Genomic DNA, 114,524 nt, shown 5'->3' with positions numbered 1-114,524 from the left:
CAACACCCGAACTCGCGACTACGTCATTCGCCGCGAGTTCGATATGGGTGAAGGCGATGCCTTCAATCAGGAAATGGTTGCGCGCGCCAAGCGTCGCCTTGAGGCTCTCGGTTACTTCTCGACCGTCAATATCTCGACGGCACCTGGCAGTGCGGCAGACCGCGTCGTGGTTATCGTTGACGTACAGGATCAGTCGACCGGTTCGTTCGGTATCGGTGCCGGCTACTCCGCTGGCAGCGGTGGCGGCTTCCTCGTCGAAGCCTCGATCGAGGAAAAGAACTTCCTGGGTCGCGGTCAGTACATTCGCGTCGCGGCAGGTCGCGGCGAAGAGAGTCGGACCTACAACGTTTCGTTCACCGAGCCGTATTTCCTTGGCTATCGTCTGGCTGCCGGCTTCGACGTCTTCAAGAACGAAAACGACTTCGACGACGAAGACTACAGCTATGAAGACCAGGGTTTCAGCCTGCGCATAGCGGCGCCGATCACAGAGAACCTGTCGACCACGCTGCGGTATAACTTCACGACGTTTGACTATAGCGGTAATATTGCAGATCTGTCTTCGCCTTACGTCCGAGCGGTTGAAGGCGGAAACTGGGTCCGTTCGTCGGTATCGCAATCGATCACTTACAACACGCTCGATGATGCGCAACTGCCGCACGATGGCATTCTGGCGACGTTTACGCAGGAGTTCGCCGGCCTCGGTGGCGACTCTGATTTCTACAAGATCACCGGTAAGGCCAAGTGGTATTACACGGTGAACGATGAGGCGGATATTATTGCTTCGCTTGCCGGCGGTGCGGGTCATATCTTCGAGACCGGTAGCGATCTTCAGGTCTTTGACCAGTTCCAACTGGGCAGCAACGATATTCGTGGCTTCGAGCGCAACGGGGTCGGCCCGCGTGATCAGGCAACAGGCGATGCGCTTGGTGGCACCACCTATTTCACGGCGTCGGCCGAAGCAACGTTTCCGCTGCCTGGCATCCCGCGTGACAGCGGCTTCCGCGGCGCAATCTTCGCCGATGCAGGTACGCTCTACAGCAATAAGGTCGCTACGCTGCCCAGTGAAACGGTACTGGGTAACGACTCCTCGCTGCGTGCATCGGTCGGTCTCGGCCTGATCTGGGCGTCGCCGTTCGGTCCGCTGCGTGTCGACTACGCTTGGCCGATCGCGAAGGAAGATTTCGACCGGGTTCAGAATCTGAAGTTCGGTATTTCCTCGTCGTTCTGATAAAGAAGCAGTCCAGAACTGCCAAAAGTAGATCGTTCTGGAGTGTCCATGGAACAGAATTGGTTTTTTCCGCCCCATCAAGGGATTCGTCTGGGTGACCTGGCGAACCAAATTGGGGCGGATCTGACGGATGGCGCGGTGGCAGATCGCGCTATCCACTCGGTAGCACCTGTCAATCGGGCAAAGCCCGGTGACGTCTGTTACATGCTTTCGCGCAAGTACCGTGCTGAGCTGGAAAGCTGCCAGGCTTCCGCGATTATCTGCGACAAGACGATCGCCCCACTCGTACCGTCTCACATTCCCGTTCTCTTGACTGCGCGGCCGCATACGGCCTTCGCGCTGGCAGGTACACTCTTGCACGAGGCTGCCATGCGCCCGGCGCGCAATACCAGCCTTGCCGGTGTGTCGCCGGCCGCCTTCGTTGACCCGACGGCACGCCTTGAAGAGGGCGTGGAGATCGAGCCGATGGCAGTCGTTGGGGCCGGCGCCGAAATTGGTAGCGGAACGAGAATTGCCGCAGGTGTCGTCATAGGGCCGGGCGTTCGCATTGGCCGAGACTGCACGATCGCGGCGGGCGCAAGCGTTCTCTGCGCTCTTGTCGGCAACAGTGTCATCATTCACCCAGGTGCCCGGATCGGCCAGGATGGGTTCGGCTACGCGCCGGGCCCCAAGGGTGGAATGATCAAGATCGTTCAGGTCGGACGTGTGATCATTCAGGATCATGTCGAGATCGGCGCGAACACGACGATCGATCGTGGCACCATGGACGACACCGTCATCGGCGAAGGCACGAAGATCGACAACCTTGTACAGATCGGCCACAACGTCCGCATCGGCCGTTATTGCGGCATCGTCAGTCAGGTCGGCATCGCCGGCAGCACCAGGATTGGTGACGGCGTGATGATCGGCGGCGGTAGCGGCGTCAACGGCCACATCACTGTGGGTGACGGCGTTCAGATCGCTGCCATGAGCGGCGTTGCAAGCGACGTCCCTGCGGGCGAACGCTATGGCGGTATTCCAGCGCGCCCCATGCGCGATTTCCTGCGCGATGTCGCCGAAATGGCCTTGCGCGCAAGTGACAGACAGAAAAAGAAGGATGGCACGAATGAGTGAGGCGGCAACGGTTCTGGGTACGGCTGATATTCAGGAGATCCTGAAGCTTCTTCCGCATCGTTATCCCTTCCTGCTCGTCGACCGGATCATCGAGATCGACGGCGACAATTCGGCGATCGGCATCAAGAACGTCTCGGCAAATGAGCCGCACTTTACCGGCCATTTTCCGGAGAAGCCGATCATGCCGGGCGTCCTGCTGATCGAGGGCATGGCGCAGACGGCGGGCGCGATCTGCGCGCGCAAGACTGCTTCGGGTACCAACCTCGTCTACTTCATGACCATCGACAATGCGCGCTTCCGCAAGCCGGTTGTTCCGGGTGATCGTGTTGAGTTTCATGTCGTGAAGCAGAAACAGCGCGGCAATATCTGGAAGTTTCATTGTGACGCAAAAGTTGACGGGCAACTTGTCGCGGAAGCTGATATCGGCGCGATGATAGTCAGCACGGAAGACGCTTAAACATGATTGCATCAACAGCGAAGATCCACCCGTCCTCGATCATCGAAGATGGCGCGGTCATCGGTGAGAACGTCAAAATCGGCCCGTTTTGCTACATCGGGCCGAAAGTCGTTCTCGGAGACGACATGGAACTGATGAGCCACGTCGTTGTCGCCGGCCGCACGACGGTCGGCAAGGGCACCAAGATTTTCCCGAATGCCGTCATTGGCGGAGATTCGCAAAGCGTGCATCACAGCACTGTCGACACCATTTTGCAGATCGGCGACAACTGCACGATCCGCGAAGGTGTCACGATGAATGCGGGAACCGTCGAATATGGCGGTGCGACGATCGTCGGCAATAACAATCTGTTCCTCGCCTATTCGCATGTGGCGCATGATTGCCGCCTCGGCAGCAACATCATCATGTCGAACAACGTGTTGTTGGCCGGCCATGTGACGATCGAGGACCGCGCTATCCTTGGCGGCGGCTGTGCCGTGCACCAATTCACGCGCATCGGTCGTCAGGCGTTCATCGGCGGCCTCTCCGCCGTAAGCTACGACGTCATTCCCTATGGCATGCTCAACGGCAATCCCGGTGTCCTGAGCGGGCTGAACGTTGTGGGCATGACCCGGGCGGGCATTGAGCGTGCAACGATCCACGTGGTTCGCCGCGCCTACAAGCAGATCTTCGAGGGCCCAGAATCAGTTCGCGCCAATGCCGCCGCCATTCGCGCTGATTATGCCGACTGTGCGCCTGTTGTCGAAATCCTCGATTTCATCGCAGCCGAAAGCGACAGGGCACTGTCTTCACCAAGTCGCGGCAAGGCCTGACCGTGATGTCGGCCACGGCGAGCCGCGCAGCAACTGGCGGCCGGCTCGCGATCATCGCCGGCGGCGGAGCGCTGCCGCATCATGTGGCCGAGGCCGTTCGTGCCCGTGGAGAAGATCCATTTGTGATCGCGCTCTCGCGCGAAGCGGAAGAGAGCGATTGGGTCGGTTTCGATCACTCCGTGCTCGCCATCGGCGATTTCTCCGGCATCAGCCGCACATTCAAAGAACAACGCATCGACCGCGTTGTGCTTTCGGGCTGGGTCCGTCGTAGACCGGAATGGCGCGACATTCGCCCGACGCTGAAAACGCTTGCCAGAATACCGAGCGTTTTGAAGACGCTGGTGTCTGGCGGCGATGACGCTGTCTTGCGCATGGCGATGCAACTCATCGAAGCAAGCGGCGCCCACGTGATCGGCGTGCATGAGGTGGTTCCGAACCTTCTGGCGGATCCAGGGCCGATTGGCGCTATCGCCCCATCGGACGATGACAGACGCGACGTTGAGGCCGGCATCGCTGCCGCCAACGCGCTTGGCGAACTCGACGTGGGGCAGGGCGCCATCGCTGTCGGTGGTCGCGTGGTTGCCCTGGAGGGCGCCGAGGGCACCGATGCGATGCTCGAGCGGGTGGCGACACTCAAGACGGAAGGACGCGTCTCGGCGCGTCGGCGTGGCGTTCTGGTCAAGCTTTGTAAGCCGGGGCAGGACTTGCGTGCGGATCTGCCATCGATCGGACCATCGACCGTCGCTGGCGCTGTCGCGGCCGGGCTTGCCGGAATTGCTGTCGAGGCCGGTCGCGCCCTGGTGCTCGAGCGCGCGGAGGTGATCGAAGCTGCCAACCGCGCGGGGCTGTTTGTCATTGGTGTCGAGCGGAGCGGTCACCGGGGAAAAGCATGAGCGGACAAGGCTACAAGCTGGCGGTCATTGCCGGCGAGGTATCGGGCGATCTTCTTGGCGCAGATCTGGTGCGGGCACTGCGTGCACAATGCGGGCGTGATGTCGAGCTTGTCGGCGTTGGCGGCGACGGTCTTGAGGGCGAAGGCCTGGAATCGCTGTTCGATTATTCCGAACTTTCGATCATGGGCTTCTCGCAAGTGCTCGCGCGTCTGCCAAAGTTGATTCTGCGCATCCGCCAGACGGCGAATGCCATTATTGCTGCGCGCCCCGATGCCTTGCTGATCATCGATAGTCCGGATTTCACCCATCGTGTCGCGCGTCGCGTTCGCGACGCGCTGCCGGATCTGCCTGTCATCAACTATGTCTGCCCGAGCGTATGGGCCTGGAAGCCGGAACGCGCGCCGCGCATGCGCAGCTATGTCGATCATGTTCTGGCGGTGCTGCCGTTCGAGCCCGAGACCATGCGCAAGCTTGAGGGGCCGCCGACGACCTATATCGGCCATCGGCTTGCCTCGGATGCCAATGTGCTTGCCGTCCGCGCCAGCCGACGCGAAAGACTGAACGACGTCAATGGTAGCGCGGTTTCCACCTGCCTGCTTCTGCCGGGATCGCGTTCAAGCGAAATCAAGCGGCTGCTACCGATCTTCAGGCAGATGACCGAGGAACTCGCTCGCCGGCATTCCGGCGTCCGCTTGCTGTTGCCGACGGTTCCGCGCCAGGAAAAACTGGTGCGCGAGATCACGGCCGGTTGGACGGTTCAGCCGGAAATATTGGTGGGAGCCACCGAGAAATGGGCTGCCTTCGACAAGGCGGATGCGGCAATCGCCGCGTCGGGAACGGTCATCCTAGAGCTTGCGCTAGCCGGCGTTCCCGTCGTTTCTACCTATGATGCCGACTGGCTTGTGCGGTTGCTGCACAACCGCATCCGCATCTGGAGCGGGGCGCTTCCCAATCTCATCGCCGATTTCCCGATCGTGCCGGAGTATTTCAACCAGAGCATTCGTCCGGGCGCCTTGACCCGCTGGGTCGAGCGGCTGTCCGGGCCGACGGCCCAGCGCGCGTCGATGCTCGACGGCTACGCGCTGGTACAGCAGCGCATGGCGACAAGCAGACCGCCGGGCGAATTGGGCGCCGAGATCGTCCTCTCCTATCTGCAAAATCGAAAGCCCGGTCATCTCTGACCGGGCTTTTCTCATTTCCTGATTTCCGTTTGGCGTTAACGCTTGGAGACCGGCACGTAGTCACGCTGCGGAGCGCCGACATAGAGCTGGCGCGGGCGGCCGATGCGCTGTTCCGGATCTTCGATCATTTCGTTCCACTGGGCGATCCAGCCGACGGTGCGCGCAAGCGCGAACAGCACGGTGAACATGGTGGTGGGGAAGCCCAGCGCCTTCAGCGTGATGCCGGAGTAGAAGTCGATGTTCGGGTAGAGCTTCTTCTCGACGAAGTACTCGTCGGTGAGCGCGATACGTTCGAGTTCCATCGCCACTTCGAGGAGGGGATCGTCCTTGTGGCCGAGTTCTGCAAGCACTTCATGCGTGGTCTTCTGCATGATCTTGGCGCGCGGATCGTAGTTCTTGTAGACGCGGTGGCCGAAGCCCATCAGGCGGAACGGATCATTCTTGTCCTTGGCCTTGGCGATGTATTCCGGAATGCGGTCAGCCGTGCCGATTTCGGCCAGCATGTTGAGCGCAGCTTCGTTCGCGCCGCCGTGGGCCGGGCCCCAGAGGCAGGCGATGCCAGCGGCGATGCAGGCAAAGGGATTGGCACCTGACGAACCGGCAAGGCGCACGGTCGAGGTCGAAGCATTCTGCTCGTGGTCGGCATGCAGGATGAAGATGCGATCCATGGCGCGCGACAACACCGGGTTCACTACATATTCCTCGCAAGGCACGGCAAAGCACATGCGCAGGAAGTTCGAGGCGTAGTCTAGATCGTTCTTCGGATAAACGAACGGCTGGCCGATATGGTACTTGTAGGCCATCGCGGCGATCGTCGGCATCTTGGCGATCATGCGCAGCGAAGCGACCATGCGCTGGTGCGGATCGGTGATGTCGGTCGAGTCGTGATAGAAGGCCGACAGGGCGCCGACGCAACCGCACATGACGGCCATCGGGTGGGCATCGCGACGGAAGCCGGTGAAGAAGCGCGACATCTGCTCATGCACCATGGTGTGGTGTGTGACGCGGTAGTCGAAGTCAGCCTTCTGCGCCTTCGTCGGCAGTTCGCCGTAAAGCAGGAGATAGCAGACTTCGAGGAAGTCGCCATGTTCTGCGAGCTGTTCGATCGGGTAGCCGCGGTGCAGGAGCACGCCTTCGTCACCGTCGATATAGGTGATCTTGGATTCGCACGACGCCGTCGACGTAAAGCCCGGGTCGTAGGTGAACATCTTGGTCTGCTTGTAGAGCGAGCCGATATCGACCACATCAGGACCGATGGACCCCGATCGCACTGGTAGCTCCGCCGACTTTCCATCGAATGTTACGACCGCGCTTTTTTCTGTCATGGGGACCCTCCGTCTTATGGCAACGTGGCACAGAGACCATGCCACGAAAATGAACGTTGCGAATTTGCTATATGATTTATTTTCGGCTGCCAAGCTGTACGAAAGGCAAATTGTGCGATGCGAAAATGTGCATATGGCGACGCAATAATCGCACGTTAGAGCAATATGTCCAACCGGATCAATAACTGTCAGGATAATGATGCGGTACCATTCCATATAGGTTTGCCGCTTTTTTCGGCAGATGACGTTCAGGTTGCGGTTGGGTGATGTTGGTTGCATGATCGACCTCTACCGTCTTAGGGGAGTGGTACCGTACGATGAGCGAGATCGAAGTCCGGTCTTTGATGCAGGACGCAGATCGTGTCGCTCCGGCACCACCCGCTTCGGTTTCGATCGGGAGCATGTCTGCAACGCCTGCGAATGCACGCGGCAACCTCGTTTTTCGCCTTGTCAAATCTTGCGCCGCGCTCGCGCACGCACGCCTCCGACCAGAGGCGATTGCCGCACACTGGCGCGAAGCGGTCGAAGAAGAATCGGCCTTCGGCCACGGATTGGTGCTTGTCCCCGTCCTGTTAGCCGCCGGCGTGCTGACGTGGCTCTCGCTGCCCTATGACCTCGGACTCATCAAACTTGCACTGCTGCTTTGCGTTTTCGGAATAGCCGCCTTGCTGTGCAACCTCCGTGTGCGCGCCCTGCGTGCGCCGAGGATCGCAGCGGGGCTGTTCACGGCGGGAATGATGCTTGCGGCGATCGAGGCATCGCGCATCGACACGATCGTTCTCGATGGACCGGTAACGACGAACCTGCGCGGCAAGGTATTTTCGCGCGAGAAGAATGATCGGGACCACTGGCGCTACGGAATTGTCATCGAGCAAACCACGAAGCCGACGTTGCGCCGTGCGCCGTTGAAGGCCATGGTGCTGTCGCGCAGCCCGCACGCGCCGTTGGCGATCGGGGCAACGATCGAGGGCAGGGCGCGTCTTTCGCCGCCTTCCGGCCCTGCGTTGCCAGGCCTCAACGACTTCGCATTCGATTCTTATTTCCGGCAGATCGGCGCCGTCGGTTACTTCTATGGTGCGCCACTTAGCCCGATAGCCGACGGTGCTGCGACGGTGGCGGACCGCTCGTTTTGGATGCGGATGGCGGAGTATCTGGCCGCGCTACGCGAAACGGTCGGCGAGCGGATCCGCACGGCAGTCGGTGGCGACACTGGTGCGCTCGCTGCAGCCCTGGTGACGGCGGAAGAAAGGGCGATTGGTCGCGACACCGTCGAGATGCTGCGACAGGCGGGCTTGGCGCACGTTTTGGCGATCTCCGGTCTCAACATGGTGCTTGCGGCAGGTACGTTTCTAATCGGAGCGCGTACCGTCTTGAGTGCGGTTCCCGGGTTGGCGCAGCGCGTGGCGATCAAGAAGGTTGCCGCTGCGGGCGCTCTGGCAATGGTCTTCCTTTACATCTTGATTTCCGGTGGAGCCGTATCCGCCGTCCGCGCCTGGATCATGATTTCGAACATGCTGGTTGCGGTCTTCTTCGACCGCATGTCGATCAGCCTGAGAAATATCGCGCTGGCTGCGATTGTCATCATCGTGATCACGCCATCTGCCGTTGCGGGGCCGGGCTTCCAGATGTCGTTCGCCGCCACGGCTGGCGTTGGTTGCTGGCTATGCGCGCTGGCGCGAGCGTGCGGAAGCAGAAGAGCCGGCAGTCGCCGGGCGTTGGTGGGGCAGGCGGCTCGTCACGGGTTTCGTTATCGGCGTGGTTGCGACCTCATTGATCGGCGGACTTGCAACCGCGGTTTACTCTGCCGCCTATTTCCAGCGACTGCCGGCCTATGGGTTGCTCGCCAATATTCTCGCAGCGCCACTGATCAGCATTGTGATCATGCCGTTCGGCCTCTTCGCCATGGTGTTGACGCCTTTCGGTCTCGAGCAGTACCCGCTCSCCGTCATGGCTTGGGGCCTTGACGGTATGCTGGTGATCGCCCGCTTCGTCACGTCGCTCGACGGCGAGTTTCGGACCGGCCGCGTCGGGCCGCTGGCATTCGTTCTTATCGCTGCCGGCGGCGTTATTCTGTGTGTGTTGCGCACTTGGCTGGCAGGGCTCGGAGCCGTGCTGCTGTTTTCCGGACTCGTGTGCCTCGCGTTCGAAGACAGGCAATTGCCGGCGATCGTGGTATCGGAAGATGGGCGCCTCGTCGGATTGGTCACCGACGCCGCCATTGCGACGAACCGGGATCGTCCCTCCGACTTCCTTTTCTCTCAATGGCAGCGGGCATTGGCGGTCGACGCCCACGTCGCTCCGATGCCCGCGCAAGGGGCGGTCGCTGATGGTCTTTATCCCGAGGCGAAGCTACGGCCCGCGAAGGCGCAAACGAGGACCATCGATGCCTCGACAGCCGCCGCCATCCGTCACGATATCAACTCCGCGCTCGGCCAAGTTTCGCCGAATGCTTTTTCGTGCCGCGAGAAAGAATGGTGCATCGCTCGAAGCGATGCCGGCTGGACCGTTGCTCTCGTCGAAAACCCCTACCTGTTTGAGGTGCTGTGCAATCAGGTCGATCTGCTGATCGTGCCGGGAAGCACCGAGCGGACCTGTTCATCCGGCCGGGCGCGGATCCTGAGTGGACGCCTGCTGCGATTGGTAGGTGCGATCGAGATTTTCGCCGAGCCGGTTGCGGGCGATGAGCTTCCGAAAATGCGCTTCAAGACGTCGTTCACGTCGCTGCAACGCCCTTGGGAGCGGCACCGCGCATATGACTGGAGAAGTGACGGCTTCGTCGATAACTCTCCCGCCCTTTGAGATCTCGATTGAAACGCAGGCATGAAATTATTCTTGATCTTTATACTCCACAAATCCTTGTGTTTCGTTCATAGTTTGTCGTAAAGAGCGGCCAATGCACGTTGAGGTGGCCGAAATTCCGGCTGCCCTGTGATTTTTGTGATGGCGAAACGGACCAGTACGCGAGGAACAAGATGCCCAATCGAACACGATCGAAGCTGAATTTGTTGGCCGCAGCGACATTGGTGCTGGCTTCTGGTCTTCCCTCGACGGTCGTGTTTGCACAGGCGACAACCTCAACCGAAACGACCGCTCCTGCGGTCAGCCAGGCTCAAGACGCGGGACCTGCGGGAACGGCACGGGCCAATGCCAATGCAGCGGCCCGTGGCGAGCAGCCGACTGTCGACGGTCTTCCGGCCACCGGGTCTGAAGCCGGCGCACAAACACCGGCTGTGTCGATTGAGACGCCCGCAGCAGAAGCGGCGGCCAACCCAGTCCTGCCACACGACCTTTCGCCTATCGGCATGTTCCTTGCCGCCGACATGGTGGTGAAGGCAGTGATGATCGGGCTGGCGCTCGCCTCGGTCATCACCTGGGCGATTTTCGTGGCCAAGACGTTTGAACTCTTCGCCGCAAAGGCGCGCCTCAGCCGCGCCGTCCGTCAGCTCTCCGCTGCAAACGGGTTGGCAGAGCTTAAGTCCACATTCAACGGCAAGGCGGGCCCTGCCGCGGAAATGGTTGCCGCTGCGATCGATGAGATGGTGCGTTCGGAGGCTGTGCTCGATCACGCACCGGCAGCTGGTCTCAAGGAACGCGTCGCATCGCTGCTGACGCGTATCGAGGTTCGCGCCGGCAAGCGCATGACGAGCGGAACGGGCATCCTTGCCTCGATCGGCTCCGTCGGCCCGTTCGTCGGTCTGTTCGGAACCGTCTGGGGGATCATGAACTCCTTCATTGGCATCAGCAAAGCGCAGACGACCAACCTGGCGATCGTTGCTCCCGGTATTGCCGAAGCGCTGCTGGCGACCGCAATCGGTCTCGTTGCCGCTATCCCCGCCGTTATCATCTACAACTACTTTGCCCGCGCGGTGGGTGGCTACAAGGTGATCCTCGCCGACGCGGCAGCCGCCGTCGAACGGCTTGTCAGCCGCGATCTCGATCATCGCCTGGTCCGCAAGGCGCAACCGCGTCGCCAGGATGGCTTTGCCCATCCGGCAGACGCGTCGATCGCAAGGATCGGGTGAGACATGGCCGGCAAGGTTACCGACAGCGGCGGCGATCTCGACGAGAACAGCGAGATCAACGTCACCCCATTCATCGATGTCATGCTCGTTTTGCTGATCATCTTCATGGTCGCGGCACCACTTGCGACCGTGGACATGAAGGTCGATCTGCCGCAATCGGCCTCCAAGCCGACGCCGCGCGACGATAAGCCGGTCTTCGTCACGCTCAACGCCGACCTCGGTCTGGCGATTGGCAACGAAGAAACAGCCCGTGAGGAATTTGCGGTGGAGCTTCAGCGCCTGACGGAGGGTAACACCGAGACGCGCGTTCTGCTGCGTGCGGACAAGGCCGTCGACTACGGCGAGCTGATGACGGTCATGAACCTCATCCAGAACGCCGGTTATACGAAGATTGCCCTCGTTGGGCTCGAAGGGGCGCCTGGCCGCTGACGTCAGGCTCTCTCTGTTCTGGCGGCAGCCAGCGCCGCCGCCCGTGCCGGGCCGTGCAAACGTCGCTTCGGTGTTTCTCGTTCCTTTTTCCGCTGCAAGATGTCGCTGTCGCTTGAAACCAGCGGGAGGGCGATTTATGAGCTTATATAAAGGCGCCATATTTGGCAGCCAGAAGACGACTGCGCGGTCATCCGGGATACCGGTGCCGTGCCATCCGGACACGAGGGCAGTATGATGAATTTCGAAGCGGCGCGCACCAAGATGGTGGACAACCAGATCCGGACGACGGATGTGACGTCCCATGCGATCCTGTCCGCTTTCCTCTCCGTACCGCGCGAAGAATTCGTGCCTTCGCGGATGAAGGAACTCGCCTATATCGATGCCGACATCGAACTCGACGGCGCTAAGGGCGCAAGCCCGCGGTACCTGATGGAGCCGTCGCCGCTCGCCAAGCTGCTGCAACTCGCCGAAATCTCGAAGTCAGACGTGGTGCTGGAGATCGGCTGTGGCACCGGTTACGCCTCGGCGCTGCTTTCGTTGATCGCCGGTTCGGTCGTCGCACTCGAAAGCGATGAAGCGCTTGCCGCAACTGCGACGGAAACCTTGGCACGGCTGGGCTATGACAACGTTGCCGTGGTCACCGGCGATCTTGGCAAGGGATATGCCGGCGAGGCACCCTATGATGTCATTTTCGTTCATGGTTCGGTAGAAGTGCTTCCTCCGGCCTTGTTCGAGCAGTTGCGCGACGGCGGCCGGCTTATTGCCGTTGAAGGCTTCGGTAACGCTTCGCGTGCTAAGCTTTATGTCCATGAGCATGGGAAGACGTCCGAAAGGGCGGATTTCAACACTGCGGTCAAGCCGCTTCCCGGCTTCCGCCGCGAGCAGACTTTTGTTTTTTGAGGTGCCGCTTATTGAGGTATCTCAACATTTGATTGTGCTGCTAAAATAGCAATGTTGCCAATTGGCAACGAACCACCTGTTTCTTTTTGAAATGATCGTGCGCAGTATCGGTGTACAGTTGTGATCAGGCCGAATCCGGGTTTCAAAGAGTGCTGAGGTAGTGATTTGCTCACCGGTGGGCGGTGTGAGCGCTTCATCGCCGTATTTAGGGCGGCCCGGTTTCGACGTCGGAATGGTGCCGCAGGAAATAGTGGGCTGGCTTTGCCGCCCCGATCGGAGAGGGAAGTATGGTGTCGATTGTCCGCAAAGCAGCCTTTTGGGCTGCCGTCTCGACGAGTGTACTGCTTGCGCCGCAGGCCGTGCTGGCGGAGACGATCTTCGGCGCAATGGCCAAAGCCTATGAAAATAACCCGGATCTGAACGCCGCGCGCGCTGGTCTTAGGGCGACCGACGAAGGGGTGCCGATCGCGAAGTCCGGGTTTCGTCCACAGGTTTCGGCTTTTGCAAACGGAACGCTTTCAAACGTCGACAACGAGCTTACCGGAAGCCGGGACTTTCATCAGGGGCAGATCGGTATCACCGTAACCCAGATGATTTTTGATGGCTTTCAGACGCTGAACAATGTTCGCGCCGCTGAATCGAATGTCTTCGCCAACCGCGAATCGCTTCGCGCAAACGAGATCCAGATTCTGCTCGCAGCAGCCACGTCCTACGCCAACATCGCGCGCGACCAGCAGATCGTTGTTATTCGCCGGCAGAACCTCGCCTTCCTCAGGGAACAGCTGAACGCATCCCAGGCTCGCCTTGACGTGGGTGAAGGCACCCGCACGGACGTCAGCCTTTCCGAGGCATCGCTTGCCGACGCGCAGTCGCTTCTGATTACCGCCATTGCGCAGTTGAAGCAGAGCGAATCAGTCTACGTGCAGATCGTCGGCGTTGCGCCGACGGGTATCAAGCAGCCGGGGCCGGCCACCAAGGGGCTTCCGCGTTCGCTCGATCAGGCTGTTGCCCTGGGATTGCGTCAGCACCCGACCATTCTCGCCGCCCAGTACAACGTCGATACGGCCGGCTTCCAGGTGAAGTCTGCTGAAGGCACCATGCTGCCCGGCGTGAGCATTCAGGGGCAGGTTGGACGCGTGACCGGCAACTCCGGCGACGGTCTTGACAGCAACGCGTCGAGCGTTACTGCCCGCCTGACGGTGCCGATCTACCAGGGTGGCGCGGAATACGGTCAGATTCGCCAAGCGAAGGAGACCTTGGGCCAGCAGCGCATCCTCGTCGATTCGCAGCGCGCCGCCGTTCAGCAGAACGTCGTGAGCGCACACGCCCAACTTGAGGCGGCAATTGCGCGCATCGGCGCCAACAAGACGCAGATCTCGGCGGCTAACATGGCGCTTGCCGGCGTCATCGAAGAGCGCAATGTTGGTCAGCGCACTACGCTCGACGTGCTCGATTCGCAGCAGACCGTTCTGAATGCGCAGGAACAGCTGGCTATCGCCCAGCGCGACGCCGTCGTCGCAAGCTACGGTCTGCTCGCTGCCACCGCGACACTGAGCGTCAAGAGCCAGGGCCTGCAGGTCGCGGAATATCGCGCCGAAGAGCATTACGAAGCCGTCAAGGACAAATGGTTCGGACTTCGAACCGTCGACGGCCGCTGATCAAAGAAAACGCCTCGGGAAACCGGGGCGTTTCTGCTTCTGCCGATCGAAACAAATCTGTGCAACAATCCAAGTGTCTGATTCGTGGCGTATGTTTCGTCCGCGGACTCACTTAAGGTTTGTTTGTTATCGGCACATGCGTCGTTTCGGGACACATGCTCTGCCGCGTCAAACGGGGATAGAAATGGCACAGCTCAATGTCGCGCGTGAACCTTCGATGGATGAGATTCTCGCATCCATTCGCAAGATCATCGAGAGCAATGAGCCGGGGCAGACCGATTTCTCCTCGCGTGACCAATACGAGGACGACGGCTCGGATGAGATTGAACTGACGATCGACAGCGAAATCGAGGCTGCCGCTTTCGGCAGGCGGGAGGACCATGGCGAGGCGTCCAAGCTCGCTACACCTTCGCCGGAGATCGAGGTGGCCGTCATTCCTTCGGAGCCGCATTCGAGCATCGCGCAGCCGCCGCTTTCGCTGGCGGACGTTGCAGCCCGAGTAAGGGCGGCCTCCGAGCGCCACACCATGAGCTATACCGCCAAAGAGCCGGTCAAGGATGTGCCTTCGCGCAGCGTTCAGGATAGTCCGGTCATCACGTCACGTATGGCAGCAGTGTCCGCGCCGCCGGCGCCGGTTGATCGTCTCTCGGTGAGCGCCGTACAAGAGCCCGTCAATCGGGCGGTAGCTGTTGAAGCGCTGAAGGTAGCAGACCCGGCACCCGTAGCCGTTTCGGCCGGACCGGTGGCTGTTATTGCCGAAGAGCCCGTGACCGAAAAGGCCGCGCCTGCGATCCTTTCACCCGAGGTTGGTCGTCAGGTCGCTCAGTCCTTCGACAATCTTGCCCAGGCGGTCGACCTCAGCACGCGGCGGTCGTTCGACGAAATTGCCGAAGAAATGCTGCGCCCGATGCTGCAGGAATGGCTGGACGACAACCTACCGACCTTGGTTGAACGGCTGGTGCGTGAAGAGATCGAACGCGTCGCGCGCGGCCCCCGGCGCTAGGATCTGAACCTTTCCGATACAGAGGCCGCGGAACAGTCGCGGCCTTTTTGCGTTCGTGTTGACTTGCACCGGTCGTTCCGGTTTACAAGACATAGACATCAATCTCCAAAATTGGCTTCAAAATGCTTGATAAGACCTACGATTCCGCATCCGTCGACCCACGTATCGCCAAGAAGTGGGACGAAGAAAACGCGTTTCGTGCGGGTGCGGGAGCAAAGCCCGGCGCCGACAGCTTCTGTATCGTGATCCCGCCACCGAACGTGACGGGCTCGCTGCACATGGGCCATGCGCTGAACAACACGCTGCAGGACGTGCTGGTACGGTTCGAGCGCATGCGCGGCAAGGACGTGCTGTGGCAGCCGGGCATGGACCATGCCGGTATCGCCACGCAGATGGTCGTCGAGCGCAAGCTGATGGAACAACAGCAGCACCGCCGCCAGATGGGCCGTGAAGCCTTCATCGAGAAGGTCTGGGAGTGGAAGGCCGAATCCGGCGGGTTGATTTTCAACCAGCTGAAGCGGCTTGGCGCTTCCTGCGACTGGTCGCGCGAGCGCTTCACCATGGACGATGGTCTGTCGGAGGCCGTCCTCGAAGTGTTCGTCTCGCTCTACAAGGAAGGCTTGATCTATAAGGACAAGCGTCTGGTCAATTGGGACCCGAAGCTGCTGACGGCGATTTCCGACCTGGAGGTCGAGCAGCACGAAATCAACGGAAACCTCTGGTACCTGCGCTATCCACTCGAGCCGGGTGTCACCTATCAGCATCCGGTCGCCTTCGACGAAGACGGCAAGGCGACGGAATGGGAAACTCGCGACTACCTGGTCGTTGCCACCACGCGGCCGGAAACGATGCTTGGCGACAGCGGTATTGCCGTCAATCCGGAAGACGCGCGCTACAAGCCGCTCATCGGCAAACACGTCATTCTGCCGATTGTCGGCCGCCGTATCCCCGTTGTCGGTGACGACTATGCCGATCCGACCGCCGGAACGGGCGCCGTCAAGATTACGCCCGCGCACGATTTCAACGATTTCGACGTCGGCAAACGTGCAGGCCTCGCAGCCATCAACATCCTGACCATCGAAGGTCGGATCACCATCAAGGACAATGAGGAGTTCCTCGAGGGCCTCAGCGACCCCGCGGCCCTGCATGGCGCCTGGGATGAGCTTGAGGGCAAGGACCGTTTCGAAGCGCGCAAGATCATCGTTCGGATCTTCGAGGAAGGCGGCCTGCTCGACAAGATTGAGCCGCACAAGCACATGGTCCCGCACGGCGACCGTGGCGGGGTGCCGATCGAGCCGCGCCTGACCGAGCAATGGTATGTCGATGCGAAGACGCTGGCGAAGCCCGCGATCGCATCGGTCAAGGAAGGTCGTACCAACTTCGTCCCGAAGAACTGGGAGAAGACCTATTACGAATGGATGGAGAACATCCAGCCCTGGTGCGTCTCGCGCCAACTCTGGTGGGGACACCAGATCCCGGCCTGGTATGGCCCGGACGGCCAGGTCTTCGTAGAGAAGACCGAGGAAGAGGCGCTGCACGCCGCGATCCAGCACTATCTGGCGCACGAAGGTCCAATGAAGGCCTATGTCGAAGACCTGCTTGAAAACTTCAAGCCGGGCGAGATCCTGACCCGTGACGAAGACGTGCTGGACACCTGGTTCTCGTCGGCGCTCTGGCCGTTCTCGACGCTCGGCTGGCCGAACGAAACGCCGGAACTCGAAAAATACTATCAGACCGATGTTTTGGTCACCGGCTTCGACATCATCTTCTTCTGGGTCGCCCGCATGATGATGATGGGTCTGCATTTCATGAAGGATGCGGACGGTACGCCGGTCGAGCCGTTCCACACCGTCTATGTCCACGCGCTCGTTCGCGACAAGAATGGGCAGAAGATGTCGAAGTCCAAGGGCAACGTCATCGACCCCTTGGAACTGATGGACGAATACGGTGCCGACGCGCTGCGCTTTACCCTGGCGATCATGGCCGCCCAGGGGCGCGACGTGAAGCTCGACACCGCTCGCATTGCCGGCTACCGCAATTTCGGAACGAAGCTCTGGAACGCCACGCGTTTTGCCCAGATGAACGGCGTCACCAATAGTGACGGCTTCATCCCCGAGGCATCGTCGCTGACGATCAATCGCTGGATCCTGACCGAGCTCTCACGGACGATCCGCGATGTCACCGAAGCGCTCGAAGGCTTCCGGTTCAACGAGGCCGCTGGCAGTCTCTATCGGTTCGTCTGGAACCAGTTCTGCGACTGGTACCTCGAACTGCTGAAGCCGGTCTTCAGCGGCGAGGATGAAGCGGCAAAACGCGAATCCCAAGCTTGTGTCGCCTATGTTCTCGATGAGATCTACAAGCTGCTGCACCCCTTCATGCCCTTCATGACCGAAGAGCTCTGGGATCAGACGGCGGGCGAGGGGCGTGAGCGCGCGGGCCTGCTCTGCCACGCGGAATGGCCGTCTGCCTCCTACGCCGACGATGCCGCAGCTGACGAGATCAACTGGCTGATCGATCTGGTTTCCGGCATCCGTTCGGTCCGTTCGGAAATGAACGTCCCGCCGGCAGCGACCGCACCACTCATCGTGGTCGCAGCCAACGCACTGACGCGCGAGCGGCTAGAGCGGCATGCTTCGGCCATCGGTCGCCTGGCGCGCGTCGAGCATATCGACCATGTGGCGGTGGCGCCGGGCGGCAGCGCGCAGATCGTCGTTGCGGAGGCAACGTTCTGCCTGCCGCTTGGCAACCTGATCGATCTCTCGGCCGAAAAATCGCGTCTGGAAAAAGCGATCTCCAAGGTCGAAGTCGAGCGGGAACGTATCCTCAGCAAGCTGGCCAACGAGAAGTTCGTCGCCAATGCAAAGCCGGAGCTGGTCGAAGCCGAGCGTGAACGTCTCGTTGAACTGGATCTGCAGAAGGACTCCCTCGGCATCGCCTTGGCGCGGGTTGCAGAAGCCGGGTGAGGGTACTGCAAGCTCTGATCTTGTGTCATCCGCGGCGGAAACGTCGCGGATTTCGCATTTTCTGGCGAGATCGCTAGAGGTGTCGCCAAGCCGATTCGTTCGGCCAAAACAGTGGCTTTCTGACGCACCGACCTGGGAGTTAGAGCCCCGCTTTCAAACCCAAATTCGCGTTTTTTCCTGCAAAAACCAATGCTGTTGTTGTTGAGTAACACTTTCGGGTTATGCTGGTAAAATATCCTAACATTAGTCGATAAATACCCGTATTGCGCAAAAATATTTCAAATTGTTTGGATTGTGTTCAGATGATGAGAATCTTACGTAAATTTTATGGCGCACATGAGCACAATACCCCTGGAAAGCGGCATTTGCGATTTCACACGATCGTGAGAATACTTTTCGCACAGGCGACGTGAGGTGGATTGTCGCAGATTGAAATGCAGGGGGAGGAGCTTAATGGCTCATGAGAATTTGAAGCGGGGCGTCTTTGCGTTGGCGGCCGGAATTCTGGTTGCATCGGCGGCGCACGCTGGCGGTCTTGAACGCGGCGGTTACAATATCGACCTGCTGTTCGACCCGTCGGACTATGCAGCGGAAGCGACGACAACCTATGTCAACCCGCAGCGCGAACTGAAGAACGTCAGGGATACGAATACGACGTCTGCAGCCTTCCCATTCAACGGAACCGGACCCGGTACTGGCGGTGGCAATCTGAACTCCCGTCCCAATTCTGTCGAAGACACGGAGAGCTATTGGGTGCCGCGTGTGGGCATCAAGGCCCGCTTCGGAGAGGACGTCGACTGCATGGCTGACTATTCGCAGCCATGGGGAGCTCATACAAATCCGGGCGTAAATTGGGCCGGCGCCAACAACAACATTGAGACGAAGGTCGAGAGCGACAACTACGCCGCGACTTGCTCATACAAGTTTGACATGGGGCAGGGCCAGTTCCGCGTCATCGGCGGCGTCTTTTACCAAGAGGTCGGCGGCTTCAAGGAGAGATTGGTACAGGATTTCACGGGTGTGCCGCCGGCATTCGGCGGGTTGCAATCCGGCATCGGCAGGCTGGATCTCCAAGGTGACGGTTGGGGTTGGCGCGCCGGCGTCGGCTACGAAATACCGGAGTACGCGGTACGCGCAAGCTTGGTCTATAACAGTGCCGTTGATCTGGATAATCTGGCGGGTACGATCGATCTGCGCAATGTGCGCGGACCGGCGCCGGTCAACTTCTACGATGTGGCCGGGTTCGCCTCCATGCCGGACTCGCTCGAGCTCAAAGTTCAATCCGGTATTGCACCTGGCTGGGTCGCGTTCGGTTCGGTCAAGTGGACGGACTGGAGCCAGCTTCAGGTTCTCAAGTTCTGCCCGCCTTCCGGCGGTACCCTGGAGCAGCCTTGCACCTCGCTCGACCTGCTCTATCGCGACGGCTGGACGATCTCTGGCGGCGTTGGTCACAAGTTCAATGAACAGTGGAGCGGTGCCGTCAGCCTAACGTGGGATCGTGGCACGAGCCATGGCTATGGCACACAGTCCGACACTTGGGCGCTGGGCACCGGTGTTGCCTATTCGCCCACGAAGAATGTTGAGTTCCGCCTTGCAGGTGCTGTCGGTATCCTGACGAGCGGCAGTTCTGGCGCCGTCAACTTCGACGGCCAGGTCATCGGAGACGATGTTTCCTACGACTATGGCAACGACTTCTTCGGTGCGATTTCGACAGCGATCAAAGTAAAATTCTGATCCTCCATTGATCAGGACGCGCAAGGCCCGGTTTCATCACCGGGCCTTTCTTTTTGCCTTGAGCGACATCTGTTGGTGACTGTTCCGCTCGACGCCAATGTGACGATTCAGCAACACATTTAATGCTAGAGTTTGCTAGGGTCGGACTCAAGGTCAGTATGTCCATTTCCCGCCACAAACAGGGAGCAGCGATGTTAAGGACAAACGTGCGACTTGAGGATCGGGCCCGCAATGTTTGTAACGAAATGACGTCATGTGTCGTCTTGAACGAACTGCCGCACTTCCGCGGAAATGGTTCGGTAAGGCTACACACAATGGAGTTTCATTCTGGACTGAGTGAGCCGGTGTTTTCGGCGGTTTCGGTGAACAAGTGAATGGCAAAGAGTCATTCAGGCGTTTGTGTTTGCAGCGGTGATGAGTTCGGCGTGGCCGGCTGGAACGGAAGAATTAGACTGTGATGCTTGCGGGTGAACTGAAGTCTCTGAAGGTTGCGATGCTCGGCGTGTCGCTGGTGGTCGGCGGCGCTACGGCTGGTCCGGCACGTGCCTTTGATCCGGGCACCGGTGTCAGCAAGGAATCCGGTCCGTTTGCCCTGTTCAAATTCGGCTTCTCCGCCTACAAGAACGGCCGCAAGGACGAAGCGGTCGAAGCCTACCGCTATGCCGCCGAAAAGGGGCATACCGGCTCCCGCTGGGCGCTTGCCAATATGTATGCCTACGGCGACGGCGTCGCCGAAAACGACCTCGAAGCCTTCAAGATTTACAGCGAGATTGCCCAGCAGGGTGTCGAACCTGGCTCCGAGGATACGGGCTACTTTGTCAACGCGCTGATCTCGCTTGCCGGCTACTATCGTCGCGGTATTCCGGACAGCCCCATCAAGTCCGACATGTCGCAGGCACGTCAGCTTTACTTTCAGGCTGCATCGACCTTCGGCGTATCGGAGGCGCAGTTCCAGTTGGCGCGCATGTTGCTTTCGGGCGAGGGCGGCAACGTCAACGTCCAGCAGGCCAAGAAGTGGCTGAACCGCGCACGCAAGAACGGTCATGCCGGCGCCATGGGCGTTTTCGGCAATGTCATTTTCCAGGAAGGTCAGACCATCCGCGGTCTCGCCTACATGACCGCGGCACTCGATCAATGTTCGCCGAAGGATCGGCCATGGCTGCAGTCGATGCAGGAACAGGCATTTTCTCTGGCAACCGAAGATGATCGCCGTAAGGCGATCAACCTGTCGCAGAACATGCACACGCAGGGCGACGACGACTAGGCGCTGCCCCTGGCGTCACCTCCGCTTCAAAGCGGACGTTCGAACGCGAAATAGCCCGCGACCGGTACGTGGTCGGATGGTTTTTCCCAGGCCCGCACGTGCTTCTCGATCGACGTCGAGACCAGCCTGTCCGCCGCTTCCGGCGATAGCATCAGGTGATCGATCCGTATCCCGAAATTCTTCGGCCAGCATCCGGCCTGATAGTCCCAGAATGAGTAGAGCGGAACGTCATCCGTGGTCGAGCGCACTGCGTCAGTCAGGCCGAGATTCCGCAACTGGCGAAAAGCCTGGCGTGTCTCAGGCAGGAACAGCGCATCGTTCTGCCAGACCTTGACGTCCCAGCAGTCGTGTTCCTCGGGGATGACATTGTAGTCGCCGGCAAGAATGAGCGGCTCTTCCAGTTCCAGCCGACGTTGCGCGTAGGCGGAAAGGCGCTCCATCCAGCGCAGTTTGTAAGGGTACTTCTCGCTATCGACCGGGTTGCCATTTGGCAGGTAGAGCGAGCAGACGCGGATGACGCCGCCGGAGACGGAGAAGACGCCTTCGATAAATCGAGCCTGCTCGTCCGCGTCGTCGCCCGGCAGACCGCGGTTGACTTCGTCAGGTTTCAGCTTGGAAAGCAGCGCAACGCCGTTGAAGCCTTTCTGGCCGTGCGTTTCGACGTGATAGCCGAGCGCTTCGATCTCAAGGCGCGGGAAGTTTTCATCGACCGACTTGATCTCCTGCAGGCAGACGATGTCCGGGTTCGATTCTTTCAACCACGCCAGCAGGCCGTCGATTCGCGCCTTGACGCCATTGATGTTCCAGGTGGCAATCTTCATGGCTCGAAACGCCCTTCCATGTCAGTGAATCCTTCCGGACGGCTTCTTGTAACGACTCGGGATTCGTTTGACAAATCCGATACCTGCGGTCTTTTCGCGGAGAAAGGCCCCGTACATCAATAACGGGCAGCGCTTTTCACGCACTTGCCGTATGCGGGCATGCCGTTGAATTGATTCCCACCCGCCGAAGGCTATAGTCCCCCACATGATCGACCTCATCCAGAACTATTGGCCGCATTTCCTCGTTTTCCTGTCTTTCGTCTTGGGCGTGCCGGCGGCCATCCATGCCGCCATGACCAAGGACGATGTTCGGGCGGCAGCCGGTTGGGTCGGCGTCGTGCTGCTGTCACCGATTGTTGGGGCGGTCGTCTATGGTGTTGCCGGCATTAACCGCATCCGCCGCTCGTCCATCGGCATGCAACGCTCGTTGCTGCGCGGCCGCGGCCCCGATCAGTTCGGGCGCTTCGATGTATCCGATGCCGAGATTGGCACGCGTTTCGGCCAACGATTCTCGGCAATGAAAATCCTCGGTGACCGGGTGTCGCGGCATGCGATGTCCACAGGCAACCGCATAAGCATGCTCGAGGGCGGGGATGCGGCCTATACCGCCATGCTGCATGAGATCACCCACGCGCGCCGCAGCATCCTGCTTGAAAGTTACATCTTCGATCGAGACGCGCTCGGCTTGCGCTTCGCCGATGCATTGATAGCGGCGCGTGGGCGAGGGGTCGAGGTACGGGTGCTGATCGATGCGGTGGGCGCACGCTACTCCGTACCGAGCATCGTCGGTTATCTCAAGGCTGCGAGCGTGCCCACGGCCGTCTTCAACGGCAACATCATCATGGGGCTCAGATTGCCCTATGCCAATCTGCGCACGCACCGGAAGATCCTGGTCGTCGATGGCAAGGTCGCCTTTGCCGGCGGCATGAACATCCGCGCCGGCTTCACCACCGAAATCGCCGGTCCCGAAGCGGCCTATGACACCCATTTCCGCATCACCGGGCCTGTCGTTGCCGACATCTTCCAGGTTTCTGCCGAGGATTGGCAGTTTTCGACGGGTGAACTTCTGGCAAGTGACACGTGGAAAATCGAGCCGACCTCGCCGGCGGCAAAGGCGCCCGGCATTCTGATGCGCGCTGTACCGTCGGGGCCCGACAAAACGAATGAAACCAATCACAAGATGCTGATGGGTGCGTTCTCGGTGGCGCGAAAGAACATTCGACTGATGTCGCCCTATTTTCTTCCTGACCGGGAGTTGATCAGCGCGCTTGTGACGGCCGCCCGCCGTGGCGTAGAGGTGGATATTGTCGTGCCCGCGGTCAACAATCTGCTGCTGGTCGACCGCGCCATGACAGCGCAGTTCGATCAGGTGTTGAAGGGGCATTGCCGCGTCTGGCGCGCAAAGGGTGCCTTCAATCACTCCAAGCTGCTCGCCGTTGATGAGACTTGGGCCTATGTCGGCTCGACGAACCTCGATCCGCGGTCGCTACGCCTCAACTTCGAATTCGATCTCGAAGTGCTCGATGACGGCTTCGCACGCGATGTCAGCAGCCGCATCGCCGCAATCGCGGAGTCTGCGGAAGAGGTGACGCTAAAGGATTTGAATGCCCAGCCTTTAGCTGCGCGCTTGGCAAACCGCCTGCTCTGGCTGGGATCGCCATATCTGTAGCAATGAGCGGCGCACGGGAATGCGCCCGCTTGGGTCAGATGGAAAAACTCGTTCCGCATCCGCAGCTTGCGACAGCATTCGGATTCTTTATCTGAAAGGACTGGCCGAGCAGGTTGTCGATGAAGTCGATCTCCGAGCCACCCATATAGACGAGCGACAAGCTGTCGATCAGGACCTTGGCATCGTCCTTTTCAAGCACGAGGTCGTCGTCGTTCGCATCGTCGACCAGATCAAATTTGTACGAGAAGCCCGAGCAGCCACCGCCCTCGACGGAAACCCGCATGGCATTCTTATGGCCGTCCGAATGCAGAATGGTGGCGATCCGCTTGGCGGCCGCGTCGGAAAGGGTCACTGTTTCCTGTGTCATATTTGCCTCCTGCCGGGGTCAAGAACCGGAGAGATTCGTTTTCATTGCATATTCGGCACTTGGCCGGTTTCGACATGTCTTTTAATGTCGAGCGCCAAACCGTTGCTTTGACTTCCGGAATCGGTCGATGTTTGGTCGACGCTTTCCCGTAGCTTTCACTATAGGTATGAAGGCTTGAATGTCCCGTCAATGGGGCGACCACGCAGGTGTGAAATGACGTTCGACAAAAATGCGCTCGGCTTCGGTTACGGTGAACATGCGCCATTCGCGTCGAATCCCTGGGCGACGCGCGGCAGGCTCTACCCGGAAGCGACAAGCCCGACGCGGTCCGATTTTCAACGTGACCGCGACCGCATCGTGCATACGACCGCCTTTCGCCGGCTAAAACACAAGACGCAGGTCTTCATCGCCGCCGACGGCGACCACTATCGCACCCGCCTGACCCACACGATCGAGGTGGCGCAGATTGCACGCGCGCTGGCGCGAGCGCTGAAGCTGGACGAGGACCTCGCCGAAGGCGTGGCGCTCGTCCATGATTTCGGCCACACGCCGTTCGGGCATACGGGCGAGGATGCGCTGCATGAGATGCTCAAGCCCTATGGCGGCTTCGATCACAACGCCCAATCGTTGCGTATCGTCACCAAACTCGAGCGGCGCTACGCCGAGTTTGACGGCCTGAACCTCACCTGGGAAAGCCTGGAGGGGCTGGTAAAACACAATGGGCCGCTTCTGAGCCTTGACGGGCAGGGCACCCACGGCCCGGTGCCGCAGCCGATCCTGGACTATTGCGCTATTCACGACCTTGAGCTTGCAAGCTTTGCGAGCCTCGAAGCACAGGTGGCGGCGATCGCCGATGATATCGCCTACAACACCCATGATATCGATGACGGTCTGAGGTCCGGCTACCTGACCTTCGAGATGCTGGAGGACGTGCCGTTTCTCGCCCGCCTGATGCGCGAGGTCAGCGATCGTTATCCCGGCCTTGAAGCGAGCCGCTTCACCCATGAGATTATGCGCCGCCAGATCACGGCGATGGTCGAGGACGTGATTGCGGTCGCGCAGACGCGCCTCCGGGATATCAGGCCCGAAAGTGCCATGGATGTCAGGCAGGCTGGTAGGGTCATAGCGACATTCTCGGACGAGATGGGCGAGACCGACAAACAGATCAAGAGACTGCTGATGACGCGGATCTATCGCCATCCCGAGGTGATGCGGGTGCGCGAAGGAGCTGCGTCGATCGTTTGCGATCTCTATCGCGCCTTCATGGCCGACCCTTTGCTGATGCGCGAACATTATTGGATCGACCAGATCCCTGGTATGGCCGAGCCGGCGCGGGCGCGTCATGTCGGCGACTATCTGGCCGGAATGACGGATACCTTCGCCATCAGTGTCCACCGCCGTTTGTTTGACCATACGCCCGATTTGCGGTAGGGACGCCCCGCCCGGAGGCTTTTGGTTCAACCGAACCGGGCCTCCTTTTGAGTTTTGCACCGACCATATTCTGTCGGGAAAAGCGGACGGATCAGATGAATCTCTTCACGGACTTCGAATCAAGAATTAAGGATATTCTCGAAACGCTTGATGTCGTTCGAGAAAAGCGATCCGAACTTGACTTCGCCCGTATCAATGTCGAGCCGCCGCGCGACCCCAGCCATGGCGATGTCGCGACCAATGCCGCGATGGTGCTTGCCAAACCGCTGGGCATGAATCCGCGCGCGCTTGCCGATCTGATCGTCGAGAAGCTCAAGCAGGACCCTGAGGTCACCGATGTTTCCGTTGCCGGTCCAGGCTTCATCAACGTGCGGCTTTCCGTCTCCTACTGGCAGAAGCTGTTGACCGCGATGGTTCGCACCGGTGCGGACTACGGCCGCAGCACGACCGGTGCCGGCCGCAAGGTCAACGTCGAATACGTGTCGGCCAATCCGACCGGGCCAATGCATGTCGGCCATTGCCGCGGTGCCGTCGTCGGCGACGCGCTTGCGAACCTGCTAGCCTTTGCCGGCTACGAGGTGACCAAGGAATATTACATCAACGACGCCGGCTCGCAGATCGATGTGTTGGCGCGTTCGGCCTTCCTTCGCTACCGGCAGGCGCTTGGCGAGGAGATCGGCGAGATCCCGTCGGGCCTCTATCCCGGCGATTATCTCGTACCCGTCGGCGAGGCGCTGGCCGACGAGTTCGGCACGAGCCTGCGGCTGATGCCCGAGGACAAGTGGATGCCGCTGGTCAAGGAGCGCACTATTGATGCGATGATGGTCATGATCCGCGAGGATCTTGCCGCCCTGAACGTCACCCATGATGTCTTCTTCTCGGAGCGGACCCTGCATGCCAATGGCGCTGCCAAGATCCGCACCGCGATCAACGACCTGACCTTCAAGGGCCACGTCTACAAGGGCACGCTGCCACCGCCGAAGGGCCAGCTGCCGGAGGACTGGGAAGACCGGGAGCAAACGCTGTTCCGCTCGACCGAGGTCGGCGACGATATCGACCGGCCTTTGATCAAGTCGGATGGCAGTTATACCTACTTCGCTGCCGACGTTGCTTACTTCAAGGACAAGTTTGACCGCGGCTTCGACGAAATGATCTATGTGCTCGGCGCCGACCACGGTGGTTACGTCAAGCGGCTTGAGGCGCTGGCACGCGCGGTGTCTGGCGGTGCGTCGAAGCTGACTGTACTGCTTTGCCAGTTGGTCAAGCTCTATCGCGAGGGTGAGCCGGTCAAGATGTCCAAGCGTTCCGGTGACTTCGTGACGTTGCGCGACGTCGTTGATGAAGTCGGACGCGATCCGGTCCGGTTCATGATGATCTACCGGAAGAACTCCGAGCCGTTGGATTTCGATTTTGCGAAGGTGACAGAGCAGTCCAAGGACAACCCGGTCTTCTACGTGCAGTACGCACATGCGCGTTGCCGGTCTGTCTTCCGTCAGGCTGCGGACGCTTTCCCCGAACTCGACCTGTCCACCGTCGATTTTGCCGGCGCAATCAATGGCCTGATCGTCGATCCGGCGGAGCTGCAGCTGGTCGCCAAGCTCGCAGAATATCCGCGCGTCGTGGAGGCTGCGGCACTGGCGCAAGAGCCGCATCGCATCGCGTTTTACCTTTACGATCTTGCCGCTGCCTTCCATGGACACTGGAACAAAGGTAAAGAGAATCCGGAATTACGTTTTGTTAACGATAAAAATAGAGAATTAAGTACTGCCAGACTCGGGCTGGTGCATGCTGTCGCTTCCGTACTGAAGTCGGGCCTGTCCATTACAGGCACCTCTGCACCGGAAGAAATGCGATAAGTATTGTCACCATTTTCCCACAATGCACTGGCAAGTGAATGCAGGCAATTGTGAGTGGAGAGCATGGCAGACAAACAATTCGCACGAAGCGGGCCGGCTGAATTCGATGTATTGGCAGACGATGATCCGTTGGCCGAACTCGCCCGGATCGTCGGCTACGATGCCCGGCCGGCTGTCCAGCAGTTGCAGGAATTGCAACGCCACCAGGAAGCCGTCCGGCAAGATCCGACGTTCGATCTCGAGGAAGAGCTCCTTCGAGAGTTCGATACCTATGATGCGCCGCGCGCGGCAGATGTTCAGCCGGACAACGATCCAGTTGAAACTGTAGCTGCGCCCGCAGAAGAGCTTCAGCAGGTCGAGCCGGTGCTTGAATTTGCGCCAGCCGAGTTTGCTGTGGCCGAATCGGCGCCAATCGAAGATGCGCCGGCGATTAAACCGGAGTATCAGCCGGTCGAACTCGCAGAGACATGGCCAGAGGCCGCTCTTGAAGAAGTCGACCGCGGCCACGCCGAATTCGTTGCGGTTCCCGAGGCGACGTCCACTTCGATCACTGACGTAACGGGATACGACGTGGTTTCGGAAGCGGTCGAGCCGACCTTCGATCTGGAACGCGAACTCGAGCTCTCGCTCGGTGACGTCGATCTTTCTCCGACGGCCGAGATTGCGCCGATCAAACAGCACGTTGGTGCACCTGAAGAATGGCATGCGCCGGTCGAGGACATTTCGTTCGACGTTTCCGATTTCGCCGATCAACTGGCAACAGAGCAGGCCTCGCTGTCCGTCGAGCCAGCCTTCGAAGTGGCTCCGGCCGCCGAGGCCAGCAACGCCTATGCGTCGGACAATGCCTATTCGTACGAACCGACAGTGATCGAGCAGGTCGCTCCGGTTGCCGTAGAGCCGGCTTTCGAACCGGCTCCGGCTGCCGAGGGCAGCAACGCCTATGCGTCGGACAATGCCTACTCGTACGAACCGGCAGTGATCGAGCAGGTCGCTGCGGTTGCGGCAGAGCCGACAACAGATAACGCCGTCGATGAGCTTCTTGCCGATATCGAGCGGTTTCCGGTACCGGCTGCGACCGGCCTGGTCGCCGCTGCAGTTCACACTCATCCTGCGATTCATGCGCGGGCCGAGCCGGCTGTCGTGGCTGCGCCACCTGTCAAGAAGAGCCCCTATCCCTTCACGCCGACGTTCAGTCGCGCCACCCCGGTCGCTTCGCCCTCGGGTGCCGGCCAGCAGCGCGCCTTTGCTGGTCCGATCGTCTCGTCGATCCCTGCTGCCGCAGCACCTGTAGCCGCCGCACCGGTGGCCGCAGCGGTTGCGCCAGAGGCTGTCGTCGAGCCCGCTCTTCCGGCTACCGAGCCGGAGAACGAGCCGAGCTTCGACATCGAGAACTTCGAAATGGAGCTCTCGGATGTGGCGATGGAAATGGAGCTTCCGGAATTCGACGCTTCTGAGGATATCGCCGCCGCAGTGCAGCAGCCGGTTTTCGCCGCTATCGAGCAGGAGCCGGTACAGCATGAAGAGCCCTTCGTAGCACCGTCGGTCGCAGCTGCGCCCTTAGAAATCGAAGAGCCGCCGGTTGAAAGCGTTCTGCCGTTCGATCCGTCGATGATCGCTGAAGCCGATACCGGCGTCGCACCGATCGCCGATATGGATGTACCGCAACTGCCGGTCATCGAGACAGAAAAGCCGGTCGCTTATCCCGCCGACTACGATCTCGATATCGACGCGGAAATGGCCCAGCTCTTCGGGACGCCGGCACCATCCGTCAGGGAGACGCAGGCTCGCCCCGTCGAGGCTCGTGAACCTGCACGCTCCGCGCCGGCAGCCAAGCCGGCCGCATCGCTCGGCGCAGCACCGATGGATGATTTCGACGAGTTCGAGAAGGCAATGGAAGAAGACTTCCGTCGCTCGATGGTCGAACGTCAGAACACGCCGCGCGAATCCGAGCGCGCTCAGCCTATGTCCGGCCAGGCCGACGCCGGTGTTTATAACGAATACGGCTCCGGTCGCCGCTCGCAGCGCACAATGCTGCTCGCTGCAAGCGTCGCCGGCATCATCATTCTCGGTGGTGCAGGCGTCTACGCCTGGATGGGTGGCAGCGATGCCGTTTCGTCCGGCGAGGGTCCGAAGATCATTCTCGCCGACAAGTCCCCGGTAAAGGTCGTGCCCGAGGAAAAGGGCGGGAAGACCGTGCCGAACCAGGACAAGGCCGTCTATGACCGCGTTGCCGGTGCTCAGGGCACGGGTCCTCGGCAGGAGGCACTCGTCTCCTCGACCGAGGAACCGATGGACGTCGTCCAGCGGACGCTGACACCGGAAAACCTGCCGAATGACGGCAGCGATGAAGCGGATGCTCTGGGTGCTTCACCGAATGCGGACGAGGAGTCTGCCCGCCTTCTGCCTGGTGACGGTGCTGCCGTGCCGGCTGATCAGGAAGAGGACAAGGCTCCCGCAGTCGCGCCGCGAAAAGTACGCACGATGATCGTCAAGCCGGACGGCACGCTCGTCGCCCGCGAAGAGCCGGTTGCTGAACCGGCGACGGAAGTTGCTGGCAACACCCAGCCGGTTCCGGCAACGGCTTCGGGTCAGGTTGCGGCGTCGGGCACTGAGGGCCAGGCGACAGCCACGGGCGCCGGTTCCGAACTTCGCGCAGCCGGCGAGGCACTTGCAGGTGCCGACCAGGTCGCACTTGCTGCCGCGAGCGACGCCACGGTAAACGCCGCTGGCGTTGAGGCACCGCTGCCTCAGACCCGCCCGACCGGGCAGGCTGGCAACGTGGCTGGCGCCGTACCTGAAAGCGCAAGCGCACGTCCGGCGGAAACGCAGGCCGCCGCCAACCCTGCAACGGATACCCAGCAGGTTTCGACGGCATCAGTGCCGGCTGGCACCTACTTCATCCAGGTGGCGTCGCTGCCCTCCGAGGCCGAAGCGAAGAAGTCCTACAACAGCCTTTCGAACAAGTTCGGAAGCGTTATCGGTGGTCGCGGCGTGGATATCCGCAAGGCGGAGATCGCGGGTAAGGGCACCTACTATCGTGTCCGCATCCCGGCCGGTTCGCGCGAAGAGGCCAATGCGCTTTGCTCGCGCTACAAGGGCGCTGGTGGCAGCTGCCTCGTGACCAAGTAGTCACAGCAGCAATATTATCCCCAGAGGGGCGCGGCAGAGATGCCGCGCCCTTTCACGTTTCAGTGACAGTAGTCTGTGCATGACGCGCACCGATAGCTATTCTCGCTTCGCTGTGGGCAAGCCGCGCATTATGCTTTTGGCATGAGCGAATCAAAAGCATTTATCTCCGGCTGCAAGGGTCTTTCTCTTTCGAGCGAAGAGCGCAGCTTCTTTGATGGCGAGCGGCCCTGGGGCTTCATCCTCTTTGGCCGCAACATTGGCGAGGAACAGCAGATTTCCGATCTGGTCGCGGCGCTACGTGACAGTATCGGCAATCCCGCGGCACCCGTGCTGATCGACCAGGAAGGCGGACGTGTTCAGCGCATCCGGCCGCCGCTTGTTCAGCAGTATCCGAATGGTGCGGCGATCGGCGAGATCTACCGCCGCGATGCCGAGGGCGGTTTGCGTGCGGCCTGGTTGATGGGGCGGCTGCATGCGTTCGATCTGATGCGGTTCGGCATCACCGTCGATTGCCTGCCGGTGCTCGACGTGCCGGTTCCCGGCAGTCACGATGTGATCGGCAATCGCGCCTATGGACACGATCCGCAGAGTGTCACGGCGATCGGTCGGGCGATGGCGGAAGGCCTTAAGTCCGGTGGCATGCTGCCGGTAATGAAACATATGCCCGGCCATGGCCGCACTTTCGTCGATTCCCACCACAGCCTGCCGGTGGTCGGCGAAACCTTCGACGAGCTTGCCAAGAGCGATTTCCTGCCCTTCATCGCCATGAAGGACGAGGTCATGGCGATGTCGGCGCACATGGTCTTCACGGCGATCGATCCGGACAATCCGGCAACGACCTCGGCCAAGGTTGTGCGTGAGATCATCCGCGGCCATATCGGTTTCGACGGGTTGTTGATGTCCGACGACGTTTCGATGAATGCGCTGGCCGGCGACATGTCCACCCGCGCGCGCAACATCATCGACGCCGGACTTGATCTCGTCTTGCATTGTCATGGCATAATGGACGAGATGAAGGCTGTAGCGGATGTCGTCCCGGTTCTGGCCGGAGAGACATTGCGCAGGGCAAGGGCCGCAGAGGCCGCCTTCCGCAAGCCTGATAATGCGAACGAGCAGGAACTACGTGCCGAATTCAACAGCCTGTTCGCGACGGTTTGAGGACGGGTACGGCCGGCGGGAAAGGATCAGGCTGTCGTGAGCAACGCGGGTGAAAAGCAAGGCAGGTCCGGGGCGAAAGCGCCGATGGATCCCTTGTGGCAGGACGAGACTGCGGAGCGCGGATTGCACGAAGAGGCGCTGGTCATCGACATCGCCGGCTTCGAGGGCCCGCTCGATCTGCTCCTCCATCTTGCTCGCAGCCAGCGGGTCGATCTTGCTCGCATCTCGGTGCTGGCATTGGCCGAACAATACATCGCCTTTGTCGAGCGGGCGCGCAGCATCCGCATCGAACTGGCCGCCGACTATCTCGTCATGGCGGCTTGGCTTGCCTATCTCAAGTCGCGGCTGCTGATCCCGCAGCAGGCGAAGGATGATGGTCCCTCCGGTGAGGAAATGGCATCGGCGCTGGCGTTCCGGCTGAAGCGCCTCGAAGCCATGCGCGAGGCCGCCACCCGGCTGATCAACCGAAACCGCCTCGGCCGCGATGTTTTCGTGCGTGGTGCGCCGGAGCATATCGTCACCGAGCGGAAGTCGGACTATGACGCTTCGCTTTACGATCTGCTGACCGCGTATGCGAGCTTGCGGCAACGGACAGCGATCACGCAAGTGACGATCGAAAAGCGCCACGTCTGGTCGCTCGCCGATGCGCGATTGATCCTGGCACGCATGATCGGCCATCTGGACGATTGGACCGCGCTCGATCACTTCCTGTTGCGTTACATGACGACGCCGAAGGAGCGGGCGACGGCCATCGCCAGTTCCTTTGCCGCCTCGCTGGAAATGGTACGTGAGGGGCGCTTGGAAATCCGCCAGGAAGAAGCGTTCGCGCCGATATATCTGCGGCGTGGGCCGAACCCGATCGATGCGGCGACGCTCGCCGATATGGAGGCAGCCCGTGGCTGAGCCGCAGAAATACCTCCCGGACGTGACAGACGAAGACGGCGAGAACGACGGCCTTGTGTTCGATCCGCGCATGGAGCAGGAAACCGAGCGAATTGCCGAAGCGCTGGTGTTTGCCTCCGCGCAGCCAATCTCCGAGGCTTACATCGCCACCCGCCTGCCGCGCGGTGCCGATGTCCCGCGCATCATGGCGCGATTGAAGGCGCTTTATGCAGGCCGTGGCGTCAATCTGGTGCAGGTGGCCGATCACTGGGCGTTCCGCACGGCCGCCGACCTGTCCTTCGTCGTGCAGACGGATGAGAAGGAGGTTCGCAAGTTGTCGCGCGCCGCGCTAGAGGTTCTGGCGATCATCGCCTACCACCAGCCGGTTACCCGCGCCGAAATTGAAGACATTCGCGGTGTGCAGACATCCAAGGGCACGCTCGATGTGCTGATGGAGGCGGGCTGGGTCCGCTTCCGTGGCCGCCGCCGCACGCCCGGGCGTCCGGTCACCTTCGGAACGACACGCGATTTTCTCGACCACTTCGGCCTGGAGGAACTGCGCGACCTGCCTGGCATCGAGGAGTTGAAGGGAGCGGGGCTTCTCTCCGGCCGCGTTCCGTCCAACCTGCATATTCCCGTGCCCGTCGGCGAAGATGACCTGGCGGAAAACGAGGATCCGATCACCCAGCTCGATCTGGAAGAACTGGGGCTCTTGACTCCGAAGGGCGAAGAGGCCGATTAAAAAACCTGATTGGAGATATCGGCTTTCTCCATCGAGCCTGCACCCGGCATGGTCGCCGCGGTGCCACCGGTGTCAAGGAATACGCAGCATGGTTTCAGATACGCAGGACGGGCCCGTCATGGCAACGCGACGGACGGCGGGCGTATCTTTCGCGGCGAGCCTGACATTCGAGGATATCCACCACAACTACCATTCCAAGGAGACTATCAAGGGCGTCAGCCTGGCGGCCAAGGCCGGCGAGGTCCTTTGCCTGCTCGGCCCCTCCGGTTCCGGCAAGACGACGCTGCTGCGGATCGCCGCCGGCATCGAGATGCAAAGCGCCGGCCGCCTCCTGCTTAACGGCCAGGAGATTTCTGGCCCGTCGGTCTTCTTGCCGCCGGAAAAGCGCGGTGTCGGTCTGATGTTCCAGGACTTTGCGCTGTTTCCGCACATGACGATCCGCGACAATGTTCGCTTTGGGCTGACGGCGCTTCCGAAGAAAGAAGCGCTGATCCAGGCCGACGCAGCCCTGGAACGGGTCGGTCTTTCGCATTACGGAGATCGTTATCCCCATGTGCTTTCGGGTGGCGAGCAGCAGCGTGTGGCGCTCGCCCGTGCGCTCGCGCCGCGGCCTGCTGTGCTGTTGATGGACGAACCGTTCTCCGGGCTCGACTCGCGGCTCAAGGATTCGATCCGCGCCGATACGCTCGCCATCCTCAGAGAGACGCGTGCCACCGCGATCGTCGTCACGCATGATGCCGAGGAAGCGATGCGCATGGCCGACCGGATCGCTCTGCTCAAGGATGGGCGCCTGGTCCAGGTCGGCACCGCCGACGAGCTTTATCGAGAGCCACGGGACCTGTTTGCCGCCGGTTTCTTTTCGGAAATCAACGTGTTCGACGCCCAGGTGCGCAACGGTCGCGTCGATACGCCGCTCGGCGGCGTGGATGCCTGCAAGTACCGCGATGGCCAGCGCCTTTCCGTGGCCGTGCGGCTTTCGGGGCTGCGTGTCGGCAAGGACGAAGGCGACATACAGGCGCGGATCGTCTCGCGCCGTTTCATCGGCGTTGTCGAACTGCTCGAACTGGCTGTGGCGGGCTGCGATGGAACCGTGCGCGCCCGTATCCGCGCGGACCAATTGCCGCAAGGATTGCGCGATGTAATGCTTTCAGTTAACGAGCGGGATATATTGCTGTTTGAAAAAGATGTTCCGACATCTTAGGGTCTGTGGCGAAAAGAGGCTGTGCTGGTGGCGCGCCTGAAAATTGACACGCGAATAGGGCCTAAATCGGGGAAGGCTCAGAGGGAGTAAACGCATGGGTTCCTTTAGTATCTGGCACTGGCTGATCGTTCTGGTCGTGGTGCTGTTGTTGTTCGGTCGCGGCAAGATTCCGGAACTGATGGGCGACGTTGCCAAGGGCATCAAGAGTTTCAAGAAGGGCATGAACGACGACGACGTCGCTTCCGCCGACAAGCCGCTCGACGGCAAGACTGTTGATCACAAGTCTGACGAAGTTCGCTAACGATCGAGCACCGATAGGGCCAGGCTGGGATTACCTCCCGGCCGGCCGCACCACGGGTTTGCAGGACATATCGAATGCTTGATATCGGCTGGACCGAGCTAGTCGTCATTGCCATCGTACTGATCGTTGTTGTCGGACCGAAGGATTTGCCGCCGATGTTGCGCGCCTTTGGCCGCATGACGTCGAAGCTGCGCGGCATGGCGTCGGATTTCCGCCAGCAATTCGATGAGGCGTTGCGTGAGGCGGATCTCGAAGACGTCCGTAAAACGATCAGCGACGCGCAAAGCCTCAATCCGGCAAATGCGCTACGTGACGCGATGAACCCGTTGCGCCAGATCGGCAACGAGATCAAATCCGATCTCCAGAAGGCCGCATCACCAGACAAGGCGCCCGTATCCGCTGCAGAGCCGCCAGTTTCCTCCGTGGAACCGGTTGCCGTTGGCGCGGCCGAGGCAAAGCCAGCCAACAGCATTGCGGCCGCGGCGATTGGTTCTGCCAGCCGGCAAATGCAGCGTGCCGAAGCTTCTGAGCCTGCGGCAAAGCCGAAACGGGTAACGAAGGCCAAGGCAGACGCTACGCCCGCGCCCAAGAAGGCCTCACCGGCGAAGGCGGCAACCGCCAAATCTGCACCCGCCAAGACGGCTGCAAAGAGGCCTTCCAAGGTCGAGGCAGAGCAGCCGAAAGAAAAAACACAAAAGACACGCGCGGCAACGCGCAAGAAAGGTGACGTATGAGCGGCGATATCGAGGACCGGCCGCAGCCGCTGATCGAACATCTGATCGAGCTCAGAAAGCGGCTGATGTGGGCCGTTGGCGCGTTCTTCATCGCCTTTCTCGTCTGCTTCTACTTTGCCAAGGGTCTCTTCAACCTTCTGGTGCTGCCGTTCAAATGGGCGGTCGGTTGGGCCGGGATGGATCAACGCAATGTCGAGCTGATCTACACTGCTCCGCAGGAGTTCTTTTTCACCCAGATCAAGGTGGCGATGTTCGGCGCTCTCGTGATCGCCTTTCCGGTGATCGCGTCGCAGATCTACAAGTTCGTCGCCCCCGGCCTCTACAAGAACGAGCGTGCGGCATTCCTGCCGTTCCTGATTGCCTCGCCGCTCCTGTTCCTGCTCGGTGGCGCGCTCGTCTATTTCTTCTTCACGCCGATGGTCATGTGGTTCTTCCTGGCGATGGAGCAGGGCGGTGACGAGGGGCATGTTGCAATCCAGCTTCTGCCCAAGGTCTCGGAATATCTGAGCCTGATCATGTCGCTGGTCTTTGCTTTCGGCCTCGTGTTCCAGCTGCCGGTGGTCACCACGCTTCTGGCCCGCGTTGGCTTCGTCAGCGCACAGGGACTTGCCGAGAAGCGCAAATACGCGATCGTGATTGCCTTCATTGTCGCGGCCGTCCTGACACCGCCGGACCCAGTCTCCCAGATCGGCCTTGCACTGCCCGCCATCCTTCTCTACGAAATTTCGATCTATACGGCGCGACTCGTCGAGAGACAGCGGGCAGCGGATGCGCTCAAGCGTGAGGCTGCCCAGTCGCAGGAAGAAACTTCCGAAGAGGTTGGCCCCGCAAAGGGCTGAGCATTCGACGGTTCCGCGCCGTGACCTGCAAAACGCGTGGAACGACAATGCTTGATATCAAATGGATCCGTGAGAATGCCGATGTGCTGGATGCCGCCCTGGCGAAGCGGGGCGCGGAACCATCGTCTGCGTCGCTGATCGCCATCGACGAACGTCGCCGCACAATCCTTCAGTCGCTGCAGGACATGCAGTCGCGCCGCAACGCGGCGTCGAAGGATATCGGCGCGGCCATGGCACAGAAGAACAATGAGCTCGCCGAAAAGCTCAAGGCCGAAGTTGCCGAACTGAAGAATTCAATGCCGGCGCTCGAGGAAGAGAGCCGCCAGGTCGAAGCCGAACTGAACGACGCCCTGTCGCGTCTTCCTAATATTCCGCTCGACGACGTCCCTGTTGGTTCGGACGAGGCGGGCAATGTCGTGACACGGGTTATCGGTGCCAAACCCACCTGGAACCACCAGCCGCGCGAGCATTTCGAAGTCGGCGAGGCGCTCGGGCTGATGGATTTTGAGGGAGCCGCGCGCATTGCCGGATCCCGCTTCACCATCCTGAAGGGCCAGCTCGCCCGGCTCGAACGCGCGCTCGGCCAGTTCATGCTCGACCTGCACACCCAAGAGCACGGCTATACCGAAGTACAGCCGCCGCTATTGGTGCGTGACGATGCGATGTACGGCACCGGCCAACTGCCGAAATTTGCCGAAGACCTGTTCCGCACAACCGACGATCGCTGGTTGATCCCGACGGCGGAAGTGCCATTGACCAACATCGTGCGCGAGCAGATCCTCGATGGCGAAAAGCTGCCGTTGCGCTTTACCGCGTTGACCCCGTCCTTTCGTTCGGAGGCCGGTTCTTCGGGCCGCGACACGCGTGGCATGCTGCGCCAGCACCAGTTCAACAAGGTCGAACTCGTGTCGATCACCGATGCCGAGACGTCCGTTGCCGAGCATGAGCGCATGACTGCCTGCGCCGAAGAAGTGCTGAAGCGTCTGGGTCTGCACTACCGCGTGATGACGCTTTGCACCGGCGACATGGGCTTTGGCGCCCGCAAGACCTACGATCTCGAGGTCTGGTTGCCGGGACAGGACACATATCGCGAGATTTCGTCCTGCTCGGTCTGCGGCGATTTCCAGGCGCGGCGCATGAATGCGCGTTACCGCAACAAGGAAGACAAGGGCACAAGGTTCGTTCACTCGCTGAACGGTTCCGGCGTCGCCGTCGGCCGCGCCCTGATCGCCGTTATCGAAAATTACCTGAACGCCGACGGCTCGGTTTCGGTGCCGGATGTATTGCTTCCCTATATGGGCGGCCAGAAACGTATCGAAAAAGCTGCCTGACGGGAAAGAAATCGCAATGCGGATCCTGCTGACAAACGACGATGGCATCCACGCCGAAGGCCTTGCGGTCCTCGAGCGGATAGCCAAGACGCTTTCCGACGATGTCTGGGTGGTGGCGCCCGAGGCCGATCAGAGCGGTCTTGCCCATTCGCTGACGTTGTCGGAACCGCTGCGCTTGCGTCAGATCTCCGAGAAGCGTTTTGCGCTCAGGGGCACGCCGACTGATTGCGTGATCATGGCTGTGCGCAAGGTGCTGGACAGCAAGCCGGATCTCGTCCTATCGGGCGTCAATATCGGCGCCAACATGGCTGACGACGTCACCTATTCCGGCACCGTCGCCGGTGCGATCGAGGGAACGCTACAGGGCATCCGCTCCATGGCGTTGAGCCAGGCCTACAGCCACGTCGTCGGCGAGGCGGTGGCCTGGGACGTGGTCGAGCGTCACGCGCCTGCGTTGATCCGCAGCCTGCTGGCAGTTGATCTTCCTGATGGTACGTTGCTCAACCTCAACTTCCCGAAGTGCTCCGCCGATGCCGTCGCCGGCACCGAAGTGACTTCGCAAGGCAAGCTCGACTTCGGTCTTTCCATCGACGAGCGTGCCGACGGTCGCGGCTTTCCCTACTTCTGGCTGCGTTTTGGCGAGCGCTTCGGTGATTTTCGCGCCGGTACCGATATCCACGCGCTTCGTGAAAACCGGATCTCGGTGACGCCGCTCAAGCTCGACCTGACCGACTATTCAGTGCAGGACCGTCTGGCACGGGCCTTGAGCGAAGGGACCGTCGCTTGAGCGGACGTGTTTCGGAACAGGAAGGCTTTGCGGCGATGGTCTTGCGGCTGCGCGCCGAAGGCATCAGCAACCAGGGCCTGCTGAACGCGGTCGAGCAGACGCAGCGCGGCCATTTCGCGCCGCCGCAGTTCCAGGCGGACGCTCATTCGCAGCGGACGATCCCACTCGACTGCGGCTCGTTCATGGAAGGCTATGACTTCGCCGTCCGGCTGTTGCACTGCCTTAACCTCAAGTCCGGGCAGCGCATCCTCGAGGTGGGAACCGGCAGCGGCTTTACCGCTGCAGTGATGGGCCGCATCGCCGAGCGCGTGCTGACAATCGACCGCTACCAGACACTCGTCTCCACTGCGCAGAAAAGCCTGGAAAAGTCGGGTGTGCGCAATGTCATCGTCCGCCATGCCGATGGCAGTGCCGGAGTACCGGGCGAGGGCACGTTCGATCGCATCTTGATTACCGCTGCGTTCAACAGCCTGCCGCGCATGTTCTCCGACCATCTCGTGTCCGGCGGAACGCTGGTCGTTCCGATCATGATGAGCGAAACGCATTGTCGCATCGTTCGTGTCAGCCGCACCGGCAGCCGCTTCGATCGTGAGGATCTGTTCGACGCGCCTTACCTTCCGATCGTTCCGCAACTGGCGTCTTACCTCTAGGTTAGCAACCCACTTGCGTGATCTGTGCTGTCCCGCTACGGCTTGGAGCCCAACCATGCACATTCATGTGGGGGAATTGGAGCATGGCGCGGCTCGTCAGAGCCGTGCTCACGGATCGTGAAGTCTCAGGACACTACAGCGCCGCGCGTCTTATTAGACGCGCAAAGGTCGCTGTAGCACTTTGAATTGCTGCATGTTTTTATCCTTAAATCGAATGCGATTTAAGAAAACATGCAGTAGGCATGGCGGCTCTTTTAAAAGTGCGACGCAGAGATCCTCGTCGTGGCCACGTGATGAGGGCGGGCGGATCGCCCCGATGACCGTCTATTGGTTAACAAAATCCTAATCTCTCCAGTTTCGCGCAAGCTTCGCGCCATACGCCTTCGGCTGCACGAAAGGTTTGGCCTTGCGAGTCGCTGAATTTCTATGCGGTTCGGAAAGGCGATCTGGTCGTGCGGTTGACGGAGACGGCACATGCAGATTGCGAACAGGCTGACGGCCGCGGCATCAGGCGATGGACTGGGCAACCTTGCCGGCCGTGCGGCGGGGCAATCCGGCGCAGGCGGTAAGGATGAAAATGCCGCTCAGGCGATGCAGGCCACGTTCTTCGATCCGACGCCGCGGATTTCGCTTTCCGCCGATGCGCTGCTTTATCTCAGTCAGAACAGAAGATCCTCCGACGGCCAACCGGCCCTGACGCGCGACGAGTGGAACAACCGCCTGTCGCCGCAATTGGCCTTGCGGGAATACCAGGCGTTCGGAAAGTTCCTGGAGACCGGTGATCACAGTGGCTACTACAAGGGCTTCATCGAGTACTATGATGGCCTGCGGTCCGAGGACCAGCATAGCCTGCGCTATTTCGGGACGCGTGAGGCGGCTGTCGCCGGGCTACGCTCGCTCGAATACGATCAGGCAAGCGGCCTTGATGGAGAGACGACGTTCCAGACGCTGGTGAGCGTGCTTCTCGAGGAAGACAAGACTGCGCAGTCGGAAGCTCCCGCAGCGCCGGCTGGACGCCAGATTTTTGCCTGGGATCTGACAAGCATTAGCTATGAGGGCGAGCCAACCGAGCGGCGTGCCGTCTCCGAGATCGAACGCCTCTATTCCGAACTGATCTAAGTTTGCAGCGCCGCTAAGGCGAGCCTTTGCACCGGTCTATGGTTAGCATTCTGTCAAACTAGGTCTTTGGTGGTGTCGCCCTTAACCGTGCGGTAACTCTAATACGCTTTAATCATCCCACATCGAGTTGCGTTCGGAGTGGGTAAGCGTCATGCGTCAGTTTGTATCTCCCAAGGTTGGAAAGTCCACGATCCGCCTGTGTGCAGCAGTTTTGCTGGCAGGCGTTGCCACAGGGTGCAGCTCCGACGCCAGCCGTTTCGACGGCTTGTTTTCGCGATCGGACACGCTGACGACCAGCTCAATTCAGAGAAATACCACGCCGGTGCCGCGCGGCGATGTCGACAGCGGCCAGATGGCTGTTGTCTCTCCGGCCGATACGCGCAACTCGGCTCTCGGGCAGCCTTATCCCGCGGCGAACGGTGGCTACGATCCGGTCAATACGGCGTCGACGCCGGTCTCCAGCGCCCGCGCCGCCTCGACGCCGATGAGCGTGCAGCGTTCGACCCTCGCCGATCCGACGGCGGCCTCCAGCCAGCGTATTGATCCGCAACCGTTCCCAGCCGCACGCCAGGTCGAGCAGGTCTCCACGGCCACGCGTCAGGCATTGCCCGCTGCCGTCAACGATACTGCGAGCAAGAGCGGCTGGACGACGCAGAATGCTCCCTCGATCATGGTTCGCCAGGGCGACAGTGTGTCCATTCTCTCCAAGCGTTTCGGTGTTCCTGAAAAGGAAATCCTGAAGGCCAACGGATTGAAGACCGCTGGACAGGTCGAGCCCGGTCAGCGCCTGGTGATCCCGACCTTCGGTGTTGCGAGCAGTGCCGCGAAGGCTGCCGCGTCCAACACGATGACCGATCTGGATGGCAGCAAGCGCCAGCCATCGCCCTTGCCCACCGATCAGCGCGATGTCGCAATCCTGCCCGGTCAGTCGCAGTCCCGCGATAAGAGTGCAGGCAAGACGGATGTTGCTGCAGGCAAGGTCGCTTCGACGGGCGAGGGCAGCGGCAACGGCTCGTACACCGTCAAGCCGGGTGATTCCCTCAATCGTATCGCCAAGGCAACGGGTGTTTCGGTCGGCGCCCTCAAGCAGGCCAACGGCCTGACGGCAGAATCGATCCGTGTCGGCCAGACGTTGAAGGTGCCGGGCGCAGCGACCGACCAGGTGAAGACGGCATCGGTTCCGCCCAAGAAAGCCGAAGGTCAGGTCGCCGCGCTCGACGAGAGCAAGCCCGCCGAGTACCAGCCTCCCGTTGCCAAGCAGAGCGTGTCCGAAGTCGCCAGCAAGACCCCTGACGTTGACGAGGAATCGCCGAAGTCGACGGGTATCAGCAAGTATCGCTGGCCGGTACGCGGCGCGGTCGTTGCCGGCTACGGCGCCAATGTCGATGGCAACCGCAACGACGGCATCAACATCTCCGTGCCCGAGGGCACGCCGATCAAGGCAGCTGAAAATGGTGTGGTCATCTACTCCGGCAGCAGCCTGAAGGAACTGGGCAACGCCGTTCTCATCCGTCACGACGACGGCACGGTCACCGTCTACGGCAATGCTTCCGAACTGAAAGTCCAGCGCGGCCAGAAGGTGCAGCGCGGCCAGACGCTCGCGGCATCCGGTATGACCGGCCGCGCAAGCCAGCCGCAAGTCCACTTCGAAGTGCGCAAGAACGCCAGCGCCGTGAACCCGGCCACGTTCCTGGAATAGGCGGCTTAGCCTTCCAGCCGGTGGCGCAGGCGACCGGCCAGATCCTGAATGAACTGCCAGGCGACGCGGCCGGACCTTGCTCCCCGCGTCGTCGACCATTCCAGCGCATCGGCGTGCAGAATATCCTTGTCCACCGCAAGGCCGTAGTGAGCCGCATAGCCGTCGATCATCGCCAGATAATCTTCCTGGCTGCATTTGTGGAAGCCGAGCCACAGTCCGAAGCGATCCGACAATGATACTTTCTCTTCGACTGCTTCCGATGGGTTGATGGCGGTCGATTGCTCGTTTTCCATCATGTGCCGCGGCAGAAGATGACGCCGGTTGGACGTGGCGTAGAGCAATACGTTGGTCGGACGCCCCTCGACGCCACCGTCGAGCACGGCTTTGAGCGACTTGTAGGACGTGTCGTCATGGTCGAAGGAAAGGTCGTCGCAGAAAACGATCACCGGCACCGGCGCGGATTTCAGGATTTCCATCAGCGCCGGTAGCGTCGCGATATCCTCGCGGTGAACCTCCACCAGCTTCACGGCGATGCCCGTATCGCGTGCGACCTGTGCGTGAACCGATTTGACCAGCGAGGATTTCCCCATGCCGCGCGCGCCCCACAGAAGCACGTTGTTTGCCGGATAACCTTCGGTAAAGCGCAACGTGTTGTCGACCAGGATATCACGCACGTGGTCGACGCCGGTGATCAGCGACAGTTCGATCCGGTTCGGTCTTTTGACCGGCTGCAAGTGGTGGCTTGCCGGCGCCCAGACGAAGCACTCTGCCGCGTCCCAATCGTTGGCAGCGGCAGCGGGGCCGGCGATGCGTTCGATCGCCGCGGAAAGCTTCTGCATTTCCTTGATGAGAACGTCGATCTTTGTTTCACTCATCGGTCCATCTCCGCTTGCTGAATCAGTCACTTGGCTTCGGTTTAACCGGGTAGCACGCAGGTTTGCGCTGGAAAAGGCCGCACTGGGTGGGAGAGGGGGTTCTCCTCTTGCCCAAATTATGTCAGAGGCACTGGAACGGATACGGGTGCCGTCGCTTTGCATTGCGGCTGCGCGCCCTTATATTCCGGCCGATTTGGCGCGGAGGAACCGCCGCATATTTTGAACTCAAGGAGTGATCGATGTTCATTACCGAAGCTTTTGCGCAGACAGCCGGCGCCCCGTCGACCGGCGGCGCGGACATCCTTATGTCCATTCTGCCCTTCCTGCTGATCTTTGTTGTTATGTATTTCCTCATCATTCGCCCGCAGCGTGCACAGATGAAGCGCCGCGACGAGCTGCTGAAGAACATCCGTCGCGGTGACCAGGTCGTGACCGGCGGCGGCATCGTCGGCAAGGTGACGAAGGTGGTCGACGATAGCGAGCTGGAAGTCGAAATTGCCGAAGGCATCAAGATTCGCGTCGTTCGCAGCGGCGTATCGGAAGTTCGCGTCAAGGGCGAACCCGTAAAGGAATAATCGAAGTCCAGCCACAACCGGATGTGTCCGGGAAACGGAGCGTTTGAGGCATGTCCAATCTGAAGCCGTTGAAGAGCGCTCTTGTTTGGCTGGCAGTGCTTTTGGGTGTCGCGCTCGCGATGCCGAACTTCCTGACGAAGGAACAGGCGGATGCGCTGCCTTCGTGGCTTCCGCACCGTCAGGTGGCGTTGGGGCTCGACCTCCAGGGTGGCTCGCATTTCATGCTGCAGGCCTCGCGCGAGGACATTCTCGCCGAGCGGCTTGAAGCGGTGACAAATGATGTCGGCAAAGCGCTGCGCGATGCCGACATTGCCTATTTCGGCCTGTCGGGCGAAGGTCAGTTGATCTCGCTGCGGGTTCGTGACCGAGCCAAGTTGCCGACAGCGCGTGCGGCGCTTGCTCCGCTCATGGCACCGGTGGAAACTGGTGGTCTGGTCAGCGACGAAGTTACCGAACTTGCCTTCGACAGCGCCGAGGCAGACGACTTGATCCGCCTTCGCCTGAGCGACGAAGGCATCGACTACAGGATGTCGCAGGCTCTGGCACAGACCATGGACGTCGTTCGGCGCCGGATTGCCGAAGTCGGGGTGGCAGACCCCCTGATCCAGCGCCGGGGTGATGATCGGCTTATCGTCCAGGTGCCGGGTCTGGCGGATCCGCAGCGCCTGAAGGACCTGCTTAGCCAGCGCGCCCGCGTTTCCTTCCAGATGCTGAATGTCGCCGTGCCCGTTGAGCAGGCTGTTGAAGCGCAGCCGCCGGCCGGCAGCGAAGTTCTTTATTCCTTCGACGATCCGCCGATACCCTATCTCGTCGAGAAGACCCGGCTGCTGTCGGGCGAAGACTTCACCGCCGCGCAGCCGGATATCGACGCGACAAGTGCCGAGGCGTCGGTCGCGATCAAGCTGACACCGGCGGCAACCGGCCGTGTTGCCGCACTTCAGGCAAAGGGCGCCGACCAGAAAGTCGCGATCATTCTCGACGACCAGGTCGTCGCTGCGCCGACACTTGCGGCTGCCGTCAAGGGCGATACGGCAATCATTACCGCCGATCTGCCGGAGGAGGGTGCCACCGATCTCGCAGCCCTCGTCAGAACCGGGCCACTACCGGCGACGTTGACTGTCGTCGAGGAGCGGACCGTCGGGCCGGGCGTGGGCGATGACGCGATCGGTGACGGCCTCAAGGCCGGCTTCATCGCTGCCGTTGCAGTCGCTGTTTCGATGATTTTCTTCTACGGCGTCTTCGGCATCTTCGCCGTCGCGGCTCTGGCCGTGAATCTCATTTTGATCATCGCCGCACTTTCACTCACCGGTGCGACGCTGACATTGCCGGGTATTGCCGCAATCATTCTGACCATCGGCGTGGCTGTCGATTCCAACGTTTTGATCTATGAGCGCATCCGCGAGGAAGCGCGCGGTGGTCAACCGCTGGTCCAATCGGTCAACAAGGGCTTTGCGCGCGCGTTCAGCAGCCTTTTCGATGCCAATCTAACGATGCTGATTGCCGGTGCGATCCTTTTCTACCTTGGGTCTGGTCCCGTGCGCGGCTTCGCCGTCACGCTTGCGATCGGCAGCTTCACGACCTTGTTTACCGCCTACACGATCACCCGCAGGATCGCCAAGGCCTGGCTGCGCGGCTGGAAGGCGCAGCATCTGCCGAAGGGTATTCGTACGGGACGCTTCAGCGATCTCGACATCCGCTTCATGGCGATCCGCAACCCGGTCTTCATCGTCATGGCCGCCTTGTCGGTTGCTTCCGTACTGCTGCTCGCAAGTCTCGGTCTCAATCTGGGGGTCGACTTCAAGGGTGGCTCGATCATCGAACTCGAAAGCAAGGCCGGCAATGTCGATATCGCCGATCTGCGCGTGCGGCTCGATGAGTTGAACCTCGGCGAAGTTCAGGTACAGCATCTGGGTTCTGGTAACGATGTCCTGGTGCGCGTGCCGTCACAGGAAGCCGGCGACAACGCCGAGCAGACCGCGATCGGCGTCATCCGGGCAGAGCTCAGCGACGAATATGCGTTCAAGCGCGTCGAAGTCGTCGGTCCGGTTGTCTCGGGCGAATTGACGCGCGCCGGCACTATTGGGCTTGCGGTCTCCTTTGCTGCGATCCTGCTTTACGTGTGGCTGCGCTTCGAATGGCGTTTCGCGCTCGGCGCCATCATCGCAACCCTGCACGACGTGCTGCTGACGATCGGCTTCCTGGTGATAACCGGCATCGAGTTCAATCTCGGCAGCATCGCCGCCGTTCTGACCATCGTCGGTTACTCCCTGAACGATACGGTCGTCATCTATGATCGTATCCGGGAGAACCTCGGCCGCTACAAGAAGATGCCGCTGTCGGTGTTGATCGACGCCTCGATCAACCAGACGCTGTCGCGCACGATCCTGACGGCGCTGACGACGGTGCTGGCGCTGGCGGCGCTCTACCTCTTCGGTGGCGGTCTTATCCGCTCTTTCAGCGTTACCCTCTTGTTTGGCGTCATCGTCGGCACGATCTCTTCGATCTATATCGCTGGTCCGATCCTCATTCTCTTCCGCAAGCGGACGGACCATTTCCAGGGCGGGGAGAATTCCTCCGGCCCGGGCGCCGGAGCGGCGCAAACGGCAAAGGGTTCAGTCTGAAATGCCCAAGGGTATCGAGATCCGCGAAGCGCATTTTCCGGGGCGCGCCCCGATCGATGCCTATGGCAATGGCGGCTTCCGCTTTGCCGATATGTCGCACCGCGGCTCCGTGCTGATGCTGCCATCGGGCGTCTATGCGTGGGACGTTGTTGAAGGCGATCCGTTGTTGGTCGAGAAGTTCCAGCGCGTGCTGGACGAAGCGAGTGACATCGAGGTGCTGTTGGTCGGCACCGGCCTCGATATCCGGCAACTGCCGGCCGAGCTGAAAACGGCCCTGCGTGCATTGAACATCTCGTCCGATCCGATGAGCACGGGAGCAGCTGTCAGAACCTACAACGTGATGCTGGCCGAAGCGCGTGCGGTCGCCGTCGCGCTGATTGCCGTCTGATCGCGGCCAGGGGAAGACTTGCGTGCAAGACATTGATGCCCAGATCCTGACCGACCTCAGGGACACGGATCGCGACCGTTACCTCGCCTGTCTGCTGGCGCCGGTGGCCAGCCAGCCGTCACTCGCTCCGCTCTATGCCTTCAACGCCGAGCTCGCCCGCATTCGCGAACTCGTGCACGAGCCCATCCCCGGTGAAATCCGAATGCAATGGTGGCGGGAGCTGTTGGAGAACGAAGCGGCGACGGGCGAGGGGCATCCGCTCGCGCGGGCGTTGCTCGCGTGCATTCGTAAGCATCGGCTTCCGATCGCTGTATTTCAGAACATGATCGATGCACGGATCTTCGACCTCTACGATGATCCGATGGAGGACAGGGCGGCGTTCGAAGGTTACGCCGGCGAGACCGCCTCGGCGCTCATTCAGCTGTCGTCGCTCGTCCTCGATCCGCAGAACGCCGCAAGGTCTGCGGAGGCAGCCGGTCATGCCGGCGTCGCGCAGACCGTCGCAGGCCTGCTTCTGCTCCTGCCGCAACATTCCCGCCGCGGCCAGGTCTATCTGCCGGCCGAGCTTCTGCGAGCAACCGGGCTTGACCGCGAAGCGCTGCTCGCCGGAGAAGACGGGCAAGCAATCGGGCGGGCGATCCGGGCCTTCGCCGGTTTCGGCCGCGATCATCTGGCCAAGGCGCGCGCCCGGCTCGACACGATCTCACCCGACAATTTCGCCGCCTTCGTTCCCCTGGCCCTCGCCGAGCCGATCTTCAATCGCGCGGATGCTGTCGGCGCAGAGTTGCTGCGCAATCCGATAAGGCCGGCGCAATGGCGGCGGCAGTGGTGGATGTGGTGGGCGAGCAGGCGCAAGCGGTTTTGAAGCCGGCCGCGCAAATGTGTTCAATGGCTTTGCTATAACGACCTGCACAAAAACCAGAGCTTGAAGCGAAGTCAAACGTTAGCGAAAGATGGCGGCGCGCTTTGGTGCCGAGACCTGCGCGGCATGTTGTAGGCCAGCTAGCCACGGCACGAGGCTGGTCAAATTGGCGCAAGGCTCGCATCGTATAAACACACCCCTATCGACTCATTACCGACTTAGGGGGCCTGTCTGATGCTCTGGCTGCTTTTCATCATCATCGCCATTCTCGCCGGCGCCTTCTACATGTGGATGAACGCACGGGCCGAGCGGGATTGGGACGATCCGGATGCTGGCTCGGCAATGGTCGAGTTCGGGCGCGCCTTTCCGGACGAAGCGATCCGTGCACTTCATTCGACGGCGGACCGCAAGGCAATTTTTCTGCGGCTGCATGACGGCAAGGCTGGTTTCATCCAGTCGCACGGCACGCATTATGTCTGCCACGTCATTCAGCCGGGAAAAGTCCGGGTCAACAGTTCGGACAGCGGCCGCGGTCTGATTGTCCATTTCCCTGATTTCGCCTATCTCGACAACGCGTTCGAATTTCACAACGCTGCCGAGGCGGCCGAGGTATCGTTGTGGCTGTTGGGCAGTTTCAGCCCGAAGTCCGAGTTTACGGCAGACGAGGCAAATGTGCCGTCTTCGGCGCAGGCGAGCGAATAGCCGGCGCTCCGCTAGCAAACGCTGCGGGCATTCATGACATCAGTTTAGTTCTGTAAAAGGAAAGCCCTCGCAAACCGGAGTGGATCCGGTTTGCGAGGAAATGTTTGGCTCTCAGGCGCATCCGTTCAGCCAGGCGGCGCAGTCGCCGAGCGCTCGGGCGGCCGTGGCCTGTTTCTTCGCTGCGGCCTTTTCCTTGCCGCGGAAGCGCTTGGCGCCTTCGGGCTTGATGATGGCGCCGGGTTCCAGCGGCGGGAACAGGCCGAAGTTGACGTTCATTGGCTGGAACGAACGTTTGCCCGGCTCGTCGTCGGAAACGATGTGACCGCCGGTGATGTGGTTGAGCAGCGCGCCGAAGGCCGTCGTTGCCGGCGGTGCAGCCAAAGTTTCACCCTTGCGTTCCGCCGCGGCGAACCTGCCGGCCAGCAAGCCGATGCTTGCGCTCTCGACATAACCCTCGCAGCCAGTGATCTGACCGGCAAAGCGCAGGCCTGGCCGCGACTTGAGAGTTAGTGTGCCGTCGAGCAGGGTCGGCGAGTTGATATAGGTGTTGCGGTGCAGGCCGCCGAGGCGCGCGAACTCGGCGTTCTCGAGACCGGGGATCATCCGGAAGACTTCCGCCTGCGCGCCATACTTCAGCTTCGTCTGGAAACCGACCATGTTGTAGAGCGTGCCGAGCGCATTGTCCTGACGAAGCTGGACGACGGCATAGGCCTTGACCGTCGGATTGTGGGCGTTGGTGAGCCCCATCGGTTTCATCGGTCCGTAGCGAAGCGTCTCGCGTCCGCGCTCCGCCATCACCTCGATCGGCAGGCAGCCATCGAAGTAAGGCGTGCCTTCCCACTCCTTGAAGCCGGTCTTGTCGCCGGCCACGAGTGCGTCGATGAAGGCGTTGTACTGCTCTTCGTTCATCGGGCAGTTGATATAGTCCTTGCCCGTACCGCCGGGGCCGACCTTGTCATAGCGTGATTGGTACCAGCAGATGTCCATGTCGATCGTCTCGGTATAGACGATCGGCGCGATGGCGTCGAAGAAGGCAAGCGCATCAGCGCCCGTTTCCTGGCGGATCGATTCGGCGAGATCAGGCGCTGTCAGCGGACCGGTTGCAATTACTGCAAGGTCCCATTCCTTCGGCGGCAGGCCGCGGATTTCTTCGCGTACCACGGTGATCAGCGGATGGCCGTCGATCGCCGCGGTGACGGCGTCGGAGAAGCCGTCGCGGTCGACGGCAAGCGCGCCGCCGGCCGGAACCTGGTTGGCATCGGCCGCCTTCATGATCAGCGAGCCTGCAAGGCGCATTTCGGCGTGGAGTACGCCGACGGCATTGCTGGTCGCATCATCGGAGCGGAACGAGTTGGAACAGACGAGTTCGGCAAGGCCGTCCGTCTTATGTGCATCGGTGCCGCGGACGCCGCGCATCTCGTGCAGCACGACCGGAACGCCGGCCTCGGCGATCTGCCAGGCCGCTTCGGAGCCGGCAAGGCCGCCGCCGATGACATGAATGGGAGAGTGGGAGGAGGTGTCTTTGCTCATGGTCGGCTTCCTACCATGCTCGTCCTGTCGTTCCAACCGTCGTTGCGCCGGGAACAAACGAAAACGGCGCCTGAAGGCGCCGTCTTGGAAGTCTGGTCGTTCGTTCCGATTAACGGAAGGAACGCGATGCGATGTTGCGGATATCGTAGCGGGTGATGCCGATGTCATTGAGAGCGTGGTTCGACAGGTTGCCGAGCTCGCTAACGGTGCGGCGGTAGTTAATCCAGCTTTTTGCGATACGAATCGGGTTCATGACTTTTTCCTCAAGATCGGTTTGTCGCGACAGCCATCTGTCTGCGTCGTTGAGGTTCTTATACGCTTGTCTAATTGGAAGGTGGAGTGCAAAGAAAATGCAGCTGCTATGCATTTGTGCAGTGCATCGCCAAATTGCTGGGCAACATTTGCACCCGCTCGAAAACGCGCCATCACTTAAAGATTGATTAAAGTGCGTGCGCGGCCCGTTAAGGATTTGTAATCGCGCTATTTTCTGCGCGGATGCCCGACGGTGTCGCCGCGGTTCCCAGCTTCAATCCAGGCACGATTGCTTGGCTATAAGCAGAACTCGATCGGTGACGCGCTTTCGCAATTGCGAAGGTGATTTTGCGGCAGCATTTCGACAACGAAAAACGCCCCCCGGAATGAACCGGAGGGCGTTGGTAATGTCCGGCGCGCTGCGCGAAGCAGCGCTCCTGGAATTACTTGATGGCCTGACGTGCAACGTACTGGATGTCGCCGCGGCCGATGCCGAGGTCGCTCAGTTCCCGGTCGCTCATGCGGCCGAGTTCGTTGCAGGTCTGACGATACTTGCGCCAATTGTTGAAAGAGCGTGCGAGGTTCATGATCCTATCCTTTCTAGGGTCGTGTGCCAGCGCTTATCTCTCGGCTGGCCGTCATCTGATGACCCGAAATATAATCGATTTTAGCAGAAGTTACAGAGATAATGCTGCATCGCACCCATGCAGCTATTGCAAGTCTCATTGTGGCCGGGATGTCGACGCCATACCACCAATGTGCTGCCGGATGCCGACAGAACCGTAAGAGACTGCAGAGAGAAGAGGATGGCTGAATCAAACAACGCCCGCTGGGGGAGGAGATCCAGCGAGCGTCGTTTTATTCTGATCGGCAACTGGGAGGAGGAGTGCTGCCAATCCAAATCGAGGGGCGCTGGGAGGAGGAGTGCGCCGCCCCGATCGATGAGTTGAAGGTACTTCAGTCTGCCGAATTTGGGTAGATCAGTTGCCTCATGGCACCTATGCATGCGGCGCATACCTCGATGTGAAGTCGACAGATATCTGCGCAAATATTGTGCAATTGCTTCGCTTGGTCGCGATGGATGAAAAACGGGGGGGCTGAAAAGAAATAACGCCCGCTGGGGGAGGAGGTCCAGCGAGCGTCATTGAAGGTGATTGGCAACTGGGAGGAGGAGTGTTGCCAATCGTATCGGAGGGGCGCTGGGAGGAGGAGTGCGCCGCTCCGAATTCCATCGAACTTTCGTCCGGGTCTTTCCCGGCACTCCGGGGCGGTTGACCATTGCCGCTAGCGTCCGCTTGGCTGTTTGCCTTCGTTCGCTTCTGATGATTTGAATATAGGGTGTTTAAATCGATTTGTGCAGTGCAATATCCGCATGGAAGATATGCGCATTGCGCAAGCCGTCAGATCCTGGCGGACCAACGTCTGGTCCGAGCGATCGAATGGTTGTGTTTTTCCGCCATTGCGTGATTAGGTAAGCGCCTCGGTTTTTGTCTTCAAGGGCAGGGCCGCCGAAGGAGGTGGGGCAGCATGTATCGCGGTCGTCTGGAAAAGGACTTCAAGCATTGGGTTGGCATGGGGCTTCTGCCGGAGGCTTCCGCGCGACAGATGCTTGCGGAGTATGATGGTCGCGAATCCACCTTTCGGGCGGGGCGTGTTCTGCTGGTGCTCGCCGCCCTGCTGCTGTCGGCCTCCGTCCTGCTGCTTGTCGCGGCCAATTGGGAAGCACTGCCGCGTCTTGCCCGCCTGATCGGTATTGTCGCCTTGATCTGGGGCTTTCATCTTGCCGGTGCGTTGCTTCTCCGGCGAGGCAATGGCGGCCTGGCCGCGGCGGCTCTGGTGCTGGCGGCGATGTCGTTTGGTGCCGGCATTGCCCTGGTCGGGCAGATGTATCATCTCTCGGGTGATGCAGCCGATGCGATCCTGCTCTGGATCGCCGGCGCTTGCGTGACGGCGCTCGCCTTTCGATCGGCGGCTGTCACAACAGTGTGCGGCGGGCTGGCCTGGGCCTATTTCCTGACGTTGCTGTCGGAGGGCGGTCTTGGCGATATCGTCGAATGGCAGACCTGGCTCGTCCCGGCGCTCGCCATCCTCGTGGTCATTCTGGTGCGTGTGACGGATGCAGGTCGCGCGCGGCACCTCGCCTATCTTCTCGTCACGGGATGGCTGATTTGGCTCTATATCGAGAACTCGTCCTTGGGTTTTGCCGGCACGCTGGCAGGCGGCGGCATTGTCGCCTTCCTTGCGGCAGCCATGCCGGGCTCGCCGCTTCGCCCCATCGCGCTTGAAGCCGGCTCCGCGCCCGCATTCTATTCCTTCGCCTTGGCACTCATCGGTTTCTCGGTGCTGCAGTTTGAAGCTGACGGTTTGACCAGTGAAGTGGCCGCCGGCGCGGCCGTGCTCATCGTCGCTCTGCTTGGGATCGCACTTGCCGGCGCGCAGAACGGGGCAGTGCGTTACCTCGGTTATGCGGCGTTTGCTGGTGAACTTCTCTATCTCGCATTCGAGACGCTGGGCTCAATGCTCGGAACCTCGGGCTTCTTCCTGATTTCCGGCCTGCTGGTGGCGGCGATCGCCTGGCTGGTGATCCGGATCGAAGGGCGCCTGATGCGGACGCGACGCGAGGAGGTTTCGCCATGACTGGTCTCTCGCCAAAGCGTCGCTGGTTGCCGCCGCTCATCGCCGCGCTGATTGCCGCCGTCCTTCAGACGGCAGCGCTTGGCTACATGGTCGAAAGCCGGGCTTCGATCCTGCGCAACGGCAAGGAAGTCCTGCTGAAGACCGTGCCGGTTGATCCGAGGGATCTGCTGCGCGGCGACTACGTCATCCTGAGCTATGACATTTCCTGGCTGCCGCCGGCACTTTTCAAGGACGGATTGCCGACGGCGCCGGCGGAAGCGACGGTTTTCGTGCGTCTGGCAAAACAACCGGACGGCTTCTGGGGTGCGGCGCAAGCGTCCTTCAAGCCCCTTGCGCCGACGGATGACAGTGTCGTGCTTCAATCGCAACCGTTCACCTATTACCCTTCGTCGAGTGAAAACCCGTCATCGATAAACGTCGCATATGGCATCGAGCGATTCTATGTTCCGGAGGGCGAGGGCCGGGTGCTGGAGCAAGCGCGCAATGCCGAGGCGCTTTCGGTCAATGTTCGCGTCAATAATGCGGGGCGCGCACAGATAAGGCAGATCGCCGTCGAAGGCACGCCTGTCTACGAAGAGACGCTCTATTGACCGCTTGCTGCGGGATCGGATCGATCTGTCGTGGGTAACCGCATTTTCCCTTTGATCCCGCGAAAACGAGTGATATAGAGACGCCGCGCTCGGGAAAGCCCTGAACCTCAGCATGCCCATTCTATCTGCGGTATTTCCGTTGGTTGGTCTTGCGGGAATACGATCAGGCGGTGCGATTGTCTGAACGCGGGTATGGTGAAATTGGTAGACACGCCAGATTTAGGTTCTGGTGCCGCAAGGCGTGGGAGTTCAAGTCTCTCTACCCGCACCAAGACAAGCATCGCGCCAAAAGTCCGGATTCTGCTATGATGAAGGGGGCTGGAGTGCCATTTTGCTTGCAAAACGGTTACGGAACTGCGTAAAGCCACTCCCGGCAAATGGATCGGCTCACGTGCTCGCCAGACCTTTCTAAGGGGAAGAGCACAGTCAACGTGAAATGAAGGTTTGAACATGCAGGTTATCGAAACGCTCGCTCAAGGGCTGAAGCGCGAACTCAAGGTCGTTATCCCGGCCAAGGACATGGAAGCTCGGATGAACGAGCGTCTGGCCGAAGTGAAGGACCGTGTGAAGATCAACGGCTTCCGGCCGGGCAAGGTGCCGTTCGCGCATCTGAAGAAGGTCTATGGCAAGTCGATCATGGCAGATCTCGTCAACGAGATCGTCCGCGAAAAGCCGACCGAGATCCTTTCGGGCCGTGGCGAGAAGTCGGCGACCCAGCCGGAAATCGCGATGACCGAGGACGAGTCCGAAGCCGACAAGATCCTCAACGCTGAGGCTGACCTCGAGTTCACCGTCGCTTACGAAATCATCCCGGCGATCGAACTCAAGGACGTCAGCGGCATCAAGGTGACGCGCGAAGTCGTCGAGATCGCCGAAGACGAAGTCAACGAGCAGATCCTGCGTATCGCTGAAAGCGCTCGCACCTACGAATCGAAGAAGGGCAAGGCCGCCAACGGCGACCGCGTCACCATCGACTACCTCGGCAAGGTTGACGGCGAAGCCTTCGACGGCGGCAAGGACGAAGACGCAGAACTCGTTCTCGGCTCCAACCGCTTCATCCCGGGCTTCGAAGAGCAGCTCGTCGGCGTCAAGGCTGGCGACGAGAAGACCATCACCGTGACGTTCCCGGCCGATTACCCGGCAGCGAACCTCGCTGGCAAGGAAGCCACCTTCGACATCACCGTCAAGGACGTTGCTTCGGCCCAGGACATCGAAATCAACGACGAACTGGCCACCAAGCTCGGCCTCGAATCGGCTGACAAGCTGAAGGAAATCGTTCGCGGCCAGATCGAGAGCCAGTACGGCTCGCTGACCCGCCAGAAGGTGAAGCGTCAGATCCTCGACCAGCTCGACGAACTCTACCAGTTCGATACGCCGGAGCGCCTCGTCGAAGCCGAATTCGAAAACATCTGGCGTCAGATCAACACCGATCTGCAGCAGGCCGGCAAGACCTTCGCTGACGAAGAAACCACCGAAGAAGAAGCACGCGCCGAATACCGCAAGCTCGCTGAGCGTCGCGTTCGCCTCGGCCTCGTTCTCTCGGAAATCGGCGAAAAGGCCGGCGTTCAGGTCAGCGACGACGAACTGCAGCGTTCGCTGTTCGAACAGCTCCGCCAGTTCCCGGGCCAGGAAAAGCAGATCCTCGACTACTTCAAGAACACGCCTGGTGCCGCCGCTTCGCTGCGCGCTCCGCTGTTCGAAGAAAAGGTTGTCGATCACCTGCTCTCCGAGATCTCGGTAACCGACAAGACGGTTTCCAAGGAAGAGCTGACGGCTGACGACGAAGAAACCGAAGGCAAGGCTGCCAAGAAGGCTCCGGCCAAGAAGAAGGCCGCTGCCAAGGCTGACGCCGCTGAAGGCGAAGAAGCCGCTGCTCCGAAGAAGAAGGCTCCGGCCAAGAAAAAGGCTGCTGACGACAGCGCCGAGTAATCACTTCTTCGATTGCTTACAAATTGAGGCCCTGCCGTTTACGGCGGGGCCTTTTCTGTTGGGGAAATGTTTGTCGTGCGTGGTGGGTGCACAGAGACGTTTTGCTTTACCGAAGATCGAGCAGCAACGCCCGGTGATCCGAGACTTCCGGTTGTTCGACAACGTCGAAGCTGATGACATCGACATCCGGCGTGGCCAGCATGTAATCGGCGTAACGCCCTGATTTGCCGTAGTGCGATGTGCGTGTATCCGTGTGACCTCGACCGGTGACGAGATCGGACAGGCCGAGACTGCCGAGCGCCGCAAAGGTTGCGCTTTCAGGCAGGACATTGAAATCGCCGCAGACGACGAGCCTTTCGTTTCCGGGCCAAATGCGGCCGATAAGTTGTACCAGCGCATCCGCCTGCGCCTGCCGCTCCGGCGTGTCGCCCTTGCCGTTCGTGGTCCGCAGGCCGTGCATCTGCGCGATGGTTATGGAAAAGCCATGCTCATAGTTGAAGAGGCGGAGGCAGTGGGCATTTCGGGCGCGCGGATGTTCGCCCCAACCGTCGGGCGAAAACTCGCCATGGTCGAAATCGAGCGCCTGGCCGATGACGGGAAAGGATTTGCGCACGAATGTCGCCAATCCGAATTCGGAATGGACCATACGATCGCCATCGGAAAGCTCGCCTCTCGACGTCGGGCAGAAATACCCGTCATGATCAGGCAGGGCTGCGCAGATCTCGTCGAAGAGATTGGCGCGCTGCGGCAGCTCGACATCGCGATCGCGGTAAAGGAGCCACTCTGACCTCGTCTCCGGAGAGCGCACGACCTCCTGCAGACACAGGATGTCTGCGTTGACTTCGACAAGATACGGTATCAGCGGCGCATGCAGCTTGCCGCCCCAGGCATTCAGGGAGAGGATGCGTAGTGCCATGCTCAATCGCTCGCCAAAACACGGCCCGACGATGCGCAGCATATTCGGGCCGTATGCGTGAAAACGAAGCCCAGGCCGATCACTTGATGCCGTTCTCAAGTGGCCGGATTTGGCGACGTCAGGGCGGCGAGGCTATCTGATTCGCGGCGGTTTGTTCGGGGCCGACCTGGCCGGCCTCGCGGCATTTTAAGCCGTCGGCTTGATCTCGCCCATGCGGTTCCAGGCGTCGAGGCCGGCAATCTTGTAGGCTTCGGCAAGCGTCGGATAGTTGAACGTGTTCTCGACAAAGTACTCGACGGTGCCCTTGAGGTTCAGCACGGCCTGGCCGATATGAACCAGCTCGGTCGCGCCTTCACCGAGGATGTGCACGCCGAGCAGGCGGCGCGTCTTTAGCGAAAAGATCATCTTCAAAAGACCGGAGTCGAGCCCCATGATGTGGCCGCGCGAGGTTTCGCGAAAGCGCGCAATGCCGCATTCATAGGCAATGCCGCGCTCCTTGACCTCCTCTTCTGAAAGGCCGCAGGTGGAGATTTCCGGAACGGCATAGATGCCGTAAGGGAAGTATTTTTGCGGCTCCATGGCGATGGCGCCGACTGCGACGCGAGCAGCAATGCGTCCCTGTTCCATCGAAGTCGAGGCAAGGCTCGGGAAGCCGACCACGTCGCCGGCGGCGTAGATGTTGGGCACTGAGGTCTGGAAGGTTTCGGGATTGACCTTGAGCCGACCGCGGCTGTCGGCTTCGAGCCCGGCGGCCGGAAGATTGAGCGTGTCGGTCGCGCCCATGCGGCCGGCGGCAAAGAGCACCATGTCGGTCACGATCCTGCGGCCGTTGTCGAGCGTCAGCAGAACCTTACCATCGTCGAGCCGTTCGACCTTTTCCGCCTTCTGCCCGAGATGGAGTTTCATGTTGCGGTCGCGCAATTGATAGGTGAAGTCCTCGACAATCTCCTTGTCGATGAAGTCGAGCATCGTCGTCTTCGGGTCGATCACCGTCACTTGCGTGTCTAGCGCACTGAATATCGTCGCATATTCGATGCCGACGACGCCGGCGCCGATCACCACGAGCGAGCGCGGCAACTGCGAGATATCGAGCAGCTCGTCGCTGTCGAGCACGGTCTTGCCGTCGAAGGGCATGTAGTCCGGACGGAATGGCTTCGTGCCGACGGCAAGCATGATGCTGGTCGCCGAAACGAGCAAAGTCTCGCCGTCGTCCTTGACCACTTCAAGCGTGGTCTGATCGACGAAACTTGCCTTGCCGCGCATCTGCTGCACGCGGTTGCGGGCAAACTGGTGTTCGAGAACCTCAACCTCATGATTGAGGGTGATGATCAGTCGCTGGCGCAGATCCTCGGCGCTGATCTCCTCCTTGACGCGGTAAGAGCGGCCGTAAAAGCCGCGTTCGCGCCAACCCGAGAGATTGAGCGCCGTTTCGCGCAGGGTCTTCGACGGGATCGTGCCCGTGTGCACGGAAACGCCGCCGACGCGTTTGCCCTGTTCGATGACGAGAACCTTCTTGCCGAGCTTGGCGGCCTGGATGGCGCCACGGCGGCCGGCGGGTCCGCTTCCGACGACGATGAGATCGAACTGGTTCATGGGCATTTCCGTAAAAAAGGAAGAATCGTTGTGCGCTGCGAAAAGTCTCGCTCGCATGCGTCTATATCGTCAATCGCACAGTTTGATGAAGTGGTTTTCGTCTTTGAAACCTGTTGGGTGCGAATATGACGAAATACGCGTATGCTCGATGACCCAATAGCATACCGGTGCATGGAATTCATGCGGGCATGGGAGGTCTTCTATGGCGTTCGACCTGATGAACGAGCCAAGCTCGGACTATTCGCGCACCACGGAACCGCCGCATGGGGAGGACAGGCAGGGCGTGATCGCCGCTGCGGTCTACGAAAACGGCGTGCGCATCCAGGACATTCAGGTGGAAGATGCGAGCAAATGGCGAAACCGCCCGAATGCCGTCATCTGGATCGGTCTCCATGAACCGGATGCTGCGTTGCTTCGCCAGGTGCAGCGCGAGTTCGATCTGCATGACCTGGCGATCGAAGACGCCTGCAAGGCGCATCAACGTCCTAAACTTGAGATCTATGGCGATTCGATTTTCGTCGTTGCCCGCACCGCTCATATGGTCGGAGTCGAAATCGCGTTCGGCGAAACGCATCTCTTCGTCGGGCGCGGCTACGTCGTCTCGGTTCGCCACGGCGCCTCGACCTCCTATATGGCCGTGCGGCAGCGATGCGAAGCGTCACCCGCTGCCCTTGCTCATGGTGAGAACTATATCCTGTATTCGATCCTCGATTTCATCGTCGACAATTACATGCCGGTAATCGAGGCCATTCACGAGGAAGTCGAACGGCTCGAGGATCGTCTGCTTCGCCAACGGCTGGAGAAGGCGGATATCGAACGGCTCTATCTGCTCCGGCGCAACCTGCTCAGGCTTCGCAATGCCGCCGTGCCGCTGGTCGATGTCTGCCGGCGGCACGAGCATATCGATCTGCCCGGCATGGAGGCGGCACTGCAACCGCTGTTTCGCGATGTGACCGACCATGTCCGCCGCGTGCAGGAAGATATCGATGCGTTGCGCGAGGTTCTGGCCTTCACCTTTGAAGCCAGCTTGATGATCGGCCAATCCGAGCAGACGGAGATCTCCCGCAAGCTTGCCTCCTGGGCAGCTATCCTTGCAGTGCCGACGGCAATTGCCGGTATCTACGGGATGAACTTCGACGACATGCCGGAGCTTAAATTCCGCTACGGTTATTTCGTGGTGCTGGCCGTGATCATCGGGCTCTGCCTGACGCTGTATCGCTTCTTCCGCCGCGCCCGATGGCTTTGATTGCAAAGCCCGGCGGCTAGAGCATTTCCAGGAAAAGTGCGAAGCGGTTTTCCATCAGGAAATGCGTAAAAAAGCGTTTGTGCGATTCCGTCCAAATCGGAAACGCTCTAGAAGAGGCGCAGCCCCTTCAGGCTTACATGGCCGTCCTTGCCGATGATGATGTGATCGTGCACCGCAATGCCGAGCGGCTTGGCTGTCTCGACGATCAGCTTGGTCATGTCGATATCCGCCCGCGACGGCGTGGGGTCGCCTGAGGGGTGATTGTGGACAAGGATGATCGCGGTTGCCGACAATTCGAGTGCGCGCTTGACGACCTCGCGCGGATAGACAGGCGTGTGGTCGATCGTGCCCGTCTGCTGGACCTCGTCGGCAATCAACGCATTACGCTTGTCGAGGAATAATATCCGGAATTGCTCCTTGGTCTCATAGGCCATAGCCGCGTGGCAATATTCGATCACCGCCGACCAGGACGAGAGAATGTGCTTCTTGCGCAGGTCACTCTTCAGCGTTCGGTGCCCGATCGTCGAGACGAGCTTCAGGTCGAGCGCGACCGATTCGCCAACACCCTTGACCTCCTGCAGCAACGGGAGCGGTGCGCCGAATACACCGGCAAGCGTGCCAAAGCGCGTCAGCAGCGCCTTGGCAATCGGCTTGGTATCCTTGCGCGGGATAAGCCGGAACAGCAGCATTTCGAGGAGTTCGTAGTCGGCAAGCGCGGCGTCGCCGTGCTCGCGATACCGTGTTCGCAGCCGATCACGGTGGCCAAGATAGTGCGCCTCGACCGCCTGAGCTGCCGCGTCTGAGACATGCGCGTCCTGCGGCTGCAGATCCGCAAAAAACGACCGTTCGTCCGCCGGCTGCGTCGCATCGCCTGCGGATGAGCGGGAGTTTTTCTTCATGCGGCGCCCATGGCGGCCATGTCAGGCTTGAAGAAGCCGGCCGGCGAGAGCGTGAAGATCTCGCAGCCATCAGCCGTGACGCCGACCGTATGCTCGTACTGCGCCGAGAGAGAACGGTCGCGTGTTACCGCCGTCCAGCCATCGGCAAGCACCTTCACGTGCGGGCGACCGAGATTGATCATCGGCTCGATGGTGAAGATCATGCCTTCGCGCAGTTCCGGCCCCTCGTTGGCGCGGCCGTAATGCAGGATGTTGGGAGCGTCGTGGAAAAGCCGGCCGACGCCGTGTCCGCAGAAGTCGCGTACGACCGAGCACCGTTCGGCTTCGGCATAGGCCTGGATGGCTTCGCCGATCGCGCCGGTGCGGGCGCCAGGACGCACGGCGGCAATGCCGCGCATCAGGCACTCATGCGTCACGTCGAGAAGCCGCTCGGCGGCACGTTTGATCTCGCCGACCGGATACATGCGGCTGGAATCGCCGTGCCAGCCATCGATCACATAGGTCACGTCGATATTGACGATATCGCCGTCGCGAAGCGGCTTGTCGTTCGGAATACCGTGGCAGACAACGTGGTTGATCGAGGTGCAGGACGACTTGGTATAGCCGCGGTAGTTCAGCGTTGCCGGAAGCGCGCCGTTGTCCATGCCGAACTCGAAGACGAAGCGGTCGATCTCCTCGGTCGTCACCCCGGGCCGAACGCGCGACACCAGTTCGTCGAGGCAACGCGCCGTCACCTGACAGGCCTTGCGCATACCTTCGAACCCCTCCGGTCCGTAGAGGCGGATGACGCCGGTGTTCTTATAGGGCGCGGCCCCTGCCTCGATGTAAGTCACCATTCCAGAACTTTCAGTTGTTTCCTGTCGAATTTCATAATCCAGCAGGGGCAGCCTCGTCCACTGCCGTGCACCTTGAGGGACTGATATAGGGCGCAGCGCACAGTATTTCGCAGCCGCGATCTTCCGCTAAGCAGATCGGCAAGCCTAACGCGGATCAATGCCTGCGCCTATCCGTAGAATGTTGCAGGTTGCTAAGGGTTGGCGATGCCGTGCGTGCCAAATCGGTAACTCAGGCGAAGTTGCGAATAGCGCTGGCACCTGCCTCATCGATTGCGATCAAGCCGATCGGTGCTATCTCGGAGGGCGATACCAGGCATTTCACCGCATAGGCCTCGACACCTCTGGTCATGGCACGATCGAAGGCAGCGGCATATACAGGGTCGTAGTCGCGGCAGATCTGCAGGTGATCGCAATCGCTGCGCTGCACTAGGTAGACCATGATCGCGCGATGGCCGGCTTCGACCATGTCTCCCAGTTCTTCGAGGTGCTTGGCGCCACGTGCAGTCGGGCTGTCGGGAAACTCGGCCACGCCAGGGTTGCGACTGAAATGCACATTCTTCACCTCGACATAGGCAAGACCGCGCAGGCTGTCGCTCAAGAGAATGTCGATTCGCGAATTGCGCCCGTATTTCTGCTCGCGGGCGAGGTTCTCGTAGAGATGAAGGTCGGCGACAAGTCCGAGCCGAATGGCCTCTTCCGCCAGACGGTTGGGCAGGCCGGTGTTGATGCCGACCAGCGTACCATCCGCCTCGACGATTTCGAGCATCTGCCGGTACTTGCGCGTCGGGCTATCATGCTCCGACATCCAGATGCGCGAACCCGGCGTCGTCAGTCCGCGCATCGACCCGGTGTTGGGGCATGAGCCGGTCAATGCCGTACCATCGGCGAGGAGAGCGTCGAATAGAAAGCGTTTGTAGCGCTGCACGAGCGTGGCGGGCACGAGTGGCCGATCGAAAATCAAGATCTGTTCACACTTTGGTCAGGCGCGGGCGCGCACATAGGAGCCGGGCGCCTCTTCCAGCGTGTTGAGCGTGCCGCCGGGCTTGCGCGCGGGCACGCGCTTCTTGTCCAGCTTTTCGATCCACTGATGCCAGTGCGGCCACCAGGACCCGGGGGTCTCCGTGGCCGTTTTGACCCAATCGTCGAACTCTCCCTTGGGAGGACCGCCGGTCCAGAACTGGTACTTGCCCTTGTCCGGTGGGTTCACGACGCCGGCGATGTGGCCCGAGCCGGAAAGCACGTATGTGACCTTGCCACCGAAGGAGGAACTGCCGAGGAAAACGGAGCGCGGCGGAGCGATATGGTCTTCCTTGGTTGCCAGGTTGTAGATCGGGATCTTGACGTCACCCAGCGATACCTGCTTGCCGGCCAGCATCATCTCGCCCTTCGACAGACGGTTTTCCAGGTAGCAGTTGCGCAGGTAGAACGAATGGTTGGCCGCCGGCATCCGGGTCGAATCGGAATTCCAGTAGAGCAGGTCGAAGGGCAGGGGCTCCTGCCCCTTGAGGTAGTTGTTGACGAAGTAGGGCCAGATCAGTTCGGAGGCGCGCAGCATGTTGAACGCGGTCGCCATTTTCGAGCCGTCGAGATAGCCGGCCACCCGCATGTTGGCTTCCATCTGGCTGATCTGGTCTTCGTCGACGAAGACCTTGAGATCACCGGCGTGAGTGAAGTCGACCTGGGTGGTAAACAGCGTTGCCGAGCGGATGCGCTCGTCGCCCTCTGCGGCATGGAGCGCCAGTGTTGCGGCCAATAGCGTTCCACCGACGCAATAGCCGATGGCATTCACGTCCCGTTCGCCGGTCGCCTGTTCGACGGTGTCGAGCGCAAAGCCGATGCCTTCGCGGGCATAGGCTTCCCAATCCTTGGCCGCATGCCGCTCGTCCGGATTGACCCAGGAGATGACGAACACCGTGTGTCCCTGATCGACCGCCCACTTGATGTAGGATTTCTGCGGGTTGAGGTCGAGCACGTAGAACTTGTTGATCCAGGGCGGGCAGATCAACAGCGGACGCTTGAGCACCGTTTCCGTCGAGGCCTCGTACTGGATCACCTGGCAGACGTCGCTCTGCGCGACCACCTTGCCGGGGGTGATCGCGATGTTTTCGCCGATCGCGAATTTGCTGGTATCGGTCTGGCGCATCCTGAGATCGCCGCGACCGGCCACCACGTCCTCGGCAAACATTTGCATGCCCTTGACGAGATTGGCGCCGCTCGTCGCAACCGTTTCCCGGTAGAGCTGAGGGTTGGTGGTGACGAAATTGGTCGGAGAGAGCGCACTCGAAATCTGCCTGACGTAAAAGGCAGCCTTGTGTTTGGTGTGGTCGTCCAGCCCTTCCGCGTCGCGCACCATCTTGTCAGCCCAGTCCGACGTGATGAAATAGGCCTGCCGGACGAAATCGAAGAACGGGTTTTTTACCCAGTCCTCGTCGGCGAAGCGCTTGTCGGTGCGCTGCAAGCTCACGGGATCGGTGGCGACAACATCACCGGACATGCGATGCAAGGTTCGAGACCACATCTCGAAGAAACTGCCCATCAGATGGGTCTGGGCTTCGAGCGTCCGGCGTGGATCGGAAAGCCAATACTCGGAAACCCTGGAGAGGGTTTTGACCATGTCGGTGACAGGTTCGGAGAAGACGTCGGATTTTTCGCCGGTTTCGCGCGGCGCAAGCCAGGCTGAGGCCGCCTTGCCGAGCTGCTCCATTGCGCGGGCAAGGTTGACCGCGAGGCCTTCGGGATCCTTGACGATGTAGGGTTCAACGGACTTCGGGTCGAAGCCAGCAAAGCCGTCCTTGCCTTCGGCATTCCTGTCTGCTGTCACCCGGTTTCCTCCACAGCATCTTGTTTGTTTTGTATTTTTACATTCTGCCCGAAAATGATTACAAGGGCTAGCGCATCGTCGCGCCACGAAAACAGAGGTCTTTGCCAGTATGCTCGCCGTCGGAAAACAGCGCTCCATCACCTGGGTTGCCGGGATCATTCTCCTCGGCACGCTTGCGGGCTGCAACAGCCAGAAGACCGATTTCGAAAATTATCCCTCCGTCTACGGTCAGAAGCCTGCGGCAACGCAGCAGATGACCAATCAGGAAGCCGCCGATATGCAGGCGCGGCTGTCCGCGCTCGGTGCCGCGCGCAAATCCGGCTCCATCTCCGAAGCGGAGTATCAGCGTCGCATGAAGGAAATGCGAAAGCTTGCCGAAGACCACGGCTCCGACACGTTGAAACAGATCACGAATTAGCACTTGCGTTTCAGGTGATTTGGACGCAAAGCGTTCAATGGCCGCAATGACGGCCGTTCACCAAAGCGCATGTTTTCGCGACGGCCAACCGCTGGCGGATACGTGCGCCAAACGAGGTTTGGAGATGGAAGAGTTTCACAAAGTCCGGCGTTTGCCGCCTTATGTTTTCGAACAGGTCAACCGTTTGAAAGCAAGCGCGCGAGCGGCCGGTGCTGACATCATCGACCTCGGCATGGGCAATCCGGATCTTCCCACTCCGCAGTCGATTGTCGACAAGCTCTGCGAGGCCGTTCAGGACCCGCGCACGCATCGTTATTCGTCGTCGAAGGGCATTCCCGGGCTGCGTCGTGCCCAGGCCGCCTATTACGCCCGCCGCTTCGGCGTCAAACTGAACCCGGACACGCAGGTCGTCGCCACCCTTGGCTCCAAGGAAGGCTTTGCCAACATGGCTCAGGCGATCACCGCGCCGGGCGACGTGATCCTGTGCCCTAATCCGACCTATCCGATCCATGCCTTCGGCTTTCTGATGGCCGGTGGCGTCATCCGCTCGATCTCGGTCGAGCCGGACGACACATTCTTCGGGCCGCTGGAGCGCGCCGTTCGCCATTCGATCCCGAAGCCGCTGGCGCTGATCCTCAATTACCCGTCGAACCCGACGGCGCAGGTTGCGACGCTCGATTTCTATAAGGAAGTCGTGGCATTCGCGAAGAAGCACGACATCATCGTCTTGTCGGATCTGGCCTATTCGGAAATCTACTTCAACGATGCGCCGCCACCATCCGTGCTCGAGGTGCCGGGCGCGATCGACATCGCGGTCGAGTTCACCTCGATGTCGAAGACGTTTTCCATGCCCGGTTGGCGCATGGGCTTTGCCGTCGGCAACGAGCGGTTGATCGCGGCGCTGACGCGCGTGAAGTCTTATCTCGACTATGGTGCGTTCACGCCGATCCAGGTTGCCGCCACCCAGGCACTTAACGGTGACGGCAGCGACATCGCCGAGGTCCGCAACATCTACAAGCGCCGTCGCGACGTGATGGTCGAAAGCTTCGGCAAGGCCGGCTTCGACGTGCCGCCGCCGGCAGCCACGATGTTTGCCTGGGCCAAGATCCCGGAGAAGTTCCGTCATCTCGGATCGCTCGAATTCTCAAAGCTGCTTGTAGAGAAGGCCGATGTGGCCGTAGCGCCGGGCATCGGCTTCGGCGAGCAGGGTGACGACTATGTGCGTCTGGCGCTCGTCGAAAACGAGCACCGCATTCGTCAGGCGGCACGCAATATCAAGAAGTTCCTGTCCACGGCTGACGAGACGATGCACAACGTCATCTCGCTCAACGCGCATCGGTAAAAGACGGGGGCGTGCCAGGCGCGCGCCCCTACCGCAACGGCCCCGCCGTTCTGGCGGGGACCCTCACATGTTAGGAAATGGCTATGGCAGATGCCCTCAAAATTGGCATTGCGGGCTTGGGTACCGTCGGTGCCTCGCTCGTGCGAATCCTCCAGGATCGTCACGAGATGCTGGCAACGACATGTGGCAGGGCAATCGAAATTACAGCCGTAACGGCGCGTGACCGCTCCAGGGATCGTGGAGTCGATCTGTCGAAGACCACCTGGTTCGACGATGCCGTCTCGCTCGCTGCCAATGCCGATATCGATGTCTTCATCGAATTGATGGGCGGTTCCGGCGACCCGGCCTATGCTGCGGTCAAGACGGCGCTCGGCCGTGGTATCCATGTCGTCACCGCCAACAAGGCGTTGCTGGCAGCACATGGCATCGAGCTTGCGGCCATTGCCGAGAACAACGGCGCGCTGCTCAACTACGAAGCTGCCGTTGCTGGCGGCATTCCCGTCATCAAGGCGCTGCGCGAATCCATGACCGGCAACACGATCTCGCGCGTCTACGGGATCATGAACGGCACCTGCAACTACATCCTGACGAAGATGGAGAAGGAGGGTCTGTCCTTCGAGGCCTGCCTGAAGGAAGCCCAGAGGCTCGGCTATGCTGAGGCCGACCCGGCCTTCGACATCGAAGGCAACGATACCGCCCACAAGCTATCGATCCTGACGAGCCTTGCCTTCGGCACGGCGATTGCGGCCGACGACATCTATCTCGAAGGCATCACCAATATCTCCATCGACGATATCAATGCCGCGGCCGATCTCGGATACCGGATCAAGCTTCTCGGGGTCGCCCAGCGCACCGAAAGCGGCATCGAGCAGCGCGTACATCCAACGATGGTTCCCTATGATTCGGTGATCGCTCAGGTCGATGGCGTCACCAATGCGGTCGCGATCGAATCCGATATTCTCGGCGAGCTGCTGATGGTCGGTCCGGGTGCCGGCGGCAACGCGACGGCGTCGGCCGTTCTCGGCGACGTCGCCGATATCGCCAAGAGCCGCCCTGGCGCCCAGCATGTGCCCGCATTTGGTCGTCCGACCAATGCGCTGCTGCCTTACAAGCGCGCGCAGATCCAGAGCCACGAAGGCGGCTACTTCATCCGCCTGAAGGTCGTCGATCGCACAGGCGTCTTTGCGAGCATTGCTTCGCGCATGGCCGAAAACGGCATTTCGCTGGAATCGATCATGCAGCATTCCAAGCACCCGAAGGAATCGGACGAGCCGCAGACGATCATTTTGGTGACGCACGCGACCGCCGAGCATTCGGTGCGCGATGCGATCGTCGCGATCAAGAGCGAGGGCTATCTGGTCGGCGAGCCGCAGGTGATCCGCATCGAGCGGCCGAAGGCAGCCTAGCTCAAGGTGCAAAGCTGTTGAGAACGGGCCCCATCGACCATTGGCGTCGGTGGGGCCTTTTTCATGCCGGGTTTTGCGTGCGCGCATTGTTCGCTAATAACGAAGAGATTGAGGCAGGTGGACAGCATGGAAGAACCGGTAGACCCGATACAGCGAGCTTTTCTGGGCGTCGAGCGATCGATCAGCGGTCAGCGCTGGGTCTCTCGTCTCGACCAGGCCGGGCAGAACCGCGCGCTGGCGATCAGCCAGGTTCATGGCTATTCCGATCTCATTGGACGCGTGCTGGCCGGCCGTGGCGTTTCGCTCGACGATGCCGCGACCTTCCTCGACCCGACGCTTCGCTCGCTGATGCCGGACCCCGACACCTTGACCGACTGCCGCAAAGCGGCAGAGCGCCTGTCGCTGGCAATATCCAGGCGCGAGAAGGTAGTGGTCTTCGGCGACTACGACGTCGATGGCGCTGCATCCTCGGCGCTGATGGCGCGCTTCCTCGAACATTTCGGGCTCGAGGTCGAGATCTACATCCCCGATCGCATCTTTGAAGGCTATGGCCCCAACCCACAGGCGATCGAACAGTTGATCGATAACGGGGCCAGGCTCATCGTCACCGTCGACTGTGGCTCGACCAGCCATGAATCGCTCGCTGTCGCGGCCCAACGCGGTATCGACGTCGTCGTCATCGACCATCACCAGGTCGGCTCGACGTTGCCGCCATGCCATGCACTGGTCAATCCCAACCGCGAGGACGATCTCTCCGGCCAGGGGCACCTTTGCGCTGCCGGCGTCGTCTATCTCGTTCTCGTCAATGCCGTGCGTGTGCTGCGCGCCGCTGGTGATGCGCGCGTTGGGACTTTCGATCTACTGGCGCAACTCGATCTCGTGGCACTCGCAACCGTTTGTGATGTGGTGCCGCTGAAGGGGCTCAATCGCGCCTATGTGGTCAAGGGGCTGATTGCAGCCCGGCATATGGGCAATGTCGGGCTGGCCGCGCTGTTGCGCAAGGCGGCGATCGGCGGTCCCGTGACGCCATATCATCTCGGCTTTCTGGTCGGGCCACGCATCAATGCGGGCGGGCGCATCGGGGACGCGGCGCTTGGCAGCCGCCTGTTGACGATGGACGATAGTGCTGCGGCTGAAACGATTGCGGCACGGCTCGACGAGCTCAACCGCGAGCGGCAGGCGATGGAAGCGGCGATGTTGGCCGAGGCCGAGGCCGAGGTTCTGGCTGAGTACGGCACGGGCGAGGGCGCCTCCGTCATTGTGACGGCGCGGGAGAACTGGCACCCCGGTATCGTCGGGCTGATCGCGGCGAGAATAAAAGAGAAATTCCGTCGCCCGACCTTTGCCATTGCCTTCGATCCGAATGGTCGCGGCACCGGATCGGGTCGGTCGATTGCTGGTTTCGACATGGGAAAGATGGTTCGTGCCGCCGTCGACGGCGGATTGTTGGTGAAAGGCGGCGGCCACGCCATGGCCGCAGGCCTGACGGTCGAGCGGGCAAAGCTCGGCCGGTTGCGCCAATTCTTTGAGGAGAAGGCTGAAGCAGCCGTGCGGGACCTCGTTGCGGTGCAGACGCTGAAGGTGGACGGCGCGCTCGGCGCGTCTGGCGCAACGCTGGAACTGATCGATCTGCTGGAGCAGGCCGGCCCCTACGGCTCCGCCCATCCGCAGCCGGTCTTCGCCTTCCCCCTGCATCGGCTGCGCGACTGCCGCCAGGTTGGAGCCAACCACATCAAGGTGACCCTCGAAGGGCAAGACGGCAGCCGCCTCGAAGGTATCGCCTTTCGGGCCGTGGAGACGCCGCTCGGCGACTTCCTGTTCGCCAGCCGTGGCGCATCCATTCATGTTGCGGGTTCGGTTTCGGCCGATCTTTGGCAAGGCCAGCGGCGCGTGCAGTTGCGTGTAAGCGACGCTGCCAAGGCAATGTAGCCGGCAGCCTGAATCTATATTCCGTCAAGCTCTGCGGTGCCGCTTGGAATGCATGACTATCTGCCGGGATCGAGTCCAGTCATCTCCTGTGAACCTGCGTCAGAGACGGGGCAGAAGTACTCCGCGCCACGGGACGGAGCATGACTATTTTTGGTCCTGCGAAGACGTGCAGGCCGAACATCAACAATGTCGAGGGGAAGGTCACAGTGGCACGCCCTAGGGGAGTCGAACCCCTCTTCCCAGAATGAAAATCTGGTGTCCTAACCGATAGACGAAGGGCGCACTTGCTGTGTGGGCGTACGCCCTAGGGGAGTCGAACCCCTCTTCCCAGAATGAAAATCTGGTGTCCTAACCGATAGACGAAGGGCGCACTTGCTGTGTGGGCGTCTTATAGTCAGCGCTTTTGCCGGCTGCAAGCGCTAATGTCAGGATTTTTGAGGTTTTTCTGGGGAAAATGCAGGAAAAATCAACGGCTAAGAACATGGCGCAGATGCCTGAAGCCGAGGGGCATGGGTCGATGCAATCGGCGCCAAAACGGAAACGAATGTGCTGGGGAGGGGATCACAGTGGCACGCCCTAGGGGAGTCGAACCCCTCTTCCCAGAATGAAAATCTGGTGTCCTAACCGATAGACGAAGGGCGCACTTGCTGTGTGGGCGCCTTATAGGCAGCGCTTTTGCCGGCTGCAAGCGCTAATGTCAGGATTTTTGAGGTTTTTCTGGGGAAAANATCACAGTGGCACGCCCTAGGGGAGTCGAACCCCTCTTCCCAGAATGAAAATCTGGTGTCCTAACCGATAGACGAAGGGCGCACTTGCTGTGTGGGCGCCTTATAGGCAGCGCCTTTGCAGACTGCAAGCGTGAATCTGAAAATTCGTGTGCTTTTCCCGTGAAAAAGAAACGGAAAAATCTGCACCCGTTCGGCGTGCATGTGCGCATCGCATATTCGAGCGCACGCTGAATTCTCGGCAAGAAACTGCCGATCACCAATAACAAAATCATCTGAAGGGGAGGGTCACAGTGGCACGCCCTAGGGGAGTCGAACCCCTCTTCCCAGAATGAAAATCTGGTGTCCTAACCGATAGACGAAGGGCGCACTTGCTGTGTGGGCNGGGTCACAGTGGCACGCCCTAGGGGAGTCGAACCCCTCTTCCCAGAATGAAAATCTGGTGTCCTAACCGATAGACGAAGGGCGCACTTGCTGTGTGGGCGTCTTATAGTCAGGCGATTTGATTACCGCAAGCGGCAATTTTCATTTTTCTGTAAAAAATGCAAAAGCCGGAAAAGATGGACGGATCCTGCGGATTAGCTCATGGAAACAAGGGCTTGCCTTCAGCCCTTGCCGCGGCGGCAGCGCCAGTTCCAATCGCGCTGGGCGCCGATGTCGATATGAACCGATTCCGTGTGGCAGTAGGTTCCAACGCCACCGCGCCCGGGAATGCTGCGCAGGAAATCTGCCAACTCCCACTTGCTGACGCCCTTCACCTGGATGTCTGCCGCCTCGCAGCGCGTATGGAGGGATTGCTTTGCGCGGTTGACCTTGATCGGGCGCAGGCCCGAAGTCACCATCACTTGGCGGCCGTAATGCGTTTCAACCTGTTTGAGCATCTGCATCAGCTCCGGCTTGAAGCAGCCGGCCTCGACCTTTTCGGTCTGCAGGATAAGGCCGCTTGGTGCCAGACGGGCCAAGCCGGAAAGGGAGGCGACCTGAACCGGTGCGTCCTCTTCGTCCGCCGCGTGGTCTTCATGCGCCACGCTGAACAGCGGGCTCATCTTGACGCCGGGCAGGCCCTGATAGGCGAGCGAGGCCATCTGCGGCTGGCTGGCGTTGCTGGTGGTGATGGTTTTTTTCTCAGCCGGCTGCGCTGCGCGCGCCGTTTCCTGCTGCTGTTTCTCCTTGCGTTTTCCCGCAAACAGGCTCGCAAGCGTCCAGGTCTTCGGTACTTCCTTGGAGCCGCTTTCGCTGGCCTTGGCGTTCGGCGTGGCCGTGGCGGCCTGGGTCGCCACGTCTGTTGCAGCCTGCGCCTGCTCAACAGCTTGTACGGGCTGAAGCACGCGCGATGTCTTGCCGCCGAGGGCGGCTTGCGCGCTCAAGGGCAGCGGTACCGAGGCGGGAAGAGTAGCGCCTTCCGGGGCGGCATAGGCCATCACTGCTGTATCGGACGGGGCGCCGGAAGTCTCATTCGATGCGCCTTGCTGCGGCTGGATGATCGGCTGGGGTTGCGGCTGAGGCTGAGGCTGGATTTGCCCCTGTCCTTGGCTGCCGCTGAAGAGGCTGTTCGTCGTTGCGTTCATGCTCGGCTGGGCAGCGCCTGTGGCCGGGACGGAGCCCGTCGCCTGCGGCTGTGCGCCCGCCATCGCCGCTTGACCGGCCGCGGCCGGAGCCTGGCCATAGATGCTCGATGAGGCCGCACGCAGGCCCGTGCTCTGCATGGTCAGCGGCCCACCCTGTTGCGCGGGGGCCTGACCCGGCGCGAGAGCGCTATTGCCTTGGGCTGCCTGCGGGTTGCTGCCAACCGCCGACACTTGAGCGTCGCGAACGGTCGCGCCGGTCTGGGGCGAATCGGCGACCTGCAGAGCGTCTTGCGCTTCCTCTACCTTCAACGCATTTGCTGCTTCGCTATCAGCGACGGCAGACACGCAGCCGCTCAACGCGAACAGCGAAACGGATATCGCGGCTGCGCGGCTGAAAGTTGCCAGCAGCGCTCCCCTTGTTTCCCGATGTTGCAACGTCCTATCCCCGCTCTCCGTGCATGATCGGCGAGATCGTCGCCTTTCCATGCATTAAGTCTCAGTTCCGAAACATCGCCCAGAACAAACAAACACGAATTTCGCGCGGCGACCAATCGGATCGCCGCGGGAAGGATTAGGCCAAATACAGTTAGGGGCGTCGCCACGAGACATCGCGGATAGAACCCCGTATCAACGTTTCGCGCGGAAAGTTACTGAACGATACGTGATTTGTAAACTGGCGCTAACCTTGAGCCCACATGCGCCAAGCATGCGAAGGCCCGGTGTCGATGCCGGGCCCAGGATCATTCGTCAATTCAACGGATCCGCGACTCGACTGTGCCAAGCCGAAACTCCCGGCTGCAGACGTCAATCATCGGCGGCCAGAATTGCGCGAGGCTTACCAGGCGCCGGTGTTGGCCATGGACGCCCAGGGCTCCTGCGCCGCCAGGTTCTCGCCCTTCTGCAGGATCTCGATCGAAATACCGTCGGGTGAGCGCACAAAGGCCATGTGCCCATCGCGTGGCGGGCGGTTAATGGTTACGCCGTTGTCCATCAGGTGCTGGCAGAAGCCATAAATGTCATCCACCTCATAGGCCAGGTGACCGAAGTTGCGACCGCCTGTATAATCTTCGCTGTCCCAATTGTAGGTGAGTTCGAGGCACGGCGAGAGTTCGCCCTTTGCCCGGTCGAGATCGCCTGGGGCGGCCAGGAAGACAAGCGTGAAGCGGCCCTTCTCGTTCTCGTAGCGACGGATTTCGCTGAGGCCGAAAAGCGTGCAATAGAAGTTCAAGGCCTCGTCCAGATTTTTGACGCGAACCATCGTGTGCAGATAACGCATTGCAATGTCCCTGTTTCGAAGAAGATGGCGTATACTTATCTGCCAGCAAGCCAGAGGCAAGGCTGCGTCCCTACATTGGATCCAGGCCAAAATACGCCGAGGGTCTTGCGCACCAGCGGCGGGACGATGTTATTCTGGTCAATAAGAATCAGTTAACCGTAGTCGGTAGTCGCGCGTAAACGAGGGGCTGGGAGAGAATGGCGGATAGGACATCTTCAAAAGACGTCATGCATGATGACGACTTTGGCAGCGACGCCCTCGACCTCGTCGAAATCACCGGCGTGATCAAATGGTTCGATGTCGCCAAGGGGTTTGGCTTCATCGTGCCTGATAACGGCATGCAGGATGTGCTGGTGCACGTGACCTGCCTGCGGCGCGACGGCTATCAGACGGTGCTCGAAGGGGCCCGCGTCGTGGCTCTCATCCAGAAGCGCGACCGTGGCTACCAGGCCTTCCGCATTCTGTCGATGGATCAGTCGACGGCCATTCATCCCTCGCAACTGCCGCCGATCAGAACCCACGTGCAGGTAACGCCGACGAGCGGCCTCGAACGTGTCTTGGTCAAGTGGTTCAACCGGACCAAGGGCTTCGGCTTCTTGACGCGCGGCGAGGGCACGGAGGATATCTTCGTTCATATGGAAACGTTGCGCCGTTTCGGTCTGACGGAACTGCGCCCCGGCCAAGTGGTTCTCGTGCGCTTCGGCGACGGTGAAAAGGGCTTGATGGCGGCCGAGATCCATCCCGATGGCCCAACACCGACAAGCCGTTCGCACTGATGTCGATGGCTCGAACCTTTTCTGCAAGAAGCGCCGCCACGGCGCTTTTTTTGTCGGCGCTACTGTTTGCAGCCTTTGCGCTAGCGGAAGCGCAATTCACCAGCGACCGGATGCGGCTGGTGACGGCCGACAACAAGATCCATGAGTTCACGGTCGAGCTTGCCATCGATGCCGATCAGCGGGAGCAGGGGCTGATGTTTCGGCGCTCAATGGCACCCGATCACGGAATGTTGTTCGATTTCGGTGATACCCGTCGGGTGATGATGTGGATGAAGAACACCTATCTGGCGCTCGACATGCTGTTCATCGACAAGAGCGGTACTGTGCGGACGATCCATCAGGATGCCGTGCCGTTTTCCGAGGCGATCATCGATTCGCGTGAGCCGGTGGCCTATGTGCTGGAACTCAATGCCGGAACCGTCAAACGGCTCGGCATCAAGCCGGGTGATCGGCTGGAAGGCGCTCGTATCGTCGGTAACTGATGATGCAGGGCACGGTGTCCGACGTGGCCCGGTTAACGGTTTCCAACCAGCTGATTTAAAAGCGCAATTCATTATTCTTGCACTGCAGCGAGCCTTTTCGGCAGACGCGCCCTACATAAGTTGGTAGTCTTTCTATCGGACCAACAGGAGGCATCTGTGATGATCAGGCATGTGCTTGTTGCAATCATTGCTGCGGCCGCCTTCGCGCCCGCGGCATCGGCCGCCGATCTGACCGAAAACCTCGAGCCGGCGCCCCTCGTGGAAGCAGCGCCTACCTTTGTCTGGACCGGCGGTTATGTCGGTCTACAGGGTGGTGGCGGCTGGCTTAATGGCGATTTCAGTACGCCGGGCGGAAGCGCTTCACAGGATTTCAATGGCGGCCTTCTCGGTGCCTTCGCCGGCTTCAACTACCAACAAGGCGATTGGGTCTACGGTATCGAAGGCGATGTCAGCTATAACTGGAACGACAAGACCTTCGATATCTTCGGCGCCTCTCCGGAAGCCGGAACCGATGTATCCGGTTCCGTCCGCGGCCGTCTGGGTTACGTCGTCAACGACAAGGCACTTGTCTATGCGACCAGCGGCTGGGCGATTACGCGCGGCTTTGTCGATGTGCCTGGGGCTTCCAAGGAAAAGGAAACCTTCAATGGCTGGACGATCGGTGCCGGTGTCGACTACGCCTTCACCGACAGCCTGTTCGGTCGGGCCGAATATCGCTACAACGACTATGGCGACAAGGATGTCGGCGGCTACAACGTCGATTTCGACCAGCATCAATTCACCGTCGGCATCGGCGTAAAGTTCTAAAGATTGTGAATGCGAGGAGAGGGCGCCGATGGCACGGAGCCCTCTTTGCTGTCGTCATCGTGCTCTTCACGCTTTGATCGGGGCCGAGACCCCAGCCAATCTTCGGCTAAGGCCCGGCGCGGCTGAGGATTGCATTACGATCGGCTTCGCCTGCAAGATCGATGGTGATGCGCATTTCATCCTTCACCGGTCGCCGTAGAGCGTTCTTGCCCGATGGTGCTGTGGAGAGGCGGCCTGCCTCTTCAAGTATGGCGATACGCTTGCGTGATAGGCCGAGTTCCATGGATAGCAACCGCTCCGTTCGCAGCGATGTTTTCATCGCCAGGTCAAGAACGATCTCCAGAGGCGGGGATGATTCGGCGGCCGGGTTCAGAATCGTCTTTTGCACATGAACCTCGGAAAACTCCTCGATCTGCCCCGCATCCCGGCGCAACCCGTCGAGATCGAAAGAGACCTTCTCGATCCAGGCTTCGTCATTGGTCTGAAGCGCGTTGAGCGTGTGCGGATCGATATCGCGGATGTGGCGGCGTTCGAAGATGGGGCGGTTCCAGGTGCTGTCGCAACTGCAGCAGCGATAGATCAGCCAGGCATCCAGCCGCCGACCATTGGCATTGAGCCGTGTCTTGCCGCTCGGCTCGAATGGACGTGCTGCTCGGCAACGGTTGCAGGCGAGCCAGGGACGCGGCGCGATTTTGGGTTTGATGGTCCACTGGACCAGGTATGTGTGAGACATGTCGTCTGGTTCTTCCGATTGGAAGTCCATCAAGACGACGGTTTGAGCACCCGTTCAGGGGACGCGGTCTGGCAGCGTTGTTGGTGATGGTTCGATCCGCACAAGCAATTGTGCGGCGACAGGTCGGCAATGCCATTCCGGTCTCGAACCGTCACCTCGACGAACGCATTGAGTTGCGATCCGACAGCGACGATCGCTATCGGGCGTACGTGGTGAAACAAGCGAGACCGGGGTTTACAAAGGCAAAGCGGAACTCCAGGAAAAGGCAGCGCAATTTGTTGCGCAACCGTCCTAGCCGAATATTGTTGCTACGGGAAGTAGTAGTATTTGTGATAGTCGCGTTTTTGGATTTGTCGTGGGCGTGTGAGGACGAGTTTCTCTGATTGAGTTTTTCTATGTGCCGTCGGACACCGGATGACCCAGTCGGGAAGGCCGGGCTGTCGTGCCGGCATAGAAATTCTTGTTAAGAGGTACTAGGCGCTCAAAGTTCGAAGAACGCGTTGACTCGTATCCATATATCCAATAGGTTGGATATATGGATAACTTGGAAGCCATCACTGCGCTGGGCGCACTCGCACAGAGCACTCGTCTGGACACGTTCCGGCTGCTCGTCAAACATGAGCCTGACGGGCTGCCCGTTGGCGAGTTGGCGAAGATCGTCGACGTGCCGCAAAACACCATGTCTGCGCATCTCAAAACGCTGACACAGGCTGGCTTGATCTCCGGTGAGCGCCACAGCCGTTCAATCATCTACCGTGCAAAGCTCGATGTGTTCCGCGAACTGACACTGTTCCTGATCAAGGACTGCTGTGGCGGCAATGCGGAGATTTGCACCCCTTTGATTGCCGAACTCATGCCGTGCTGCCCACCCGTGGGAGTGAGCGCATGACTGGCTTTATTTTTCTAAAGTCGGACCAACACCACTAGGGACAACTCCAATGTCTGAACGTGTTTATAACGTGCTCTTCTTGTGCACGGGCAATTCCGCTCGCTCTATTCTTGCCGAGTCCATCCTCAACGCCGAGGGCAAGGGCAGCTTCCGCGCCTACTCCGCGGGCAGCAATCCAAAGGGCGAGGTCAATCCTCACGCCATCAGGGAGCTAGACGCACTCGGTTATCCGTCCACGGGGTTTTCCTCGAAAAGCTGGGACGTCTTCGCTGAGCCAGGCGCACCGCAGATGGACTTCATCTTCACCGTCTGCGACAGCGCAGCAGGCGAAGCGTGCCCTGTGTGGATTGGCCATCCCATGACCGCACATTGGGGTGTCGAAGACCCGGCAGTCGTCGAAGGGACAGAAGTCGAGGTGCAAAAGGCCTTCGCTCAAGCTGCAAGGTTCGTCAAGAACCGCATATCGGCGTTTCTCAGCCTGCCGCATTCCTCCATCGACAAGCTCGCCCTCGAACAGCACCTGCGCCAGATCGGCAGGATGGAAGGCTCCACGCAGCCTCAGGAAAAGGCAAGCTGATGTCGACGTTTGAACGTTACCTTACCGTCTGGGTGTTTCTCTGCATTGTTGTCGGCATCGCGCTTGGTCATCTGATGCCAGGCGTCTTCCTGGTCGTCGGGGCAGCGGAAATCGCCAAGGTGAACATCCCCGTCGCCGTCCTGATATGGTTGATGGTTATCCCCATGCTGCTGAGGATCGACTTCGGATCATTGTCTAAGGTCGGCAGCTACTGGCGCGGGATCGGCGTCACCCTGTTCATCAACTGGGCGGTCAAGCCGTTCTCAATGGCGCTGCTCGGTTGGCTGTTCGTAGGCTACCTGTTTCGTTCGTGGCTGCCCGAAGACCAGATCGACTCCTATATCGCGGGCCTGATCATTCTCGCCGCAGCGCCGTGCACGGCCATGGTCTTCGTCTGGTCGAACCTGACAAAGGGTGAGCCGCATTTCACGCTTTCCCAGGTCGCACTCAACGACGCCATCATGATTGTCGCGTTCGCGCCGATTGTCGGCCTACTCCTCGGACTGTCGGCAATCACGGTCCCTTGGGACACGCTGACGATCTCGGTCGCGCTCTACATCCTGATCCCTGTGGCGATCTCGCAGGTCCTTCGCAAGATGTTGATGGCCGACGGCACGACGAGGGCTCTCGATGGGCTTCTCACCAAGCTGCAGCCTCTGTCGCTCTTGGCGCTTCTGGCAACCTTGGTCCTGCTGTTCGGCTTCCAGGGTGAACAGATTACCGCCCAGCCGACGATTATCGCACTGCTTGCAGTTCCGATCCTGATTCAGGTCTACTTCAATTCCGGCCTGGCATACCTTTTGAACCGGATGACTGGCGAACAGCATTGCGTTGCGGGACCGTCCGCACTGATTGGGGCATCAAACTTCTTCGAACTCGCGGTCGCGGCGGCCATCAGCCTGTTCGGCTTCCAGTCGGGTGCTGCGCTGGCAACCGTCGTTGGGGTCCTCATCGAGGTCCCGGTGATGCTGTCCGTCGTCTGGATCGTGAACCGCTCGAAGGGCTGGTACGAAGCAGGCACTGCCGTCGCCAAGAACACCATCGTCGAAAAAGCCGTTGCCGAAAGGGCATGATCATGGACGTCACTATCTATCACAACCCGGCCTGCGGCACGTCGCGCAACACGCTGGAAATGATCCGCAACGCGGGTATCGAGCCGACTGTCATCGACTACGTGAACACGCCTCCAACACGCGACCGGCTCGCGCAGACGATCACCGATGCGGGGCTTACGGTCCGTGAGGCGATCCGCGAGAAAGGCACGCCCTATGCGGAACTGGGCCTCGATAATCCGGAGCTGACCGATGATCAGTTGCTCGATGCCATGCTGAAGGACCCGATCCTGATCAACCGTCCGTTCGTCATCACGCCGATGGGTACCCGTCTTTCCCGTCCGTCCGAACTCGTCCTCGATATCCTTCCAGACACTCACAAGGGTGCGTTCACGAAGGAGGATGGCGAGCGCGTCCTCGATGAGAAGGGACGGCGCATTGTCTGAAACACTTCCTGCCGCCGCCAGTGAACACTTGTGTATGCTCGATCTCGATGCGCTGCATCCCGCGTTCTCGACACGCAAGCCGCGCATCCTGATCCTGTACGGTTCACTCCGGGAAATCTCCTACAGCCGTCTTCTGGCACACGAAGCTCGCCGCCTGCTGGAGCGCTTCGGCTGCGAGGTACAGGTGTTCGATCCCAAGGGCTTACCACTCCCCGATGAAGCGCCGATCAGCCATCCCAAGGTGAAAGAACTGCGCGACCTTTCCGAGTGGTCCGAGGGCCAGGTCTGGGTCAGCCCGGAGCGACATGGCGCGATGACCGGCATCATGAAGGCCCAGATTGACTGGATCCCGCTTTCCCTCGGCTCCGTTCGACCGACTCAGGGCAAGACGCTGGCGGTCATGGAAGTGTCCGGCGGCAGCCAGTCGTTCAATGCGGTCAACCAGATGCGCATTCTCGGTCGCTGGATGCGGATGATCACGATCCCGAACCAGTCTTCATTTGCCAAGGCCTACCAGGAGTTTGACGGCGATGGCCGGATGAGGCCGTCGTCCTACTACGACCGCGTCGTCGACGTCTGCGAAGAGCTGGTGAAGTTTACGTGGCTTACCCGAGATGCGTCGTCGTACCTCACTGACCGCTACAGTGAGCGGAAAGAGGATGCGGAGAAGCTGGAGAAGCGGGTTCAGCTCAAGGCCATCTGAACAAACGCCTTGTTCGAAGCTCCACCAGGGGATGAAGACCTATCAGGAGGCGGAGCAACACGATCCTGTTCTATTTTGCCTGTCTTCTTGGACCGGCGGGCAAGGTACGTCACCGTAGGAGCAGAACACACAACAGTCACCAGCTTTTGGCCGGAGCATCGTGCCACATCCGATACATTCATAGAAAAACTGGCAAGCGTCGACGGGCATCGTTTCCGTTGCCGTTTGCCCGCAGTGCGGACAGGTAAGGGTCGATTGAAGCTGCACCATCGTTCCTTGCTTTAGTAGACAGGGTGATTCTACTTGGCACGGCACGTGAGCCCAACAACTAAAAACATCATGCCCGGTGCGGGCGGTACGAGCACCCAGATTGACGGTATACTTCTACGCGCACCGTATTTCCACAAATGCCGAAATACTCTTTGACCGGAGGCGGTTTTCGCCATAGCTTATTTCCATGATTATCGAAAAAGCAGCATCGCAGCTCGAAGCGATTGGCAACGTTACCCGCCTTCAGATTTACCGTGCGCTTGTGCGTGCCGGTGAAGATGGCCTGCCGGTCGGGAAGCTGCAGGAGAAGCTGGAAATTCCGGCATCGACCCTTTCACACCACCTCAAGCGGCTCGTCGATACAGGCCTTGTTATCCAGGATCGTCAGGCGACGACACTGATTTGTACCGCGAACTACAAGCACATGAACGCGCTGATTGGCTACCTTGCCGATGAGTGCTGCGCCGACGCAGCTTGCTCAAAGCAGACCGACGAAACCGTAGCCTGAGGGCTTTTTTTCGTACTCTAATTTCGAAACTTCCAGAAATACGAAAGGATATGCAGATGGCTTTAGATAGTAACCTTCCTGTGGCAGTGATTGGTGCTGGTCCTGTTGGCCTCGCAGCTGCCGCGAGACTGGTCGAGGCAGGCATCACACCGCTTATCCTGGAACGGGGGGCTTCCGTCGGCTCAGCACTTGTTGACTGGGGCCATGTCCGCGTGTTCTCACCCTGGAAATACAACATCGACGATGCCGCGCGGCGATTGCTCGATGACCACGGCTGGAGCGCTCCACGAGCAGATGGTGTGCCGACGGGTCGGGAGATCGTTCAAAACTATCTGCTTCCACTATCTGCTATCCCTCAGATCGCTGACAACCTGAAACTCAGTGCTACGGTCAAGGCGATTACGCGTGCGGGGTTTGACAAGGTCTCATCAAATGGTCGTGAGGCTGCGCCCTTCGTGGTCCGCTACAACGATGCAACGGGTGAGCACGACGTCCAGGCACAGGCCGTTATCGACGCATCCGGCACATGGACGCAACCGAACCCGATGGGGATCAACGGGCTGCCTGTTGTTGGTGAAATTGCCTCCGGCAGGCTCTCCTATGGCATTCCAGATGTTGCCGGGACCAGGCGGGCTGACTTCGTTGGCAAGCGAACATTGGTCGTCGGAAGTGGTCACTCCGCAATCAATGTCGCCTTGGCCTTATTGGAACTTCAGGAAAGTGATCCTGCGACTGAAATCTTCTGGGCGCTCCGTCACCATGGTGTAGCTCGCCTTCTTGGCGGCGGTCTCAATGACCAGCTACCCGAGCGCGGTGCCCTCGGGTTGGCTGCGAAGAAGGCCATGGACGAGGGTCGCCTCAAAATGCTGACGTCCTTTGCTGCCAGAAGTGTGAAATCAGAAGGCGAAGGGGTGGTGGTCGAAGCCGTGTCAAATGGAGAGCCTATCACACTGGCGCTCGACCATGTGGTGGTCACGACTGGTTTCCGGCCTGACCTATCGTTTCTTCGAGAACTCCGCATTGATCTCGATCCTGCCGTGGAGGCCCCGCCAGCCCTGGCTCCACTGATCGATCCGAACCTTCATTCCTGCGGTACCGTCCCGCCCCACAGCGTCGATGAATTGGCCCATCCGGAGAAGGATTTCTACATCGTCGGCTCGAAGTCCTATGGCCGCGCTCCAACATTCCTGATGAAGACCGGCTACGAACAGGTTCGTTCCGTGGTCGCCGAGCTTGCAGGGGATCATCTCGCCGCCAGACGGGTCGAACTTGTCCTTCCCGAGACAGGAGTGTGCTCTGTCGACCTCGCAGTGAATGCCACATCATCCGGATGCTGTGGGGGACCTGCGCCCTTAGAAACGGATGCCTGTTGTGTCGCCGACGCGACCGCCAAATCCGAGGGAAAGTCCGGATGTGGTTGCTCGGCGTCGGTCGTTGAAGAAGAGCGAGCGTGATCATGGAAGGACGGAAGCTTCCTACATGGGCGCTGGCGGGCCTCGGCGCATCACAAATTATCGGATACGGCACGCTCTATTATGCCTTCAGCATCCTGGTGCCAGAAATCGCCGAAGACATCGGCAAATCGCAGCAATGGGTCTTCGGAGCCTTTTCGGTGGCTCTGCTCGTTGGCAGCCTTGCCGCACCCCTCTCAGGCTACCTTGCCGACCGGATCGGTGCGGGGCGATTGATGGCGGCAGGATCGCTGTTAGCCTCCGCGACACTCGTCTTGATGGCGGTATCCACCGGGCCAATCACCTTCGCTGTCGCACTGGCGCTGACCGAAATCGTCTCTGTCGCTGTCCTCTATGCCACTGCCTTCACGGCTATCGTTCAGACTGGAGGACACAAAGCCCAGAAGTCGATTGTTCACCTGACACTGATCGCTGGTTTCGCCTCTTCGCTGTTCTGGCCGCTGACATCCTGGCTGCATGGTTTTCTGTCTTGGAGAGAAGTCTACCTGCTCTTTGCCGCGTTGAACCTCCTCGTCTGTCTTCCAGTGCATTTGGCGCTGGCGCGGCTGACGACGACTGCGGTGTTCGCTTCCAGGGGTACCGTCGCGGCCGTTGGCGAACACCGGCCACTTGCGAACGGAACGCTTGTATTCTCCCTCATGCTGCTTGGCTTTGCCATCGAAGGCTATGCGCTGTCGGCGATCCTGGTTCATATGGTTCCGCTCACACAGGCGCTCGGGTTTGGTGCCGCAGGTCTCCTGGTAGCCTCGCTGTTCGGTCCGGCTCAGGTCGCAAGTCGCTTGATCAACCTGCTCTTCGGCCGTGAACTGTCGCAGAAATGGCTGGCTGTTATCGCGACCGGGCTCCTGCCAATCGGTTTGACGATCCTCCTGATGACGACACCGTGGGTGCCCGGAGCGGTAATGTTCGCTATCTGCTTCGGATTAGGCTCCGGTCTGACAAGCATTGTCGGCGGGACATTGCCGCTCGAACTGTTCGGACCAAAGGGATACGGCAGTCGTCTCGGCTGGGCCACGTCGGCCAAACAGATGATGTCGGCGATTGCGCCGCTCGCCATGTCCATGTCGATGGCCGGGATCGGCGTCGTGCCGTCCATCTGGATGACTGTGGCTATTGGCATAGCCGGGGTGGTGGCATTCTTAGCCATCGTTGCAGTCGTGCAGGGTCCTGCCGGACTGCCCCGACCGGCTTAACGCTTCACGTTCGTTCTTTCGTCACGGTTTGCCGCTGATACTGGACGACCTCATGCCCAGTCAGCCTAAGGTCGTCCAGGGAGCAATTGGGTCGTGCGTCGGTCGCCTTTATTCGGCCGCTTCGTCTAGAGCATTTCCAGGAAAAGTGCGAAGCGGGTTTTCCGTCAGGATATGCGTAAAAACAAAGAGATAGAGCGTTTGTGCGGTTCCGCATAAATCGGAAACGCTCTAGGATCGCCGATCCAGGCTTCAAGTCGACCGACTGCGTGTCGAAACCGACTGCCTGGTGGAACGGTTGCAGCGATCAAGCGTTATTCTTACCAGGCAGCGTAAGCCCGCAGGCAGAGGCTGCCTGGTATCTCGTCAGGTGGGACTGAATCCCGACCGGAGATAGGAGCAGCGCCATGAGAATTTCTACGAAAATGTCATGCGTCGCATTTGTCGTCACCTTGGCCGGGAACACCGCACCGGCTTTTGCCGACAACTACTATTACGAGCCTGCACCCGGCGGCGTCTATGTTGATCCCATGCCGACGGGCAATGTGTATGTGGAGCCGATGCCGATGTACGGCGCTTACGGTTACTACCGTCCGCCGGCCCGGACGTTGGGTGACGAACGCGAACGCTATACGAATGAGTTCATGGGGCCCGGTGAAGGTGATTACTACCAGGGGATCGCGCACCCGCCACCAGTTCCCTGAGCGCCCGATCGTTCAGCATGAGGAAACGAGCAGCTGCGGCTCAGCGCCAGCCGAGAGTCGGTGCGACGCGATGTAGGGTCGCCTCGATAACGTGTGCGCTGTAGTCGACGCCCAGCTGATTGGGACGGCCGTGTCGGCCTCATCGATTGTCTCGCCTGGCGGCGCGCCAGCTTAGCCCTATGCCGACAGCATGCGGCGAGGTGAGAACAGTTGGCGCACAGTCTTTGGTCGCACCCAATTTCAGGTAAGACCAAGAGTATCAACTAGATGGAAAAGTGGTGGCGACCCCTGCAGGATTCGAACCTGCGACAACCTGCTTAGAAGGCAGGTGCTCTATCCAACTGAGCTAAGGGGCCGTTCCGGGCAGGGCCCGTCGAAAACGGCAGGACCTCAATGGGTCCAGGGCTGCATCCGGCTGAAACGGAAATTGTCCGGGTAGGATACAGTCTTGCGCGTCGCCTCTTTCGGCGCGATCACGCGGTATTCGATGCCGTTGCGTTCAGCGTAGGCGATTGCCTGTTCCGCACTTTCGAAAGTCAGTCGCAGTTGCTGCAACGTGTCGCCGGAGCTGGTGTAGCCCATGATCGGATCGATGGTGCGCGGCTTTTCCTGATCGAACTCCAGCAACCACAGATTCGTCTTGGCTTTACCAGACTGCATGGCGGTCTTTGCTGGACGATAGATCTTTGCGGACATTGTCTCGAACGGCTCCGTTATTTCGCTGGTGGAGCATTTTGCGGCCCCGACATGCGTCTTCCCATAGCGCAGAATGATTTAAAACGGAATGACTTTCAGACGGATAAATCTGGCTTTTCGTCCGTATTTTGTCAGTGCAAGGTGAGTGGTCGATTTACCATGAGGTGGCAATGGCATCACCGCATCCTGCGATCCGGGGCACAAAATGCCCGATATGCCCACATATTGGCGGCAACCAACATCGAGGGCAACTAATAACATAAGATTTTCAAGGGATTTCGTTGGTCGGAGTGGAGAGATTCGAACTCCCGACCCTCTGGTCCCAAACCAGATGCGCTACCAGGCTGCGCTACACTCCGTGCCAACGGCGCCGGAGATACACGCTTCACCCACGCCCTGCAACATGAAATTTCACGTTGACCGACACGGGAGGCCAAATGTGATGCGATGAGAGGGCGCCTTGGCGGCCAATATGCCGGAATTTCAGGCTCTGGTGCCGATTTCTCATTTTCATTTAGTACTCCCTAAACTCCATGCGATAGAGGCGCAGCGACAAACAAACACGCCGAGCCGGATCGATGACCGCCCAACTTGACCTCGCAACTGTGCTGCTGCTTCACAAATCGTCGTTTCTGGTCGGTGCGTTGTGCTTTCTTTATCTCCGGTGGCAGTCACCCCGGAACGAGGGGCTCGGCATTCTGGCAGCCGGGTTTCTTTTTCTCGCTCTGGCCTCGACGCTCTCAGGGTATGGCGAGCAGAAGCTGCTACCCGCTATTCTATGGACGCTTTCCAGTTTTACACTTGGTCTTGGCGGCTACGCCCTGTTCTGGATCGGTTTGCGCCGGCTGAGCGGCCAAAGGCGCCACCGGGCGGATTGGTTGGCGCTTGCCATTCCTTTGACCGGCGCGATTGCCGGCCTGATCACGCACTTCCACGTCATCAATTCTATACGCGCAAGTGCATTCAATACCGGTGCCTTCCTGTTTCTCGCCGCGTCCGCCTTTGCAGTCGTCGCAGATCGGAAAAGCGAGCCGCTGCGGGTCAGGACCATCTTCGCGGCTTCACTCGCAATCGGCGCCACGCTCTGCCTTGCCGTCGTGGTTGGCCTGCTCAAGCCGGATATCCTGCCGATCACCACGACCTACGCCTTCTTCCTGCTGATCATCAGCCACTTCGCCATTGCGCTCTTTGCACTGGTGCTGGTCAAGGAGCGGGCGGAGGCGGCATTGCGGCGAACGGCCGACACGGACATGCTGACCGGTGTGGGAAACCGTCGGTGGTTCCTGTCGCAACTGCCGCGTTTCGGCTGGAAGGGCGACGCCCTTGCAGTCATGGATCTCGATTTCTTCAAACGCATCAATGATCGCTACGGCCATCAGGCGGGCGACCAGGTGCTGATCGCCTTTGCCGAACTGGTGCGGGCAAACCTGCGCGCGACCGATTGTTTCGCAAGGCTCGGCGGCGAGGAGTTCGGGCTCTACCTTCCGAAAACGAACAAGGTGCAGGCGCGAGCGATCGTCGAGCGGTTGCGGCTTGCCACCGAACAATTGCACATCCATTGCGACGGCCAGCGCATTGCCGTCAGTGTCAGCATCGGGTTTGTCGTCGGACAGGATGCGAAAAGCAGCTGGGAAGAGCTCTTCAGTATGGCAGATGCCGCACTCTATCAGGCCAAGGATGCTGGCCGTAACTGCATAGTCGCCTATGCCCCGCCACCGGCTTCGTTCGCAATTGGCATACCAATCGCACGGACAGGTTGAGTTTGACGCGAGGCAGTCGATGATCCGGCTGTCCGCCCTTGCGCGTCGCTATTTCGGGAGCCGGCACATCGCTGGCCTTTTGTCTCCTTAAGAACCTTGGATAAAAAAACGGGCCGGTCGGATCTAGGTCCGGCCGGCCCGTTCCGGCAATATCGCGGAAAGGGGAACGTCTCTGCGCGGGGCTGCAGCACCGCGCGAAGGGAGATCGATTGCCACCTGATAATGCCTGAATGCGGTCCGCCCAATTGACATTTTACGCCAGAAATTTGACATTTCTCGCATGTCTGGCACTGAGAAAATACAATCTATGATCGATGTCGTGGTGGTCGTGCTGCCGGAATCGTCGATCATGTCGCTGGCCTCCGTGCTGGATCCGATGCGCGCTGCCAACCGCGTCTCGGGCCGCCAGGTCTTTCGTTGGCGGTTGCTTTCGGCCGACGGTGAGCCGGTCATCCTGACATGCGGTATACCGATCGCGGTCGACGGCACGTTCTCGCTGCCGCTTGAAGGCGATGTCCTGCTGGCGATCGGTGGCTTCAATCTCGATCGGCATGTCGGGCGCCGGTTCATCGCCACGCTTCAGGAATGCGCCCGCCATTTTGGCATCGTGGCCGGCATCGAATCGGGCTGCTGGCTGCTCGGCCGCAGCGGTCTGCTCAACGGCCGCAAGGCAACCGCCCACTGGGAGGAGCTGGAGGATTTCAGCCAGGCATTTCCAGCATTGACGGTGCTGGGGGATCGGTTCGTCACCGATGGAAAGTTCTGGACCTCCGGTGGTGCGTCACCGACCTTCGACATGATGCTGCACCTCATCACCCAGCGCCTCGGCTCGGCGCTGGCGCTCGATGTCGCCAGCATCTTCGTCTACGACCAGACCCACAGCGCGACGGACATCCAGCCCGTGGTGTCTCTCGGGCGGATCGAGACCCGCGATCCCGGTTTGGCTGAGGCGATCCGCCTGATGGAGCGAACGCTCGAACGGCCGCTGACGGTGTCGGCGCTTGCACGCCGGCTGTCCATTTCGCAGCGGAAGCTGGAACTGCTGTTTACAAAGGGATTATCGACCAGCCCCGGCGCCTATTACCTGCGCCTGCGCCTGCAGGTGGCGCATCGACTGGTGCGCGATTCGGGCAGCCCGATCCGCGAGATCGCGCTGCGCTGTGGCTTCGACAGCCTGTCGGCTTTTTCCCGCGCCTATAGCCGCGAATATGGGACGAGCCCGCTGAAGATGCGTAGCAGGCACCGCGGCGCGGGTGCGACGTCGGAAGGTGGCGAGGGGATCTGAAGGTTGTGAGCGCACCGAACCTTTGCCAGCCATTATTATGTTTGGCGGTCGCGCTATCGGACGCCTGGGCTGCTGCTATTGGCAGCGTGCTTCGAAGCGGCGGCCATAGCGATCCCGATAGATACAATAGCCGTCACGCTCCCGGGAACGACCAATCAGGTTGCCCATAATGCCGCCGGCCACAGCGCCGATAGCCGCGCCGCCCCAGCTGTCGCTCACCACGCCTCCGATGATTGCGCCGGTTCCTGCACCGATTGCAGTCCCTCGCTCTGTCTGAGTGCAGGACGCGAGGGTACCAATCATTCCAACCGCAATGACAAGCTTTCTCATGCTTTCATCCCTTTGCTCGATATCAACCCGGGGCCTGGTGCACGTCTTTGCATCCACGGCGTGAGGTTCAGCATCTACGCAATGCTTGCAATTGTCGATAGTGCCGATTCTCAAAGGCGGCCGGCGCGCTGCTTGGCCTCTCATCCGCGCGGCCGCTGGGAAAGCTCCAACTACGCCGGCAAGAAAGTTGCATTTCTGACCAATGCACCGATCCCGCCTGTCGGCGGACGTACAGCCAGTTCAGAAGATCCACGAGGTTGTCGACTTTCCTGCCCGCTACCGAATGCCAATGGCTGGCACGGTCACCACCTGCGTCTGTACAAGCAGCGCCGGCCGGTACGGTGACCTGTGTTTCTGGCGAAGCATTCCCATATCTTAGCAACGCGGAAGGCAAGGGCGTTCCAGTTAGGGCACGGCGATTTTGAGGGATTTCGATGTACGGTGGCGACTCACTAAGGAGCAGCGATCAAGTGATTTTTAGCTAAGCGCTTGAATTTAAGTGGTGAGCGCGCAGGGATTCGAACCCTGGACCTACTGATTAAAAGTCAGTTGCTCTACCGGCTGAGCTACGCGCTCCCTGGCCGCGGCGGTGAAGCCCGGCGGAAGTGGGCGGACATATGCACTTGAGCTTCCCGCCGGTCAACCCAAAAATTACGGCTTTCGTGAAGAAATGGTGCATGGCGCAATGATCGCCAAAAGGTGATTGGTATCGTCACGGTCATGCGGCTAAGGAATGGCCCAAATACCGCATGCCGGAGTTCTTGCCGTTGTCGATTGCCGATATTTCGATCTGGACCGCCATTCTCGCTGGCGCTCTGTCCTTTCTTTCGCCCTGTGTTCTGCCGCTTGTCCCGCCCTATCTCTGCTATATGGCCGGGGTGTCGGTCGACCAGTTCCGCAGCGGCGAGGTGGTTTCTGCCCGCAGCACCCGGCGCGCCGTTCTGCCGGCGGCGCTTCTGTTTACGCTCGGCTTTGCGACCGTGTTCGTGTCGCTCGGTGCCGGCGCATCCTCGATCGGCCTGCTGTTGCGCCAGCACATGGATCTCCTGTCGCGTATCGGCGGCGTGGTGATCATCATCATGGGCCTGCATTTCCTTGGCGTGTTCAAGATCGGCCTGCTTGCCCGCGAGGCGCGGTTTCAAGGCGGCGGCAAGCCGGCGACGCTGTCGGGCGCCTATATCATGGGCCTTGCCTTCGCCTTTGGCTGGACGCCGTGTATTGGTCCGGTGCTCGGCACGATTCTCGGCGTTGCAGCTGCGCGCGATACGGTCACGGACGGCGCCATGCTTCTGGCCGTCTATTCGCTCGGGCTTGCGATCCCGTTCTGGATCGCCGCCGGTTTTTCCGGTGCGTTCATGCGCTTTCTCCTGCGGTTCCGTCGCCATCTCGGTCTCGTCGAAAAGCTGATGGGCGCGCTTCTGGTGCTGGCCGGCCTTGCCTTCCTCTTCGGCTTCATCAGCTCCGTCGCCATCTGGTTCCAGCAGACCTTCCCGATTCTGATGAAAATCGGCTAGGTCATCAGCGGGTCAATGGACGGGGTTGGCCCTAGCCAAGTGCGCCTCAACCTATTGGAATCGATCGGGTTGATGATATTGGGTTGAACAGGCCCGATTGCGTGAGGGGCGTGTGCATCGTGCCCAACGCGTGGGTACCGCGACAGCGACCGGGTTATGAGCGGGGATTACGTGCCCGCTCAATGTGTCGCATGAGCATGGTCGGGGAGAGGCATGACGGAAATTGCTGGCCTGGTATTGCCGTTCTTCGGGTTGATCTTTCTCGGCTATCTCACCGCCCGCTTCGTCGAGCATCCAGGCGAAGCGATGGGGTGGCTGAACACCTTCATCATCTATCTCGCCTTGCCGGCGCTGTTCTTCAAGCTGGTGTCGCGAACGCCGATCGAGCAACTGACACGAGCAGATTTTATTCTGACGAGCGTCGGTGCGACCTATGTGGTCTTTTCGCTGATCTTCATCATCGGGCTCTACGTCCGGCGCAATACCGTTGGCGAAGCGACGATCCAGGGTTTTGCCGCGGCCTATGGCAATATCGGCTATATGGGGCCGGGCCTCGCCTTGCTGGCGCTGGGTGACGCGGCGGCGGTGCCGGTCGCACTGATTTTCTGCTTCGAGAATGCGGCGCACTTTACCGTGGCGCCGGCGATGATGGCGCTTTCCGGTGGGCGAAAGGAAAAGCCTGCGGTTCTGGCCCTTGGCATCGCCCGCAAGATCATCCTGCATCCGTTCATTCTGTCGACCCTTGCCGGCGTCATCGCGGCGTTTTTCGCGGTCCAGCCTCCGCTGCCGGCGCAGCGGTTGATCGACTATCTGGCGCAGGCCGCCGCTCCTTGCGCGTTGTTTGCGATGGGTGTGACGCTGGCGCTCCGGCCGATCAAACGCATCCCGGTCGAGATCGGCTATATCGTGCCGGCCAAGCTTATCCTGCATCCGGTGCTGGTGTTCACGGCGCTCGGCCTGACGGGCAACTATGATCCGGTGTGGGTGCAGACGGCCGTGCTGCTGGCGGCGCTGCCGACAGCGACCAATGTCTTTGTCATCGGCCACCAATATGGCGTCTGGCAGGAGCGGGCCTCTGCGACGATCCTGATCACGACGCTGCTTTCGGTCGCAACCGTGACCGGGCTGCTCTATCTGATCCGCTCAGGCGCTCTTCCGGCCGATCTTTTCCCGTAAGCTGTCCTTCAACGCGTGAAACGCGCTGCCGGGGTGCACGCCTTCGCGCATCAGCAGGCTGCGCAGCGGTCCGGCAGCCGAGAGGATGTGCAGGCCGACGGCGCGCAGCGCCTGAACCGGCAGGAAACTCGACAGCAGCGATCGGTTCAACAGATCGACGCTCGCCGTGCGGCTAACGATATCGAGGCGGCGCCGACTGTCGAACCGGTCGCCGATGTCGCCCGCGAGATTGTCGTCCGTCTTTGCGCCGATCAGATCGACCAGCGTCATCGCGTCGCGAAGGCTCAAGTTGAGACCCTGGGCGCCGATTGGCGGAAAGGCGTGCGCCGCTTCGCCGACGAGCGCGACCCGGCCCTTGCCGAAGCGATGAGCGCTCATGCCCGACAGCGGGAAGGACTGTGGGCTGCCTTCGACCGTGACCTTGCCGAGGATCGACTGCATCCGGTCTTCGACGGCGCGCGAGAGTGCGGCGAGATCGAGCGCCAGCGTGGCTGCGGCATCGTCGGGCTTGCGCACCCAGACGAGGCTCGAGCGGTTGCCGGGCAGGGGCACCTGGGTGAAGGGCCCGCTCTCGGTGTGAAACTCCGTCGAGGTGTCCTGGTGGGAAAGCTCGTGCGAAAAGTTGAGGACGACGGCCGTCTGCGGATAGGACCAGGTGCTGACCGAAATCTTGGCGGCTTCCCGCACCGGCGACCGACGGCCGTCGGCACCGACGACCAGATCGGCGGTGATGTCGCGCCCGTCATCGAGCGAGATCCGCACCTTGTCGCCGGAGAGGTCGAAATCGGACGCTGACATCGTCATGCGATCGAGCGTCTCCGTCTCGGATGCCCGCTCCCGCAGAATGTCGAGGAAGGGGGCGTTCGGAATGTTGTAGCCGAAGGCCGCAAGGCCGACTTCCGACGCGCGGAAGTTCACTGTCGGCGCGCGCAGCAGGCGGTTTGTCCCATCCAGAATGCGCATCGTTGATAGCGGCGCCGTCAGCGGCTGCACCTTCTCCCAGAGGTTCAATTTCTTCAGATAGTCGATCGACTGGTCCATCAACGCGGTCGTCCGTCCGTCTGATGATGCCGGTTCCGGTCCGATCAGCGCGACGCGGTAGCCGCTCTCCGCGAGAGCGATCACTGCCAGAGAACCCGCGAGGCCAGCGCCGACGACGGCGATGTCGTAATGATCCATGATGGAAAGAACCCTTTCGCTCGCGCCATCAAGCGCCTGCTGCTTTCATCTCATCTTACTTCTAGTCTTGGGCAGAGGCGAAATAAATGGGTTGAATCAGCGCAGAAGCAATTTGAAAGTGTCCACAGAACAATCTTCGCCGGATAAAGTCGTGCTTGAATTTTGCTGGCGATGCGTTGCAAAGGGTGCATATTACGCGCAATGCGCCGCCACAGCGGTTGAGGCAGAGAGTAAAACTCTGTCTGGGGAAATGCAGAAGGGGATAGGCGGCGTCCGCAGATGAAGTTTTTCAACTACAAACGAGTCCCCTACGCCGAGATCCGCGCCTTCTCCGTGCACATATTGACCGCCTCCGGGTCATTCCTCGCTTTTCTTGGCGTCGTCGCCGCGGCCGAACACCGCTTCGTCGATATGTTCTGGTGGCTCGGCCTGGCCTTGCTGGTGGATGGCATCGATGGTCCGATCGCCCGCAAGGTGCGGGTCAAGGAAGTGCTTCCCAATTGGTCGGGCGACACGCTCGACAACGTCATCGACTATGTGACTTACGTGCTCCTGCCGGCGTTTGCGCTCTACCAGAGCGGCATGATCGGCGAGCCATGGTCCTTCGTTGCGGCCGGCGCCATCGTTGTCTCAAGCGCGATCTACTATGCCGACATGGGCATGAAGACCGACGAATACTTTTTCTCGGGCTTTCCCGTCGTCTGGAACATGGTCGTCTTTACGCTGTTCGTCATCCAGGCGAGCGAGCTGACCGCCTCGATCGTCGTCTTCGTATCGGTAGTGTTGACCTTCCTGCCGATCAACTTCCTGCATCCGGTGCGCGTCCAGCGGTTAAGACCGCTCAACCTCGGTGTCTTTTTCCTCTGGTCGGCGCTCAGCATGTACGCCCTGCTTCTGCATTTCGTGACACCGGCCTGGGTGGTGACCGGTGTTCTTGCAACAGGCATCTATCTCTACGTGATTGGTTTCGTCCTGCAGATCCTCCCCAAGCTCGGCCGGACCTAGGAGCTCTTCGATGGCACAGGCAATTGTCGTACGCGAACTCGGTGGACCTGAAGTCCTGAAGCTGGAGGGCGTTACGCTCTCGCCGCCGGGGCCGGGTGAGGTGCAGATCCGCCAGGTGGCTGTCGGGTTGAATTTCATCGACGTCTATTTCCGCACCGGGCTCTACAAGTCCGCCTCGGGCCTGCCCTTTGTCCCGGGCAAGGAAGGTGCGGGGATCGTGACGGCTGTCGGTGATGGCGTCAGCCTCTTCGGTGTTGGCGACCGGGTGGCCTACGCCTCGTCGGATGGCGCCTATGCCAGCGAGCGAAACGTCGAAGCCTCGCAACTGGTCAAGGTGCCGGACGGCATCTCGCTTGAGACGGCGGCGGCGATGATGCTGAAAGGTATGACCGCGCAATATCTGCTCAATCAGACATTCCAGGTTGGGCCTGAAACGACGCTGCTCTTCCATGCTGCTGCCGGCGGCGTCGGCTTGATTGCCGGCCAATGGGCAAAGGCTCTGGGTGCAACCGTCATTGGTACGGCCGGATCGCAGGACAAGATCGATCTGGCGCTTGCCCATGGCTATGACCACGTCATCAACTACCGCACGGACGATTTCGTTGCCCGGGTCAAGGAACTGACCGACGGCAAGGGTGTTGATGTCGTTTATGATTCGGTCGGCAAGGACACCTATCCGGCCTCGCTCGATTGCCTGAAATCGCGCGGCCTCTGGGTGAGCTTCGGCAATTCGTCCGGTCCTGTCGATGCCTTCAGCATCGGCATTCTGGCACAGAAGGGTTCGCTGTTTGCGACGCGTCCGACACTCTTCGGGTATGTGCAGACGCGGCCTGCGCTTGAAGCGTGTGCAAATTCCCTCTTTGATATTGTGCAAAGCAACAAAGTGCGTATCAATATCAATCAGACTTATCCGCTTGCCGACGCCGGTCGCGCGCATACGGATCTTGAGACAAGAAAAACGAGTGGAACAACACTGCTGATTCCTTGATCGAAGCCTTAAGGCGGACGGGGATCGACAGAGGGGAAAAGAGGGCAGCGTGCCTGTTGAGGGAGCAACTGCGAACGGTCCGTTGTTGACTGTGAGCAACCTGACGAAATTGTTTGGCTCGTTTGCGGCCTGCAATGAAATCAACCTGCAGATAGACCAAGGCGAAATCCACGCCCTTCTCGGCGAAAACGGTGCCGGAAAATCGACGCTGGTGAAAATGCTGTTCGGCGTTCTCGCGCCGACGGTAGGCGAGATCGTGTGGCAAGGGCGCAGCGTGCGCATCGCCAGCCCGGCCGCGGCCCGCAAGCTCGGCATCGGCATGGTTTTCCAGCACTTTTCGCTGTTCGAGGCGCTGACGGTAGCGGAAAACATAGCGCTGTCGATGGACGGCAACATTTCGCTGGCCGAGGTCGCGGAGGAAGCTTCACGCCTGTCGCACGCCTATGGCCTGCCGCTCGATCCGAAGGCGCATGTGGCCGACCTTTCCGTCGGCGAACGCCAGCGCATCGAGATCGTCCGCGCCCTCTTGCAGAACCCGCGTCTGATCATTCTTGACGAACCGACATCGGTGCTGACGCCGCAGGAGGCCGATCGACTGTTCGAGACGCTCAACAAGCTCAAGGCGGAGGGACGTTCGGTTCTCTATATCAGCCACCGGCTGGAGGAAGTGCAGCGCATCTGCGACCGCGCCACCGTGCTGCGCCACGGCAAGGTCACGGGCGCCTGTGACCCCAAGGTGGAAACGCCGGCGTCGCTGGCGCGTATGATGGTCGGAAGCGACGTTGCGGCGGTGACCGCCGAGGGCACCAGCACCAAGGGCGAGGTGCAGCTGGAAGCGCGCCACCTTTCCGTTTCCGCACGCACGCCGTTTGCCGTTTCGCTGAAGAACATCTGTCTCAAGGTGCGTGCCGGCGAAGTGCTGGCGATCGCCGGTGTGGCCGGCAACGGCCAGGGCGAACTCTTCGACGCGCTGTCCGGCGAGTATCCGGTTGCAGACGATGCTGCGGTGCAGATCAGGCAAAGGCCGGTCGGCAACAGGAACATCAACGCGCGACGGCTGATGGGCGCCGGCTTCGTTCCGGAAGAGCGCCATGGCCACGCTGCGGTTTCGGCGATGCCGCTCTCGGACAATCTCGTGCTGGCCAGAAGCCGGTCCGACGCCAGGGCCTTCCTCGGCGGCGGCTTTCTCAAGATCATCCGCCGGGACGCGGTGACCACGGCGACCATGCGCATCTCCGAAGCGATGGACGTGCGCAAGAGCGGGGAAGATCCTCCGGCCGGATCGCTTTCCGGCGGAAATTTGCAGAAATTCATCGTCGGTCGCGAGCTCGACCGCCAGCCCGCCGTCCTGGTCGTCAACCAGCCGACCTGGGGCGTCGACGCGGGCGCTGCGAGCCGGATCCGTCAAGCGCTTGTCGATCTCGCCAAGGCGGGCTCCGCGGTGCTGGTGATCAGCCAGGACCTTGACGAGATCTTCGAGGTGGCGACCGAGATCGCGGTGATCAGTGAAGGACGGCTTTCCGATCCATATCCGGCGCGCGAGCTTTCGCGCGAGAAGATCGGCCTGCTGATGGGTGGCATGTACGGCAAGACGGAAGACACGGGGGCTGTGCATGCGCATTGAACTGGAAAAGCGCGCCAAGATATCGGCGCTGTTCTCGATCCTGTCCCCATTCATCGCCTTTCTACTGACGATCATCTTCGGCGGCATCATGTTTGCACTACTGGGCAAGAACCCGGTCATGGCGCTCTACAGCTTCTTCGTCGAGCCGCTGAGCGAGGTCTGGTCGCTGCACGAACTGGCGATCAAGGCCGCGCCGCTGATCCTGATCGCCGTCGGCCTTTCGGTCTGTTTCCGCTCGAACAACTGGAACATCGGCGCCGAGGGGCAGTTCATCATGGGAGCGATCGCCGGCTCGATCCTGCCGGTGGTGTTTTACGAGTGGCAGTCGCCGCTCGTGCTGCCGCTGATGATGCTGATGGGCATGCTCGGTGGCGCGCTGTTTGCCGCCATTCCCGCCTTCCTCAAGGCGCACATGAACACCAACGAGATCCTGACGAGCTTGATGCTGGTCTACGTCGCCCAGCTCTTTCTCGACTGGATCGTGCGCGGCCCCTGGCGCAATCCGCAGGGCATGAACTTCCCGGAGACGCGCAGCTTTGCGGCTGACGCCATCCTGCCGGAACTGATCGCGTCGGGGCGCACCCACTGGGGTTTTGCCTTCGCCATCATCGCGGCGATCCTCGTCTGGTTCATGATGCGTTATACGCTGAAGGGCTTCGAGATCGCGGTTCTCGGTCAGTCGGAGCGGGCAGGACGCTTTGCCGGTTTCTCGTCGCGGCGGATGATCTGGTTTTCGATGCTGCTCTCGGGTGCGCTTGCCGGTCTGGCCGGGATCTCCGAGGTCAGCGGCGCGATCCAGCAGCTGCGCCCGGTGATTTCGCCCGGCTATGGCTTCACCGCGATCATCGTCGCGTTTCTCGGGCGGCTCAATCCGCTCGGCATCATCGCCGCCGGCCTCGTTCTGGCGCTGACCTATCTCGGCGGCGAAGCGGCGCAGCTCTCGATTGGCGTGTCGGACAAGGTCACGCGCGTCTTCCAGGGCCTGCTGCTGTTCTTCGTGCTCTCCTGCGACACGCTCATTCATTATCGCATCCGGCTGGTCTGGTATCGGTTTGCCGAGACAAACACGGACGGGAGCCGTTGATGGGGATCGTCGAAGCCATACTGTTGAGCGTCATCACCGCCGCAACACCGCTTGTCATTGCCGCCCTCGGCGAACTGGTGACGGAGCGCTCTGGCGTGCTCAATCTCGGTGTTGAGGGCATGCTGGTCATGGGCGCCGTCTGCGCCTTTGCCGCAACCCGGATCACCGGGTCGCCCTACCTCGGGATTCTGGCCGGGGTCGTCTGCGGCGCTGTGTTCTCACAGCTCTTCGCATTCCTGACGTTGACGCTGGTTGCCAACCAGGTGGCGACCGGCCTGGCGTTGACGCTGCTTGGTCTTGGCGTTTCCGGTATGCTCGGAGAGAGCTTTCTCGGCATGCAGGGCATCAAGCTGCAACCCATCGTCATCCCGGTGCTGGCTGATATTCCGGTCCTCGGGCCGCTGTTGTTCCGGCAGGACATCATCTTCTATCTGTCGATTGCCCTGGTCGCGGGCGTTCACTGGTTCCTGTTCAGGAGCCGCGCGGGTTTGAAGCTGCGCGCGGTCGGCGACAGCCATGCCTCCGCCCATGCCCTTGGCGTCAACGTCATCAGGACGCGCTATCTCGCGGTGATGTTCGGCGGTGCCTGCGCGGGCCTTGCCGGCGCGCAGTTGTCGCTGGTCTACACTCCGCAATGGGTGGAAAACATGTCTGCCGGCCGTGGCTGGATCGCGCTTGCGCTGGTGGTGTTTTCGTCCTGGCGTCCGTGGCGTCTCGTTGCCGGCGGCTATCTGTTCGGTGCCGTTTCCATCAGCCAGCTTCATGCGCAGGCCTTCGGCATCGGCATTCCGTCGCAATTCCTGTCGTCGCTTCCCTATCTCGCGACGATCGTCGTGCTCATCCTCATTTCACATAACCGGCGCACGACCCTGATCAATACGCCGGCATCGCTCGGTAAGCCGTTTGTGCCAGATCGGTGACAATAACAACCCAGACGGACGTTTCTCAAACCGACAGAGGTCAAGAAAATGAAAAAACTACTGCTCGCTCTCGCAAGTACCGCTGCCGTCATCGGCTTTGCCAGCGCCGCTGCCGCTCAGGACAAGGCGAAGGTCTGCTTCGTCTATGTCGGTTCCAAGACCGACGGCGGCTGGACCCAGGCACACGATATCGGTCGCCTGGAACTGGAAAAGAAGCTCGGTGACAAGATCGAGACGCAATTCCTCGAAAGTGTGCCGGAAGGCCCGGATGCCGAGCGCGCGATCGAGCGCATGGCACGTTCCGGCTGCGGCCTGATTTTCACGACGTCCTTCGGCTTTATGGATGCGACGATCAAGATCGCCCAGAAGTTCCCGGACGTGAAGTTCGAGCACGCCACCGGCTACAAGACCGCCCCGAATGTGGCGACCTATAACAGCCGCTTCTACGAGGGCCGCTACATCCAGGGCGTGATCGCTGCCAAGATGTCCGAGAAGGGGGTTGCCGGTTACATCGCCTCGTTCCCGATCCCCGAAGTGGTGATGGGCATCAACGCTTTCGTCGTCGGCGCGCGCTCGGTCAACCCGGACTTCAAGATCAAGGTCGTATGGGCCAACACCTGGTTTGACCCGGGCAAGGAAGCCGATGCCGCCAAGGCGCTCGTCGACCAGGGCGTCGATATCCTGACCCAGCACACCGATACGACGGCGCCGATGCAGGTGGCCGCAGAACGCGGCATCAAGGCCTTTGGCCAGGCATCCGACATGATCGCTGCCGGCCCGAAGACCCAGCTGACCGCGATCGTCGACACCTGGGGCGCCTACTACATCAAGCGCACCGAGGCTTTCCTCGACGGCAAATGGGAAACAACGTCGAGCTGGGACGGCCTGAAGGACGGCATCCTGACTATGGCGCCCTACACCAACATGCCTGACGACGTGAAGAAGCTGGCCGAAGAAGCGGAAGCCAAGATCAAGTCGGGCGAGCTGAAGCCGTTCACCGGTCCGCTGAAGAAGCAGGATGGCAGCGAGTGGCTGGCCGCAGGCGCATCGTCGGATGACGGCACACTGCTCGGCATGAACTTCTACGTCGAAGGCGTCGACGACCAGCTGCCGAAGTAAGCACAACGGAAGAACGCAGAAAATGTTCAAACCCCGCCGTTACGGCGGGGTTTGTCGTTATCGATATATTGGGCCGAGGCTTGGTGGCGCATTATTGCGGCATGACCCAATCAGCCGAGATTGATGCAATCAACGGTCGTGCGGGCCGGTTTCAGCCATAGTGCAGCTTGGCTGCATTTCGTGTAATGCTTGAGGAATCGGTTGGCCATTCCTGGGCCTGCTCATCCTGTTCGTGGGGATGGGTGGACCGGCGAGATATGGCATTTTGAGGCGCTGCATTTGGCGCTGTCAGGCAAGGGAGTGCCTGGAGGAGGTGGGTTGAACAGGAGCTTGCTGGAGACTGTCCTTTCCGGGACGCGGAAGCGCACCAGTCATGCGCATGTGGTCGACCAGCTTGGCAAGGCGATCGTTTCAGGCGAGTTCCCGATCGGGTCGATCCTGCCCGGCGATCCGGAGCTTGCAGCGCGCTTTAAGGTGTCGCGCACGGTTCTTCGCGAAGCGATGAAGACGCTTGCCGCAAAGGGTCTGGTCGTGCCACGGGCTCGCATTGGCACGCGCGTCACGCCCAGAAATGATTGGAACCTCTTCGACAACGACATCCTGACCTGGCATTTTGAATGTGGTGTGGACGAGGAGTTCCTCTACCACCTCTCCGAAGTGCGTCTCGCCTTCGAGCCGCACGCTGCGGCTCTTGCTGCGCGCAACGCTTCTGAGGCCGAGATCAGCCGCATGATGCGCCTCGCGGTCGCCATGGGTGAGGCCGGCCATACTGCCGAGAGCCTCGCCTTTGCCGATCTGAAATTCCATCTGTCGATTGCGGAAGCTTCGGGCAACCCGTTCATGCGGACGGTCGGTGGGCTGATCGAGGCGGCGCTGGTCGGCATTTTCAAACTGAGTTCACCCGTCGAAGAAAAGGGCGGCGTCGACGAGGTCGCCCGCAATCACATCCGCATCGTCGAGGAAATCGGCAGGCGCGACGAAGCGGGCGCGCGCGCAGCGATGGAAAATGTCATCAAGATCGGGCGCGAGCGCGTGCGCGGCGCCCTCAGGTCGGGCGAAAACTGAGCCACCTTCGTCGGACGTGTCCGAGTTTCGGTCCGCTCTCGCCTCGCGAAATACGGGCGAAGCGCATTTGGTGACACGGATTTCGAGAACTGCGCTTGCTCGGATCGCCTGCTGGCCTTATCTGGTGAACGGTCGCTCTCGATTGGGCGACTTTTCGTCAACGGTGACTTGGAGACCATGTCCGAATTTTTTGTCATTTTCGTCCTGCTTTTGATCAACGCATTTTTTGCTCTTTCGGAAATGGCAATCGTCTCGGCAAGCAAGCCATTGCTTCGCCAGATGGCAAGACAGGGAAATCTCCGCGCCGAAGCGGCACTGAAGCTGGCGGAAGACCCCGGCAAGTTTCTTTCCACCGTTCAGGTTGGCATCACGCTGGTCGGCACGCTCGCCGGCGCCTATGGTGGCGCAACGATCGCGGCCAAGTTCGCCCCCTTCTTCGACAGCATCGCCTGGATCAGCCCCTACGGTCATCCGGTGGCGGTGGCGATCGTGGTAACGCTCATCACCTTCCTCTCCGTCGTTATCGGCGAGTTGATCCCCAAGCAGCTGGCGTTGAAGAACTCCGAGGGCTTCGCGATGTTCGTGGCGCGGCCGATGACGCTTCTTTCGCGCATCGTGGCGCCGGTCGTCTATCTCTTCGAGACCTCGGCCGCGTTGATGATGCGGCTGCTGGGCATACGTCCGGATGATCCGGACCATGTTACCGAAGAGGAAGTGCACGCGATCATGGCGGAAGGCGTCGAGAGCGGCGCGATCGAAAAGTCGGAGCACGAGATGCTTCGTCGCATCATCCGCCTCGGTGACCGCAACGTGAAATCGATCATGACGCATCGTACCGAAATGAGCTTCATCGATATCAACGACAGCCTGGAGACCATCGGCGAGAAGATCCGCCAATACGGCCACTCCCGTTATCCCGTGGTCGACGGGCCGAGCGGCGATGTGCTTGGCGCGGTTCTGGCGAAGGAAATCCTCAATGCCCCGACGTCCGTTCCGCTCGACGTTCGCAAGTATGTGCGCGAGATCCATACCTTGCCGGAAACCGCGTCCTGCCTGAAGGCGCTCGATGCTTTCAAGTCGTCGAGTATCAACATGGCGATGATCGTCGACGAATACGGCAGCACCGAAGGCATCATCACCATCGCCGATATTCTAGAGGCGATCGTCGGCGTGCTGCCGTCGAACTATGACGATCTCGAGCACGCACTGATCCGCCAGCGCGAGGATGGAACCTACCTGGTCGACGGACGCACGCCGATCGATGAGATCCACCTGACCATCGGTATCGAAGGCATCGATGCCGACGGAAATTTTGAAACGATCGCGGGCTTTCTCGTTCAGCAGTTGCGCAAGACGCCGGAAGAGGGCGACATCGCGATCGCCCACGGTTACCGTTTCGAGGTCATCGATATGGATTCCCGCCGCATCGACAAGATCCTCGTCAGCCGTTGCGAGAACACTGCCGCCTGAAACCTTGCTGGGGACGCGACGCTGCCTACAGGGCCGCGCGTCTTACTAGGCGCGCAAAGGTCGCTGTAGCACTTTGAATTGCGTCATGTTTTATCCTTAAATCGAATACGATTTAGGAAACATGCAGTAGGCGTCGCTGATCGCCCCCTCTGCCACCGTCGCAGCAGCAACGATGATCGTTCCGGAAAGCAAATAACCGTAGAAAAGCAAAAGGTCGGGCAATACCCGACCTTTCCCTCAAATCATCACGGCGCCTGCTAGTACATCCGTAGTCATCCGCCTTGAGCGATGATTGAATGATCCTGTTATTAATGGGTCTCCATGTCGGGCATATGACAATGGAACAGCAAATATTCTTTGTTTCTGCTGACGCCGGGTCCGGTCGACCAAAAGGGGTGCCTGTTTTATCCCGATGATTTCGCCGGAAGCTATCTGAGCCGGACGATTTCGCAGGGTGTACCGGCGGGCGCCTCTTCAGCGTTCGGCGCGCGAACGATCAGACAATCGGACTGCGCGAACACCTTCATCATCGACGAGTCCTGCCGCGGGAAGGGGTGGGCGACGAGCGAACCGTCCGCATCGCTCGAAAGCCGTGCACGCACATAATCCTGGCGCTTGTCGTTGGCAGGCAGCGGCGAGGCGAGGCAGGCCGTCGTCAGCCGATCTCTATCAGGTAGTCTCGCCAGTTTGCGGACCAGCGGCTCAAGGAACAAGAGTGCACAGACGAGGCTCGATACAGGATTGCCAGGCAGGCCGAGCACCGCCATGTCGCCGAGCTGTCCGACCATGAGTGGTTTTCCGGGCCGCATGGCGATCCGCCAGAAATCGAGCGTCATCCCGCTCGCAAGCAATGTCGACTGCACAAGGTCATGATCGCCGACCGAGGCGCCACCGAGCGTCACGAGCACATCGGCTCTCGCTGCCCTTGCACGCTCGACGGCCGCCGAGATCGCCTGGCGGTTGTCCGGGACGATGCCGAGGTCGAGGATGTCGGCACCGTTGTCACGCGCAATGGCAGCAACACCGAATGTGTTGGAGGCAATGATCTGGTCAGCACCGGGTATGCTTCCGGGTGTCAGCAGTTCATCGCCGGTTGCAAGGATCGCGACCGTCGGTTTCTTGAACACTGGCAGCACCGCATGGTTCATGCCGGCGGCGACCGTCAGGCGACCGGCATCCAGAACGTCTCCCGCGCGCAGCACCGTTTCGCCGGCTGCAAAATCCTGGCCGGAAAGTCTGATATGCCGCCCTTTGCCCGGCGCGAACGAGGTGCGGATCTTGTTGTCGGCAAGCCGTTCGGTGTCTTCTTGGATGATGACGGTATCGGCGCCCGCGGGAAGCGGGGCTCCGGTAAAGATGCGGACAGCCTGCCCGGACTTTACCTCGCCATCGAAGCCATGCCCGGCCGCGGACTGGCCGATGACCGTAAGTTCGGCACCGATGGCGTGGACATCCTCATGGCGAACCGCATAGCCATCCATCGCTGAATTGTCGAAGGCGGGATGGGTGACGCGTGCAGTTACATCTTGCGCCAGCACACGGTCGAGGCCTTCATGCAGGCTCACATGTTCGATTGCGTGGCGGGGTCTGGCGCTGCCGAGGATCCTGTTGAGCGCGTCTTCAACGGAAAGCAACGACATCGTCGGTCAGTCTCCCTGGCGCCGATAATCGCCGGAGCGTCCACCGGATTTGCTGACGAGCTGGATGCCGCCGATTTCCATTTCTCGATCCGCAGCCTTCGCCATGTCGTAGATCGTCAGGCAGGCGATGCTGACGGCCGTCAGCGCTTCCATCTCGACGCCGGTCTTGCCGGTCAGTTTGGCAAGCGCTTCGACCCGCAAGCCCGGCAATGCTGGATCGGGTGTGATGTCGACCGACACCTTGGTCAGCATCAACGGATGACAAAGGGGGATCAGATTCGACGTCTGCTTGGCGGCCATGATGCCGGCCAGCCGCGCCGTACCGATAACGTCGCCCTTCTTGGCATCGCCCTCCAGGATCAGCGCAAGTGTCTCCGGACGCATGCGGACATGACCCTCCGCAGTGGCGATGCGGACGGTTTCGGTCTTGGCGCCGACGTCGACCATGTTCGCTTCGCCGCTGTTGTCGAGATGCGTGAGTGTGGTCTTGCCCATCACTCGGCCGCCAGCACGCTTTCGGAGCCGGTGAGGAGCACACGTGTTGCCGTCTCGACATCGCTCTTGCGCATCAGGCTCTCGCCGACCAGGAAAGTGGTGATGCCGCTCCTTTCCAGACGCTGGCAATCGTCATGGGTAAAGATACCGCTCTCGCCGACGAGCAGCCGATCAGACGGAACCATCGACGCCAGTTGCTCGGATACGGCGAGATCGACGTCGAATGTTCTCAGGTTGCGATTGTTGATGCCAACAAGTGGCGAGGCAAGCTTGAGCGCCCGCTCCATCTCTTCAGCGTCATGCACTTCGATCAGTACATCCATTCCGAGAGAAAAGGCAGAATCTTCCAGACGCCGGGCATCGTCGTCGCTGAGCGATGCCATGATCAGCAGGATGCAGTCTGCACCCCAGGCGCGGGCCTCGAACACCTGGTAGGTGTCGAACATGAAGTCCTTGCGCAAAGCCGGAAGCACGCAGGCTGCGCGGGCCGCCTCAAGAAACGCCGGCGCGCCCTGGAAGCTCGGTCCATCCGTCAGCACGGAAAGACAGGCCGCACCGCCGGCCTCGTAGGCCTTGGCCAGCGCCGGTGGATCGAAGTCGGGTCGAATCAGGCCTTTCGACGGGCTCGCCTTCTTGATCTCGGCGATCAGGCCGAAGCGGCCTTGCTGTTGGCGCGCTGCCAACGCCGCATGGAAACCGCGCGGAGCGGATTGATCGGCGATGCGAGCCTTCAGCTCATCGATTGACGTTTGCGATTTGGCCGCAGCGATCTCGTCGCGCTTGTAGGCTTCGATCTTGCGCAGGATATCGGTCATGGCGCGGTTCCTTGTCTCAAGCAGCGTTGTCTCAGGCAGCGTTCGAAACGCTGATCAGGCGCTGCAGTGCCGCCTTGGCGCCACCGCTGGAAAGCGACTGGCGGGCGAGCGTCATGCCCTGACCAAGATCTGCGGCCTTGCCGGCAATCATCAGCGATGCAGCCGCATTGGCAAGCGAAATGTCCCGGTAGGCGTTTTCTGCACCGTCGAGGACGGCCAAGAGCGCAACGGCATTGTGTGCGCCATCGCCGCCCTTCAGGGCGTCGAGGGTGACCGTTGGCAGGCCGAAATCTTCAGGCGTCAAGGTGAAAGCGGTGATCTTGCCGTTATCGAGAGCGGCGACCTGCGTCGTGCCGGTCGTCGTGATCTCGTCGAGGCCTTCGCCATGCACGACCCAGACATTCTCGGAGCCGAGGTCGCGCAATACTTCCGCCAGCGGCTGGACCCACTGCGGTGCGTAGACGCCGACAAGTTGCCGCTTGACGCCGGCAGGATTGGATAGCGGGCCGAGCAGGTTGAAGATCGTGCGGGTGCCGAGCTCGACACGCGTCGGGCCGACGTGGCGCATGGCGGAATGGTGCTGCTGGGCGAACATGAAGCCGACACCGGCTTCCCTGATGCAGCGTGAAATCGCCTCGGGGCCGATATCGAGCTTGACGCCGAGGCAGGACAGGGCATCGGCCGTGCCGGACTTGGAGCTCAGCGCACGGTTGCCATGCTTGGCGACCGGGACACCCGCGCCCGCAACGATCAGCGAGGCGAGTGTCGAGATATTGTAGGTACCGGCGCCATCACCGCCGGTCCCGACGATGTCGACAGCATCGGCCGGCGCGTCGACGGGGAGCATGCGGCCGCGCATGGCGGCAACGGCGCCGACGATCTCGTCGACAGTTTCGCCACGGACGCGCAGGGCCATCAGGAAGCCGCCGATCTGCGATGGCGTGGCCGCACCCGACATGATGATCTCGAAAGCCGCTCGTGCGTCTTCGCGGTTGAGAGCCTCGCCGGCGGCGACTTTGGCGACGAACGGTTTCAGATCACTCATCGGTTGCTTTCCTTGCCGCTTATCTCTGTGCCAAAGCCGTTTCGGCAAGCGTCTGATTGATCGAAACACCGTAGGCCGACTGCAGGGTCGATACCATTTGGTCGAGAATGTCGTCGCCGCTGGCACGGGCCATGGCCTGGATCTGACGGCTGTCGTCTTCCAGGGCATCGGTCGGGCCGTTGTTCTCGATCGAGGTGACCCGCAGCAGGATCTGACCATCGCCACCGATACCGGCGGCATTGGCGACGTGGCCGTCCGGGCCGCTGAAGGCAGCAGCGACGGCGGCCGGGCTCAGCGCCGCATCAGACGTCGACCGGGTCAATCCCGTCTTTGTTTCGACGGCAAGGCCAAGCTCGGTTGCGATATCGGCGAGCGTCGCGCCTTTTTCGATCCGCTGCTTCAGTTCGGTCGCCTTGGTGGCGAGAGCCGTGCGCTGCTGTTCTGCAGTCCAGTCTGCGGCGACTTCGTCACGTGCTTCGTCGAGCGTGCGGTCGCGAGCCGGAACCACTTCGTCGAGGTCGAACCAGACGTAGCCGTCGCGGCCGATGTTAACAGGCAGGGTTTCTCCGCCTACTTCAGCCTTGAAGGCGTCCGGCAGCAGAGCCTTCGGCTCCGGCAGGCCGGCGACTTCATCGCCATTCATGTCCTTGCCGGTCGCATCGATGCCGTCGACGGTCGCGACCTTCAGCTTGAGCAGTTCGGCGATGTCCTTGAGCGAAGCACCGGTCGCGCGCTCGTCCTCGATCTTGTCATGAAGGCCGATGATCTCGTTCTGCGCGTTGGAGAGGGCAATCTCCTTGCGGAGTTCTTCCTTGACCTCGTCGAAGCTGCGAACCGTCTCCGGGCGGATGTTCGTCACGCGCAGGATCACCGGTCCGAAGGCACCATCGATAACGGGCGACGTGCCGCCATCGGCAGCAATCGCAAACGCGGCTTCGCCGATCTTTGCGTCCGGAGCGCTTGCGGTGGTGAAGTCACCCAGCAGAACGTCGGCAGACGTCTTGCCTTCGGCTTTCACGATGTCGTCGTAGGACGTGCCGGCTGCGAGCTTGGCTGCCGCGGCGTCTGCCGCCTCACGCGAGGAGAAGGCGAGCTGTTCGATCGTGCGCGTCGCCTCGGTGCGGAAGCTGTCCTTGCGCTTGTCGTAGTCGGCACGAACGTCCGCATCGACCACCGCCGTCGCATCGGCAAGATCCTCGGGTGCAAGCTTCAGGTAGGTGATCTTGCGGTATTCCGGCGCGCGGTAGTTTGCCTTGCGGCTGTCGTACCAGGGGGCGAGAACGTCGTCGCCCGGTGCCTTTACCGGATCGATGTTGGCGTTCGACAGCAGGACGTAGTCGATCGAGCGCTTTTCGTGGCGATAGGAGCCGATCGCGTCGCTCAGCACCTTTGGCGCGATATAACCGTCAGACAGGGCATCGACGATCTGCGAGCGCACGGCGACCTGGCTGCGGTTGTTGATGTAATCCTGTTCGCGAAGGCCGGCATTGCGCAGCACGCTCGAGAACGTCAGGCGGTCGAACTGACCGTTGACGCTGTGGAAAGCCGGGTCTTCGGCGATGAGCTTGGCCAGCCGGTCTTCCGAAAGGCCAAGGTTCATATCGCCGGCTAGCTGATCGAGGGCAGCACCCGCGACGAGCTGGGAATAAACCTGCTGCTCGATGCCGAATGCCTTGGCCTGCTGCGGCGTCAGGCGCGTGCCGAGCTGGCGGGAAACGAGCGCAAGTTGGCGCTCGTAGGCGAGCCGGAAGTCCGGAGCCTTGACCTTGACGTCACCGACGACGACCACGGCATCCGACTGGTTCGCGATCATCGATGTCGATGCGCCCCACACCATGAAAGACAGCACGAGAATGACGAGCAGGCCTTTGACGACCCAGGTCTGGGCGGCTTTTCTCAGGAATTCGAGCATGGGGCAGAAACCTCGTTGCAGTGCGGTGGCTGTGAGCCAAACGAGTTCGTTCCTTAAAACAAACGAAACAGGAAATGAAGGGCGCAATGCCGCAAATTGCGCGCCAGCCGAAGATCGCGGGCAATCATGTGATTCGCAGGGACTTCGGGCCGCTGACGAATTTGAGAGCCGAGATCGCTGTCTGCGACGTCGATGGCCATCGACGGGAAGACGTTGCTGACAAAACGGATGTCGGATTTATTAGCCGGCAACAGAAATTTGACCGAAAAAACGACGAATTTGCCGGTGTTGGATTGAGATCGAAAACACTTAGGAACTATGGTTGCGCGTATCGGGGCGAGGCGATTCATGCGGCCCTGCGGAAAGACATGCCATGCAATCGACAATCGTGATGGTCAACCTGTTCGGAGCGGTAGCACTGCTGCTGTTCGGCCTTTCCCTGGTCAAGGAAGGGGTCACGCGCGCCTTCGGGGCGAAGCTGCGGGCTGGCCTCGCACAGGGAACGAGCGGCCCGACCCGATCGTTCCTGACCGGTCTCGTCGCCACGATTGCTCTGCAAAGCTCGACTGCGACGGCATTGATGACCTCATCCTTCGTGGAAAAGGGGCTCATTCGCTCGCGCATGGCGCAGATCGTGTTGCTTGGCGCCAATGTCGGCACGGCGATCACCGCCTGGATCGTCGCCACCGGCATCGAATGGCTGTCGCCGATGATCATTCTGGTGGGCGTCGTGCTGCATCGCGTCAGCCGCTCGAACGCCCGGCAGGGTCTTGGTGCGGCCTTTGTCGGGATTGGCCTGATGTTGCTGTCGCTGCATCTGCTTGGCCTGGCGACCGAGCCGATGCGCGAATCCGAGGCGCTGGCCGCGTTTCTCGGCATGCTCGATAGCGCCTGGCCTGTGGCATTGATCATCTCCGCGGGCCTTGCCTTCGCCTCGTCCTCCAGCCTTGCCGTGGTGATGCTGGTGCTTTCCCTTTCTACGGCCGGCATTCTCTCCGTCGGCTTGACGGTTGCGCTGGTGCTCGGCGCCAATCTTGGCGGGGCGATCCCGCCTGTCATGGCGACGCTGTCTTCGGCGCCGTCAGCACGACGGGTCACGCTCGGCAATCTCGTGGTCCGCGCCATCGGATGTCTGATCGCGCTGCCTCTGACCGGTGTCAGCGTCGAGCTCTTGCAAAGCCTGCCTTTGCCGAAGCAGAACCTGCCGGTGGACATCCACCTGGCATTCAATCTAGCCGTGGCGATCCTTGCCTGGCCGTTTGCCGGCCTGCTGTCGCGGCTGATGATCCGCTTCATCCCCGATAACGAAACGGACGAAACCGGGCCGCGCTACCTCGACGAGAACGTGCTCCATACGCCGGTCATGGCGCTTTCAGGCGCGACGCGTGAAGTGCTGCGGGTCGGCGACCTGATCGAGATGATGCTGATCCGCGCCCAGACCGCCTTCAACAACAACGATCTGTCCGAGATCCGCGATGTCGGCAAGTTCGAAAAGCAGGTCGATCTGCTGCAGCAGGAAGTGAAGATTTTCCTATCGCGCCTGGGGCGCGATGGCCTGAGCCCGGAAGATGGCCGCCGCTCGATCGTTATCATCGACTACGCCATCAACCTCGAGCATATGGGCGATATCATCGAGAAGGGGCTCTGTGAGCAAATCGGCAAGAAGGTCAACAACGGCCTGAAATTCTCCGATGACGGCTATCAGGAGCTGAAGAGCCTCTTCAACCTGACGATCGACAATCTCAGGGTTGCTCAGACCATTTTCGTCACCCGCAACGCCGATCTCGCCCGGCAATTGATCGAGGTAAAGGTCAATGTCCGCCACATGGAGAAGCGGTCGGCCGAACGGCATATCGAGCGGCTGCGGGACGGACTGCTGGAAAGTCTTCAGACTAGCTCGCTGCATCTCGACATGCTGCGTGATTTGAAGCGCATCAACGCCCATATAGCCTCGGTCGCCTATCCCATCCTGGAGGAAAGCGGGCTTCTGACCGAGAGCAGACTGAGGCCGCAGGCGTGATCGTTATGAACCGGCGGCCGTTTCGCCGGGGCGCAGGCCGTTGCGGACGAATGCGTCGTAGCATGGCGTCAGCGTGATGCGCGTGTGGCCAGCCTCGAGGCTCGGCAGGTAGAGCGACAGCAGCGTCCTGTTGACGTTTGTGCTCGGGCAGGTCGGCACGAGTGCGATGTCCACGGCAGCGACTGCCGCGCGCACCTCCAAGTCCGGTGGCGGGATTGCGCGGAACGGATCTGCGCCGATGGCGACGCGTTTCGGCGCGTGGCGATCCATCAGCCACGGAAACGGATTGGCGAAATCGATATTGAGGATCGTGTCGAAGCGAACGCCATTGGCGTGCTCATAGGTACGCAATACATCGATGGCATCATCGACATTCGTCAGCCAGCCGGTCTGGAAGTCGAAATCGCTGTAAAGCAGGAATGACGGCAATTCGCCCATGTCGGCCAGTGCCTCAAAGGCGCCTGGCTCGGCAAGATAGGTGTCTCGCATCCGTTCGGCCCGCAGCGAGAGGATCGGGCGGACATTGACAGCCCCCATGGTTTTCAGATTGCGGCTCTCGATCCGGATATTGTTGACGGCGCCGATCCACGCGCGCGCGCTCTTCTGGACGACAGTTGTCATAGGTGGCAGCGCCGCCGCGATGGCGAGGATAAAAACCGCAATGGTCTGCCGCCTGGATGAGCCATTCGCGACACAATCGAGTGTGATCTTGAGAAGCAGCGGGTAGAGGAAGATGAAGGCCTGGCTGCCGGTGTTCTGGCTCTCAAACAGGATGCCGGCAACGACAAAGGCACCGAGCCACAAGAAATTCTGATCGAAGACTTTGCGAATGGCAGCGATCGAAGGCCGTCGGCAAGCGTCCCGCATTGACATGGAATAGGCCGGCAACGCGGAAAAGAAGAGGGCGAGGCAGAGAATGCCTGCGGGCAGAAGCAGTCCGGCGTTGAGCGATGCAGCCTGAAGCAGGCGCGCCAACAGGATCCCGTCATTGACGTCGACCAAAGCCAGAATGTCGGCGACATAGGCCGATACCGCGCCGAGCGACAGTTCGATAGCGGCAAGAATGCCGAAGAAGATCAGGGCCGCGGTGACCGCCGAGCGCAGGCCGAGCCGTCCGGCCGCGAATGCCATCAAGCACAGGATGACACCGGCGATTGCGCCGGTGATCTTCACGAAAAAAAGTGCGATCATCGCTCCCGCGGCAACAACAGCGAGGGTACGTGGATTGCGGACATAGATCAGCGCCGCTGCGAGCACGTAAAGCAGTTGGCAGACCTGACGGTTGTAGATGCCGAAGCCGTCGGATCCCGGATAGGGGTAGAAGTCGCCGGTGTTGAACGGGAGAATGGAAAAGAGAAGGAACGGCAACAGGATGGTGTAGGCCAGCGCGCGCGAACGCTTTTGGATGTCGAGCACCACCAGGCCGATCAATGGCCCGGTGACGATGAGAAGGCACCAGCTGGCCAGCAGCAAGGGATGGCCGTTCGGGAAAACCGACAGCAAGATTGCAAAGAGATAGTAGCCGAGCGCCCCGACCGGTGCGAAGAAGTCGACCGAGGGGATCTGCGCGTCAGCAAGGCGATTGGCGGCGTCGAGATAAAGATAATGATCCCAGAACATCGGGCCGATCGGCTGCGGGATCGTGACCGTGAGAAGCAGCGACAGGAGGATGAGCGCCAGAACGAGCGCTGCAAGCGGCGACCGGATTGCAGCCCGAGCAATGTTGAACGGCTTTGCCGCTGCGTCGAGATCGGTGCTGGCATGCATTACTGCTTCTCTCCCCGGGGGAGCGAGGCACGCGCATGGGTTGCCGAGGCAGGCTCCGCTTCTCCTTATGCCATCATCGGGTTTTAAGCGGGTTAACGTGACGTGATTGTGTGAATTATGCTTCCCGCAATATGTTGCTGATAGGAAGGGGCCGAATCGGGCGACCGGATCTGGTTCTCAAGAAAAAGACCAAGGAGATCATTGGATGGAACGGAGTTGCCTGGCGATTGTTCTGGCTGCGGGTGAAAGCACGCGGATGAAATCGTCGATGTCGAAGGTGCTGCATCCGGTGGCCGGCCGGCCGATGATCGCCCATGTGGTTGCCGCCCTGTCGAGTGCATCGATCTCCGACGTCGCTCTCGTCGTCGGGCGCGACGCCGAAACTGTTTCAGGTGCTGCCGGCATCGACGGCGTATCGATCGCTTCGTTCCTGCAAAAGGAGCGGCTCGGAACGGGACATGCGGTTTTGGCGGCGCGCGAGGCGATATCAAAGGGGTTTGATGACATCCTGGTGGTTTTTGGCGATACGCCGCTGATCACGCCTGAGCCTCTCAAGGCGGCGCGCGACGGCCTGGCCGCCGGCAACGATGTGGTGGTCATCGGCTTTGAGGCCGCCGATCCTTCGGGCTATGGCCGGCTGATCGTCGAGGACGGCGCGCTGATCGCGATCCGCGAGCACAAGGACGCAACCGAAGAAGAACGCCGCATCACCTATTGCAATGGCGGCCTGATGGCGATCGATGGGCACAAGGCGCTCGATCTGCTCGATCGTATTGGCAATGCCAACGTCAAGGGCGAGTACTACCTGACCGACCTCGTCGAGATCGTGCGGGCGATCGGCGGCCGCGCCATCGCCGTCGAGGCGCCAGAGGAAGAGCTGACCGGCTGCAACACCCGGGCGGAACTCGCCTATATCGAGCGGCTCTGGCAGCAGCGCCGCCGGCATGAGCTGATGCTGTCCGGTGTGTCGATGATCGCGCCGGAGACCGTTTTCCTCGCCTGGGACACGGAACTGCAGCAGGACGTGCTGATCGAGCCGAATGTCGTGTTTGGCCCGGGCGTTCGCGTCGAGAGCGGCGCCATCATCCATGCGTTCTCGCATATCGAGGGAGCGACGGTGCGCGCCGGCGCAACGGTCGGACCCTATGCACGTCTGCGCCCCGGGGCTGATCTCGGCGAAAAGTCGAAGGTCGGCAATTTCTGCGAGGTCAAGAAGGCGGAAATCGGCGCCGGCGCCAAGGTCAACCATCTGACCTATATCGGCGATGCCTTCGTCGGGGCCGGGTCCAACATCGGTGCAGGCACGATCACCTGCAATTATGATGGCGTGAACAAGCACGAGACCCGCATCGGCGAGAATGCCTTCGTCGGCTCGAATTCCTCGCTGGTTGCACCGGTGACGATCGGTGACGGAGCGCTGGTTGCTTCCGGCAGTGTCATCACCGAGGATGTGCCGGCCGATGCCGTGGCCTTCGGCCGCGCACGACAGGAGATCAAGCCGGGCAGGGCGCGTATCCTGCGCGAACGCTACGAGGCACAGAAGGCCGCGAAAAAGGCGGCCAAGGCAGCCGAGTAGGTTCGCGTTAAATACTGAAACCGAAAGTGAAATCGGGGGCGGATTGCCTCGTCCGGCAAATGCGTTACCAAGGCAACGCGCCGGGCGGGACTTCCGCGCTGTCGATTGGGGCGTCGAAACGGCGCGGGACGAATTTGGAGACGACTATGTGCGGAATTGTTGGCATCGTTGGAAACCAGCCGGTCTCGGAGCGACTTGTCGATGCGTTGAAGCGCCTGGAGTACCGTGGCTACGATTCGGCCGGCGTTGCGACCATCAATGCCGGTACGCTTGAGCGCCGCCGGGCGGAAGGCAAGCTGGTCAATCTGGAGGCCCGGCTGCGCGAGGAGCCGCTGGCCGGCATGATCGGCATCGCCCACACCCGCTGGGCGACGCACGGCGCCCCGACCGAGCGCAATGCCCATCCGCATTTCACCGATGGCGTTGCCGTGGTCCACAACGGCATCATCGAGAACTTCTCCGAGCTGAAGGACGAACTGATCGCCGACGGTGCGACATTCGAGACGCAGACCGACACGGAAGTCGTGGCGCATCTTCTGGCAAAGTTCCGTCGCGACGGCCTCGGCCGGCGTGAAGCCATGCATGCGATGCTAAAGCGTGTAACAGGTGCCTATGCGCTTGCCATTCTGTTTCAGGACGACCCGTCTACCATCATGGCGGCCCGCAACGGCCCGCCGCTGGCGATCGGCCACGGCAAGGGCGAGATGTTCCTGGGTTCCGACGCCATCGCGCTCTCGCCGTTTACCAATGAGATCACCTATCTGATCGATGGCGACTGGGCCGTGATCGGCGCCAACGGCGCCCATATCTTCGATCTCGCCGGCAATGCCGTCGACCGCCCGCGGCAGGTCTCGATGGCTGCCGCCTACATGATCGACAAGGGCAACCACCGGCACTTCATGGAAAAGGAAATCTATGAGCAGCCGGAGGTGATCTCGCATGCGCTCGGCCACTATATCGATTTTGCCGCAAACCGGGTGAAGGCCACAACGGCTTCAATCGATTTTGCCGGTGTACCAAGTTTGGCGATCTCCGCCTGTGGCACCGCCTATCTCGCCGGCCTCGTCGGCAAATACTGGTTCGAGCGTTACGCCCGCCTGCCGGTCGAAATCGACGTCGCCTCCGAGTTCCGCTACCGGGAAATCCCGCTGTCGCCGCAGTCGGCCGCGCTGTTCATCTCGCAGTCCGGCGAAACCGCCGATACGTTGGCATCGCTTCGGTACTGCAAGGACCATGGCCTGACGATCGGCGCGGTCGTCAACACCCGCGAATCGACCATTGCGCGCGAATCCGATGCCGTGTTCCCGATCCTGGCCGGTCCTGAGATCGGTGTTGCCTCGACCAAGGCCTTTACCTGCCAGCTGGCGGTGCTCGCCGCCCTTTCGATCGGCGCCGGCCGCGCCCGTGGCACTGTCTCGGCCGATGAAGAACAGACACTCGTTCGCCACCTCGCGGAAATGCCGCGCATCATGGGCCAGGTGCTGAACGCCATCCAGCCAAAGATCGAGATGCTGTCGCGCGAACTGTCGAAGTGCCGCGACGTGCTCTATCTCGGTCGCGGCACCAGCTTCCCGCTGGCGATGGAAGGCGCGCTGAAGCTCAAGGAAATCTCCTATATCCACGCCGAGGGGTATGCCGCCGGTGAATTGAAGCATGGTCCGATCGCGCTCATCGACGAAAACATGCCTGTTATCGTCATCGCCCCGCACGACCGCTTCTATGAAAAGACCGTGTCGAACATGCAGGAGGTGGCAGCCCGCGGTGGACGCATCATCCTGATCACCGACGAAAAGGGGGCGGCCGCCTCGAAGCTCGAGACGATGGCGACGATCGTTCTGCCGAATGTCGACGAGATCATTGCGCCGATGATCTTCTCGCTGCCGATCCAGCTGCTCGCCTATCACACGGCCGTGTTCATGGGCACCGACGTCGACCAGCCGCGCAACCTGGCAAAATCGGTGACGGTCGAATGATCATCATACGGCCGGAGCGAGCGGGCGACGAACAGGCGATCCACGACGTGACGGCCGCCGCATTCGAGGGGCACCCGCACAGCGACCAGAGCGAACCCTTCATCATCGAACGCCTTCGGGGCGAGGGCGCGTTGATGCTCTCGCTCGTCGCCGAAGAGGAAGGTCAGATCGTCGGCCACGTTGCCTTCTCGCCGGTGACCCTTACGCCGCCGGCAGCAGGCTGGTTTGGGCTTGGCCCGGTGGCCGTCATGCGGGAGCGCCAGGCAAACGGGATTGGCAGTCGGCTCATCCGCGAAGGGCTAGCGATGCTTGCCGCTGACGGCGCCTTGGGCTGTGTGGTCGTGGGCGATCCCGACTATTACCAAAAGTTCAGATTCCGACACGAATCTTCACTTGTATTCCCAGGTTGTGCGCCGCAATACTTCATGGCGCTGGCCTTCTCCGGCGCGGTACCGACAGGTACGGTTGCCTATCATCCGGCTTTCGGCACTGAGTGAGGTTTAAACGGAAGAGGCATGGGCGAAAATTCGAAGAGCGGCTATATTGCGACCCGGTTGCGGAACTATTTCCTGACGGGGCTGATTATCTGCGCGCCGCTGGCCATCACCGTCTGGTTGGTGCGCACCTTCATCGAGTGGGCCGATGGATGGGTGAAGCCCTACCTGCCGAATTTCTATAATCCGGATACCTATTCGCCTGTGGCTATTCCCGGATTCGGGCTTCTGGTCGCACTCATCGTCATCACCTTGGTGGGCTTCCTCACAGCCAATCTGGTCGGTCGCTCGATCGTTGCCTTCGGCGAATCGCTCGTCAGCCGGACGCCGCTCGTTCGCACCATCTACAAGTCGTTGAAGCAGATCTTCCAGACGGTGCTGCAGGAGCAGTCGTCCTCGTTCAAGAAGGCGGGCTTGATCGAATATCCGAGCCCCGGCCTCTGGTCGCTGGTCTTCATCGCCACGGATGTCAAAGGCGAAGTCGCCGCCAAATTCTCCGAGCGTGGCATGGATATGGTGACCGTGTTCCTGCCACCGACACCGATCCCGACCGCTGGCTTCCTTTTGTTCGTACCCCGCGACAAGATCATTCCGCTTGAAATGAGCGCCGAGGATGCGGCCAAGCTCTTGATTTCTGGCGGTCTCGTCGCACCGGACTACAAGCCGCTCGCCAACGCTCCACCGCTCCAGATCGCCCAGCAGAAGAGCGCCTGAGGCTTCAGCCGGCGCGCAGGAAGCGGATCGCTTCGTCGCGGCGGTGGAGATAGAGCAGGGTTCGAAGCGCCTCCCCACGGGGCGATGTAAGATCAGGATCCCGCTCGATCAGATAGGCCGCGTCCTTGCGGGCGATTTCGAGCAGATCGCCATGCGCTTCGAGGCTGGCGATACGAAAGCCGGGCGTGCCGGATTGGCGCGTTCCCAGCAGTTCGCCTTCGCCGCGCAGCTTCAGATCTTCCTCGGCGATCAGAAAGCCATCTTCGCTGTCGCGCAGGATCGAAAGCCTTGCCCGGCCGGTTTCACCCAGCGGGCTCTTGTAGAGCAGGATACAGGTCGATGCTTCGTCGCCACGGCCGACGCGGCCGCGCAACTGATGCAATTGCGCCAGGCCGAAGCGTTCCGCATGTTCAATCACCATGATGGTGGCATCCGGCACGTCGACGCCGACTTCAACGACGGTCGTGGCCACGAGCAGGCGGATTTCACCGTTCTTGAAGGCGAGCATGACGGTGTCTTTTTCCGCGCCGTTCATCCGGCCGTGCACGAGACCGACATCCCGGCCGAAGCGCTTGGAGAGACCCTGATAACGTTCATCCGCTGACATGACGTCGA

Annotated in this window: 100 protein-coding genes, 10 tRNA genes and 2 pseudogenes (2 of these 112 only partly in view); 74 read left to right on the top strand and 38 right to left on the bottom strand. The window is 60.5% G+C overall.

Features of this window, described 5'->3' with window-relative positions; all coding sequences use genetic code 11:
- The 6 genes in view from bamA to lpxB are tightly spaced (at most 48 nt apart) and all read left to right on the top strand, a layout consistent with a single transcriptional unit that may run on beyond the window.
- A protein-coding gene (gene bamA, locus ASD02_RS08860) for an outer membrane protein assembly factor BamA (RefSeq protein WP_025426825.1) crosses the window boundary here: on the top strand, positions 1-1,228 show its 3' portion. It extends 1,106 nt beyond the left edge of the window; only the last 1,228 of its 2,334 coding nucleotides appear in the window; its start codon lies off the left edge, out of view; its stop codon occupies positions 1,226-1,228.
- Between the two features lie 48 nt (positions 1,229-1,276).
- Positions 1,277-2,341 carry a UDP-3-O-(3-hydroxymyristoyl)glucosamine N-acyltransferase gene (gene lpxD, locus ASD02_RS08855; RefSeq protein ID WP_025426826.1) on the top strand — a complete coding sequence of 355 codons (1,065 nt, stop codon included), beginning with the start codon at positions 1,277-1,279 and terminating at the stop codon, positions 2,339-2,341.
- Positions 2,334-2,798, top strand: coding sequence for a 3-hydroxyacyl-ACP dehydratase FabZ (gene fabZ / locus ASD02_RS08850; RefSeq protein WP_025426827.1), 465 nt, complete (start codon positions 2,334-2,336; stop codon positions 2,796-2,798). The genes lpxD and fabZ overlap by 8 nt, the downstream gene beginning before the upstream one ends.
- A gap of 2 nt (positions 2,799-2,800) precedes the next feature.
- Positions 2,801-3,610 (top strand): acyl-ACP--UDP-N-acetylglucosamine O-acyltransferase, encoded by an 810-nt coding sequence (gene lpxA, locus ASD02_RS08845; protein WP_025426828.1) that lies wholly within the window; start codon positions 2,801-2,803, stop codon positions 3,608-3,610.
- A gap of 5 nt (positions 3,611-3,615) precedes the next feature.
- Positions 3,616-4,503, top strand: a complete 888-nt coding sequence (locus ASD02_RS08840; RefSeq protein ID WP_025426829.1) for an LpxI family protein — start codon at positions 3,616-3,618, stop codon at positions 4,501-4,503.
- Positions 4,500-5,684, top strand: a complete 1,185-nt coding sequence (gene lpxB, locus ASD02_RS08835; RefSeq protein WP_057205058.1) for a lipid-A-disaccharide synthase — start codon at positions 4,500-4,502, stop codon at positions 5,682-5,684. Before ASD02_RS08840 ends, lpxB begins: the two co-directional genes overlap by 4 nt.
- A 35-nt stretch (positions 5,685-5,719) precedes the next feature.
- Here lpxB and gltA read toward each other — a convergent pair whose 3' ends face one another.
- Positions 5,720-7,009 (bottom strand): citrate synthase, encoded by a 1,290-nt coding sequence (gene gltA / locus ASD02_RS08830; protein WP_025426831.1) that lies wholly within the window; start codon positions 7,007-7,009, stop codon positions 5,720-5,722.
- Between the two features lie 317 nt (positions 7,010-7,326).
- On the opposite strand from gltA, the pseudogene ASD02_RS40540 reads away from it, so the two are divergent.
- The 9 genes and pseudogenes from ASD02_RS40540 to exoR all read left to right on the top strand — a co-directional run bounded on the left by ASD02_RS40540 (position 7,327) and on the right by exoR (position 20,982).
- Positions 7,327-9,808 (top strand): annotated as a pseudogene (locus ASD02_RS40540) (ComEC/Rec2 family competence protein).
- A 173-nt stretch (positions 9,809-9,981) separates the two neighbouring features.
- A complete protein-coding gene (gene exbB, locus ASD02_RS08820) occupies positions 9,982-11,031 on the top strand; it encodes a tonB-system energizer ExbB (RefSeq protein ID WP_057205051.1) in 1,050 nt (349 codons plus the stop codon).
- Between the two features lie 3 nt (positions 11,032-11,034).
- A complete protein-coding gene (gene exbD / locus ASD02_RS08815; RefSeq protein ID WP_025426837.1) occupies positions 11,035-11,460 on the top strand; it encodes a TonB system transport protein ExbD in 426 nt (141 codons plus the stop codon).
- A gap of 234 nt (positions 11,461-11,694) precedes the next feature.
- Complete coding sequence (locus tag ASD02_RS08810; RefSeq protein WP_025426838.1) at positions 11,695-12,360, top strand: protein-L-isoaspartate O-methyltransferase; 666 nt, start codon at positions 11,695-11,697, stop codon at positions 12,358-12,360.
- A gap of 287 nt (positions 12,361-12,647) precedes the next feature.
- The gene (tolC, locus tag ASD02_RS08805) at positions 12,648-14,018 is read left to right on the top strand and encodes an outer membrane channel protein TolC (protein ID WP_025426839.1); all 1,371 of its coding nucleotides are present in this window, start codon (positions 12,648-12,650) and stop codon (positions 14,016-14,018) included.
- Between the two features lie 184 nt (positions 14,019-14,202).
- Positions 14,203-15,021 (top strand): PopZ family protein, encoded by an 819-nt coding sequence (locus ASD02_RS08800; protein WP_025426840.1) that lies wholly within the window; start codon positions 14,203-14,205, stop codon positions 15,019-15,021.
- A 122-nt stretch (positions 15,022-15,143) separates the two neighbouring features.
- Entirely contained in the window at positions 15,144-17,984 is a 2,841-nt protein-coding gene (locus tag ASD02_RS08795; protein WP_057205048.1) for a valine--tRNA ligase, read from the top strand.
- A 453-nt stretch (positions 17,985-18,437) separates the two neighbouring features.
- The gene (locus tag ASD02_RS08790; RefSeq protein ID WP_025426842.1) at positions 18,438-19,718 is read left to right on the top strand and encodes an OmpP1/FadL family transporter; all 1,281 of its coding nucleotides are present in this window, start codon (positions 18,438-18,440) and stop codon (positions 19,716-19,718) included.
- A 457-nt stretch (positions 19,719-20,175) separates the two neighbouring features.
- The gene (gene exoR, locus ASD02_RS08785) at positions 20,176-20,982 is read left to right on the top strand and encodes an exopolysaccharide production regulator ExoR (RefSeq protein ID WP_025426843.1); all 807 of its coding nucleotides are present in this window, start codon (positions 20,176-20,178) and stop codon (positions 20,980-20,982) included.
- 26 nt (positions 20,983-21,008) lie between these two features.
- Here the strand turns inward: exoR and xth are convergent, their stop codons facing one another.
- On the bottom strand, positions 21,009-21,803 hold the full coding sequence (gene xth / locus ASD02_RS08780; RefSeq protein ID WP_025426844.1) for an exodeoxyribonuclease III: 795 nt from the start codon (positions 21,801-21,803) through the stop codon (positions 21,009-21,011).
- Between the two features lie 205 nt (positions 21,804-22,008).
- Between xth and ASD02_RS08775 the strand changes: the two genes are divergently transcribed.
- Positions 22,009-23,472, top strand: coding sequence for a phosphatidylserine/phosphatidylglycerophosphate/cardiolipin synthase family protein (locus ASD02_RS08775; protein WP_025426845.1), 1,464 nt, complete (start codon positions 22,009-22,011; stop codon positions 23,470-23,472).
- Between the two features lie 34 nt (positions 23,473-23,506).
- Here ASD02_RS08775 and erpA read toward each other — a convergent pair whose 3' ends face one another.
- Positions 23,507-23,839 (bottom strand): iron-sulfur cluster insertion protein ErpA, encoded by a 333-nt coding sequence (gene erpA, locus ASD02_RS08770; protein WP_025426846.1) that lies wholly within the window; start codon positions 23,837-23,839, stop codon positions 23,507-23,509.
- A 213-nt stretch (positions 23,840-24,052) separates the two neighbouring features.
- Between erpA and ASD02_RS08765 the strand changes: the two genes are divergently transcribed.
- The 15 genes from ASD02_RS08765 to ASD02_RS08695 all read left to right on the top strand — a co-directional run bounded on the left by ASD02_RS08765 (position 24,053) and on the right by ASD02_RS08695 (position 41,698).
- Positions 24,053-25,270, top strand: a complete 1,218-nt coding sequence (locus ASD02_RS08765; RefSeq protein WP_057205045.1) for a deoxyguanosinetriphosphate triphosphohydrolase — start codon at positions 24,053-24,055, stop codon at positions 25,268-25,270.
- A gap of 95 nt (positions 25,271-25,365) precedes the next feature.
- The gene (gene argS, locus ASD02_RS08760) at positions 25,366-27,126 is read left to right on the top strand and encodes an arginine--tRNA ligase (protein WP_057205041.1); all 1,761 of its coding nucleotides are present in this window, start codon (positions 25,366-25,368) and stop codon (positions 27,124-27,126) included.
- Positions 27,127-27,189: 63 nt separating this feature from the next.
- Entirely contained in the window at positions 27,190-30,255 is a 3,066-nt protein-coding gene (locus ASD02_RS08755) for an SPOR domain-containing protein (RefSeq protein WP_057214190.1), read from the top strand.
- Positions 30,256-30,396: 141 nt separating this feature from the next.
- Entirely contained in the window at positions 30,397-31,413 is a 1,017-nt protein-coding gene (gene nagZ / locus ASD02_RS08750; RefSeq protein ID WP_057220540.1) for a beta-N-acetylhexosaminidase, read from the top strand.
- Between the two features lie 84 nt (positions 31,414-31,497).
- Positions 31,498-32,316, top strand: a complete 819-nt coding sequence (locus ASD02_RS08745; RefSeq protein WP_051509162.1) for a ScpA family protein — start codon at positions 31,498-31,500, stop codon at positions 32,314-32,316.
- Positions 32,309-33,037, top strand: coding sequence for an SMC-Scp complex subunit ScpB (gene scpB / locus ASD02_RS08740; protein WP_025426852.1), 729 nt, complete (start codon positions 32,309-32,311; stop codon positions 33,035-33,037). Before ASD02_RS08745 ends, scpB begins: the two co-directional genes overlap by 8 nt.
- An 88-nt stretch (positions 33,038-33,125) precedes the next feature.
- The gene (locus ASD02_RS08735) at positions 33,126-34,238 is read left to right on the top strand and encodes an ABC transporter ATP-binding protein (RefSeq protein ID WP_057220539.1); all 1,113 of its coding nucleotides are present in this window, start codon (positions 33,126-33,128) and stop codon (positions 34,236-34,238) included.
- 94 nt (positions 34,239-34,332) lie between these two features.
- A complete protein-coding gene (locus ASD02_RS08730; RefSeq protein ID WP_025426854.1) occupies positions 34,333-34,539 on the top strand; it encodes a twin-arginine translocase TatA/TatE family subunit in 207 nt (68 codons plus the stop codon).
- Positions 34,540-34,613: 74 nt separating this feature from the next.
- Entirely contained in the window at positions 34,614-35,273 is a 660-nt protein-coding gene (gene tatB / locus ASD02_RS08725; protein WP_025426855.1) for a Sec-independent protein translocase protein TatB, read from the top strand.
- Positions 35,270-36,112 (top strand): twin-arginine translocase subunit TatC, encoded by an 843-nt coding sequence (gene tatC / locus ASD02_RS08720; protein WP_025426856.1) that lies wholly within the window; start codon positions 35,270-35,272, stop codon positions 36,110-36,112. Before tatB ends, tatC begins: the two co-directional genes overlap by 4 nt.
- 47 nt (positions 36,113-36,159) lie before the next feature.
- On the top strand, positions 36,160-37,443 hold the full coding sequence (gene serS, locus ASD02_RS08715) for a serine--tRNA ligase (protein ID WP_025426857.1): 1,284 nt from the start codon (positions 36,160-36,162) through the stop codon (positions 37,441-37,443).
- A 16-nt stretch (positions 37,444-37,459) separates the two neighbouring features.
- A complete protein-coding gene (gene surE / locus ASD02_RS08710; protein WP_025426858.1) occupies positions 37,460-38,230 on the top strand; it encodes a 5'/3'-nucleotidase SurE in 771 nt (256 codons plus the stop codon).
- A complete protein-coding gene (locus ASD02_RS08705) occupies positions 38,227-38,880 on the top strand; it encodes a protein-L-isoaspartate(D-aspartate) O-methyltransferase (RefSeq protein ID WP_025426859.1) in 654 nt (217 codons plus the stop codon). The genes surE and ASD02_RS08705 overlap by 4 nt, the downstream gene beginning before the upstream one ends.
- Before the next feature lie 474 nt (positions 38,881-39,354).
- Positions 39,355-39,999: a hypothetical protein gene (locus ASD02_RS08700; protein ID WP_025426860.1), complete on the top strand. Its 645-nt coding sequence runs from the start codon at positions 39,355-39,357 to the stop codon at positions 39,997-39,999.
- Between the two features lie 151 nt (positions 40,000-40,150).
- A complete protein-coding gene (locus ASD02_RS08695; RefSeq protein ID WP_057220538.1) occupies positions 40,151-41,698 on the top strand; it encodes a peptidoglycan DD-metalloendopeptidase family protein in 1,548 nt (515 codons plus the stop codon).
- Between the two features lie 5 nt (positions 41,699-41,703).
- Here the strand turns inward: ASD02_RS08695 and ASD02_RS08690 are convergent, their stop codons facing one another.
- Positions 41,704-42,573 (bottom strand): ATP-binding protein, encoded by an 870-nt coding sequence (locus ASD02_RS08690; RefSeq protein ID WP_025426862.1) that lies wholly within the window; start codon positions 42,571-42,573, stop codon positions 41,704-41,706.
- A 239-nt stretch (positions 42,574-42,812) separates the two neighbouring features.
- On the opposite strand from ASD02_RS08690, the gene yajC reads away from it, so the two are divergent.
- From yajC to ASD02_RS08665, 5 genes are all read left to right on the top strand, one after another.
- Positions 42,813-43,148, top strand: coding sequence for a preprotein translocase subunit YajC (gene yajC, locus ASD02_RS08685; RefSeq protein WP_025426863.1), 336 nt, complete (start codon positions 42,813-42,815; stop codon positions 43,146-43,148).
- 50 nt (positions 43,149-43,198) lie between these two features.
- Positions 43,199-45,769: a protein translocase subunit SecDF gene (gene secDF / locus ASD02_RS08680; RefSeq protein WP_057214180.1), complete on the top strand. Its 2,571-nt coding sequence runs from the start codon at positions 43,199-43,201 to the stop codon at positions 45,767-45,769.
- A 1-nt stretch (position 45,770) separates the two neighbouring features.
- Positions 45,771-46,157 (top strand): Mth938-like domain-containing protein, encoded by a 387-nt coding sequence (locus tag ASD02_RS08675; protein WP_025426865.1) that lies wholly within the window; start codon positions 45,771-45,773, stop codon positions 46,155-46,157.
- A 22-nt stretch (positions 46,158-46,179) separates the two neighbouring features.
- Positions 46,180-47,022 carry a phytoene/squalene synthase family protein gene (locus ASD02_RS08670; RefSeq protein WP_025426866.1) on the top strand — a complete coding sequence of 281 codons (843 nt, stop codon included), beginning with the start codon at positions 46,180-46,182 and terminating at the stop codon, positions 47,020-47,022.
- Between the two features lie 231 nt (positions 47,023-47,253).
- On the top strand, positions 47,254-47,721 hold the full coding sequence (locus ASD02_RS08665; protein ID WP_025426867.1) for a hypothetical protein: 468 nt from the start codon (positions 47,254-47,256) through the stop codon (positions 47,719-47,721).
- Positions 47,722-47,832: 111 nt separating this feature from the next.
- Here ASD02_RS08665 and trmFO read toward each other — a convergent pair whose 3' ends face one another.
- The 3 genes from trmFO to ASD02_RS36835 all read right to left on the bottom strand — a co-directional run bounded on the left by trmFO (position 47,833) and on the right by ASD02_RS36835 (position 50,090).
- Complete coding sequence (trmFO, locus tag ASD02_RS08660) at positions 47,833-49,251, bottom strand: methylenetetrahydrofolate--tRNA-(uracil(54)-C(5))-methyltransferase (FADH(2)-oxidizing) TrmFO (RefSeq protein ID WP_025426868.1); 1,419 nt, start codon at positions 49,249-49,251, stop codon at positions 47,833-47,835.
- 109 nt (positions 49,252-49,360) lie between these two features.
- Complete coding sequence (locus ASD02_RS36840; RefSeq protein WP_065781539.1) at positions 49,361-49,504, bottom strand: DUF1127 domain-containing protein; 144 nt, start codon at positions 49,502-49,504, stop codon at positions 49,361-49,363.
- 442 nt (positions 49,505-49,946) lie between these two features.
- Positions 49,947-50,090 carry a DUF1127 domain-containing protein gene (locus tag ASD02_RS36835; protein WP_067698887.1) on the bottom strand — a complete coding sequence of 48 codons (144 nt, stop codon included), beginning with the start codon at positions 50,088-50,090 and terminating at the stop codon, positions 49,947-49,949.
- Between the two features lie 940 nt (positions 50,091-51,030).
- Here ASD02_RS36835 and ASD02_RS08655 point away from each other — a divergent pair.
- The 4 genes from ASD02_RS08655 (at position 51,031) to tig (ending at position 54,659) form a co-directional block, all read left to right on the top strand.
- Positions 51,031-52,140: a DUF2157 domain-containing protein gene (locus ASD02_RS08655; protein ID WP_057205027.1), complete on the top strand. Its 1,110-nt coding sequence runs from the start codon at positions 51,031-51,033 to the stop codon at positions 52,138-52,140.
- Positions 52,137-52,730 carry a GDYXXLXY domain-containing protein gene (locus ASD02_RS08650; RefSeq protein ID WP_025426870.1) on the top strand — a complete coding sequence of 198 codons (594 nt, stop codon included), beginning with the start codon at positions 52,137-52,139 and terminating at the stop codon, positions 52,728-52,730. Before ASD02_RS08655 ends, ASD02_RS08650 begins: the two co-directional genes overlap by 4 nt.
- Before the next feature lie 186 nt (positions 52,731-52,916).
- Positions 52,917-53,001, top strand: a tRNA-Leu gene (locus ASD02_RS08645).
- A gap of 179 nt (positions 53,002-53,180) precedes the next feature.
- Positions 53,181-54,659 carry a trigger factor gene (gene tig, locus ASD02_RS08640; RefSeq protein ID WP_025426871.1) on the top strand — a complete coding sequence of 493 codons (1,479 nt, stop codon included), beginning with the start codon at positions 53,181-53,183 and terminating at the stop codon, positions 54,657-54,659.
- 106 nt (positions 54,660-54,765) lie between these two features.
- On the opposite strand, the gene ASD02_RS08635 is transcribed toward tig, so the two are convergent.
- Together ASD02_RS08635 and sthA are read right to left on the bottom strand one after the other, a co-directional pair.
- Complete coding sequence (locus tag ASD02_RS08635) at positions 54,766-55,575, bottom strand: endonuclease/exonuclease/phosphatase family protein (protein WP_057220537.1); 810 nt, start codon at positions 55,573-55,575, stop codon at positions 54,766-54,768.
- Between the two features lie 186 nt (positions 55,576-55,761).
- Positions 55,762-57,168 carry a Si-specific NAD(P)(+) transhydrogenase gene (gene sthA, locus ASD02_RS08630; RefSeq protein ID WP_025426873.1) on the bottom strand — a complete coding sequence of 469 codons (1,407 nt, stop codon included), beginning with the start codon at positions 57,166-57,168 and terminating at the stop codon, positions 55,762-55,764.
- 202 nt (positions 57,169-57,370) lie between these two features.
- Here sthA and ASD02_RS08625 point away from each other — a divergent pair, with 202 nt between their 5' ends.
- Positions 57,371-58,414 carry a magnesium and cobalt transport protein CorA gene (locus ASD02_RS08625; RefSeq protein WP_025426874.1) on the top strand — a complete coding sequence of 348 codons (1,044 nt, stop codon included), beginning with the start codon at positions 57,371-57,373 and terminating at the stop codon, positions 58,412-58,414.
- Between the two features lie 107 nt (positions 58,415-58,521).
- Here the strand turns inward: ASD02_RS08625 and radC are convergent, their stop codons facing one another.
- From radC to phaC, 4 genes are all read right to left on the bottom strand, one after another.
- Complete coding sequence (gene radC, locus ASD02_RS08620) at positions 58,522-59,313, bottom strand: DNA repair protein RadC (RefSeq protein WP_057220536.1); 792 nt, start codon at positions 59,311-59,313, stop codon at positions 58,522-58,524.
- Complete coding sequence (gene map / locus ASD02_RS08615) at positions 59,310-60,149, bottom strand: type I methionyl aminopeptidase (protein WP_057220535.1); 840 nt, start codon at positions 60,147-60,149, stop codon at positions 59,310-59,312. Before map ends, radC begins: the two co-directional genes overlap by 4 nt.
- A 229-nt stretch (positions 60,150-60,378) precedes the next feature.
- Complete coding sequence (sfsA, locus tag ASD02_RS08610; protein ID WP_025426877.1) at positions 60,379-61,110, bottom strand: DNA/RNA nuclease SfsA; 732 nt, start codon at positions 61,108-61,110, stop codon at positions 60,379-60,381.
- 18 nt (positions 61,111-61,128) lie between these two features.
- Entirely contained in the window at positions 61,129-62,970 is a 1,842-nt protein-coding gene (phaC, locus tag ASD02_RS08605; protein WP_025426878.1) for a poly(3-hydroxyalkanoate) polymerase subunit PhaC, read from the bottom strand.
- Between the two features lie 109 nt (positions 62,971-63,079).
- On the opposite strand from phaC, the gene ASD02_RS08600 reads away from it, so the two are divergent.
- From ASD02_RS08600 to recJ, 4 genes are all read left to right on the top strand, one after another.
- Complete coding sequence (locus ASD02_RS08600) at positions 63,080-63,388, top strand: hypothetical protein (protein ID WP_025426879.1); 309 nt, start codon at positions 63,080-63,082, stop codon at positions 63,386-63,388.
- Between the two features lie 124 nt (positions 63,389-63,512).
- On the top strand, positions 63,513-64,730 hold the full coding sequence (locus ASD02_RS08595) for an LL-diaminopimelate aminotransferase (protein WP_025426880.1): 1,218 nt from the start codon (positions 63,513-63,515) through the stop codon (positions 64,728-64,730).
- A gap of 83 nt (positions 64,731-64,813) precedes the next feature.
- Complete coding sequence (locus tag ASD02_RS08590) at positions 64,814-66,136, top strand: homoserine dehydrogenase (protein WP_025426881.1); 1,323 nt, start codon at positions 64,814-64,816, stop codon at positions 66,134-66,136.
- Between the two features lie 126 nt (positions 66,137-66,262).
- Complete coding sequence (recJ, locus tag ASD02_RS08585; protein ID WP_057205021.1) at positions 66,263-68,065, top strand: single-stranded-DNA-specific exonuclease RecJ; 1,803 nt, start codon at positions 66,263-66,265, stop codon at positions 68,063-68,065.
- A gap of 207 nt (positions 68,066-68,272) precedes the next feature.
- Here the strand turns inward: recJ and ASD02_RS08580 are convergent.
- The 8 genes from ASD02_RS08580 to ASD02_RS08545 all read right to left on the bottom strand — a co-directional run bounded on the left by ASD02_RS08580 (position 68,273) and on the right by ASD02_RS08545 (position 71,634).
- Positions 68,273-68,347, bottom strand: a tRNA-Glu gene (locus ASD02_RS08580).
- Positions 68,348-68,363: 16 nt separating this feature from the next.
- Positions 68,364-68,435: transfer RNA gene (locus ASD02_RS08575), tRNA-Glu, on the bottom strand.
- 197 nt (positions 68,436-68,632) lie between these two features.
- Positions 68,633-68,707 (bottom strand) — tRNA-Glu (locus ASD02_RS08570).
- A 93-nt stretch (positions 68,708-68,800) separates the two neighbouring features.
- Positions 68,801-68,875 (bottom strand) — tRNA-Glu (locus ASD02_RS08565).
- Positions 68,876-69,084: 209 nt separating this feature from the next.
- A tRNA-Glu gene (locus ASD02_RS08560) sits at positions 69,085-69,159 on the bottom strand.
- Positions 69,160-69,184: 25 nt separating this feature from the next.
- A tRNA-Glu gene (locus ASD02_RS08555) sits at positions 69,185-69,259 on the bottom strand.
- Positions 69,260-69,395: 136 nt separating this feature from the next.
- Positions 69,396-70,793 carry a YcbK family protein gene (locus ASD02_RS08550; protein WP_025426883.1) on the bottom strand — a complete coding sequence of 466 codons (1,398 nt, stop codon included), beginning with the start codon at positions 70,791-70,793 and terminating at the stop codon, positions 69,396-69,398.
- A 400-nt stretch (positions 70,794-71,193) separates the two neighbouring features.
- Positions 71,194-71,634 carry a VOC family protein gene (locus ASD02_RS08545; protein ID WP_025426884.1) on the bottom strand — a complete coding sequence of 147 codons (441 nt, stop codon included), beginning with the start codon at positions 71,632-71,634 and terminating at the stop codon, positions 71,194-71,196.
- Between the two features lie 197 nt (positions 71,635-71,831).
- On the opposite strand from ASD02_RS08545, the gene ASD02_RS08540 reads away from it, so the two are divergent.
- The 3 genes from ASD02_RS08540 (at position 71,832) to ASD02_RS08530 (ending at position 73,699) form a co-directional block, all read left to right on the top strand.
- A complete protein-coding gene (locus ASD02_RS08540) occupies positions 71,832-72,410 on the top strand; it encodes a cold-shock protein (RefSeq protein ID WP_025426885.1) in 579 nt (192 codons plus the stop codon).
- Entirely contained in the window at positions 72,410-72,892 is a 483-nt protein-coding gene (locus ASD02_RS08535; RefSeq protein ID WP_025426886.1) for a DUF192 domain-containing protein, read from the top strand. The genes ASD02_RS08540 and ASD02_RS08535 overlap by 1 nt, the downstream gene beginning before the upstream one ends.
- 159 nt (positions 72,893-73,051) lie before the next feature.
- Positions 73,052-73,699 (top strand): outer membrane protein, encoded by a 648-nt coding sequence (locus ASD02_RS08530; RefSeq protein WP_025426887.1) that lies wholly within the window; start codon positions 73,052-73,054, stop codon positions 73,697-73,699.
- A 106-nt stretch (positions 73,700-73,805) separates the two neighbouring features.
- Here the strand turns inward: ASD02_RS08530 and ASD02_RS08525 are convergent, their stop codons facing one another.
- Positions 73,806-74,432: a DUF1062 domain-containing protein gene (locus tag ASD02_RS08525; protein ID WP_057205010.1), complete on the bottom strand. Its 627-nt coding sequence runs from the start codon at positions 74,430-74,432 to the stop codon at positions 73,806-73,808.
- 535 nt (positions 74,433-74,967) lie between these two features.
- On the opposite strand from ASD02_RS08525, the gene ASD02_RS08520 reads away from it, so the two are divergent.
- Genes ASD02_RS08520 through arsH form a run of 5 tightly spaced genes read left to right on the top strand, consistent with a single transcriptional unit; the run spans position 74,968 to position 78,099 of the window.
- Positions 74,968-75,321 (top strand): metalloregulator ArsR/SmtB family transcription factor, encoded by a 354-nt coding sequence (locus ASD02_RS08520; RefSeq protein ID WP_025426889.1) that lies wholly within the window; start codon positions 74,968-74,970, stop codon positions 75,319-75,321.
- A gap of 49 nt (positions 75,322-75,370) precedes the next feature.
- Complete coding sequence (locus ASD02_RS08515; RefSeq protein ID WP_025426890.1) at positions 75,371-75,898, top strand: arsenate reductase ArsC; 528 nt, start codon at positions 75,371-75,373, stop codon at positions 75,896-75,898.
- On the top strand, positions 75,898-76,971 hold the full coding sequence (gene arsB, locus ASD02_RS08510; RefSeq protein WP_057205006.1) for an ACR3 family arsenite efflux transporter: 1,074 nt from the start codon (positions 75,898-75,900) through the stop codon (positions 76,969-76,971). Before ASD02_RS08515 ends, arsB begins: the two co-directional genes overlap by 1 nt.
- Positions 76,968-77,396: an arsenate reductase (glutaredoxin) gene (arsC, locus tag ASD02_RS08505; protein WP_225906175.1), complete on the top strand. Its 429-nt coding sequence runs from the start codon at positions 76,968-76,970 to the stop codon at positions 77,394-77,396. Before arsB ends, arsC begins: the two co-directional genes overlap by 4 nt.
- Positions 77,371-78,099 (top strand): arsenical resistance protein ArsH, encoded by a 729-nt coding sequence (arsH, locus tag ASD02_RS08500; RefSeq protein ID WP_025426893.1) that lies wholly within the window; start codon positions 77,371-77,373, stop codon positions 78,097-78,099. The genes arsC and arsH overlap by 26 nt, the downstream gene beginning before the upstream one ends.
- Before the next feature lie 42 nt (positions 78,100-78,141).
- Here the strand turns inward: arsH and ASD02_RS39635 are convergent, their stop codons facing one another.
- A complete protein-coding gene (locus tag ASD02_RS39635) occupies positions 78,142-78,366 on the bottom strand; it encodes a GDCCVxC domain-containing (seleno)protein (protein WP_239637575.1) in 225 nt (74 codons plus the stop codon).
- Positions 78,367-78,556: 190 nt separating this feature from the next.
- On the opposite strand from ASD02_RS39635, the gene ASD02_RS08495 reads away from it, so the two are divergent.
- The 4 genes from ASD02_RS08495 to ASD02_RS08480 all read left to right on the top strand — a co-directional run bounded on the left by ASD02_RS08495 (position 78,557) and on the right by ASD02_RS08480 (position 82,243).
- Positions 78,557-78,877 (top strand): metalloregulator ArsR/SmtB family transcription factor, encoded by a 321-nt coding sequence (locus tag ASD02_RS08495; protein ID WP_025426894.1) that lies wholly within the window; start codon positions 78,557-78,559, stop codon positions 78,875-78,877.
- A 56-nt stretch (positions 78,878-78,933) separates the two neighbouring features.
- A complete protein-coding gene (locus ASD02_RS08490; RefSeq protein WP_025426895.1) occupies positions 78,934-80,331 on the top strand; it encodes an FAD-dependent oxidoreductase in 1,398 nt (465 codons plus the stop codon).
- A 2-nt stretch (positions 80,332-80,333) separates the two neighbouring features.
- Complete coding sequence (gene arsK, locus ASD02_RS08485) at positions 80,334-81,542, top strand: arsenite efflux MFS transporter ArsK (RefSeq protein WP_025426896.1); 1,209 nt, start codon at positions 80,334-80,336, stop codon at positions 81,540-81,542.
- Between the two features lie 404 nt (positions 81,543-81,946).
- Positions 81,947-82,243: a hypothetical protein gene (locus tag ASD02_RS08480; protein WP_025426897.1), complete on the top strand. Its 297-nt coding sequence runs from the start codon at positions 81,947-81,949 to the stop codon at positions 82,241-82,243.
- A 40-nt stretch (positions 82,244-82,283) separates the two neighbouring features.
- On the opposite strand, the pseudogene ASD02_RS38045 reads toward ASD02_RS08480, so the two are convergent.
- The 4 genes and pseudogenes from ASD02_RS38045 to ASD02_RS08465 form a co-directional block, all read right to left on the bottom strand.
- Positions 82,284-82,367 (bottom strand): annotated as a pseudogene (locus ASD02_RS38045) (flavin-dependent oxidoreductase); the annotation flags it as partial.
- Between the two features lie 155 nt (positions 82,368-82,522).
- Positions 82,523-82,599, bottom strand: a tRNA-Arg gene (locus ASD02_RS08475).
- Positions 82,600-82,633: 34 nt separating this feature from the next.
- A complete protein-coding gene (locus tag ASD02_RS08470) occupies positions 82,634-82,939 on the bottom strand; it encodes an ETC complex I subunit (RefSeq protein ID WP_025426983.1) in 306 nt (101 codons plus the stop codon).
- A 282-nt stretch (positions 82,940-83,221) separates the two neighbouring features.
- A tRNA-Pro gene (locus ASD02_RS08465) sits at positions 83,222-83,298 on the bottom strand.
- 219 nt (positions 83,299-83,517) lie between these two features.
- Between ASD02_RS08465 and ASD02_RS08460 the strand changes: the two genes are divergently transcribed.
- Both ASD02_RS08460 and ASD02_RS08455 read left to right on the top strand, forming a co-directional pair.
- Complete coding sequence (locus ASD02_RS08460; RefSeq protein ID WP_057220534.1) at positions 83,518-84,699, top strand: GGDEF domain-containing protein; 1,182 nt, start codon at positions 83,518-83,520, stop codon at positions 84,697-84,699.
- 280 nt (positions 84,700-84,979) lie between these two features.
- Entirely contained in the window at positions 84,980-85,984 is a 1,005-nt protein-coding gene (locus tag ASD02_RS08455; RefSeq protein WP_025426984.1) for a GlxA family transcriptional regulator, read from the top strand.
- Positions 85,985-86,059: 75 nt separating this feature from the next.
- Here ASD02_RS08455 and ASD02_RS08450 read toward each other — a convergent pair whose 3' ends face one another.
- Entirely contained in the window at positions 86,060-86,314 is a 255-nt protein-coding gene (locus tag ASD02_RS08450) for a YMGG-like glycine zipper-containing protein (RefSeq protein ID WP_025426985.1), read from the bottom strand.
- Between the two features lie 500 nt (positions 86,315-86,814).
- Positions 86,815-86,890: transfer RNA gene (locus ASD02_RS08445), tRNA-Lys, on the bottom strand.
- Between the two features lie 191 nt (positions 86,891-87,081).
- Here ASD02_RS08445 and ASD02_RS08440 point away from each other — a divergent pair.
- Positions 87,082-87,828, top strand: coding sequence for a cytochrome c biogenesis CcdA family protein (locus tag ASD02_RS08440; RefSeq protein ID WP_025426986.1), 747 nt, complete (start codon positions 87,082-87,084; stop codon positions 87,826-87,828).
- A gap of 213 nt (positions 87,829-88,041) precedes the next feature.
- Entirely contained in the window at positions 88,042-89,004 is a 963-nt protein-coding gene (locus ASD02_RS08435; RefSeq protein ID WP_025426987.1) for an AEC family transporter, read from the top strand.
- On the opposite strand, the gene ASD02_RS08430 is transcribed toward ASD02_RS08435, so the two are convergent.
- Positions 88,972-90,183: a UbiH/UbiF family hydroxylase gene (locus ASD02_RS08430; RefSeq protein WP_057220533.1), complete on the bottom strand. Its 1,212-nt coding sequence runs from the start codon at positions 90,181-90,183 to the stop codon at positions 88,972-88,974. The genes ASD02_RS08435 and ASD02_RS08430 overlap by 33 nt on opposite strands.
- A 279-nt stretch (positions 90,184-90,462) precedes the next feature.
- On the opposite strand from ASD02_RS08430, the gene pcsA reads away from it, so the two are divergent.
- The 8 genes from pcsA (at position 90,463) to ASD02_RS08390 (ending at position 99,458) form a co-directional block, all read left to right on the top strand.
- On the top strand, positions 90,463-91,188 hold the full coding sequence (gene pcsA, locus ASD02_RS08425) for a phosphatidylcholine synthase (RefSeq protein WP_025426989.1): 726 nt from the start codon (positions 90,463-90,465) through the stop codon (positions 91,186-91,188).
- Positions 91,189-91,198: 10 nt separating this feature from the next.
- Complete coding sequence (locus ASD02_RS08420) at positions 91,199-92,176, top strand: quinone oxidoreductase (protein ID WP_025426990.1); 978 nt, start codon at positions 91,199-91,201, stop codon at positions 92,174-92,176.
- A gap of 49 nt (positions 92,177-92,225) precedes the next feature.
- Positions 92,226-93,800, top strand: a complete 1,575-nt coding sequence (locus tag ASD02_RS08415) for an ABC transporter ATP-binding protein (RefSeq protein WP_025426991.1) — start codon at positions 92,226-92,228, stop codon at positions 93,798-93,800.
- Positions 93,790-94,884 carry an ABC transporter permease gene (locus ASD02_RS08410; protein WP_057209407.1) on the top strand — a complete coding sequence of 365 codons (1,095 nt, stop codon included), beginning with the start codon at positions 93,790-93,792 and terminating at the stop codon, positions 94,882-94,884. Before ASD02_RS08415 ends, ASD02_RS08410 begins: the two co-directional genes overlap by 11 nt.
- Positions 94,884-95,804, top strand: coding sequence for an ABC transporter permease (locus ASD02_RS08405; protein ID WP_025426993.1), 921 nt, complete (start codon positions 94,884-94,886; stop codon positions 95,802-95,804). Before ASD02_RS08410 ends, ASD02_RS08405 begins: the two co-directional genes overlap by 1 nt.
- A 48-nt stretch (positions 95,805-95,852) precedes the next feature.
- Positions 95,853-96,923 carry a BMP family ABC transporter substrate-binding protein gene (locus ASD02_RS08400; protein WP_025426994.1) on the top strand — a complete coding sequence of 357 codons (1,071 nt, stop codon included), beginning with the start codon at positions 95,853-95,855 and terminating at the stop codon, positions 96,921-96,923.
- A 318-nt stretch (positions 96,924-97,241) separates the two neighbouring features.
- Complete coding sequence (locus ASD02_RS08395; RefSeq protein ID WP_025426995.1) at positions 97,242-97,988, top strand: FadR/GntR family transcriptional regulator; 747 nt, start codon at positions 97,242-97,244, stop codon at positions 97,986-97,988.
- Between the two features lie 177 nt (positions 97,989-98,165).
- Positions 98,166-99,458, top strand: a complete 1,293-nt coding sequence (locus ASD02_RS08390; RefSeq protein WP_025426996.1) for a hemolysin family protein — start codon at positions 98,166-98,168, stop codon at positions 99,456-99,458.
- A gap of 428 nt (positions 99,459-99,886) precedes the next feature.
- Here ASD02_RS08390 and glp read toward each other — a convergent pair whose 3' ends face one another.
- Genes glp through ASD02_RS08360 form a run of 6 tightly spaced genes read right to left on the bottom strand, consistent with a single transcriptional unit; the run spans position 99,887 to position 105,715 of the window.
- Positions 99,887-101,098 carry a gephyrin-like molybdotransferase Glp gene (glp, locus tag ASD02_RS08385; protein ID WP_057209404.1) on the bottom strand — a complete coding sequence of 404 codons (1,212 nt, stop codon included), beginning with the start codon at positions 101,096-101,098 and terminating at the stop codon, positions 99,887-99,889.
- A gap of 6 nt (positions 101,099-101,104) precedes the next feature.
- Positions 101,105-101,593 carry a cyclic pyranopterin monophosphate synthase MoaC gene (gene moaC, locus ASD02_RS08380; protein WP_025426997.1) on the bottom strand — a complete coding sequence of 163 codons (489 nt, stop codon included), beginning with the start codon at positions 101,591-101,593 and terminating at the stop codon, positions 101,105-101,107.
- Positions 101,593-102,408, bottom strand: a complete 816-nt coding sequence (gene trpC, locus ASD02_RS08375) for an indole-3-glycerol phosphate synthase TrpC (protein WP_025426998.1) — start codon at positions 102,406-102,408, stop codon at positions 101,593-101,595. Before trpC ends, moaC begins: the two co-directional genes overlap by 1 nt.
- A gap of 31 nt (positions 102,409-102,439) precedes the next feature.
- A complete protein-coding gene (gene trpD, locus ASD02_RS08370; protein WP_025426999.1) occupies positions 102,440-103,453 on the bottom strand; it encodes an anthranilate phosphoribosyltransferase in 1,014 nt (337 codons plus the stop codon).
- Between the two features lie 19 nt (positions 103,454-103,472).
- Positions 103,473-105,365 (bottom strand): peptidylprolyl isomerase, encoded by a 1,893-nt coding sequence (locus tag ASD02_RS08365; RefSeq protein ID WP_025427000.1) that lies wholly within the window; start codon positions 105,363-105,365, stop codon positions 103,473-103,475.
- A 53-nt stretch (positions 105,366-105,418) separates the two neighbouring features.
- Positions 105,419-105,715 (bottom strand): hypothetical protein, encoded by a 297-nt coding sequence (locus tag ASD02_RS08360; protein WP_057209401.1) that lies wholly within the window; start codon positions 105,713-105,715, stop codon positions 105,419-105,421.
- A gap of 23 nt (positions 105,716-105,738) precedes the next feature.
- On the opposite strand from ASD02_RS08360, the gene ASD02_RS08355 reads away from it, so the two are divergent.
- Positions 105,739-107,385: a Na/Pi cotransporter family protein gene (locus ASD02_RS08355; RefSeq protein WP_057220532.1), complete on the top strand. Its 1,647-nt coding sequence runs from the start codon at positions 105,739-105,741 to the stop codon at positions 107,383-107,385.
- 3 nt (positions 107,386-107,388) lie between these two features.
- Here ASD02_RS08355 and ASD02_RS08350 read toward each other — a convergent pair whose 3' ends face one another.
- A complete protein-coding gene (locus ASD02_RS08350) occupies positions 107,389-109,152 on the bottom strand; it encodes a hypothetical protein (protein ID WP_057220531.1) in 1,764 nt (587 codons plus the stop codon).
- A gap of 205 nt (positions 109,153-109,357) precedes the next feature.
- On the opposite strand from ASD02_RS08350, the gene glmU reads away from it, so the two are divergent.
- From glmU to ASD02_RS08330, 4 genes are all read left to right on the top strand, one after another.
- Positions 109,358-110,728 carry a bifunctional UDP-N-acetylglucosamine diphosphorylase/glucosamine-1-phosphate N-acetyltransferase GlmU gene (glmU, locus tag ASD02_RS08345; RefSeq protein ID WP_025427004.1) on the top strand — a complete coding sequence of 457 codons (1,371 nt, stop codon included), beginning with the start codon at positions 109,358-109,360 and terminating at the stop codon, positions 110,726-110,728.
- A 146-nt stretch (positions 110,729-110,874) separates the two neighbouring features.
- Complete coding sequence (gene glmS, locus ASD02_RS08340; protein WP_025427005.1) at positions 110,875-112,701, top strand: glutamine--fructose-6-phosphate transaminase (isomerizing); 1,827 nt, start codon at positions 110,875-110,877, stop codon at positions 112,699-112,701.
- Complete coding sequence (locus ASD02_RS08335) at positions 112,701-113,198, top strand: N-acetyltransferase (protein ID WP_025427006.1); 498 nt, start codon at positions 112,701-112,703, stop codon at positions 113,196-113,198. Before glmS ends, ASD02_RS08335 begins: the two co-directional genes overlap by 1 nt.
- Positions 113,199-113,216: 18 nt before the next feature.
- Positions 113,217-113,909 carry a DUF502 domain-containing protein gene (locus ASD02_RS08330; RefSeq protein ID WP_025427007.1) on the top strand — a complete coding sequence of 231 codons (693 nt, stop codon included), beginning with the start codon at positions 113,217-113,219 and terminating at the stop codon, positions 113,907-113,909.
- Between the two features lie 4 nt (positions 113,910-113,913).
- Here the strand turns inward: ASD02_RS08330 and recG are convergent, their stop codons facing one another.
- On the bottom strand, positions 113,914-114,524 hold the final stretch of the coding sequence (gene recG / locus ASD02_RS08325; RefSeq protein WP_025427008.1) for an ATP-dependent DNA helicase RecG. It continues 1,495 nt past the right edge of the window; the window shows 611 of its 2,106 coding nt (coding positions 1,496-2,106); its start codon lies off the right edge, out of view; the stop codon is at positions 113,914-113,916.

Origin of the sequence: Ensifer sp. Root1252, from assembly GCF_001425885.1 — a bacterium.
Taxonomy (GTDB): Bacteria; Pseudomonadota; Alphaproteobacteria; order Rhizobiales; family Rhizobiaceae; genus Ensifer; species Ensifer canadensis.
This window is presented reverse-complemented; position numbering and strand designations above follow the sequence as displayed.

What these genes read in the sequence shown, in the direction of transcription:
- lpxD (WP_025426826.1), top strand. Translation starts at nt 1,277, where the DNA reads ATGGAACAGAATTGGTTTTTTCCGCCCCATCAAGGGATTCGTCTGGGT.
- fabZ (WP_025426827.1), top strand. Translation starts at nt 2,334, where the DNA reads ATGAGTGAGGCGGCAACGGTTCTGGGTACGGCTGATATTCAGGAGATC.
- lpxA (WP_025426828.1), top strand. Translation starts at nt 2,801, where the DNA reads ATGATTGCATCAACAGCGAAGATCCACCCGTCCTCGATCATCGAAGAT.
- ASD02_RS08840 (WP_025426829.1), top strand. Translation starts at nt 3,616, where the DNA reads ATGTCGGCCACGGCGAGCCGCGCAGCAACTGGCGGCCGGCTCGCGATC.
- lpxB (WP_057205058.1), top strand. Translation starts at nt 4,500, where the DNA reads ATGAGCGGACAAGGCTACAAGCTGGCGGTCATTGCCGGCGAGGTATCG.
- gltA (WP_025426831.1), bottom strand. Translation starts at nt 7,009, where the DNA reads ATGACAGAAAAAAGCGCGGTCGTAACATTCGATGGAAAGTCGGCGGAG.
- exbB (WP_057205051.1), top strand. Translation starts at nt 9,982, where the DNA reads ATGCCCAATCGAACACGATCGAAGCTGAATTTGTTGGCCGCAGCGACA.
- exbD (WP_025426837.1), top strand. Translation starts at nt 11,035, where the DNA reads ATGGCCGGCAAGGTTACCGACAGCGGCGGCGATCTCGACGAGAACAGC.
- ASD02_RS08810 (WP_025426838.1), top strand. Translation starts at nt 11,695, where the DNA reads ATGAATTTCGAAGCGGCGCGCACCAAGATGGTGGACAACCAGATCCGG.
- tolC (WP_025426839.1), top strand. Translation starts at nt 12,648, where the DNA reads ATGGTGTCGATTGTCCGCAAAGCAGCCTTTTGGGCTGCCGTCTCGACG.
- ASD02_RS08800 (WP_025426840.1), top strand. Translation starts at nt 14,203, where the DNA reads ATGGCACAGCTCAATGTCGCGCGTGAACCTTCGATGGATGAGATTCTC.
- ASD02_RS08795 (WP_057205048.1), top strand. Translation starts at nt 15,144, where the DNA reads ATGCTTGATAAGACCTACGATTCCGCATCCGTCGACCCACGTATCGCC.
- ASD02_RS08790 (WP_025426842.1), top strand. Translation starts at nt 18,438, where the DNA reads ATGGCTCATGAGAATTTGAAGCGGGGCGTCTTTGCGTTGGCGGCCGGA.
- exoR (WP_025426843.1), top strand. Translation starts at nt 20,176, where the DNA reads ATGCTTGCGGGTGAACTGAAGTCTCTGAAGGTTGCGATGCTCGGCGTG.
- xth (WP_025426844.1), bottom strand. Translation starts at nt 21,803, where the DNA reads ATGAAGATTGCCACCTGGAACATCAATGGCGTCAAGGCGCGAATCGAC.
- ASD02_RS08775 (WP_025426845.1), top strand. Translation starts at nt 22,009, where the DNA reads ATGATCGACCTCATCCAGAACTATTGGCCGCATTTCCTCGTTTTCCTG.
- erpA (WP_025426846.1), bottom strand. Translation starts at nt 23,839, where the DNA reads ATGACACAGGAAACAGTGACCCTTTCCGACGCGGCCGCCAAGCGGATC.
- ASD02_RS08765 (WP_057205045.1), top strand. Translation starts at nt 24,053, where the DNA reads ATGACGTTCGACAAAAATGCGCTCGGCTTCGGTTACGGTGAACATGCG.
- argS (WP_057205041.1), top strand. Translation starts at nt 25,366, where the DNA reads ATGAATCTCTTCACGGACTTCGAATCAAGAATTAAGGATATTCTCGAA.
- ASD02_RS08755 (WP_057214190.1), top strand. Translation starts at nt 27,190, where the DNA reads ATGGCAGACAAACAATTCGCACGAAGCGGGCCGGCTGAATTCGATGTA.
- nagZ (WP_057220540.1), top strand. Translation starts at nt 30,397, where the DNA reads ATGAGCGAATCAAAAGCATTTATCTCCGGCTGCAAGGGTCTTTCTCTT.
- ASD02_RS08745 (WP_051509162.1), top strand. Translation starts at nt 31,498, where the DNA reads ATGGATCCCTTGTGGCAGGACGAGACTGCGGAGCGCGGATTGCACGAA.
- ASD02_RS08735 (WP_057220539.1), top strand. Translation starts at nt 33,126, where the DNA reads ATGGTTTCAGATACGCAGGACGGGCCCGTCATGGCAACGCGACGGACG.
- ASD02_RS08730 (WP_025426854.1), top strand. Translation starts at nt 34,333, where the DNA reads ATGGGTTCCTTTAGTATCTGGCACTGGCTGATCGTTCTGGTCGTGGTG.
- tatB (WP_025426855.1), top strand. Translation starts at nt 34,614, where the DNA reads ATGCTTGATATCGGCTGGACCGAGCTAGTCGTCATTGCCATCGTACTG.
- tatC (WP_025426856.1), top strand. Translation starts at nt 35,270, where the DNA reads ATGAGCGGCGATATCGAGGACCGGCCGCAGCCGCTGATCGAACATCTG.
- serS (WP_025426857.1), top strand. Translation starts at nt 36,160, where the DNA reads ATGCTTGATATCAAATGGATCCGTGAGAATGCCGATGTGCTGGATGCC.
- surE (WP_025426858.1), top strand. Translation starts at nt 37,460, where the DNA reads ATGCGGATCCTGCTGACAAACGACGATGGCATCCACGCCGAAGGCCTT.
- ASD02_RS08700 (WP_025426860.1), top strand. Translation starts at nt 39,355, where the DNA reads ATGCAGATTGCGAACAGGCTGACGGCCGCGGCATCAGGCGATGGACTG.
- ASD02_RS08695 (WP_057220538.1), top strand. Translation starts at nt 40,151, where the DNA reads ATGCGTCAGTTTGTATCTCCCAAGGTTGGAAAGTCCACGATCCGCCTG.
- ASD02_RS08690 (WP_025426862.1), bottom strand. Translation starts at nt 42,573, where the DNA reads ATGAGTGAAACAAAGATCGACGTTCTCATCAAGGAAATGCAGAAGCTT.
- yajC (WP_025426863.1), top strand. Translation starts at nt 42,813, where the DNA reads ATGTTCATTACCGAAGCTTTTGCGCAGACAGCCGGCGCCCCGTCGACC.
- secDF (WP_057214180.1), top strand. Translation starts at nt 43,199, where the DNA reads ATGTCCAATCTGAAGCCGTTGAAGAGCGCTCTTGTTTGGCTGGCAGTG.
- ASD02_RS08675 (WP_025426865.1), top strand. Translation starts at nt 45,771, where the DNA reads ATGCCCAAGGGTATCGAGATCCGCGAAGCGCATTTTCCGGGGCGCGCC.
- ASD02_RS08665 (WP_025426867.1), top strand. Translation starts at nt 47,254, where the DNA reads ATGCTCTGGCTGCTTTTCATCATCATCGCCATTCTCGCCGGCGCCTTC.
- trmFO (WP_025426868.1), bottom strand. Translation starts at nt 49,251, where the DNA reads ATGAGCAAAGACACCTCCTCCCACTCTCCCATTCATGTCATCGGCGGC.
- ASD02_RS36840 (WP_065781539.1), bottom strand. Translation starts at nt 49,504, where the DNA reads ATGAACCCGATTCGTATCGCAAAAAGCTGGATTAACTACCGCCGCACC.
- ASD02_RS36835 (WP_067698887.1), bottom strand. Translation starts at nt 50,090, where the DNA reads ATGAACCTCGCACGCTCTTTCAACAATTGGCGCAAGTATCGTCAGACC.
- ASD02_RS08655 (WP_057205027.1), top strand. Translation starts at nt 51,031, where the DNA reads ATGTATCGCGGTCGTCTGGAAAAGGACTTCAAGCATTGGGTTGGCATG.
- ASD02_RS08650 (WP_025426870.1), top strand. Translation starts at nt 52,137, where the DNA reads ATGACTGGTCTCTCGCCAAAGCGTCGCTGGTTGCCGCCGCTCATCGCC.
- tig (WP_025426871.1), top strand. Translation starts at nt 53,181, where the DNA reads ATGCAGGTTATCGAAACGCTCGCTCAAGGGCTGAAGCGCGAACTCAAG.
- ASD02_RS08635 (WP_057220537.1), bottom strand. Translation starts at nt 55,575, where the DNA reads ATGGCACTACGCATCCTCTCCCTGAATGCCTGGGGCGGCAAGCTGCAT.
- sthA (WP_025426873.1), bottom strand. Translation starts at nt 57,168, where the DNA reads ATGAACCAGTTCGATCTCATCGTCGTCGGAAGCGGACCCGCCGGCCGC.
- ASD02_RS08625 (WP_025426874.1), top strand. Translation starts at nt 57,371, where the DNA reads ATGGCGTTCGACCTGATGAACGAGCCAAGCTCGGACTATTCGCGCACC.
- radC (WP_057220536.1), bottom strand. Translation starts at nt 59,313, where the DNA reads ATGAAGAAAAACTCCCGCTCATCCGCAGGCGATGCGACGCAGCCGGCG.
- map (WP_057220535.1), bottom strand. Translation starts at nt 60,149, where the DNA reads ATGGTGACTTACATCGAGGCAGGGGCCGCGCCCTATAAGAACACCGGC.
- ASD02_RS08600 (WP_025426879.1), top strand. Translation starts at nt 63,080, where the DNA reads ATGCTCGCCGTCGGAAAACAGCGCTCCATCACCTGGGTTGCCGGGATC.
- ASD02_RS08595 (WP_025426880.1), top strand. Translation starts at nt 63,513, where the DNA reads ATGGAAGAGTTTCACAAAGTCCGGCGTTTGCCGCCTTATGTTTTCGAA.
- ASD02_RS08590 (WP_025426881.1), top strand. Translation starts at nt 64,814, where the DNA reads ATGGCAGATGCCCTCAAAATTGGCATTGCGGGCTTGGGTACCGTCGGT.
- recJ (WP_057205021.1), top strand. Translation starts at nt 66,263, where the DNA reads ATGGAAGAACCGGTAGACCCGATACAGCGAGCTTTTCTGGGCGTCGAG.
- ASD02_RS08545 (WP_025426884.1), bottom strand. Translation starts at nt 71,634, where the DNA reads ATGCGTTATCTGCACACGATGGTTCGCGTCAAAAATCTGGACGAGGCC.
- ASD02_RS08540 (WP_025426885.1), top strand. Translation starts at nt 71,832, where the DNA reads ATGGCGGATAGGACATCTTCAAAAGACGTCATGCATGATGACGACTTT.
- ASD02_RS08535 (WP_025426886.1), top strand. Translation starts at nt 72,410, where the DNA reads ATGTCGATGGCTCGAACCTTTTCTGCAAGAAGCGCCGCCACGGCGCTT.
- ASD02_RS08530 (WP_025426887.1), top strand. Translation starts at nt 73,052, where the DNA reads ATGATCAGGCATGTGCTTGTTGCAATCATTGCTGCGGCCGCCTTCGCG.
- ASD02_RS08525 (WP_057205010.1), bottom strand. Translation starts at nt 74,432, where the DNA reads ATGTCTCACACATACCTGGTCCAGTGGACCATCAAACCCAAAATCGCG.
- ASD02_RS08520 (WP_025426889.1), top strand. Translation starts at nt 74,968, where the DNA reads ATGGATAACTTGGAAGCCATCACTGCGCTGGGCGCACTCGCACAGAGC.
- ASD02_RS08515 (WP_025426890.1), top strand. Translation starts at nt 75,371, where the DNA reads ATGTCTGAACGTGTTTATAACGTGCTCTTCTTGTGCACGGGCAATTCC.
- arsB (WP_057205006.1), top strand. Translation starts at nt 75,898, where the DNA reads ATGTCGACGTTTGAACGTTACCTTACCGTCTGGGTGTTTCTCTGCATT.
- arsC (WP_225906175.1), top strand. Translation starts at nt 76,968, where the DNA reads ATGATCATGGACGTCACTATCTATCACAACCCGGCCTGCGGCACGTCG.
- arsH (WP_025426893.1), top strand. Translation starts at nt 77,371, where the DNA reads ATGAGAAGGGACGGCGCATTGTCTGAAACACTTCCTGCCGCCGCCAGT.
- ASD02_RS08495 (WP_025426894.1), top strand. Translation starts at nt 78,557, where the DNA reads ATGATTATCGAAAAAGCAGCATCGCAGCTCGAAGCGATTGGCAACGTT.
- ASD02_RS08490 (WP_025426895.1), top strand. Translation starts at nt 78,934, where the DNA reads ATGGCTTTAGATAGTAACCTTCCTGTGGCAGTGATTGGTGCTGGTCCT.
- arsK (WP_025426896.1), top strand. Translation starts at nt 80,334, where the DNA reads ATGGAAGGACGGAAGCTTCCTACATGGGCGCTGGCGGGCCTCGGCGCA.
- ASD02_RS08480 (WP_025426897.1), top strand. Translation starts at nt 81,947, where the DNA reads ATGAGAATTTCTACGAAAATGTCATGCGTCGCATTTGTCGTCACCTTG.
- ASD02_RS08470 (WP_025426983.1), bottom strand. Translation starts at nt 82,939, where the DNA reads ATGTCCGCAAAGATCTATCGTCCAGCAAAGACCGCCATGCAGTCTGGT.
- ASD02_RS08460 (WP_057220534.1), top strand. Translation starts at nt 83,518, where the DNA reads ATGACCGCCCAACTTGACCTCGCAACTGTGCTGCTGCTTCACAAATCG.
- ASD02_RS08455 (WP_025426984.1), top strand. Translation starts at nt 84,980, where the DNA reads ATGTCTGGCACTGAGAAAATACAATCTATGATCGATGTCGTGGTGGTC.
- ASD02_RS08450 (WP_025426985.1), bottom strand. Translation starts at nt 86,314, where the DNA reads ATGAGAAAGCTTGTCATTGCGGTTGGAATGATTGGTACCCTCGCGTCC.
- ASD02_RS08435 (WP_025426987.1), top strand. Translation starts at nt 88,042, where the DNA reads ATGACGGAAATTGCTGGCCTGGTATTGCCGTTCTTCGGGTTGATCTTT.
- ASD02_RS08430 (WP_057220533.1), bottom strand. Translation starts at nt 90,183, where the DNA reads ATGGATCATTACGACATCGCCGTCGTCGGCGCTGGCCTCGCGGGTTCT.
- pcsA (WP_025426989.1), top strand. Translation starts at nt 90,463, where the DNA reads ATGAAGTTTTTCAACTACAAACGAGTCCCCTACGCCGAGATCCGCGCC.
- ASD02_RS08420 (WP_025426990.1), top strand. Translation starts at nt 91,199, where the DNA reads ATGGCACAGGCAATTGTCGTACGCGAACTCGGTGGACCTGAAGTCCTG.
- ASD02_RS08410 (WP_057209407.1), top strand. Translation starts at nt 93,790, where the DNA reads ATGCGCATTGAACTGGAAAAGCGCGCCAAGATATCGGCGCTGTTCTCG.
- ASD02_RS08405 (WP_025426993.1), top strand. Translation starts at nt 94,884, where the DNA reads ATGGGGATCGTCGAAGCCATACTGTTGAGCGTCATCACCGCCGCAACA.
- ASD02_RS08400 (WP_025426994.1), top strand. Translation starts at nt 95,853, where the DNA reads ATGAAAAAACTACTGCTCGCTCTCGCAAGTACCGCTGCCGTCATCGGC.
- ASD02_RS08390 (WP_025426996.1), top strand. Translation starts at nt 98,166, where the DNA reads ATGTCCGAATTTTTTGTCATTTTCGTCCTGCTTTTGATCAACGCATTT.
- glp (WP_057209404.1), bottom strand. Translation starts at nt 101,098, where the DNA reads ATGTCGTTGCTTTCCGTTGAAGACGCGCTCAACAGGATCCTCGGCAGC.
- moaC (WP_025426997.1), bottom strand. Translation starts at nt 101,593, where the DNA reads ATGGGCAAGACCACACTCACGCATCTCGACAACAGCGGCGAAGCGAAC.
- trpC (WP_025426998.1), bottom strand. Translation starts at nt 102,408, where the DNA reads ATGACCGATATCCTGCGCAAGATCGAAGCCTACAAGCGCGACGAGATC.
- trpD (WP_025426999.1), bottom strand. Translation starts at nt 103,453, where the DNA reads ATGAGTGATCTGAAACCGTTCGTCGCCAAAGTCGCCGCCGGCGAGGCT.
- ASD02_RS08365 (WP_025427000.1), bottom strand. Translation starts at nt 105,365, where the DNA reads ATGCTCGAATTCCTGAGAAAAGCCGCCCAGACCTGGGTCGTCAAAGGC.
- ASD02_RS08360 (WP_057209401.1), bottom strand. Translation starts at nt 105,715, where the DNA reads ATGAATCGCCTCGCCCCGATACGCGCAACCATAGTTCCTAAGTGTTTT.
- ASD02_RS08355 (WP_057220532.1), top strand. Translation starts at nt 105,739, where the DNA reads ATGCAATCGACAATCGTGATGGTCAACCTGTTCGGAGCGGTAGCACTG.
- ASD02_RS08350 (WP_057220531.1), bottom strand. Translation starts at nt 109,152, where the DNA reads ATGCATGCCAGCACCGATCTCGACGCAGCGGCAAAGCCGTTCAACATT.
- glmU (WP_025427004.1), top strand. Translation starts at nt 109,358, where the DNA reads ATGGAACGGAGTTGCCTGGCGATTGTTCTGGCTGCGGGTGAAAGCACG.
- glmS (WP_025427005.1), top strand. Translation starts at nt 110,875, where the DNA reads ATGTGCGGAATTGTTGGCATCGTTGGAAACCAGCCGGTCTCGGAGCGA.
- ASD02_RS08330 (WP_025427007.1), top strand. Translation starts at nt 113,217, where the DNA reads ATGGGCGAAAATTCGAAGAGCGGCTATATTGCGACCCGGTTGCGGAAC.